This window comes from Algoriphagus yeomjeoni (assembly GCF_003259505.1).
Classification (GTDB): Bacteria; Bacteroidota; Bacteroidia; order Cytophagales; family Cyclobacteriaceae; genus Algoriphagus; species Algoriphagus yeomjeoni.
On the sequence record NZ_QLLK01000011.1, the window covers coordinates 1 to 115,343 of the forward strand.

At 40.8% G+C, this 115,343-nt stretch carries 110 protein-coding genes, 1 tRNA gene and 1 pseudogene (1 of these 112 running past the window's edge); 56 read left to right on the plus strand and 56 right to left on the minus strand.

Features of this window, described 5'->3' with window-relative positions; translation table 11 throughout:
- On the minus strand, nucleotides 1-215 hold a 215-nt coding region (locus LV83_RS21540; RefSeq protein ID WP_449353833.1), incomplete at its 3' end, for an IS1/IS1595 family N-terminal zinc-binding domain-containing protein.
- Nucleotides 216-422: 207 nt separating this feature from the next.
- A complete protein-coding gene (gene recA / locus LV83_RS16655) occupies nucleotides 423-1,451 on the minus strand; it encodes a recombinase RecA (protein WP_111612700.1) in 1,029 nt (342 codons plus the stop codon).
- A 179-nt stretch (nucleotides 1,452-1,630) separates the two neighbouring features.
- Between recA and LV83_RS16660 the strand changes: the two genes are divergently transcribed.
- From LV83_RS16660 to LV83_RS16700, 9 genes are all read left to right on the plus strand, one after another.
- Nucleotides 1,631-2,422 carry a DUF3108 domain-containing protein gene (locus LV83_RS16660; RefSeq protein WP_245947081.1) on the plus strand — a complete coding sequence of 264 codons (792 nt, stop codon included), beginning with the start codon at nucleotides 1,631-1,633 and terminating at the stop codon, nucleotides 2,420-2,422.
- 151 nt (nucleotides 2,423-2,573) lie between these two features.
- Nucleotides 2,574-3,266, plus strand: coding sequence for a response regulator transcription factor (locus LV83_RS16665; RefSeq protein WP_111612702.1), 693 nt, complete (start codon nucleotides 2,574-2,576; stop codon nucleotides 3,264-3,266).
- Nucleotides 3,267-4,343 (plus strand): sensor histidine kinase, encoded by a 1,077-nt coding sequence (locus LV83_RS16670; RefSeq protein WP_111612703.1) that lies wholly within the window; start codon nucleotides 3,267-3,269, stop codon nucleotides 4,341-4,343. It abuts the gene before it with no gap.
- Between the two features lie 79 nt (nucleotides 4,344-4,422).
- The gene (locus LV83_RS16675; RefSeq protein ID WP_111612819.1) at nucleotides 4,423-5,133 is read left to right on the plus strand and encodes an RluA family pseudouridine synthase; all 711 of its coding nucleotides are present in this window, start codon (nucleotides 4,423-4,425) and stop codon (nucleotides 5,131-5,133) included.
- Between the two features lie 181 nt (nucleotides 5,134-5,314).
- A complete protein-coding gene (gene rplM / locus LV83_RS16680; RefSeq protein ID WP_111612704.1) occupies nucleotides 5,315-5,758 on the plus strand; it encodes a 50S ribosomal protein L13 in 444 nt (147 codons plus the stop codon).
- Nucleotides 5,759-5,767: 9 nt separating this feature from the next.
- Nucleotides 5,768-6,154, plus strand: coding sequence for a 30S ribosomal protein S9 (gene rpsI / locus LV83_RS16685; RefSeq protein ID WP_111612705.1), 387 nt, complete (start codon nucleotides 5,768-5,770; stop codon nucleotides 6,152-6,154).
- Between the two features lie 33 nt (nucleotides 6,155-6,187).
- Nucleotides 6,188-6,949 (plus strand): 30S ribosomal protein S2, encoded by a 762-nt coding sequence (rpsB, locus tag LV83_RS16690; RefSeq protein WP_111612706.1) that lies wholly within the window; start codon nucleotides 6,188-6,190, stop codon nucleotides 6,947-6,949.
- A 208-nt stretch (nucleotides 6,950-7,157) separates the two neighbouring features.
- On the plus strand, nucleotides 7,158-7,988 hold the full coding sequence (tsf, locus tag LV83_RS16695) for a translation elongation factor Ts (RefSeq protein ID WP_111612707.1): 831 nt from the start codon (nucleotides 7,158-7,160) through the stop codon (nucleotides 7,986-7,988).
- A gap of 477 nt (nucleotides 7,989-8,465) precedes the next feature.
- Entirely contained in the window at nucleotides 8,466-10,043 is a 1,578-nt protein-coding gene (locus LV83_RS16700) for a M1 family metallopeptidase (RefSeq protein ID WP_111612708.1), read from the plus strand.
- Nucleotides 10,044-10,194: 151 nt separating this feature from the next.
- Here LV83_RS16700 and thiL read toward each other — a convergent pair whose 3' ends face one another.
- Together thiL and mce are read right to left on the minus strand one after the other, a co-directional pair.
- Entirely contained in the window at nucleotides 10,195-11,223 is a 1,029-nt protein-coding gene (thiL, locus tag LV83_RS16705) for a thiamine-phosphate kinase (protein ID WP_111612709.1), read from the minus strand.
- Nucleotides 11,224-11,447: 224 nt separating this feature from the next.
- Nucleotides 11,448-11,852: a methylmalonyl-CoA epimerase gene (mce, locus tag LV83_RS16710; RefSeq protein WP_111612710.1), complete on the minus strand. Its 405-nt coding sequence runs from the start codon at nucleotides 11,850-11,852 to the stop codon at nucleotides 11,448-11,450.
- 90 nt (nucleotides 11,853-11,942) lie between these two features.
- Between mce and LV83_RS16715 the strand changes: the two genes are divergently transcribed.
- The 4 genes from LV83_RS16715 to LV83_RS16730 all read left to right on the plus strand — a co-directional run bounded on the left by LV83_RS16715 (nucleotide 11,943) and on the right by LV83_RS16730 (nucleotide 15,730).
- Nucleotides 11,943-12,269, plus strand: a complete 327-nt coding sequence (locus LV83_RS16715) for a HesB/IscA family protein (protein WP_111612711.1) — start codon at nucleotides 11,943-11,945, stop codon at nucleotides 12,267-12,269.
- A gap of 107 nt (nucleotides 12,270-12,376) precedes the next feature.
- Entirely contained in the window at nucleotides 12,377-13,471 is a 1,095-nt protein-coding gene (gene gcvT, locus LV83_RS16720) for a glycine cleavage system aminomethyltransferase GcvT (RefSeq protein ID WP_111612712.1), read from the plus strand.
- On the plus strand, nucleotides 13,472-14,185 hold the full coding sequence (locus tag LV83_RS16725; protein ID WP_111612713.1) for a 2-phosphosulfolactate phosphatase: 714 nt from the start codon (nucleotides 13,472-13,474) through the stop codon (nucleotides 14,183-14,185).
- A 60-nt stretch (nucleotides 14,186-14,245) separates the two neighbouring features.
- Nucleotides 14,246-15,730: a sulfatase gene (locus tag LV83_RS16730; protein ID WP_111612714.1), complete on the plus strand. Its 1,485-nt coding sequence runs from the start codon at nucleotides 14,246-14,248 to the stop codon at nucleotides 15,728-15,730.
- An 8-nt stretch (nucleotides 15,731-15,738) separates the two neighbouring features.
- Here LV83_RS16730 and LV83_RS16735 read toward each other — a convergent pair whose 3' ends face one another.
- The gene (locus tag LV83_RS16735; protein WP_211320497.1) at nucleotides 15,739-16,077 is read right to left on the minus strand and encodes a nucleotide pyrophosphohydrolase; all 339 of its coding nucleotides are present in this window, start codon (nucleotides 16,075-16,077) and stop codon (nucleotides 15,739-15,741) included.
- Nucleotides 16,078-16,228: 151 nt separating this feature from the next.
- On the opposite strand from LV83_RS16735, the gene LV83_RS16740 reads away from it, so the two are divergent.
- From LV83_RS16740 to LV83_RS16755, 4 genes are all read left to right on the plus strand, one after another.
- Nucleotides 16,229-17,326, plus strand: coding sequence for a VanZ family protein (locus LV83_RS16740; protein ID WP_111612715.1), 1,098 nt, complete (start codon nucleotides 16,229-16,231; stop codon nucleotides 17,324-17,326).
- 138 nt (nucleotides 17,327-17,464) lie between these two features.
- Nucleotides 17,465-19,027, plus strand: a complete 1,563-nt coding sequence (locus LV83_RS16745; RefSeq protein ID WP_111612716.1) for a M81 family metallopeptidase — start codon at nucleotides 17,465-17,467, stop codon at nucleotides 19,025-19,027.
- A gap of 5 nt (nucleotides 19,028-19,032) precedes the next feature.
- Nucleotides 19,033-20,025 carry a hypothetical protein gene (locus tag LV83_RS16750; protein ID WP_146613745.1) on the plus strand — a complete coding sequence of 331 codons (993 nt, stop codon included), beginning with the start codon at nucleotides 19,033-19,035 and terminating at the stop codon, nucleotides 20,023-20,025.
- Between the two features lie 51 nt (nucleotides 20,026-20,076).
- Entirely contained in the window at nucleotides 20,077-20,451 is a 375-nt protein-coding gene (locus LV83_RS16755; protein WP_111612718.1) for an iron chaperone, read from the plus strand.
- Nucleotides 20,452-20,533: 82 nt separating this feature from the next.
- Here the strand turns inward: LV83_RS16755 and LV83_RS16760 are convergent, their stop codons facing one another.
- The 3 genes from LV83_RS16760 to LV83_RS16770 all read right to left on the minus strand — a co-directional run bounded on the left by LV83_RS16760 (nucleotide 20,534) and on the right by LV83_RS16770 (nucleotide 22,488).
- Complete coding sequence (locus LV83_RS16760; protein WP_111612719.1) at nucleotides 20,534-21,802, minus strand: aminotransferase class V-fold PLP-dependent enzyme; 1,269 nt, start codon at nucleotides 21,800-21,802, stop codon at nucleotides 20,534-20,536.
- Nucleotides 21,803-21,895: 93 nt separating this feature from the next.
- A complete protein-coding gene (locus LV83_RS16765; protein ID WP_111612720.1) occupies nucleotides 21,896-22,285 on the minus strand; it encodes a PIN domain-containing protein in 390 nt (129 codons plus the stop codon).
- Nucleotides 22,282-22,488 carry a type II toxin-antitoxin system VapB family antitoxin gene (locus LV83_RS16770; RefSeq protein ID WP_111612821.1) on the minus strand — a complete coding sequence of 69 codons (207 nt, stop codon included), beginning with the start codon at nucleotides 22,486-22,488 and terminating at the stop codon, nucleotides 22,282-22,284. The genes LV83_RS16765 and LV83_RS16770 overlap by 4 nt, the downstream gene beginning before the upstream one ends.
- 127 nt (nucleotides 22,489-22,615) lie before the next feature.
- On the opposite strand from LV83_RS16770, the gene LV83_RS16775 reads away from it, so the two are divergent.
- Nucleotides 22,616-22,900, plus strand: a complete 285-nt coding sequence (locus LV83_RS16775) for an RNA polymerase alpha subunit C-terminal domain-containing protein (protein WP_111612721.1) — start codon at nucleotides 22,616-22,618, stop codon at nucleotides 22,898-22,900.
- 45 nt (nucleotides 22,901-22,945) lie between these two features.
- Complete coding sequence (locus LV83_RS21760; protein ID WP_317046694.1) at nucleotides 22,946-25,642, plus strand: alginate lyase family protein; 2,697 nt, start codon at nucleotides 22,946-22,948, stop codon at nucleotides 25,640-25,642.
- A 94-nt stretch (nucleotides 25,643-25,736) separates the two neighbouring features.
- Here LV83_RS21760 and LV83_RS16790 read toward each other — a convergent pair whose 3' ends face one another.
- From LV83_RS16790 to LV83_RS16825, 8 genes are all read right to left on the minus strand, one after another.
- Complete coding sequence (locus LV83_RS16790) at nucleotides 25,737-26,045, minus strand: 3D domain-containing protein (protein ID WP_245947082.1); 309 nt, start codon at nucleotides 26,043-26,045, stop codon at nucleotides 25,737-25,739.
- Between the two features lie 299 nt (nucleotides 26,046-26,344).
- Complete coding sequence (locus LV83_RS16795; RefSeq protein ID WP_111612822.1) at nucleotides 26,345-27,820, minus strand: ATP-binding cassette domain-containing protein; 1,476 nt, start codon at nucleotides 27,818-27,820, stop codon at nucleotides 26,345-26,347.
- A 77-nt stretch (nucleotides 27,821-27,897) separates the two neighbouring features.
- Nucleotides 27,898-29,376, minus strand: a complete 1,479-nt coding sequence (locus tag LV83_RS16800; protein ID WP_111612723.1) for a sulfatase family protein — start codon at nucleotides 29,374-29,376, stop codon at nucleotides 27,898-27,900.
- A gap of 92 nt (nucleotides 29,377-29,468) precedes the next feature.
- Nucleotides 29,469-29,921 (minus strand): D-aminoacyl-tRNA deacylase, encoded by a 453-nt coding sequence (gene dtd / locus LV83_RS16805; protein WP_111612724.1) that lies wholly within the window; start codon nucleotides 29,919-29,921, stop codon nucleotides 29,469-29,471.
- Nucleotides 29,918-30,637, minus strand: coding sequence for an NAD-dependent epimerase/dehydratase family protein (locus LV83_RS16810; RefSeq protein WP_111612725.1), 720 nt, complete (start codon nucleotides 30,635-30,637; stop codon nucleotides 29,918-29,920). The genes dtd and LV83_RS16810 overlap by 4 nt, the downstream gene beginning before the upstream one ends.
- A 3-nt stretch (nucleotides 30,638-30,640) precedes the next feature.
- Nucleotides 30,641-31,261, minus strand: a complete 621-nt coding sequence (locus tag LV83_RS16815; protein WP_111612726.1) for a thioredoxin family protein — start codon at nucleotides 31,259-31,261, stop codon at nucleotides 30,641-30,643.
- 31 nt (nucleotides 31,262-31,292) lie between these two features.
- Nucleotides 31,293-31,706 carry a YkvA family protein gene (locus LV83_RS16820; RefSeq protein ID WP_111612727.1) on the minus strand — a complete coding sequence of 138 codons (414 nt, stop codon included), beginning with the start codon at nucleotides 31,704-31,706 and terminating at the stop codon, nucleotides 31,293-31,295.
- A 2-nt stretch (nucleotides 31,707-31,708) separates the two neighbouring features.
- Nucleotides 31,709-32,230, minus strand: a complete 522-nt coding sequence (locus LV83_RS16825) for a DUF7935 family protein (RefSeq protein WP_111612728.1) — start codon at nucleotides 32,228-32,230, stop codon at nucleotides 31,709-31,711.
- Between the two features lie 110 nt (nucleotides 32,231-32,340).
- Between LV83_RS16825 and LV83_RS16830 the strand changes: the two genes are divergently transcribed.
- From LV83_RS16830 to tnpA, 3 genes are all read left to right on the plus strand, one after another.
- Nucleotides 32,341-32,655 (plus strand): HesB/IscA family protein, encoded by a 315-nt coding sequence (locus LV83_RS16830; RefSeq protein WP_111612729.1) that lies wholly within the window; start codon nucleotides 32,341-32,343, stop codon nucleotides 32,653-32,655.
- Nucleotides 32,656-32,810: 155 nt separating this feature from the next.
- The gene (locus LV83_RS16835) at nucleotides 32,811-33,305 is read left to right on the plus strand and encodes a DUF6265 family protein (RefSeq protein WP_111612730.1); all 495 of its coding nucleotides are present in this window, start codon (nucleotides 32,811-32,813) and stop codon (nucleotides 33,303-33,305) included.
- Nucleotides 33,306-33,619: 314 nt separating this feature from the next.
- Nucleotides 33,620-34,072, plus strand: a complete 453-nt coding sequence (tnpA, locus tag LV83_RS16840) for an IS200/IS605 family transposase (protein WP_111612731.1) — start codon at nucleotides 33,620-33,622, stop codon at nucleotides 34,070-34,072.
- 236 nt (nucleotides 34,073-34,308) lie between these two features.
- On the opposite strand, the gene LV83_RS16845 is transcribed toward tnpA, so the two are convergent.
- From LV83_RS16845 to LV83_RS16865, 5 genes are all read right to left on the minus strand, one after another.
- The gene (locus LV83_RS16845; RefSeq protein WP_111612732.1) at nucleotides 34,309-34,764 is read right to left on the minus strand and encodes a DUF4268 domain-containing protein; all 456 of its coding nucleotides are present in this window, start codon (nucleotides 34,762-34,764) and stop codon (nucleotides 34,309-34,311) included.
- Between the two features lie 2 nt (nucleotides 34,765-34,766).
- On the minus strand, nucleotides 34,767-35,630 hold the full coding sequence (locus LV83_RS16850; RefSeq protein ID WP_111612733.1) for a ChaN family lipoprotein: 864 nt from the start codon (nucleotides 35,628-35,630) through the stop codon (nucleotides 34,767-34,769).
- Nucleotides 35,623-35,988: a dihydroneopterin aldolase gene (gene folB / locus LV83_RS16855; RefSeq protein ID WP_111612734.1), complete on the minus strand. Its 366-nt coding sequence runs from the start codon at nucleotides 35,986-35,988 to the stop codon at nucleotides 35,623-35,625. The genes LV83_RS16850 and folB overlap by 8 nt, the downstream gene beginning before the upstream one ends.
- Nucleotides 35,988-36,953 carry a DivIVA domain-containing protein gene (locus LV83_RS16860; RefSeq protein WP_111612735.1) on the minus strand — a complete coding sequence of 322 codons (966 nt, stop codon included), beginning with the start codon at nucleotides 36,951-36,953 and terminating at the stop codon, nucleotides 35,988-35,990. Before LV83_RS16860 ends, folB begins: the two co-directional genes overlap by 1 nt.
- Before the next feature lie 114 nt (nucleotides 36,954-37,067).
- On the minus strand, nucleotides 37,068-37,982 hold the full coding sequence (locus tag LV83_RS16865; protein WP_111612736.1) for a WD40 repeat domain-containing protein: 915 nt from the start codon (nucleotides 37,980-37,982) through the stop codon (nucleotides 37,068-37,070).
- Nucleotides 37,983-38,017: 35 nt separating this feature from the next.
- Here LV83_RS16865 and LV83_RS16870 point away from each other — a divergent pair, with 35 nt between their 5' ends.
- The gene (locus LV83_RS16870) at nucleotides 38,018-38,647 is read left to right on the plus strand and encodes a 4'-phosphopantetheinyl transferase family protein (RefSeq protein ID WP_111612737.1); all 630 of its coding nucleotides are present in this window, start codon (nucleotides 38,018-38,020) and stop codon (nucleotides 38,645-38,647) included.
- Complete coding sequence (locus LV83_RS16875; protein ID WP_111612738.1) at nucleotides 38,648-39,217, plus strand: redoxin domain-containing protein; 570 nt, start codon at nucleotides 38,648-38,650, stop codon at nucleotides 39,215-39,217.
- Here LV83_RS16875 and LV83_RS16880 read toward each other — a convergent pair.
- From LV83_RS16880 to LV83_RS16890, 3 genes are all read right to left on the minus strand, one after another.
- Complete coding sequence (locus LV83_RS16880; RefSeq protein WP_111612739.1) at nucleotides 39,211-40,056, minus strand: transglutaminase-like domain-containing protein; 846 nt, start codon at nucleotides 40,054-40,056, stop codon at nucleotides 39,211-39,213. The genes LV83_RS16875 and LV83_RS16880 overlap by 7 nt on opposite strands.
- 57 nt (nucleotides 40,057-40,113) lie before the next feature.
- A complete protein-coding gene (locus LV83_RS16885; protein ID WP_245947087.1) occupies nucleotides 40,114-41,709 on the minus strand; it encodes an acyl-CoA carboxylase subunit beta in 1,596 nt (531 codons plus the stop codon).
- A 300-nt stretch (nucleotides 41,710-42,009) separates the two neighbouring features.
- On the minus strand, nucleotides 42,010-42,810 hold the full coding sequence (locus LV83_RS16890) for an N-acetylmuramoyl-L-alanine amidase family protein (protein WP_111612741.1): 801 nt from the start codon (nucleotides 42,808-42,810) through the stop codon (nucleotides 42,010-42,012).
- A gap of 61 nt (nucleotides 42,811-42,871) precedes the next feature.
- Between LV83_RS16890 and LV83_RS16895 the strand changes: the two genes are divergently transcribed.
- A complete protein-coding gene (locus LV83_RS16895; RefSeq protein WP_245947083.1) occupies nucleotides 42,872-45,607 on the plus strand; it encodes a putative LPS assembly protein LptD in 2,736 nt (911 codons plus the stop codon).
- Between the two features lie 73 nt (nucleotides 45,608-45,680).
- On the opposite strand, the gene LV83_RS16900 is transcribed toward LV83_RS16895, so the two are convergent.
- Entirely contained in the window at nucleotides 45,681-46,895 is a 1,215-nt protein-coding gene (locus LV83_RS16900) for an arginine deiminase (RefSeq protein ID WP_111612742.1), read from the minus strand.
- A 194-nt stretch (nucleotides 46,896-47,089) separates the two neighbouring features.
- Between LV83_RS16900 and LV83_RS16905 the strand changes: the two genes are divergently transcribed.
- Complete coding sequence (locus LV83_RS16905; RefSeq protein ID WP_111612743.1) at nucleotides 47,090-47,848, plus strand: DUF4197 domain-containing protein; 759 nt, start codon at nucleotides 47,090-47,092, stop codon at nucleotides 47,846-47,848.
- A gap of 80 nt (nucleotides 47,849-47,928) precedes the next feature.
- Here the strand turns inward: LV83_RS16905 and LV83_RS16910 are convergent, their stop codons facing one another.
- The 3 genes from LV83_RS16910 to LV83_RS16920 form a co-directional block, all read right to left on the minus strand.
- Entirely contained in the window at nucleotides 47,929-49,377 is a 1,449-nt protein-coding gene (locus LV83_RS16910) for a M48 family metalloprotease (protein WP_111612744.1), read from the minus strand.
- A 234-nt stretch (nucleotides 49,378-49,611) separates the two neighbouring features.
- A complete protein-coding gene (gene lysS / locus LV83_RS16915; RefSeq protein WP_111612745.1) occupies nucleotides 49,612-51,318 on the minus strand; it encodes a lysine--tRNA ligase in 1,707 nt (568 codons plus the stop codon).
- 160 nt (nucleotides 51,319-51,478) lie between these two features.
- Nucleotides 51,479-52,657, minus strand: coding sequence for a proline dehydrogenase family protein (locus tag LV83_RS16920; protein ID WP_111612746.1), 1,179 nt, complete (start codon nucleotides 52,655-52,657; stop codon nucleotides 51,479-51,481).
- 722 nt (nucleotides 52,658-53,379) lie between these two features.
- Here LV83_RS16920 and LV83_RS16925 point away from each other — a divergent pair.
- The 11 genes from LV83_RS16925 (at nucleotide 53,380) to LV83_RS16975 (ending at nucleotide 63,233) form a co-directional block, all read left to right on the plus strand.
- Nucleotides 53,380-54,477, plus strand: coding sequence for a chorismate mutase (locus LV83_RS16925; protein ID WP_111612747.1), 1,098 nt, complete (start codon nucleotides 53,380-53,382; stop codon nucleotides 54,475-54,477).
- Nucleotides 54,478-54,718: 241 nt separating this feature from the next.
- Complete coding sequence (gene aroB / locus LV83_RS16930; RefSeq protein WP_111612748.1) at nucleotides 54,719-55,762, plus strand: 3-dehydroquinate synthase; 1,044 nt, start codon at nucleotides 54,719-54,721, stop codon at nucleotides 55,760-55,762.
- Nucleotides 55,763-55,773: 11 nt separating this feature from the next.
- Nucleotides 55,774-57,015, plus strand: coding sequence for a 3-phosphoshikimate 1-carboxyvinyltransferase (locus LV83_RS16935; protein WP_111612749.1), 1,242 nt, complete (start codon nucleotides 55,774-55,776; stop codon nucleotides 57,013-57,015).
- 3 nt (nucleotides 57,016-57,018) lie between these two features.
- The gene (locus LV83_RS16940; RefSeq protein WP_111612750.1) at nucleotides 57,019-57,843 is read left to right on the plus strand and encodes a prephenate dehydratase; all 825 of its coding nucleotides are present in this window, start codon (nucleotides 57,019-57,021) and stop codon (nucleotides 57,841-57,843) included.
- Complete coding sequence (locus LV83_RS16945) at nucleotides 57,843-58,988, plus strand: pyridoxal phosphate-dependent aminotransferase (protein WP_111612751.1); 1,146 nt, start codon at nucleotides 57,843-57,845, stop codon at nucleotides 58,986-58,988. The genes LV83_RS16940 and LV83_RS16945 overlap by 1 nt, the downstream gene beginning before the upstream one ends.
- Nucleotides 58,989-59,121: 133 nt before the next feature.
- Nucleotides 59,122-59,970 (plus strand): prephenate dehydrogenase, encoded by an 849-nt coding sequence (locus LV83_RS16950; protein WP_111612752.1) that lies wholly within the window; start codon nucleotides 59,122-59,124, stop codon nucleotides 59,968-59,970.
- A gap of 191 nt (nucleotides 59,971-60,161) precedes the next feature.
- The gene (locus LV83_RS16955; protein WP_111612753.1) at nucleotides 60,162-60,401 is read left to right on the plus strand and encodes an addiction module protein; all 240 of its coding nucleotides are present in this window, start codon (nucleotides 60,162-60,164) and stop codon (nucleotides 60,399-60,401) included.
- Nucleotides 60,398-60,697, plus strand: a complete 300-nt coding sequence (locus LV83_RS21820) for a type II toxin-antitoxin system RelE/ParE family toxin (RefSeq protein ID WP_111612754.1) — start codon at nucleotides 60,398-60,400, stop codon at nucleotides 60,695-60,697. The genes LV83_RS16955 and LV83_RS21820 overlap by 4 nt, the downstream gene beginning before the upstream one ends.
- Nucleotides 60,698-60,746: 49 nt before the next feature.
- Nucleotides 60,747-61,718, plus strand: coding sequence for a Kelch repeat-containing protein (locus tag LV83_RS16965; protein WP_111612824.1), 972 nt, complete (start codon nucleotides 60,747-60,749; stop codon nucleotides 61,716-61,718).
- A gap of 155 nt (nucleotides 61,719-61,873) precedes the next feature.
- Nucleotides 61,874-62,575, plus strand: a complete 702-nt coding sequence (locus tag LV83_RS16970) for an SIMPL domain-containing protein (RefSeq protein WP_111612755.1) — start codon at nucleotides 61,874-61,876, stop codon at nucleotides 62,573-62,575.
- A 76-nt stretch (nucleotides 62,576-62,651) separates the two neighbouring features.
- The gene (locus LV83_RS16975) at nucleotides 62,652-63,233 is read left to right on the plus strand and encodes an O-methyltransferase (RefSeq protein WP_111612756.1); all 582 of its coding nucleotides are present in this window, start codon (nucleotides 62,652-62,654) and stop codon (nucleotides 63,231-63,233) included.
- Between the two features lie 64 nt (nucleotides 63,234-63,297).
- On the opposite strand, the gene LV83_RS16980 is transcribed toward LV83_RS16975, so the two are convergent.
- Together LV83_RS16980 and LV83_RS16985 are read right to left on the minus strand one after the other, a co-directional pair.
- Nucleotides 63,298-63,864 carry a Pycsar system effector family protein gene (locus LV83_RS16980; RefSeq protein ID WP_111612757.1) on the minus strand — a complete coding sequence of 189 codons (567 nt, stop codon included), beginning with the start codon at nucleotides 63,862-63,864 and terminating at the stop codon, nucleotides 63,298-63,300.
- A gap of 190 nt (nucleotides 63,865-64,054) precedes the next feature.
- Nucleotides 64,055-66,229 carry a B12-binding domain-containing radical SAM protein gene (locus LV83_RS16985; RefSeq protein ID WP_111612758.1) on the minus strand — a complete coding sequence of 725 codons (2,175 nt, stop codon included), beginning with the start codon at nucleotides 66,227-66,229 and terminating at the stop codon, nucleotides 64,055-64,057.
- A gap of 220 nt (nucleotides 66,230-66,449) precedes the next feature.
- On the opposite strand from LV83_RS16985, the gene LV83_RS16990 reads away from it, so the two are divergent.
- A complete protein-coding gene (locus LV83_RS16990) occupies nucleotides 66,450-67,337 on the plus strand; it encodes a dienelactone hydrolase family protein (RefSeq protein ID WP_111612759.1) in 888 nt (295 codons plus the stop codon).
- A 119-nt stretch (nucleotides 67,338-67,456) separates the two neighbouring features.
- Nucleotides 67,457-68,239 carry an NYN domain-containing protein gene (locus LV83_RS16995; RefSeq protein WP_111612760.1) on the plus strand — a complete coding sequence of 261 codons (783 nt, stop codon included), beginning with the start codon at nucleotides 67,457-67,459 and terminating at the stop codon, nucleotides 68,237-68,239.
- A gap of 150 nt (nucleotides 68,240-68,389) precedes the next feature.
- On the opposite strand, the gene LV83_RS17000 is transcribed toward LV83_RS16995, so the two are convergent.
- The 6 genes from LV83_RS17000 to LV83_RS17025 all read right to left on the minus strand — a co-directional run bounded on the left by LV83_RS17000 (nucleotide 68,390) and on the right by LV83_RS17025 (nucleotide 74,333).
- The gene (locus LV83_RS17000) at nucleotides 68,390-69,535 is read right to left on the minus strand and encodes a DUF4221 family protein (protein WP_111612761.1); all 1,146 of its coding nucleotides are present in this window, start codon (nucleotides 69,533-69,535) and stop codon (nucleotides 68,390-68,392) included.
- A 50-nt stretch (nucleotides 69,536-69,585) separates the two neighbouring features.
- Nucleotides 69,586-70,467 carry a formate/nitrite transporter family protein gene (locus LV83_RS17005; RefSeq protein ID WP_111612762.1) on the minus strand — a complete coding sequence of 294 codons (882 nt, stop codon included), beginning with the start codon at nucleotides 70,465-70,467 and terminating at the stop codon, nucleotides 69,586-69,588.
- 112 nt (nucleotides 70,468-70,579) lie between these two features.
- Nucleotides 70,580-71,602 (minus strand): hypothetical protein, encoded by a 1,023-nt coding sequence (locus LV83_RS17010; RefSeq protein WP_111612763.1) that lies wholly within the window; start codon nucleotides 71,600-71,602, stop codon nucleotides 70,580-70,582.
- 139 nt (nucleotides 71,603-71,741) lie between these two features.
- Complete coding sequence (locus LV83_RS17015) at nucleotides 71,742-72,410, minus strand: 3-keto-disaccharide hydrolase (RefSeq protein WP_111612764.1); 669 nt, start codon at nucleotides 72,408-72,410, stop codon at nucleotides 71,742-71,744.
- A 280-nt stretch (nucleotides 72,411-72,690) separates the two neighbouring features.
- Nucleotides 72,691-73,086, minus strand: a complete 396-nt coding sequence (locus LV83_RS17020; protein WP_111612765.1) for a group III truncated hemoglobin — start codon at nucleotides 73,084-73,086, stop codon at nucleotides 72,691-72,693.
- A gap of 5 nt (nucleotides 73,087-73,091) precedes the next feature.
- The gene (locus LV83_RS17025) at nucleotides 73,092-74,333 is read right to left on the minus strand and encodes an alkaline phosphatase family protein (protein ID WP_111612766.1); all 1,242 of its coding nucleotides are present in this window, start codon (nucleotides 74,331-74,333) and stop codon (nucleotides 73,092-73,094) included.
- 470 nt (nucleotides 74,334-74,803) lie between these two features.
- Here LV83_RS17025 and LV83_RS17030 point away from each other — a divergent pair, with 470 nt between their 5' ends.
- On the plus strand, nucleotides 74,804-75,478 hold the full coding sequence (locus LV83_RS17030; protein WP_111612825.1) for an OmpA family protein: 675 nt from the start codon (nucleotides 74,804-74,806) through the stop codon (nucleotides 75,476-75,478).
- A gap of 76 nt (nucleotides 75,479-75,554) precedes the next feature.
- Here the strand turns inward: LV83_RS17030 and LV83_RS17035 are convergent, their stop codons facing one another.
- Nucleotides 75,555-76,070, minus strand: coding sequence for a GNAT family N-acetyltransferase (locus LV83_RS17035; RefSeq protein ID WP_111612767.1), 516 nt, complete (start codon nucleotides 76,068-76,070; stop codon nucleotides 75,555-75,557).
- Nucleotides 76,071-76,256: 186 nt separating this feature from the next.
- Nucleotides 76,257-77,183, minus strand: a complete 927-nt coding sequence (locus tag LV83_RS17040; RefSeq protein ID WP_111612826.1) for an SGNH/GDSL hydrolase family protein — start codon at nucleotides 77,181-77,183, stop codon at nucleotides 76,257-76,259.
- A 174-nt stretch (nucleotides 77,184-77,357) separates the two neighbouring features.
- On the opposite strand from LV83_RS17040, the gene LV83_RS17045 reads away from it, so the two are divergent.
- From LV83_RS17045 to LV83_RS21640, 9 genes and pseudogenes are all read left to right on the plus strand, one after another.
- On the plus strand, nucleotides 77,358-78,242 hold the full coding sequence (locus tag LV83_RS17045; RefSeq protein ID WP_111612768.1) for a DUF808 domain-containing protein: 885 nt from the start codon (nucleotides 77,358-77,360) through the stop codon (nucleotides 78,240-78,242).
- Nucleotides 78,243-78,391: 149 nt separating this feature from the next.
- A complete protein-coding gene (locus LV83_RS17050; protein WP_111612769.1) occupies nucleotides 78,392-79,021 on the plus strand; it encodes an NAD(P)H-dependent oxidoreductase in 630 nt (209 codons plus the stop codon).
- 339 nt (nucleotides 79,022-79,360) lie between these two features.
- Nucleotides 79,361-81,661 (plus strand): FdhF/YdeP family oxidoreductase, encoded by a 2,301-nt coding sequence (locus LV83_RS17055; protein ID WP_111612770.1) that lies wholly within the window; start codon nucleotides 79,361-79,363, stop codon nucleotides 81,659-81,661.
- Between the two features lie 507 nt (nucleotides 81,662-82,168).
- Entirely contained in the window at nucleotides 82,169-83,581 is a 1,413-nt protein-coding gene (locus LV83_RS17065) for a sodium:solute symporter family protein (protein WP_111612772.1), read from the plus strand.
- On the plus strand, nucleotides 83,571-84,950 hold the full coding sequence (locus LV83_RS17070; protein WP_111612773.1) for a glycoside hydrolase family 88 protein: 1,380 nt from the start codon (nucleotides 83,571-83,573) through the stop codon (nucleotides 84,948-84,950). The genes LV83_RS17065 and LV83_RS17070 overlap by 11 nt, the downstream gene beginning before the upstream one ends.
- Complete coding sequence (locus LV83_RS17075; RefSeq protein WP_111612774.1) at nucleotides 84,947-86,392, plus strand: oxidoreductase; 1,446 nt, start codon at nucleotides 84,947-84,949, stop codon at nucleotides 86,390-86,392. The genes LV83_RS17070 and LV83_RS17075 overlap by 4 nt, the downstream gene beginning before the upstream one ends.
- A complete protein-coding gene (locus tag LV83_RS17080) occupies nucleotides 86,389-87,159 on the plus strand; it encodes a 3-ketoacyl-ACP reductase (protein WP_111612775.1) in 771 nt (256 codons plus the stop codon). Before LV83_RS17075 ends, LV83_RS17080 begins: the two co-directional genes overlap by 4 nt.
- A 72-nt stretch (nucleotides 87,160-87,231) precedes the next feature.
- Nucleotides 87,232-87,453, plus strand: coding sequence for a DUF433 domain-containing protein (locus LV83_RS17085; RefSeq protein ID WP_111612776.1), 222 nt, complete (start codon nucleotides 87,232-87,234; stop codon nucleotides 87,451-87,453).
- Nucleotides 87,450-87,800, plus strand: a pseudogene (locus LV83_RS21640) (DUF5615 family PIN-like protein). Before LV83_RS17085 ends, LV83_RS21640 begins: the two are co-directional and overlap by 4 nt.
- A gap of 16 nt (nucleotides 87,801-87,816) precedes the next feature.
- Here the strand turns inward: LV83_RS21640 and LV83_RS17095 are convergent.
- Nucleotides 87,817-88,386 (minus strand): aspartyl/asparaginyl beta-hydroxylase domain-containing protein, encoded by a 570-nt coding sequence (locus LV83_RS17095; RefSeq protein WP_111612777.1) that lies wholly within the window; start codon nucleotides 88,384-88,386, stop codon nucleotides 87,817-87,819.
- A gap of 133 nt (nucleotides 88,387-88,519) precedes the next feature.
- Between LV83_RS17095 and LV83_RS17100 the strand changes: the two genes are divergently transcribed.
- On the plus strand, nucleotides 88,520-89,623 hold the full coding sequence (locus LV83_RS17100; protein ID WP_111612778.1) for a Gfo/Idh/MocA family protein: 1,104 nt from the start codon (nucleotides 88,520-88,522) through the stop codon (nucleotides 89,621-89,623).
- A 203-nt stretch (nucleotides 89,624-89,826) separates the two neighbouring features.
- Here LV83_RS17100 and LV83_RS17105 read toward each other — a convergent pair whose 3' ends face one another.
- From LV83_RS17105 to LV83_RS17125, 5 genes are all read right to left on the minus strand, one after another.
- Entirely contained in the window at nucleotides 89,827-90,630 is an 804-nt protein-coding gene (locus LV83_RS17105; protein WP_111612779.1) for a 3-keto-disaccharide hydrolase, read from the minus strand.
- Between the two features lie 85 nt (nucleotides 90,631-90,715).
- Nucleotides 90,716-91,612 carry a diacylglycerol/lipid kinase family protein gene (locus tag LV83_RS17110; RefSeq protein WP_111612780.1) on the minus strand — a complete coding sequence of 299 codons (897 nt, stop codon included), beginning with the start codon at nucleotides 91,610-91,612 and terminating at the stop codon, nucleotides 90,716-90,718.
- 13 nt (nucleotides 91,613-91,625) lie between these two features.
- Nucleotides 91,626-92,591 carry a phosphatase domain-containing protein gene (locus LV83_RS17115; protein ID WP_111612781.1) on the minus strand — a complete coding sequence of 322 codons (966 nt, stop codon included), beginning with the start codon at nucleotides 92,589-92,591 and terminating at the stop codon, nucleotides 91,626-91,628.
- Nucleotides 92,592-92,703: 112 nt separating this feature from the next.
- Nucleotides 92,704-93,756 carry a M42 family metallopeptidase gene (locus LV83_RS17120; protein WP_111612782.1) on the minus strand — a complete coding sequence of 351 codons (1,053 nt, stop codon included), beginning with the start codon at nucleotides 93,754-93,756 and terminating at the stop codon, nucleotides 92,704-92,706.
- Nucleotides 93,757-93,895: 139 nt separating this feature from the next.
- Nucleotides 93,896-95,779: an amidophosphoribosyltransferase gene (locus LV83_RS17125; RefSeq protein WP_111612783.1), complete on the minus strand. Its 1,884-nt coding sequence runs from the start codon at nucleotides 95,777-95,779 to the stop codon at nucleotides 93,896-93,898.
- 358 nt (nucleotides 95,780-96,137) lie between these two features.
- Here LV83_RS17125 and LV83_RS17130 point away from each other — a divergent pair, with 358 nt between their 5' ends.
- Nucleotides 96,138-96,455 carry a hypothetical protein gene (locus LV83_RS17130; RefSeq protein ID WP_146613746.1) on the plus strand — a complete coding sequence of 106 codons (318 nt, stop codon included), beginning with the start codon at nucleotides 96,138-96,140 and terminating at the stop codon, nucleotides 96,453-96,455.
- 82 nt (nucleotides 96,456-96,537) lie between these two features.
- Nucleotides 96,538-97,944 carry a sigma-54-dependent transcriptional regulator gene (locus LV83_RS17135; protein WP_111612785.1) on the plus strand — a complete coding sequence of 469 codons (1,407 nt, stop codon included), beginning with the start codon at nucleotides 96,538-96,540 and terminating at the stop codon, nucleotides 97,942-97,944.
- Here LV83_RS17135 and LV83_RS17140 read toward each other — a convergent pair.
- The 6 genes from LV83_RS17140 to lepA all read right to left on the minus strand — a co-directional run bounded on the left by LV83_RS17140 (nucleotide 97,941) and on the right by lepA (nucleotide 104,813).
- On the minus strand, nucleotides 97,941-100,469 hold the full coding sequence (locus LV83_RS17140; RefSeq protein ID WP_111612786.1) for a hybrid sensor histidine kinase/response regulator: 2,529 nt from the start codon (nucleotides 100,467-100,469) through the stop codon (nucleotides 97,941-97,943). The two genes, LV83_RS17135 and LV83_RS17140, sit on opposite strands and share 4 nt — an antisense overlap.
- Nucleotides 100,470-100,514: 45 nt before the next feature.
- Nucleotides 100,515-101,057: a DsrE family protein gene (locus LV83_RS17145; protein WP_111612787.1), complete on the minus strand. Its 543-nt coding sequence runs from the start codon at nucleotides 101,055-101,057 to the stop codon at nucleotides 100,515-100,517.
- A gap of 368 nt (nucleotides 101,058-101,425) precedes the next feature.
- Nucleotides 101,426-101,509 (minus strand) — tRNA-Leu (locus LV83_RS17150).
- 81 nt (nucleotides 101,510-101,590) lie between these two features.
- Complete coding sequence (locus LV83_RS17155) at nucleotides 101,591-102,472, minus strand: bifunctional 5,10-methylenetetrahydrofolate dehydrogenase/5,10-methenyltetrahydrofolate cyclohydrolase (protein ID WP_111612827.1); 882 nt, start codon at nucleotides 102,470-102,472, stop codon at nucleotides 101,591-101,593.
- An 88-nt stretch (nucleotides 102,473-102,560) separates the two neighbouring features.
- Nucleotides 102,561-102,914, minus strand: a complete 354-nt coding sequence (locus LV83_RS17160; RefSeq protein ID WP_111612788.1) for a four helix bundle protein — start codon at nucleotides 102,912-102,914, stop codon at nucleotides 102,561-102,563.
- 105 nt (nucleotides 102,915-103,019) lie between these two features.
- Entirely contained in the window at nucleotides 103,020-104,813 is a 1,794-nt protein-coding gene (gene lepA, locus LV83_RS17165) for a translation elongation factor 4 (protein WP_111612789.1), read from the minus strand.
- 265 nt (nucleotides 104,814-105,078) lie between these two features.
- On the opposite strand from lepA, the gene LV83_RS17170 reads away from it, so the two are divergent.
- Both LV83_RS17170 and LV83_RS17175 read left to right on the plus strand, forming a co-directional pair.
- Nucleotides 105,079-105,618, plus strand: coding sequence for a DUF4924 family protein (locus LV83_RS17170; protein ID WP_111612790.1), 540 nt, complete (start codon nucleotides 105,079-105,081; stop codon nucleotides 105,616-105,618).
- 17 nt (nucleotides 105,619-105,635) lie between these two features.
- Nucleotides 105,636-106,358 carry an endonuclease/exonuclease/phosphatase family protein gene (locus LV83_RS17175; RefSeq protein ID WP_245947084.1) on the plus strand — a complete coding sequence of 241 codons (723 nt, stop codon included), beginning with the start codon at nucleotides 105,636-105,638 and terminating at the stop codon, nucleotides 106,356-106,358.
- Nucleotides 106,359-106,375: 17 nt separating this feature from the next.
- Here LV83_RS17175 and LV83_RS17180 read toward each other — a convergent pair whose 3' ends face one another.
- Complete coding sequence (locus tag LV83_RS17180) at nucleotides 106,376-108,304, minus strand: AAA domain-containing protein (RefSeq protein ID WP_111612791.1); 1,929 nt, start codon at nucleotides 108,302-108,304, stop codon at nucleotides 106,376-106,378.
- Nucleotides 108,305-108,366: 62 nt separating this feature from the next.
- Between LV83_RS17180 and LV83_RS17185 the strand changes: the two genes are divergently transcribed.
- Together LV83_RS17185 and LV83_RS17190 are read left to right on the plus strand one after the other, a co-directional pair.
- Nucleotides 108,367-108,972 (plus strand): acyl carrier protein phosphodiesterase, encoded by a 606-nt coding sequence (locus tag LV83_RS17185; RefSeq protein WP_111612792.1) that lies wholly within the window; start codon nucleotides 108,367-108,369, stop codon nucleotides 108,970-108,972.
- Nucleotides 108,973-109,033: 61 nt separating this feature from the next.
- On the plus strand, nucleotides 109,034-109,408 hold the full coding sequence (locus tag LV83_RS17190; RefSeq protein ID WP_317046697.1) for a hypothetical protein: 375 nt from the start codon (nucleotides 109,034-109,036) through the stop codon (nucleotides 109,406-109,408).
- Between the two features lie 311 nt (nucleotides 109,409-109,719).
- Here LV83_RS17190 and LV83_RS17195 read toward each other — a convergent pair whose 3' ends face one another.
- The 5 genes from LV83_RS17195 to LV83_RS17215 all read right to left on the minus strand — a co-directional run.
- Entirely contained in the window at nucleotides 109,720-110,259 is a 540-nt protein-coding gene (locus tag LV83_RS17195) for an inorganic diphosphatase (RefSeq protein WP_111612794.1), read from the minus strand.
- Nucleotides 110,260-110,348: 89 nt separating this feature from the next.
- Complete coding sequence (locus LV83_RS17200) at nucleotides 110,349-111,434, minus strand: hybrid sensor histidine kinase/response regulator (RefSeq protein ID WP_111612795.1); 1,086 nt, start codon at nucleotides 111,432-111,434, stop codon at nucleotides 110,349-110,351.
- Nucleotides 111,427-113,526 carry a sensor histidine kinase gene (locus LV83_RS17205; RefSeq protein ID WP_111612796.1) on the minus strand — a complete coding sequence of 700 codons (2,100 nt, stop codon included), beginning with the start codon at nucleotides 113,524-113,526 and terminating at the stop codon, nucleotides 111,427-111,429. The genes LV83_RS17200 and LV83_RS17205 overlap by 8 nt, the downstream gene beginning before the upstream one ends.
- Nucleotides 113,523-114,209: a hypothetical protein gene (locus LV83_RS17210; RefSeq protein ID WP_111612797.1), complete on the minus strand. Its 687-nt coding sequence runs from the start codon at nucleotides 114,207-114,209 to the stop codon at nucleotides 113,523-113,525. The genes LV83_RS17205 and LV83_RS17210 overlap by 4 nt, the downstream gene beginning before the upstream one ends.
- Before the next feature lie 5 nt (nucleotides 114,210-114,214).
- A protein-coding gene (locus LV83_RS17215; RefSeq protein ID WP_111612798.1) for an Rv1355c family protein crosses the window boundary here: on the minus strand, nucleotides 114,215-115,343 show its end. Its footprint extends 1,139 nt past the window's final position; the window shows 1,129 of its 2,268 coding nt (coding positions 1,140-2,268); its start codon lies beyond the right edge, outside the window; its stop codon occupies nucleotides 114,215-114,217.

Here is a 115,343-nt window from a genome sequence, read left to right on the forward strand (position 1 = left end):
AGATATTCGTAAAAAATACGTTGAAGAGTATCTTTTGAAAGACCACTTTCACGACATAGAATCTTAAAAGTCTGCCGCTCAAGAACCCATTTTTTAAACCATACAAAACGGTTCCGAAGTGTCTGTTCTTTAGAGTTACGGGTGAAGAAAAGACCACAGTTTTTACATTTAAATCGCTGTTTTCCTGCCTGCTTCCCCCAGCGAATAACCTCCAAATTCCCGCAAGCCCAACATCTGTTTTTTTTGAGTTTTCATAGTACAAAAAAAGTTTACTGAAACCAGTTTCAGTAAACCTCTTGTATTTACCTGATAATCATTGATGTTATAAGGTTTTTACCAACTATTTTTCAGTATTATGCCAAAAAAACAAAAAGCGGTTGCCAACAATTTGGGAACCGCTTTTTGGTTTATATTGAAAGGAGTTATTCTTCAATAACTACTTCACTAGCTCCTTTGGATAATCCAGAAGCAGCTTTGATCTTCACTTCAAGCTCTTCCATCAATTCAGGGTTATCCAAAAGCAGAGTTTTCACAGACTCCCTACCTTGACCAAGCTTCTCTCCATTATAAGAGAACCAAGAACCTGCCTTCTTAATGATATCCAGCTCTACACCTAGGTCAATGATTTCCCCCACTTTGGAGATTCCTTGCCCATACATAATATCAAATTCTACAACCTTGAACGGAGGAGCAACTTTATTCTTCACCACCTTCACCTTGGTTCTATTACCGAGGATGTTGTCTGCACTTTCTTTGATCTGACCGATTCTACGAATATCCAATCGTACGGAAGCATAGAATTTCAATGCATTACCACCAGTGGTAGTTTCAGGATTACCGAACATCACTCCTATCTTCTCACGAAGCTGGTTGATGAAAATACAAGAACAGCCAGTCTTGTTGATCGCTCCAGTCAGCTTACGCAAAGCCTGGGACATCAATCGTGCCTGCAATCCCATCTTGCTATCCCCCATATCGCCTTCAAGTTCACCTTTTGGAACTAATGCAGCTACTGAGTCAATCACGATAATATCAATCGCCCCAGAACGGATCAGATGCTCAGCGATTTCAAGCGCTTGCTCTCCATTATCAGGCTGAGAGATGAGAAGATTCTCTGTATCAATCCCCAACTTTTCAGCATAGGTCTTGTCAAAAGCATGCTCTGCATCGATAAAAGCAGCCAGTCCGCCTGCCTTTTGAGCCTCAGCTATACAATGCAGGGTTAGCGTAGTTTTACCAGAAGACTCAGGCCCATATATTTCTATCACACGGCCACGAGGGATCCCTCCAATGCCCAAGGCAATGTCCAAACCCAATGAACCCGTCGATATGGCCGGGATATCAACCACCTTATTATCGCTTAGCTTCATTACAGCTCCTTTACCGTAAGTCTTTTCCAACTTGTCGATGGTCAGTTGCAGTGCTTTTAATTTTTCAGCGTTATTACTCATGCTTTTATTTGGTTAGAATCTATAGTTATATGAAAGTAAATAAACAGTGGACTATAAGCAAGACGTCCTCTACTATTGTTTTGGAAAGCCAAATTCGTAATTTTAATCGCCTTTCGGCACGTTTTTTCGTAATACCTATAGATTACCCACCTTTTCGTCAGGTATTGTCATTAAAATTTATGAAAAGAATCCTCGGATCAATTACACTACTCATTTTCATTACCCTGTCTAATCTCTCAGCTCAGGGATTTGCAGGCAACTCTCCCTTTACATTTGGAGAGGAATTGTCCTTTGAGGTTTCTTATGGTTGGCTTAATCTAGCAGACGCAAAAATGCAGGTTTCCAAAAGACCACAAGACCAGAATGACAAACCACATTATAAAATAGATGTATATGGTAAGACTAAAGGTGCTGCCACTATTTTCGGAAAAGTGAATGATAATTGGGGAACGTACTTAGATGTAGAGACCAATTTACCTTCTGTGTCCTACCGACATATTGAAGAAGGGAAATACAGAAAGCATGAGTTCGTTCACTTTGATCAGAAAAATAAGAAAGCTACGATGAAGCTTTTTGACAAAGAAAACAGAAACCTAAAAGAAACTAAAGATTTTGATTTGCCGGGACAAGTTCAGGATTTAGTCAGTGGTTTTTATTATTTGAGAACACAAGATTTGAAGAATTTGAAGGAAGGAGAAGCAATCTTAATTCGTGGATTCTTTGATAAGGAAATATATAACATAAAGTTAATCTACGAAGGCACCGAGACCATTGACACCAACCTTGGCACGAAAGAAACTTACATTTTCTCACCTCAACTCCCAAAGAACAAACTATTCAGAGGTGATTATCCAGTGAAGGTCTGGGTTACAAAGGATCAGAACAAAATTCCAGTAAAAATCAAAGCGAATCTATTTATTGGGTCATTGAATTTAGACATCATATCTGCGAAGGGACTGAAAAATAACTAATTCAAAAGATCATAACATTAAGATAACATAGTACTGCTAATACCAAATTTTCTTGTCATTTTCATTGTGTAGCGCGTACATGAACAATCTATTGTTTGGCTTCAATCCTTAAATATTCCTTAATTTTAAACCAAACATTAAGAAATCACTGATGAGCGACAAGCAAAAAATCAAAGTTCTGGTAGTTGACGACGAACCTGATATTGTTGAAATCCTGAAATATAATCTTCAAAAGGAAGGCTACGAAGTAGCAACCGCCGAAGATGGAATTAAAGCAGTAAAAATTGCTGCGAAATTTTTACCTGATGTGATTCTTCTGGACATTATGATGCCAAATCAGGATGGAGTGGAAACCTGCCTGCAGGTAAGACAAATTCCCGAGCTCAAAAACACGTTTATTATTTTCCTGACTGCCCGTATGGAAGAGTACTCTGAAGTGGCAGCTTTTGATGTGGGAGCAGATGATTACATCACCAAGCCGATCAAGCCAAGAGCGCTGATGAGCCGTATTTCAGCTTTGTTCAGACGAGAATCTAAAAAAGAGCAGGAGCAGGTTCAGATCAAAATCAGAGATTTGATTATCGATCGAGGTAGCTACACCATTGATAAATCCGGGAAGACAATTACACTGCCTAAGAAAGAATTTGAGTTGTTGTATTTCCTAGCCAAAAACCCTAATATCGTTTTCAGTAGAGATGAACTTCTTCAGAATATCTGGGGTGCTGATGTGTTTGTATTGGCTAGAACAGTGGATGTACATATACGTAAAGTGCGTGAGAAAATCGGAGAAGACTACATCACTACTGTCAAAGGTGTAGGCTACAAATTCGAATTAGGGCAATAAATGTTTACCACTTCCAGAGGAATTTCTTTGATCCTGGCTTTAGCCATCTCGGCTCTGGTGGTGGCTTTTTTATCGTTAATGGATGGAGCAAATCTACTTTTGCTCCTAGTCGCTTGGGGGGTTTCATTTTCTTCCTCCTATCTATTGATTTCTTTCATGTTGGAGTTTTTGATTTTCAAGGAGATCGGTGACATCTATTCTCTTTTGGAAAAAATCCAGCGAAAAGACCTCTCAGAGATCAGCGAAAAAGGAAGAAAGGGGTCAATCTCGCCGCTACGCAAAATCAATAAAGTCATCAACTCCTATGCGATAGCCCGGCAAAAGGAAATTGATACGCTTCAGAAAAATGCAGAGTTCAGACGGGAGTTCATCGCGGATATTTCCCACGAGTTAAAGACTCCAATTTTTGCCACCCAAGGGTACATTCATACCTTACTTGACGGCGCTATCGATGACAAGCAAGTCCGCATGCGCTTTCTGAAGCGTGCCGCAAAAAGCCTGGACTCTTTGGATGTGTTGGTTCAGGATCTTCTGACATTGAATCAAATGGAAAGTGGGGTGATTAAATTCAATTTCTCTGAATTTGATCTCAAGGAACTCATCGAAGAAGTGATGGAAGAACTGGAGCATAAAGCTTCCAAGCGGGAAATCCACATCACGTTCGACTTCGAAGAGGGAAAAACCTACTGGACCAAAGGTGACCGTCAAAAAATATACAGGGTATGCCAGAACCTAATCTTCAATGCCATGAAATACAACCACAATGGCGGTGAAGTGCAGGTACTATTGAAAACACATAAAAACACCATCCAGGTAGATATCACCGATGATGGGCCTGGAATTCCTCCGGAAGACCTAAAGCGGATTTTTGAGCGATTCTATCGGGTGGAGAAAAGCAGGAACAAAAAAGAAGGTGGTACAGGCTTAGGTCTGGCTATTGTCAAGCATATCCTCGAAGGCCACAAAAGCAAGATTTCTGTAAGCTCTACGGTGGGCAAAGGGTCTATTTTTAGTTTTTCTCTTCCTATAATAAAAATCGACTCTCCTGAAGAGAAATTAAAAGTGATAACTCTCTAAGAATAAAACTCAGAGAAGTTTTTTACCCATCCTTTTTTCCCTACTTTTGCAGCCTCAATTGAAAGAGGCAGGAGAATCCATGAAGAAAGTAGATTTTGAAAATCTTATTCTGTTTGAAAACGAGGATTACCTGGTAATCAATAAACCGCCGTATCTGTCAAGCTTAGACGACAGACACGAAGCGCAGAACATCCTAGACCTTGCCAAGGCACACACCCCCGATGCCCAGCTGTGCCATAGATTGGACAAGGAAACTTCAGGATGTCTAGTGATTGCCAAGAATCCAGCGGCCTACAGGCATTTGGCTATGCAGTTTGAAAGCAGAAAAGTAACTAAAGTCTATCATGCAGTGGTGGAAGGGATCAAGGAATTCAGCGATGAGCTGGTGGACCGAAATCTCTTAGCCAACAACAAAGGAATCGCCAAAGTAAGTAAAGACGGCAAGCCGGCGCAGACAGTTTTCAATACCTTGAAGACTTACTACGTACACACCTTAGTCGAGTGCAAACCCATCACTGGGAGACTGCATCAGATCAGGGTTCATTTGGCTTACCTGAAGTCGCCCATTTGTGGTGACACCTTATATGGAGGCAACCCTTTATACCTTTCTTCTATCAAGCGTCGCTTCAATTTAAAAAAAGAGACAGAAGAATTACCGATTATGCAGCGGGTTTCGCTTCATGCTTATTCGATTGGATTTGAGGGTTTGGACGGCACGAAATTATTCGTAAATGCGCCTTATCCGAAGGATTTCAAGGTTTTGGTTACTCAATTGGAGAAAACCAGCTAAGAAATTCCGATAGAAAAAGAGTAAGAGATGACCGCATTTGATTGGTAGTAAAACGCTAAGCCTGTGAAAATTAGGACTTAGTATTGGAAATATTTTGCATCGAAAATAAAATACTCCTATCTTTGTGTCCCTTTTTGAGGGTGAAATAAATTTAACAAGCTAAATATTAAACAGTTACACAGTGGATACTTTGAGCTATAAGACCGTATCAGCCAATGCCGCGACTGCAGATAAGCAATGGGTGGTAGTGGATGCCCAAGCAGCAGTTTTGGGTAGATTGGCTAGTGAGGTAGCAAAAATCTTAAGAGGTAAGACGAAGCCAAGCTTCACACCTCACGCTGATTGTGGTGACAACGTCATCGTAATCAATTCTGACAAAATCAGACTAACTGGTGACAAGTGGGACTCCAAAGTTTATGTGAGACACACAGGTTATCCAGGTGGACAGCGTATCTCTACGCCAAGATTATTGAAAGACAAGTCTTCAACTATCTTGATCGAGAAAGCTGTAAGAGGCATGTTGCCTAAAAACAGATTGGGAAGAAAATTATACGGCAACTTGTACGTGTATGAAGGATCTGAGCATCCGCACGAAGCACAGCAGCCTAAAGCAATCACTCTTTAATCGACTACAATGGATATTATCAACAAAATCGGTAGAAGAAAAACCTCTGTAGCCAGAATTTACATGGCGCCAGGTAAAGGTGAAATCACCGTGAACAACAGAGCTCTTGACGTTCACTTCCCATTTGAACTTCACCAGATCGTAGTGAAGCAGCCGCTTACGCTAGTAGGCGTAGAAGGTAACTACGACATCAAAATCAATGTAGATGGTGGCGGAAGTACAGGCCAGGCAGAGGCAGCTCGTATGGCTATCTCCCGTGCATTGTGCGAATTCGACGCTGAGCACAGACCTGCATTGAAAAAAGAAGGCTTCCTTACTCGTGATCCAAGAATGGTAGAACGTAAGAAGCCAGGACGTAGAAAAGCAAGAAGAAAATTCCAGTTCTCAAAACGTTAATCTGGATTTACTTCAGAATATACAAATTATATTATGGCCAAATTAGAATATAAAGACTTACTAGATGCTGGTGTTCACTTCGGACACTTGACGAGAAAGTGGGATCCGAGAATGGCTCCATACATTTTCATGGAGAAAAATGGTATCCACATCATCGATCTAAACAAAACGCTTGCTAGCCTCGACGAAGCATCTAATGCTATCAAGCAAATCGTACGCTCCGGCAAAAAAGTGATGTTCGTTGCTACTAAGAAGCAAGCGAAAGATCTTGTAGCTACTGAAGCGAAAAGACTAAACATGCCTTACGTAACCGAAAGATGGTTAGGTGGTATGTTGACTAACTTCGCTACGATCCGCAAATCATTGAAGAAAATGTCCGGTTTGGACAAATTGATGAAAGAGGAAGCTTACAAGAACCTTGCGAAGAAGGAACGTTTGATGGTTTCCCGTCAGAAAGACAAAATGGAAGATGTTCTTGGCGGTATCGCTGACTTGAGCAGACTCCCTGCAGCTCTTTTCGTAGTGGACATCAAAAGAGAACACATCGCAATTGCTGAAGCAAAAAAGCTTGGTATCCCTGTTTTCGCATTAGTTGATACGAACTCTAACCCGAACGAGGTTGACTTCGCTATCCCTGCTAATGACGATGCTTTCAAGTCCGTTTCTTTACTAGTTAAAGCGTTCGGCGCAGCAATCGAAGAAGGTCTTTCAGAGCGCAAGAAAGACAAAGAAGAAGCTAAACTTTCTGAAGAGGAAGAAGCTAAGAAAGCTGTGGACGCTGAAACAAAAGAATAATCCACACCTTGATTTGAAATAAATTGAAAATTGAACATCAGGTTTCGGCCTATGTTCAATTTTTTTGTTTTACCTGCATTGACCTTTGAGTCTTCTCAAAGCTGAAAAATGCTCCCACTTATAAAGTATAAAACCTCAAAGGCCTTCAACTGCCTACTGATGTTTTTTCAAAAAAATATAATCCGTTTAATTTTAAACTGACAATACAATGGCAATTACTGCACAAGAAGTAAACAAACTGAGACAAATGACCGGTGCCGGTATGATGGATTGCAAAAAAGCGCTAACCGAATCAGAAGGCGATTTCGAAAAAGCTGTAGACATCCTCAGAAAGAAAGGTCAAAAAGTATCTGCTTCCAGAGCTGATCGTGAGACTAAAGAAGGTGTAGCTGTAACTAAAGTGACTGAAAATGGCGCTAAAGGAACATTGCTTACTTTGACTTGCGAAACTGACTTCGTTGCTAAAAATGAAGAATTCGGTGCATTTGCAAACACACTACTTGACCTTGCAGTAGAAAACGGCGCAACTTCTGTAGAAGAAATCCTTGCCCTTCCTTTCGAAAACATCACTGTAGCTGAGAAAATCACTGAGATGACTGGTAAGATCGGTGAGAAACTTGAGATCTCTCATTACGAAGTGATTTCTGCCGAAACAGTAGTTCCTTACATCCACTCTAATGGTAAATTAGGTGTATTAGTAGGATTGACTAACACTTCTGGAGCTGACGTAGAAGAAGCTGGTAAAGACGTAGCAATGCAAATTGCAGCGATGAATCCAGTAGCTCTTGACAAAGACGGAGTAGATTCTTCTGTAGTAGAAAGAGAAATCGAAGTAGGTAAAGAGCAAGCAAGAGCTGAAGGCAAGCCTGAAGAAATGCTTGAGAAAATCGCTTTGGGTAAACTGAACAAGTTCTACAAAGAGAATACTCTTCTTAGCCAGTCTTTTGTAAAAGATAACAACAAGACTATCGCGCAGTACCTTGACAGCGTAAGCAAAGGAATGACTGTATCTGCATTCAAAAGAGTTTCTATCGGTTAATCCGAAAAGATTCTAAACCATAAGAAAACCTCTTCAATTGATTTTGAAGAGGTTTTTTTATAAGTGTTTTCGGCTAACTGCAGGCATGTAATTTGAATTATATGATTATCCGCAATGATGCCAGTCACCATAGATTCTTTGCTCAACGGGCCGGAAGACCGATGACCGAAGACCGAAGCGGCCTCAATGCAAAAGTTTAAAATTGCCTACATTGCTAATGCCACCTTACTGGCAGAAAAGCGGATATACATATTGAATTAATATTAGAACTTCAAATTATCTATTTCCCCTTCTTTAAAGGGAGTTAAAGTGATTCTAGTCAAAAAACTAGGCTTTTCCTTAAGAAGGTGAATTATCAATAAAACACCTTACAAAGGACGATTTCATCTTGAAGACACTTGAGGTAAGAACTTCAAATCAATAGCAATTCAGTAAATTTTTTAAGAATTTGCCTCTTTAAATCCCAACCCCAACTTTATGAAGACCATTCTATCAATTTGTATTCTCTTACTCACTTCAGTTTCTTTTGCCTTCGGCCAAAATTGGGATTGGGGTGGGCCAATTGATCCACTTCAAGAAAAGTTTGAGGTAAAGCATTACCGCTTGGAACTAGAGCTTTTCCCGGAGAGCAAATCCATCAAAGGTAAAAGTACCGTTACATTTTCTACCAACACACAATTAGACACTCTTCGACTAGACCTTATCGATGAGTATAAAGTAACAAGCGTGCAGGCAAATGGAGTCGAAATGGAGTTTTCACACAAGAGCGATCTTCTTGATATTCTAATCACTGATTGTTCTTGTGATGCGGTGGAGATTTTCTATGAAGGAATAACCCCAATCGCAATTAATCCACCTTGGGAAGGCGGTTTTACCTGGAAAAAAGACAATCTTGGAAATGACTGGATGGGCCTTTCATCCCAAGGTGAAGGTGCCAAGATATTTATGCCTGCCCTAGATCACCCTTCCTCAGAACCCTCAGAAGGCGTAGATCTAGTGATCACCGTTCCGAAACCTTATTTCGTAGCCGCTAACGGAGTCTTAGATCAGGTCAAGCAGAACGGAAAAAAACAAACTTATTACTGGTCCACAGATTACCCTATTAATAACTATGGGATCAACTTCACCATGGGAATTTTTCATGAGGAAAAGCAAACCTTCACCTCTGTTTCTGGTGATCAAATCCCCATGCATGTCTGGGTTTTGCAGGAAAACAAAGACAAAGCACAGGATATTCTGGAAGTGCTAAAGGTGTCCACCGAAACTCACGAGAAGTATTTTGGTGCATACCCTTGGCCAAATGATAAGGTTGCCATCGTTGAAACTCCCTATCTCGGCATGGAGCATCAGACCATAAATGCCTATGGAAACTTCTATCGTTTTGTGAGAATGGGAAGCGTTAATTACGACAATTTATTGCACCATGAGCTGGGTCATGAATGGTTCGGAAATAAGGTCTCAGTGGGAGATTGGGCGGATTTCTGGATTCATGAGGGGATCACAGCATATGGAGACTGGCTGTTCTATCTAGAGCATGGCGGAGAAGAGGCTTACTTCGAAAAAGTGAATGGCACATTAAAATCGATCAGCCATTCCAAACCAGTGGCCAGTCCTGTTAACAGCACTGAAGAGGAAGCTTATCATTCAGAGATTTATACCAAAGGCGCGTATATCATGCATTCGCTACGCGGGATTTTAGGTGATGAGGTTTTCTTCCCGATGTTGAAAGCCTTCGCAAATGACCCTCGATTTACTTATGAAAACCAAGTCAATACTCGTGATTTCATAGATTTTGTCAATTCCTTTACTGGAGAGGATTTGGAAGGCTTTTTTCAGCTATACCTTTATTCCACAAATATCCCAGAAGTGAAAATCTCAAAAAAGGGAAACAAAGGTTTTGAGGTTTCTCTTCAAGGAATAGATTTCCAGCTACCCGTAGAAGTAAAAACCGATGAGGGAATAGAGACTATGAGACTAGGCAGGAAACCTGTTTTGATTAATAGCACCACTCAACCTATTGTCGATCCTAGGGGATGGTTAATGCTGAAAAAATAATCCTTTAGCAGGAGACTTAAAAGACTCTTGTTCATAAAAAAACCTCTTCAGTTGATTCTGAAGAGGTTTTTGTTGTTTTTAAAATTAATGAGGCCCAAGCCCGCCTGGCGTCGGACAGGTCTGAAGACTTGAACCAAGAGTTACGGCTGATTCAAAAATGCTTCCAGCCCTGAGCTTTGATCTGAACAGCCGTTCCACTTTTTGTAACTAAGAACTTGCCTTCCTCCGACTTGGTGATATGACCGATAAAGTGGATATCGGGATGCTTCTCCAGCTTCGCAAAATCCTTTTGATCAATCGTAAATAGCAATTCGTAATCCTCTCCCCCATTCATCACACAAGTGATCGGATCAAGATTCAATTCAACTGCTGTATCAAAAGTCTGCTTATCAATTGGAAGTTTATCTTCATAGATCGTAGCTCCTACTCCTGAAGCTTTGCAGATATGAAAAATCTCCGAAGCCAAGCCATCCGAAATATCCATCATACTCGTAGGCACAACTTCCATCTCCCGTAGTTCATGGATAATATCCACACGAGCATCCGGCTTAAGCTGACGGCCTGTCACAATAGTATATTTACCTAAATCAGGCTTCATTTCTGGATTAGCAAGAAAGACTTCCTTCTCACGCTCCAAGATTTGCAAACCAACCAAAGCCGCACCCAAATCACCCGTCACGCAAAGTATGTCATTTTCTTTGGCTCCGGATCGATAAGAGACTTGCTCAGGCTTTGATTCGCCGATGGCAGTAACTGAAATCACCAATCCACTTCTAGATGCTGTAGTGTCTCCTCCAATCAAGTCCACACCATAATGCTCACATGCGGCATGAATACCTTCGTAAAGCGCATCAATTGCCTCCACAGAGAATCTATTGGATAGAGCGATGCTTACCGTAATCTGCTTAGGCACAGCATTCATCGCAGCCACATCGGATACATTTACTGCCACAGCTTTGAAACCTAGGTGAGGCAGCGGTGCATAGGAAAGATCAAAATGAACGCCCTCAACCAATAAATCCGTGGTTACGACTTTCACTAGTTCTCCAGCTTCGATGACTGCAGCATCGTCTCCAATGCCTTTTACCGTGCTGGAATTCTTAATAATTACTTTTTCATTTAAGTGGTCGATCAAGCCGAACTCACCCAAATCGCTTATTTCTGTTCTCTTTTCTGACATATTTTTATAACCTCCCGCTCCCGATAGCTATCGGGAGGCGCAGAGGCGCTATTTTTTAATTTTAACCTGCTCGGTACAATTGAGTATTTTTGAATTTCGAATTACGATTGACGAGATGCATAGTAGAGTTGAGGTTCATTTACAAACCTTACCACTTTCCAACTTTACCACTCGAACTTCTCACGATAAGAGTTTTTCAATTTTCAAATCTTACAATTTTTCAATCAAACACCCTTCTCCTGACACAACTCAATCAAAACCCCATTCGTGCTCCGCGGATGCAAAAATACCACTAATTTATTGTCTGCCCCAAGTTTAGGAGTATCATTCAGGATTTCGAAGCCTTCGCTTTTCAATCGCTCAACTTCTGCCAAAATATCCTCCACATCAAACGCGATATGATGAACCCCCTCAGATTTTTTCTCTAAGTATTTAGCAATGGGACTGCTTTCATCCGTTGCCTGAAGTAATTCTACTTTGGTTTCTCCCACTTGGAAAAAGGAAGTCGCTACTTTTTCACCATCCACTTCCTCGGTTTTGAAGTGTTCTTTTCCAAGCAGCTTCGCAAAAAGTGAATTAGACTTCTCCAGATCTTTGACCGCTATCCCGATGTGCTCGATTTTCCTCATAGTTAAAATTGCTATATTTGCAGTGAATCTTTTTGGGAGCGTTACTGTTTTCCCAATACTTCAACTTAAGACAAAGTAATCAATAAAGATATGATAATCGTTTCTGACAAAGCCAAAGAGCGTATCCTAGAGCTCAAAAAAGAGGAAGGACGCGCAGAAAATGAAAATATTCGAGTTTCTGTAAAAGGTGGTGGCTGCTCAGGTCTGATGTACGACTTGGGATTTGACGGCGATCAAGTGGAAACTGACCACGTATTCGAAGATAAGGGAGTGAAAATCCTCGTTGACAGAAAAAGCTTGCTTTATCTGGCAGGTACTACTTTAGAATTTACTGACGGACTAAATGGAAAAGGTTTCCAATTCGTCAATCCAAACGCAAGCAGAACCTGCGGATGCGGAGAAAGCTTCTCCGTATAAGCGTTAAATCAAGATAATCATTAGAAGGCAACCTGATCAGGTTGCCTTTTTTAGTGCATTTTTCGCCTCATTCCTTACCTTTGCCCACTAGAAAATTAACCCAGATTATGGAAGAGCAAATCAAAAAAATCCAACTCAATGACTTGCACGTTGCCCTTGGTGGTAAAATGGTGCCTTTTGCAGGCTATAATATGCCTGTGCGTTACAGTTCTGATAATGAAGAGCACCTTTGCGTGAGAAATGGCGTCGGAGTTTTTGATGTATCCCATATGGGAGAATTCATGGTGGAAGGCCCTGAGGCGCTCAACCTGATCCAAAAAGTGACTTCCAACGACGCTTCCAAAATCGTCGATGGCCAAGCGCAGTATTCTTGCTTCCCAAACGAAACTGGTGGAATAGTAGATGACCTGATCGTTTACAAGTTCGAAGACGAAAAGTACATGCTAGTCGTAAATGCTTCAAACATTGATAAAGATTGGGCTTGGGTAAATCAGCACAATACCATGGGGGCCAAGCTGACTAATATCTCTGATGAGATTTCCCTTTTTGCAATCCAAGGTCCAAAAGCAATCGAAGCTGTTCAGGATTTGACTCCTGTGAACCTTTCTGAAGTTAAATTCTATCATTTCACCATTGGTGAATTTGCGGGAGTTCAGGATGTGATCATCTCTGGAACTGGCTACACAGGTGCCGGAGGATTTGAGATCTATGTGAAAAATGAAGATGCTGAGAACGTTTGGAATGCGGTTTTTGAAGCTGGAAAAGACTTTGATATCAAGCCAATCGGTCTTGGTGCAAGAGATACTCTCAGAATGGAAATGGGTTATTGCCTGTATGGAAATGACATCACAGATAGCACTTCACCACTTGAAGCTGGTTTGGGATGGATCACCAAATTCACCAAGGATTTCACGAACTCTGAAGCACTTAAAGTTCAAAAAGAAGCTGGAGTTTCTAAGAAATTGGTTGGCTTTATCATGCAGGAAAGAGGAATTCCTAGAGGACACTATCCTATTGTAGATGCAGCTGGTGAGGTGATCGGCGAAGTGACTTCAGGAACTCAGTCTCCAAGTATGGGTGTAGGAATTGGTTTGGGTTATGTGAAAACAGAATTCAGCAAACCAGGCACCGAAATTTTCATTCAAGTAAGAAACAAGAACCTTAAAGCTCAAGTGGAGAAACTTCCACTATTGAAAAAATAAATGCAACAAGTAGAAATCTGTTTCAGTCCAGAATTAATTCATTTGCATGAATTGCAGGGAAAAATCGTGGTGGTGGTCGATATATTTCGAGCCACCTCCACCATGGTTGCAGCACTTGCAAATGGCATATCGGAAATAAAAACATGCGCTGATCTGGAAGAATGCAGAGCCATGGCAACTTCAGGGTATTTGATTGCCGGCGAGAGAAATGGGGTCAAAGCAGATGGCTTTCAATTGGGGAATTCTCCTCTAGCTTATCTAACTGGCGAATACCAGAGCCAAAAACTCGCAATGACCACTACAAATGGGACCTTGGCAATTTCCAAATCTACCGGAGCCGATGAGATTCTGATTGGCGCTTTTCCAAACCTTCAGGCAACCGTCAGCTACCTTCAATCCCTAGAAAAAGATGTCCTAATTCATTGCGCTGGTTGGAAAGGTAAATTCAATTTAGAAGACTCCTTGTATGCCGGTGCCTTGGTGAAAGCGCTTGAAAGAACACATGAAGCTGAAGATGATGCAGCCCTTGCGATGAAATCACTTTATGAAAAAGAAGGACACGATTTAAAAGGCTTTCTTTCTCAAGCTTCCCACGCAAAGCGACTTCAAAATCACAATATTGATTCGGACATTGATTTTTGCCTGACTTTAGATCTTTTCAGCCTTATTGGAAAAGTAGATAATGGAACACTAAAAAGGGTTGAAATCCAATAACTAAGGCGATTCCCTTAACTTGAACAGTATTTCGATATAAAATTCTGGTTAGAATCTGCCATGACGAACATTTTCCTAAACCCAAAACACCTTATTTTTATTTTTGGATTTATAAGTTGCAGCTTAACTTCAACTGCTCAGTTCACCAAACCAAATATCCTCTTCATAGCTGTAGATGACTTTAGAGCTGAGTTGGGTCATTTTGAAAAAAGTACAATCATCACTCCCAATTTAGACAAACTAGCATCGCAAGGGGTAAGTTTCTCCAATCATTTTGTGCAAGTACCAACCTGTGGTGCATCTCGAGCTGCTTTTCTCACAGGAAAAAGGCCTGGGCGAATTGCGGAATTGGGCAACAACATCATGCAGGACGAATTTTCTGTAAAACAGGAAACTGAACTTCCAGAGACATTTATCCATCATCTCAGAAGAAATGGTTATTACACTGTAGGAATGGGAAAAATCTCTCATTCGGTAGATGGCTATGTGTATGGCTATGAGGAGGAGGTTTCTGACAAAAAAGAACTTCCCTATAGTTGGGATGAATTCCTTTTCGATCCTGGAAAGTGGGGGACTGGTTGGAATGCTTTTTTTGCCTATGCAAACGGTGAAAACCGGCAAAGTATGAATCGGCAAGTTAAACCCTACGAGGCTGCAGCTGTCGACGACTTAGGCTATCCTGATGGACTGACCACTCAATTAGCTATCAAAAAACTTAGGGAATTGAAAAACAGCTCTCAACCATTTTTCTTAGGTGTGGGACTATTCAAACCTCATCTTCCTTTCACTGCTCCGCAAAAATACTGGGATCTATACGACAAGGACCAAATCTCTTTGGCCAAAAACCCTAAAAAACCGCAAAATGTAGCAAAGGCTAGCTTACAAGAAAGTGGCGAGTTTAATGGCTATGAATTGGGTGAGGAAAAAGCTGGATTGGACAATGTACTTTCTGATGAGTATGCGCGAAAAATCAAGCATGCATATTATGCAGCAGCTAGTTATTCTGATGCTCAGATCGGGTTGATTCTGGATGAATTGAAAGCTCTCGAGCTGGATCAAAACACCATCGTAATTGTTTGGGGAGATCATGGTTGGCATTTGGGAGAGCAACAGGTTTGGGGTAAACATACACTTTTTGAAAATGCTTTAAATTCGGCGCTGATCTTTAAAATCCCGGCTTCAAACATTTCCAAAATCGATGATTCGATAGTGGAGTCTGTGGATATTTATCCAACGCTGATGGAATTGACCGGAATAGAGAAGCCTGCAGGCTTGGATGGAAAAAGCTTTGCGAAGCTCCTTAAATCTGAAGAATCTCAAACTGGAAATGTAGCCTACTCCTATTATAAAAATGGAATTTCTTTGAGAACAGATCGGTACAGATTAACGCAATATTTTAGAGGTGCTGAGCCGACAATTGAGCTTTACGATCATCAAAAAGATCCGTTAGAATCTATCAATATCGCGGCGGAAAATCCAGAAATCGTGGCGAATTTGATGCCTTTATGGCAAGAAGGAAATACTGGGCTTTACAACAAAAAATAATACGATTCCTATTTCAATTTTTCGTTATTCTTGTGCCGATCGATGTCACGAACATTCTTTTTCTCAAAATTCTTTTTCATAGCCTCGGTGAGATCCACGCCCGTTTGATTTGCCAAGCAAATTAATACCCAAAGCACATCAGCCATTTCATCGCCTAAATCTTTCCCTTTGTCTGATTCTTTGAACGATTGCTCTCCAAACGTTCGGGACATGATTCTGGCCAACTCTCCCACTTCTTCCATTAATATGGTCATGTTTGTCAACTCGTTGAAGTATCGGACACCAACTGTTTTGATCCACTGATCAACTTGAGCTTGAGCTTCTTTTAATGTGATTTCGTCTTTCATAGTGCGGGTATGATTTAGTCAAAATTAACAATCTATCCTTGTACTATCTGTTGATTTCGTGTCTAAAAGGATCAGTTATTGTTAACTGTTTTCTTTTAATAGAAAGGTGCAAAAAAATAAAAGCCCTTTCAGTGACGCTAAAACAGAGTGCATGAATCAATATTTTGAGGTTATTCGAACATCCATCCTCTATTTTCCATTAGCAGCTGTTTTGAGCTTTGTACCCTACGCCTACTTTCAATATAAGAAAATAGGATATGTCCAGTTCAACAGGAGTTTGGTGTTCTATGTTTTTGCGTTTTACTCCATGACAGCATTCTTTTTGACGTTGCTTCCCTTACCGGAAATAACTGCTGATTTCTGCGAAGTAAGAGCTGGAAGATTTATCCCAAGTTATTTTCCCTTCCGTTTTATCAAAGACACCTTTCGAGAAGTTCAGGGAAATATCTCCCTATTCGGTATAGTGAAAAGTACCACCTTCAAGGTAACTGCATTCAATGTTTTACTATTGATGCCTTTGGGCTTTTTTCTCAGGTATTTGTTCCAAATTAAGAATGCCTGGCTGGTGACTTTGATCGGATTTCTGACCTCACTTTTCTTTGAGGTCACGCAGCTCACAGCGATTTATGGCTTGTATCCATGCAGATTCCGCCATTTTGAGGTGGATGACTTGATCACCAATACATTTGGATGTTTTATAGGTTTTGTAATTGCCCGATACTCAGATGTCCTTCCTAATGTTTCCAGCAAACCTCTTTTGAATCGAAGCAATGTAACTTTGACCCAGCGATTTTTAGCAATCTTTGTAGACTCTCTACTGGTAATTTTATTTACTTCCTATGTCATAGAAGGTCTAACTGAGAACGTATGGGTACTTTCTCTAATGAAAGTAGGGTTGATATTCTTTTACTTTATTTTCGTAAGCAAAATCACTAACGGTCAGACTTTTGGAAAAAAGTTACTCGGAATCCGAATCATCAGAATGGATGGTTTGGCCCTTACCTACAAAGATCTAATTGCACGCTACGGCATATTTTTGATTTTGCCTTTTCTCGTTGGTGAGGTTTCTAAATTTCTGATCGATACTCGATTTGACAACAGACTTTATCTTTTCCTCTACCTGCTTTTCTTGGCGATTTGGTTTGTAGGTACGGTCTTAGTGACTTTCATCAGAAAAGATCACCGAGGCTGGCTGGATAGATTTGCACATACCACCCAGATCCTTGCAAGTCGATCAGATCGAAACTGAGAGATCTTTAAAAAAAATATTGATTTAGAATCAGATCATTCTTAGAAAATTTTGATAATGTTTCGAGATGTTAGTTTAAATTGAAAGCTGATATAGGCAAATATCTTTTTCACTTGAAACATAAACTAGCCATCAGCTATGAACAAATTTATCGCAATTCTTTTCACCATTTTAGTTAGCATTTCGTGCTCGACGAAGGAGGAATCAAGGCCACTTCCACGCATTGCCATCGCAGGTTTGGCTATAGAATCCAGTACTTTTTCGCCAGCAACTAGTGATGTGGCTGCTTTCCGGACTAGAGAGGGGGACGATATTTTCAATTATTATCCTTTCTTAGATTCCGCATCGACAGATCGAGGAAGAGCGGAATGGTTCCCAACCTTGCGTGGTCATGCCATCCCGGGTGGTATTGTTACTCGTGAAGCATACGAAGAGCTTGTGGGGAAGACCCTAGATATGCTCAAAGAAAACCTTCCTTACGATGGACTTTTCTTCGATATCCATGGAGCCATGAGTGTGGTGGGATTGGATGATCCTGAGGGTGATTTTATTATCCGTGTTCGAGAGGTAGTTGGGCCGGAGACCTTGATTTCCACTTCTATGGATTTGCACGGAAATGTCTCTTGGAGATTGGCAGAAAATACCGATTTGATCACTTGCTATAGAATGGCGCCTCATGAGGATGCTTTGGAATCTAAGCAACGCGCCGTTGAAAACATGCTGGATCGACTGGAAAGTGGAAAAGGAAAACCTGCTTACAAGGCTTGGATCCCTGTTCCAATCCTACTTCCAGGCGAAAAGACAAGTACGAGAATTGACCCAGGCAAAAGCCTTTATGCAAAAGTAGATCCCATGACCAAAAAGGAAGGCGTGATCGATGCAGCGATCTGGATTGGCTATGCTTGGGCAGATGAACCTCGAAATCATGCAGTGGTGATGGTGACTGGAGATGATGAGAAAGCAGTAACTGAATCTGCCGAAGAATTGGCTCAAAGCTTTTGGGATGTGCGGAATGAATTTGAATTTGTAGCGCCTGTAGCTACTTTGGAAGAAAGCCTAGACATGGCCATTGCAAGTGACAAGAAGCCATTCATGATATCAGATATGGGTGACAACCCAACTGCAGGTGGTGCCGGTGATGTGACTTGGACTTTGACAGAAATCCTGAAGAGACCAGAGTTCAAATCTGAAAATGGCCCAACTTTGATTTATGCTTCTATTCCAGGACCTGAGTTTGTCGAGAAAGCAATTGAAGCAGGCGTAGGTGGAAAAGTAGAAGGAACTGCCGGGGCAGCGATTGATGATAGATTTGCTCCGCCTGTAATGCTAAATGGAACTGTGGAAGCTATCAAAGAAGGTGATGGCGCAGCGGAAGTTGAAGTTGTAGTGAAAGTAGGTTCTGTGCATGTAATCGTGACCAAAAAGCGTAAGCCTTATCACAATGAAAGTGACTTTACAGATCTAGGTTTGAAGCCAAGAGAGGCGGATATTGTAGTAGTGAAAATCGGGTATTTGGTACCGGAACTTTACGATATGCGAGCAGATTGGGTGATGGCTTTGACTCCAGGAGGAGTAGATCAGGACTTGGAGAGATTAGGCTACAAGCGTATCAATCGCCCGATGTTCCCGTTGGATAAGGATATGGCCGATCCGGATTTAAAAGCTAAATTGGTTCCTGCGGCTGACAAACTACAAAAGTAAATCGTGTGAATAAACTTGGTAAACTCTTATTAATCCTTTTTTCTTTAGCCCTTTCTTCTGAGGTAATCGCATGCAAATGTGCGTTTCTAGGCCAAATGTCTGGCAAAGACATAGAAGAAAATGATTACATAGCCTTGGTTAAAGTAATAAAAGTTTATCCTGTTCATGTACCAGATTCTGGTATCTCAAGATCCATTGATATAGAATTCAAAATGGATATTGAAGAAATCCGAAATTATAAAGGAAAGAAAAACAGCAGCCTAGTGGTAAGGGGAGGGAATTACTTATCAGAAATATGGACTTCGTGTGATTTTGGAATGAAGGAAAATCAGGAGTGGTTAATTTTTGGAAAAACAAAAGAGGGTGGAATGATTATACAGCCATGTTCAAGAACAATATTATACACAGCTGATGATGGATATCGAGATTGGGAACATGGACGTGGCTTTAAGCAATTAGCTTTCTTAGATAGTGCTTTTAACATAGATAAAAAACAAGATTTTCCAGAATCCGGACCCGATACCATGTTTTATGAAAATGGTAATATCGAAAGAGTTCTACACTTCAAAAAAGGAAAAAGAAATGGGTCAGTAACTTACTTTTTCCCAGATGGGAAAATTTATGGTCAGGGTTCCTACAAAAAAGGAATATTGGATGGAGACTTTAATTGGTATTTCCGCTCTGGAAAACCAGCTACTAAATCAAGTTATAGTAAAGGTCATAAGGTGGATAAAACCATTAATTATAGCTTAGCTGGGCCAGAATCGCAACCTAGTACAATTATCTTTTATAATAATAAAGGCGAAGAGATTCGATTTCAGTCTTTTTCAAAAGGTACAGATGGTTGGTATCTGCGCAATGAAGAAATATATGACCGTAAAAAACAGTATAGAGAGAGTAAATATTTTTATGAAAACGGCGAATTAAGCTCAATTAATATTGAGAAAGAAGGAGAACAAATTGAAAACAAAGAGTTTAAACAGGATGAATTATTATAAGAAAGAAAAGTCTTGAATCTTAAGTCTAATATCTAACATCTCAAAAAATTGATGAACCCAAAACCTTCCTCAGTCGAAGAATACCTAAGCTGGTGCTCTCCTGAAATTCGGGAAAAGCTGGAGCAAATTCGTGATACAATTCTGAATGCACTTCCAAAAGCCAAAGAAGTGATCAGTTATCACATGCCAGCATACAAGACCACGGAAGATTTGGTTTATTTTGCTGCAGCGAAAAAACACATAGGCTTTTATCCTACAAATAGTGGCGTGAGTGAATTCAAGAAAGAACTGGAAGGTTTCGTGACTTCAAAAGGAGCAATTCAGATTCCTTATGACAAACCCTTGCCTTTGAAGTTAATCGCTGACATTGCAAAATTCAGAGCTGAAGAAGCTGAACAAAGGGCAAAAGCGAAGAAGAAAAAGTAATTATTAAAGCTTCGACGCCCTTTTGATTGATAAAGTACTGTGCTCTTTGGGTTAAAATCGGTCCGCTTTACGGTATAAAAACCTAACCCAGCACCTTTTTAGTTGCCTCCAAAAAACTATCAATCTCAGCTTTACTGTTATAAATATGAGTTGAAATCCGGATAGCATCCAACTTGCTTTCAGGAACTTGACTAATCCGGAAACCCTCTTTGCTAATCAAGCCAGCAGCTTCCTGGAAATTCATTTTCTTAGGCTTGAAAGTCACCATAGAGATTCTCGATTCCGATTCTGAAGGACTTAAAACATCCAGTAACGAATTCATTTCAACTAGCCCATCGAAGAGGTATTGATTCAATTCTCGAACTCTGGCTTCAACTTTTCCTTTGCCAATTTCTGCATGAAAGTACGTCGCGGCCACAGCTCCCTTCATCATAGGTAAACTTTGACTGCCATAATCAAAACGATGGGCAGTTGGCACATAGCCTTTGAATTCGGGCGGATTTTGATACATATCCCAACCCAAATCCGAATACGCACCTACTTGATAAGCTTGAACTTGTTCCAAAACTTCCTCTCGCACATATAGAAACCCAGTCCCATTTGGCCCCAAAACCCACTTATGATAACTGCTGGTATAAAGATCGCAACCCAGATCGTTGAGGTTTAAATCAAAAGTTCCTGCTCCATGAGCCCCATCGATTGCGGTAAATATTCCTTTGCTTCTAGCGAAAGCTGAAATCTCTTTGATCGGAAAGACCAATCCCGTTGTACAGGTAACATGGGGAATAGCGATAACTTTCGTTTTGGGAGTTACCAGACTTTTGATCAGATCCAAATTCTCAGCTTGAGTAGCTTTGGGTTCAAAAGGCTTTAGAATAATGCCATGCAATTTGGCTCTATTGAGCCAAGGCAAGGCATTCCCCACATGCTCATGCAAAGTAATAATCACCTCATCACCGGCTTTCAGAGGAAGCCCCCAACATATAATATTAATCCCCTCAGTAGTATTATGAGTCAGTGAAATCTCGGAGGTTTTTATCCCTACATAAGCAGCCAATTTCTCCCGTTCTGGCTCAATATGACCATATTCCCCAGAAGTATTTGTTTCTTCAAAAGAGCTTTGTAACGCATCCAAAACCACCTGAGGAGATGGGCCAAAGGTTCCGTTATTTAGGTAAACTCTACTGTCCTTAAGCGGGAATTTCTTTCGCACATCATTCCAAAACTCCTCGCCTTGTATTGAATGGTTTATCGTATTTGAAGCAATGTGATGTGGCGAATTAAAGGAGAATAAGCCTGGAATTGCAATTCCTGCGCTAAGTTTCTGGATAAATGATCTTCTACTTGTCATAAGGTTTGTGGCTATTCTATGATTTAAAAAATGATCTTCAATAAATCAAACCCAATGCTACCAGCTAGTTGAAAAAACAGGTTGATCGGAGAATCAAGTCAATCCTGAAAAAATATTCTTCTTTTCCACAAAATCTAGGATCTTCTTGTCCAATGTCCAGATCTCCAAGTCAAGACTGATCGCTGTCGAAATAAAAACAGAATCAACCAATCCTATTCCACGATTCAACAGTTTATTGTCTCTTGCAAAAATTCCAGCTTGATAAATAATCCCAGGGCTATCAACGATATTCATTTGTAAATAAAACTTATCAATCATTTCGATCTCTCTTTTACCCTTTGCTCCTTGCATAAGTTCTGCAAAAATCAATTCAATCGAGAAAATTTCCGCATGATCAATGACCTCTAAAAAAGGTTCAAAATAAACCGGGTTTGCTTTGAAGAACTCTATCCAGATAGAGGTATCAATTAATACCCGATTCATTTCTGATTTAAATCACGAAGTTCCTTCGCTCCATAAGTAAACTCCAGTGGTTCAGCCGCAATACTATTTGCATAGTTTCGCATCAACTTTCTAGAACGGTAATCTTTCAAAGCTATTCGCAAGGCTTCAGTAATATTCTTCGCTCCTGAAATATCGATCACATCTTGGATCAATTCATCTTCAATTAACGCAGTGACTTTCATATATTTATATAGTTTATCTACAAAAATACGAAACCACATCGTATAAAGTTTATTTACACTAGGAAATCATATTTCCGAATTGGTAAATAATTCAAAAAGGATTTATTTAGAAAAAAAATCGTAACCCATGCCACTCAAAACTTGCGATGAAGGCCATCAATTCTATAAGACAAGTGATTGTCCCACTTGCCCGATCTGCCAAAAAGAGAGAAAACCTACAGAGGGATTTATGTCCAAAATCCCAGCTCCTGCTAGAAGGGCACTTGAATCGAAACAAATTGATACCTTGGAAAAACTTACCTCATTTACTGAACAAGACATTCTTTCTCTGCACGGCATGGGAAAAAGCTCAATACCTAAGCTAAAGGATGCTATGGAGAAAAAGGGATTGACTTTCAAAAGCTCAGATTAAATTGCATTTTAAAGTTCTCGTTGCAATTTATCCTCATAACCCAAAATGCTTCAATACATCCTTATTCTATTTTTTACACTCAGTACCTTCTTAAATCAGCAAAAAGCTGAGAATATAAAAGGAAACCTTTTCGCAAAAGAAAGAACTCGAGTGATTCAACTGGCGGATGAATATTCCAAAGAAAAACCTATCACCGTAACCGCAGAATCCAGTCCTAGAAGTGCCGGAGAGATCCATGATTTCTATTCCGAAGGAGATTATTGGTGGCCTGATCCCGAGAATCCAGACGGCCCTTACATTCAGCGGGATGGACTGACAAACCCTGAAAATTTCACCGCACATAGAGAGGCGATGATTCGCTTTAGCCAGATTTCAGGTGCTCTAGCTTCGGCGTATTTGGTTACCAAGGACGATAAATATGTCACAGCTTTGGCACCACATCTCAAGGCTTGGTTTATCGACGAGGACACGAAGATGAACCCAAACCTACTTTATGCCCAAGCGATCAAAGGAAAAGTCACAGGTAGAGGAATTGGCATCATTGATACCATCCAACTCATGGAAGTGGCCAAAGCAATAGAGGCAGTGGAAGACTCCGGAGTGATTTCCAGGTCAGATATCCAACTGATGAAAAATTGGTTTGCTGAATATCTGACTTGGATGACGACACACCCCTATGGGATAGATGAGCGAGATCATGGCAATAATCATAGTGTGTGCTGGGCGATGCAGGCGGCTGTTTTCGCCAAACTTGTGGGTAATCAAGAAGTGCTGGACTACTGTAAGGAAATGTATAAAACCGTGCTTCTCCCAGACCAAATGGCAGAAGACGGAAGTTTCCCACTTGAGTTGAAACGCACCAAACCCTATGGCTATTCCCTTTTTACACTGGACGCCATGGCAACGCTTTGTCAGGTCTATGCTGAAGATGAGGAGAACTTATTCTCTTATCAATCTCCAACCGGTAAATCACTGGCTAAAGGCATCTCATTCCTCTTTCCTTATGTAGAAAACAAGAACACTTGGCCCTATCAGAAAGATGTGATGTATTGGGATAAATGGCCCGTACGCCATTCGTTCCTGCTTTTTGGAGGCATGGCATATCAGAATGAAAAATATCTTGCCCTTTGGAATACCCTTGAAGCAGATTTTGATACACCCGAAGTCATTCGGAATATGCCGGTGAGATTTCCCTTGCTTTGGCTTTCTGATCAGGAAAAAGCTTCTATAGGAAACTCAACATTGACAACAGCTGCTTCCACAAAAATAATAGCTGCTGGGCTAGTAAAATACAGTGACTTTGGTGCCACAGGCGATGGGAAAACCGATGATATAGTTGCTATCTCAGCGACTCATGAATTTGCCAACAAACACAAGCTAAAGGTGAAGGCAGACGATGACGCAACTTATTATATAAGTGGAAAAGATCAACCAGTGATCATAAAAACTGACACTGACTTTGGCCAAGCAAAATTCATAATTGACGACAGGGAAGTCGAAAATCGTACTGCTTCAGTTTTCCTGGTTAGTTCGGGCCTTAAACATTTTAAACCTGAGGGAATTTCTTCGCTGAAAAGAAACAAGCAAAAAATCGATATCTCTTTACCCAGTCCTTCTTTGATCACTGTCACCAATTCCAATAAGATGAAGTATATCCGATATGGTCTGAACCAAAACAATGGCGCTCCGCAAACGGATATTTTCTTGGTGGATAAAGACGGCAACATAGACAGCAACGCTCCTATCATTTGGGATTTTGATGAGATTACTGATATCGCTGTGCTTCCAATTGATGAAAAGCTGCTGACAATTACCGGTGGACATTTTACGACAATTGCCAATCAGGAGGAATCGAAGTACAACTATTATAGTAGAAATATTTCTATACAGCGCTCCAATGTAATGATTGATTCCTTAGAACATCGTATCATAGGAGAAGGCGATCATGGTGCTCCATATAATGGGTTTATCAATATTAGCAAAGCTGCATTCGTCACGGTGAAGAACACCATTTTAACAGGCCACAAAACCTTCTCAACCATAGGCGCCGCAGGGAAGCCGGTAACTATGGGTACTTACGACATTATCGTCAACCGATCTCTGAATGTATCATTTATCAACTGTAAACAGACTAATGACATCGATGACAGCACGTATTGGGGGATTATGGGTTCAAACTATAGTAAGAATCTGCTTTTCGATAAATGCACCCTATCCCGATTTGATGCGCACATGGGGGTAGCCAATGCGACTATCCGAAATTCCAAACTTGGACACATGGGTATCAATGCCATCGGCACTGGAACTTTCACAGTAGAAAACTCGGAGATAAGAGGAAGGAGCCTAATCAACCTACGTTCCGACTACGGTAGCACATGGGAGGGGAAATTGATAATCCGTGATTGTACATTTATTCCAAATGGTGGTAAATCCTACAGCGCTTCCCTGATTAATGGCTATAATTCCGGCCAACACGATTTCGGATACACCTGCTATATGCCTGAACAGATCATTGTTGAAAATCTAAAAATCGATGACTCCAATCATCCAGAGGACTATCAAGGACCAGCTATATTCGGGAATTTCAATTCAGAAAGAATTGATGAAACCTACCAGGAGAAGTTCCCTTATGTGCTAACTAAAGAAGTTACGCTAAAGAATGTGACTACATCGAGCGGAAATGAGTTGAGGGTTAGTGATAATGACTGGATGTTTAAAAATGTAAAAGTTAATAGAAAATAAAAAGCTCTATTATTAATTATATCTATCTTATCGCAAATAATTAATTTCGATAGATTCGATAGATTTAATTTCTAATCAAATTTATATGTAACAACTATTCAGAAGGTCTATAGCTTATAGTCACATACTGCTTACCCCATTGACGAGCTTCAAGTACATTCAGCCCCATGTAAATATCAATTTTATTAACCCACCTTCTATTCATTTTGTCTAGAACTTTATACCTTCCTTCAAGACCTTCTATGGTAATGTCCATATTATAATAAAGCCCTGAATCGAGAAGATCTCTTGATATCGCCACAGCTTTCATGCCTGGTTCTAAAGTATCTCCCCATGCGGTAATAGACGGATCACCGTCAGTTTGGGCTGTTACAGAATTATATGCAGTAGCCACTACCTCCATAGATTTAGTCTTAGGTTTGCTACAAGAGGAAACAAAAAATATAATTAAAATAGCAAGAATTTGTATGTTTTTTAAAGGTTGACACATACTAAGTATACTCATTTTATTGAAAAATGTTATACAATAACAATATTAGCATTAATCAAACTAGTCAATAAATAATATAATACATCTATTAATTAATGTAAAATTATACATAGTATTGAGGTTTATAATTCATCCAACTAGAAAATAAATAACTTTGCACTAGTTAGATTTAGGAAGCCTTACTATTGACCTGACTTATATGGAATAAAGTGTTAGCTTTTCAATTCTATCACCTTCCCCACCGCCTCCGGCACATCTTCAGCGTAGTGACTGACATAAATCAGAGTAATACTACTACGCTCACAGATTTGCTGCACCGTATCTTTGAAAAGTCTTCGCTGAAACTCATCCATTCCCTGAGAGGCCTCATCGAGAATCAGCAATTTAGGTTCCTTGATCAGCGCTCTAGCCAGCAAAGTCCAGCGTTGGTTTTCCAGAGAAAGTCGATTGATCGGAATATTTGTAAAGCTTTCCAGTTGAAAAAGATTCATCCAGGAATCAGCTAACGTTTCCTGCTCAGCTGTTACTTTTTTGTATAAACCCATGGTATCGAAAAGTCCTGAAAGGATGACTTTGCGACAGGTTTGGTTGGTGGGGAAGAATCGGCTGAGTTCGGGAGCTACAAAACCCGTAGGTCGCTTCACATCCCAGATGCTTTCGCCGGTTCCTCTTTTACGCCCAAAAAGCCAGAGATTCTGTGAATAGGCTTGGGGATTTTCTCCGATTAACAAACTGATTAAAGTAGATTTCCCAGAGCCATTTGATCCTTTTAGCAGCCAGCGCTCACCAGATCGTACTTCCCAATTGAGATTATTAAGAATCTGCTTTTCTCCGTATTTGATCGTGAGGTTTTCCAGACGGATCACCTCTTTATCTTCATTAGGGAATTTTGGAATTAAAGAATCCAACAACTCCCAATCGTAAGAGAGATTTTGCTCTTGCTTTGTTGTCAAATGAAAGTCATCTACCTGCCAACTCTTCTCTATTCCTTTTCCACTTAATTTGGCTACATGAGTAATGCCTTCTGGAATTTCATTTGCAGAAGTAGTCATCAACACTTGAACTCCTTTGGAGATTATAACTTTCAAAATTTCACCAAACTCTGCCCTACTTTTCACATCCAAACCAGTCATCGGCTGATCCATCAGGTAGATTTTTGGCTGACGCATCAGCCCCATACCTAAAGCTAATCGTCTTGTTTCACCATTGGAAAGCAAAAGCAGTGACTTATCCAATAGATTCTCTAAATGCAGCAATTCAGATATGGTTTCCAAAGTCCATGGCCCTCCAACTTTCGAGTTAACTTCTACCAAATACTCTCGTACGGTGGCGGTATCATTTGACTCAGAAGAATTGAATCGCTGCTGAAAATAGAAGTTCTGTTGATTGGATTTATTGCGGATTTCGTAGCGCTGCGAAACGTAGGCAATCAGATCTCGGAAGGAGTTGATTTCACCTGACTGAGTTTTCTCTTCTGTGTACTCTTTTGCGAATGGTCGCCTGATCTCCCCTTTTGGAATCACTGCATTTCCTCGTATGGTTTCTATGAACGCAGTCATCTCTGCACCAGAAGTCCCAATAATCGCCCATTGCTGCCCGGTTTCCCAATTGAAATCTAGCGATTCAAAAACTTGTTTTCCCTTGGTTAGAACTTGTGCGGAATGAATGCTAAGAAGTGAGGTTGACAAAATAGAGGGGTTTGAAAATTGAAGATTGGCAAAATCTCCGAAACGGTCAAAATCCAACTTCATTAAAACAAGTTGGGCTATCGATTAACTTCCAAATAATTCGGTTGACGGAGGCTATCCTGTGCATCATAGAGATAATTATACTGAATCATATACTCATCAGCCGGCAGGAAAGTATCATTTGTAACTTTCAGCTTTTCCATCAAAATACCTTCCAGCTGATTTTGCAGTTCCGAAAATTCCGGATCATTGACTAAGTTATTTTGCTGGTAAGGATCTTTTTCATTGTCATAGAGCAACCAAGGACCTTTTAAATCTTCTACGTAAGTATATCTCTTGGTCCGAATACCTCGAAACTCTCTTCCTCCGTTTTGGAATTTCCACTCGTGAAAAGGCACGGGAAGCATAATTAAAGCAGCTTCATTTCCCAAATCTTCTCCGGCTAACAACTCACCGGAAAAATCCTGACCCTCTATACTCTCAGGCGAAGCAATATCACTTAACCCGAGTAGGGTAGGCAATAAATCTGGCGTACCAATTGGGTCATTCACTTTTCTGCTTTTCTCTCCAAATTTTGCAGGGTAACGGATCAACATCGGGACTTTAATCGCCTCATCATAGGGTCTTTGCTTTTTCAGAACTCCCTTGGACATGAGCATATCCCCATGCTCGGATGTGAAAACCAGAATCGTATTATCTGCAATTCCCGCTTTATCCAACGCATCCAATAAATTCCCAATCGCAAAGTCTATCGCCGAAGCATGCGCATAATAACCAGCCATAACCCTTCTCGCGGAGTCTTGTAAAGCTTCAGGGACATTGGGACGAACTTCCAATGTACTTGCGTCATATAAATCCTGAAACTCTTTAGGTGCAGAAAAATAAGGGTCATGAGGTGGCCCATAGGACAACATCAACACGAACGGATTCTCTTTATTCTTTTGGAAATAACTAATCGCACTATCCGTCTGAGGAAAAACATCGTACCCTTCCCAAGTGTGCTTCTCGTCATTTTCGTCGAAATAAAAGCTATTGTTATAGTTGTGCGTCACCTCTCTGACCTTCCAGTAATCAAAGCCCTGCCTCCTATCCTTTGGTACCGGCAAATCCCTCGAACTGAAATGATGCTCTCCTCTCTCATGGCCATTCAAATGCCATTTTCCAATATACCCAGTGGCGTATCCCTGATCCTTATAGATCTCCGCCATGGTCAGAGCTTCATTTGGCAAGGGTTTATCATTGTAAAACACACCATGGGTCAAAGGATATTGACCGGTTAAAAAACTCGCTCTCCACGGCGCACAAACAGCCATAGTGGTTACGGTATTTTCAAAAATCAAACTCTCTGAAGCAAGCTTATCTAAGTTTGGAGTTTTGATTTGTGTATTTCCCATGTATCCGACTTCCTGAGCTCTCCATTGATCGGCAAGAATGATGATCACATTCGGCTTTACTTGGCTTTCGTTGGATTCCTGACTAGGCTTACTACAGCTGCAAAACAATTGAGTAATGAGTAGAGAAAAAGCAAAAAATTTAAGGATAGATTGGGTTTTCATGAAAGAGGATTAGAGTAAGCAAAACCTAAATTATACTTCTCTAAAGTAGATAAAACAGACCACATCCTATCCTGTTCTAACCTGTCGATGAGTTAGACTTTATTCTTACTATCCATCAAAATCGTGACTGGGCCATCGTTAACTAAAGACACTTTCATATCAGCTCCGAATTCCCCCGTGCCGATTGGCTTGCCCAATTCCGCTTCCAACGTTTGAATCATCTGCTCATACAATGGAATAGCAATTTCCGGTCTCGCAGCTTTGATGTAAGAAGGTCTATTCCCCTTTTTGGTGCTGGCGTGTAAGGTGAATTGAGAAATCAATAAAATCTCGCCGTTGATATCTAGCACGCTTTTATTCATCACTTCATTTTCATCGGGAAAAATACGGAGGTTCACGATTTTTTTTGAAAGCCAGCCAATATCTTCTTGATTATCTGATTCTTCAATTCCCACTAAAATCATCAATCCAGTTGATATCTCTGCTTTGATTTTTCCATCAATTTTTACTGATGCTTTAGATACACGTTGAATAACTATTATCATTTGCTTAGATCTTGTAATTCCCCAGAGCTTATAATTTCTTCAGACATTGATTTAGTGGCTAAAGCAGTTTTTACCATGCCTTTGGCAACTTGGTAATCGTAAATCGGGCGGAGATTTTTAAAAAGCTTCAACCAAATCAGAGGCTTCATCACTACTTGGGCTACTTGCTCACCTAATCGGAACTCAGATCGGTTCCCCATCAGTAAGGATGGCCTGAATAATCCCAGATAATCAAAGCCTATAGCTTTTAAGTCATCCTCCGTTTTACCTTTTGTCTGGCTGTAAAAGATCGAAGATTTAGCGTCAGCTCCAGAGGAAGAAACATAGAGAAATTTGGATGCCCCCAAAGTTTTTGTCCACTCAGCAAATGAAATGACCAGATCATGGTCTATCGCAAAAAACTTCTCCTTCGACCCTGCTTGCTTGATGGTTGTCCCTAATGAGCAGAAAGCATGTACTTCAGCCTCCTTTTTCTTCAAACCTTCAATTAGTGGGAAATATTCTCCACTCAAACTCTGTGTAGAAATTTTACCTTCCCAATCCCAGCTGTCAATTTTCGCCATATCACCTTCAATCTGAATAAGCTTCTGCTGCTTGATAGCAAGCTTTCTTCGACCAACGCTTAAGACGTAGTCGTAGTCCTCGCTTTTAAAAATCTGGTGAAGTAATGCCTTTCCTACAAGGCCTGAAGCTCCGGAAATTAGGGCGATTCGCATAGTTTATATCGTTTCAGCAATCAACGGAGTCAGTTCCTCTGCAATCGCTTTGTTTTTATCTCTTGCGTACCAAAGGTGAGTTCCGTCAGAGAACTCTTTGGACGTTATATTTTGAGGATCGAGTTTATAAGCTTTCAGGCGATTCTGAAGAAACTGAGGCCTCGGGCCCCAAACAAAAAGCTCTTTACTCAAGTCACCACTTAAGGCAATCAAAATAGGAATTGAACGCGCTCCTTCGGTTAGATAGGCATCCATCAATTCAGGATTCTCATCACGCATCAGGATTCTCAAATTAATCATCGGATTCAATGCTGCGAGCTTAGCCATAAAAGGTATCGTCTGAGCACCATCCCCGCACCAGGCTTCAGAAATCACCAGCCAAACTTGTGGAGAAGAAATTGAAGCTACTAATTTCTCCAGCTCTGGAGAAACTTTTATTGTTTTGTCCCAGCGATTCATTCGCTGTAAATTCATCTTCGTATAGTTCAAATAACTCTCGGACTGATTTGGGCCAGTAGTTTTATTCTCTTCTACCAAACGCACCGTCATTTCCCGGAATTCTGAATATGTCTGACCTGTCGCCAAAAGCGCAGGCGTGATCAAAGTAGTTTCTTGGTCTAGCATTCCCTGTGATTTTGGGACCTAACAGAAGTATCTAGTCTTGAGTTCTCTCCCAATCCAAAAAATCCTCAATCTCATCTTTTACTTTTGCATAAATAGCCAAGACTACACTCAGGTCATCTGCAAAGCCAAAGAATCCCAAAAAGTCAGGAATAATATCTATCGGCGAAACAAAGTAAACTAAAGCCAAAACTACCAATCCAAGCGTACTGTTGGTCATTTTATGTACTCCACTGAAATGCGCTTTTATCATTCGGATAAATATAGAAACAGGCTCTATCAGTTTTTTTACTTTTGGATTATCACCCACTTTTGAAATCTTACTTCCAACTCCAGCAATTAACTCCGTAACTTTTTCTTTTTGTTTTACGAGTGCATCTACCTTCTTGCCAAAAAGTGCTTTGGCATTATCGATAGTTGCGGAAGTCTTTGCTTTGAAGCTGCTCATTCTCAAAAGTAAATTTGAATCTCTGATTTCACTTGTTTCAACGCATATCCAATCGGATCGTTTTTCCTCTCCAATGCTTGCGCAAAAATCGCCTTTGCCATATCAATCCCAGTAGCTTCCTCATTTAGCATTTGGCGACTTTGATTGATGATAGTCGTCACTTCCTCCACTGCACGCTTCACTGCTTCCCAGGTTTCCTCGGAAAAGTATACCTGCTGGGAAAAGTTATGGTTGAATTCCTCACGCACTTCTGCAAGCAAAAGCGAATGCAATTCACCGGAAGTAAGGCCTCCTGGATTAGATCTTCTCACCAAATTATTTGGGGTAATTCGCTCTAAGAAAAGGCAAATCCGCTCTGCGGCCTGTAGTCTTATGGGAAGAATGGTTTGAGAATTTTGGGTTTTCAACTCTACCAGTGTTTTTTCTCTTTCCTTGGAAAGAAAAGAAACAACCACGAGATACATGCCATAAAGGACGATGCCAGCTGGCAAAAGAATTTTCAATAAATCGACTGCGTATTCCATTTTTGGGGATTAAACTCGAATTTGCACAAATTATCCCCGTTAGAAAACTTCGAGGGAATGTAAATTTGTATTCTCGCGAACCAATTCCCTGCCAAAAACATTTTCACCACATGATAATTCCAATCAAGATCACCGAAAAAGCAGAAGCTGAGATCAAAAATATCATGGCCAATAAAAATATCCCTGCCGATTATCATCTTCGTGTTGGGGTAAAAGGCGGTGGATGTGGCGGTATGTCCTACGCTTTAGGTTTTGACAAGCCAAAAGAGGAAGATCAAAAATTTGAATTGGCAGGAATTCCAGTTTTGATAGAAAAAAAGCACTACATGTTTCTGATGGGCATGCAGATAGATTTTTTTGAAGGTGACGAAGCCCGTGGCTTTACTTTCGTCAATCCAGAAATCCCGAAGCGTCACGATGTTTAATTTTCTTTTAACCACAGAGAACACCAAGTTTTTCGCAGAGGTCGCAATTGACAAAGTTGACCTGCTTCTCCAGAAGCAGGACTAATATGACTCTTCATTAGCTGAGGATTATCCACGGATTTTTTAATAAATTCATCCGGCACAAAACCTCTACAATGAAAAAGTCTATCCTCACATCCTTCTTATTTTTCACTTTCTTCTTAGCTTTTTCTCAAGTAAAGCAACTCGAAAAAGATCAAGAACCCGGAAAAGGAAATGTCTCTGACCTAGATTGGCTAGAAGGTTTTTGGACAGGAACTGGATTTGGTGGAGAATGTGAGGAAGTCTGGATGCCTGCGGTAGATGGCAATATGATTGGGACTTTTCGCTTTTGGAGTGAAGGAAAACTTGTCTTTTCTGAATTCATGAATATCGTCCAAGAGGGAGATACTTTTTCTCTAAAACTCAAACATTTCAACGCCGACCTTTCTCCATGGGAGGAAAAAGACAAATGGACCACTTTTCGATTGGTGGAAGTTGGGGAAGATGCTGTGTACTTTCATGGCTTGACAATGAAGCGAGAGGGCAATGAAATTAACCTATGGCTGGCAATGACAGAAAATGGAGTACGGACAATTGAAGAGTTGAAGTATGTAAAGCGAGCGTTTTAATCTCTTGCCAAAAAGGTTAAATAAAGTTTGATTTGAGGCCGTTGAGGACAATTTCTTTTAATAACTAAAGAAACAATCCTTCTAGGAAATCTAAAGCACCACAGATATGGAAGGGCTAGATATTCTTTTACTTTTCCATGATCTTTTTGAAGGTAGTCGGATTTATGAAATCAGTTTCAAAGACACCTGAAACGCATTATTTTAGATTATATTTATTAGCCCTGAAAGGGTAATATATTTCAGCAATGGTCGATAGGCCATTGTTAGAAATAAGTAGATTTCATTTTTAAAGCCCGGAAAGGGCGCAATAAGCTATGGCACAATCACTCGTGAAAAATTTTGTGCATATTATTTTTAGCACAAAAAACAGGCAACCGTTTATTAAAAAAAACTATGAAGATGAACTCTTCAAATACCTTGGAGGAGTTTGCAAAGCGCATGATTGTACTCCACTTAAAGTAGGCGGATATTTAGATCATGTTCACATTCTATGTCTTCTTAGTAAGCACATGACTATTGTTAACTTATTGGAAGAAGTAAAAACGGATTCCTCCAAATGGATGAAAAAGCGTGATCAAGAACTTAGTAATTTTTATTGGCAAGATGGCTACGGCGCATTTTCAGTTAATCCGAGCCAGATTGATACTGTTAGTATTTATATTCAAAACCAACGAGAGCATCATGTAAGCAGAACTTTTCAAGAGGAATACAGAGCATTTTTAAAAAAATATAAAGTGGACTATGATGAGAGATATGTTTGGGGATAATGGAAATTAGTCTTATTAATTTTAATTACACCCTTTCAGGGCTCTTGTTCTAGAGATGCTTCACTATTGCGATGGGCTGCACCCATCGCTTTGTTATTGAGCCCTTACAGGGCTTTTGAAATCTGCAGGGAATTGGGAGATTCAAAACAATTTATCTACTCTAAAATAGCAAAACAAATATCTCTAGACCCATGTAGTTTTGATTAGATGGAACCTATTTGTGCGAAAGGGCAATCTTAACTCTCAAACCCTGGTTTCACATTGCTCCAAAACTCATCCAATGCAATGATTCTGGGCTTAAGGAATGAGATAATCGCTGGCCAATCGCCCGAATCCATCACATTCACATTAGTCAAGATTTTTTCAATCCTCGAAACTGGCTGTCCAAATTCATTTTGGTCCAATAATTTCCAATCCCATTCTTCTCCGACTATCGACTCAAGCATTTTCCTGAATTGCCCAAATTGATCGAAATACAGTTCCTGCAATTCCTCATCCTGATGGCCAATTTCGATTCCAATTGAAGCAAAATCATTCTCGGCTTTCATCCGAAAATAGATGTTTCTTACTCCTGTCTTGTAATTTGGCCAGTTGATTCTTCTTCCTTCTGCATTCGGAATTGGCTTCATGTATTGCCCAAAAGCAATCCAAAACTCCGATCGGATTCTCGATGTTTCTGCTTTATTGTACAAGATTAATAAGTTGTATGGCTATCGCTAGGTAGGACAAGAACAATTTCTCCGGCTTTGGCATTTGCATCATCCAGCTTATCCAATTGATCTTGAGTGACCATATGGATATCCAAAATTTTCAGATCTGGAAACTCTCTTTTCAAATACCATAAAATACCTTCTCCATCTTTGGTATGATAAGATCCATTGATATGGTAAATCTGCTTTCCCTCATAAATTGACCCAAAAAGTGACTCTGCCATGGTTGCATCTTTCAAAGCTTGGGCTTGAATCATAAAATCCGAATTACCTGGAGCACCATGCATCATATCTTTCATTGCTACATATCCAGGCATATTCATATCAATCATTATGGGAAGCTTTGCAAAATAATTCTTAGCCTGAGGCGATAAGGAATCTAAAGCGGCTAGTCCTTTCTTGCTGACAAGGGAGGCGTACTTTCTTGGAACGTTTGTAGCAATAAATCTTAATCCCTTCTCCTTTGCGTATCGCAAAACAGGACGATAATCAGAGGTGTAATTTTTCCAAAGATTCGCCTCAGCTTCGAAATTGCTCTCGGTTATTTGACCCGAAAACCATTCGTCCAGATTCAACTGATCTTCACGCTCAAAAATCTCAGAGCCTACGACCAAATCAGGGTTTTCGGCATGCAACCCTTTCAAGACTTGCAGCTGCAGCCAATGACCCAAACTGTTATTATGAAGTTCTCCAAAGAAAACTGCATCCACATCCTTTGCTTGCTTCAACACATCTTTTAGCTCAATTTTTTTTCCTTTATTGGTAAAAAACTGGTAGGCTTCTCCTTGTGCTCTGAGATTTCCAAAAGAAACCAAAACAACTAGGGCTAAAAGTAAATACTTAAGCATAATCTTCAGGATATTTAATTTGTACGGAAGAGAAACTTACCAATCCGCCAAGTGCAGGGTGATGCTTTTTGAGTGTTAATCTGATTTGTGTGGTTTTGGGATAGGCTTCCAGTATATCGGTCACGATCATATGCCCCAGATGTTCCAGTAATTTCACTTTCACATCCATTCTGGCTTTGATCAGTTTGTACAATTTGGAATAATCGACAGTAGCACTCAAGTCGTCATGCAGCATCGCCTGTCTAAACTCCGTTTCCAGTTCTAAGTCCAATGTAAATCGGTTTCCTAAAATAGACTCCTCTGGATAGGCTCCGTGGTAAGCATGAAATTCAATCCCCTCTAAGCTTACTTTTCCCATTAGTCAAATTGGTCAAAGAATGAACCCGATTGGTTCTTTGGATCATCCGTGTATTTCGGTTGAGATGCCTGAGGCTTCATAGGTTCTTCTAATGGTTTTTTTACTTTCTCCGCTTCAAGTTCTTCTATATCTTCTTCTAAAACCTCGTCTTCTAGCTGCATCTTGGTATCTTCTAATTCCAACTCTTCTTCTGGATCCGGTTCCCTTTCCATTTCCAAGTCAGGAGTTGAATCGTGGTCCTCTAGCTCCAAGTTTTCTTCTATCACTTCCATTTCAGCTAATGGGCTATCTTCGATTTCTTCCTCTACCAGCTCCTCTTCTTCGTACCCAAGATTTTCAAGATTGCCAAAAGTGAATGTTTGTGACCGACTCAGTTCATCAATCGCGCGGGCATGAGCCTTTGCATCGATTCTTGTGTAATGCGCTTCCGATAGATCTATTTGATTCAACGTGTCTTGGGCTATTCGCTTCAGACTTTTAACCATAGCTTCTCTTTGCTCGGCTAAGCCTTCATAGGAGCGAACTAAACCCTGCATACTTTCTCGTAGCTCCACAATAGTCTCTTTTGCTTTTGCCTCGGCCGCTCCAATAATTGCTGCCGCTTGATCCTCAGTTTGTTTTCTGGATTCTGCTATCATTTGATCTATATGCTTGGTCGCATTATCCGCAGTTTCATTTGCATCGGCGATAATCAAATCAGCAGCTTCATTAGCTTCAACAATTATTGCAGCTCCGGTATCTTCAGCGGTTTTGAGGGTTCGGAAAAGTGATTCCTCCACATCCTTCAATCGCTTTGCCTCTGTTTCTGTATTTTGAAGCTTAGTTTTAAGCTCCATATTTTCTTTGTGGAGCTGATCAACCACTTCAGAGATTTCGTCCAGAAATGCTGTTACCTCTTTTTTCTCATATCCTCTGAAACCAACTTCAAAGGTTTTTTGCCGAATGGCTGCTGGTGTGATCTTCATGTGTCTATAATTTGTCTTTTAAAGTCCACCCCGAAAACACGGGGCAGGCTGTGGAATCTACCATGTCTATAATCTCCAGGTTTTGAAACTTGAAGTATTGCTCGATTTCATGGGTTAAGTTGCTTCAATTTGCCAAATAGAAATAGTACGGTCATCTGACACGGAAATTAAATTGCCTTGATAGCTACTCCAAATCACCTTATTTATTGAAGTGCCATGGCCTGCATTCCTTGCTTTGTCGATGACTTTGAGGAGTTTTCGGCGCCTTGCATCCCAAACCTTGATAGACTTGTCCATGGAGCAGGTGACTAGCAAGTTTCCGTCCTCCTTGAAATATAAATAATTAATGGCATACATATGTGCCACAATGTTTTCCTGAAGGGAATAGGTATCCGTTTCCCAGAATTTCAGGTGCGCATCTCTCCCTGCACTGGCCAAAACTGACTCGTCCGGTGAGTACGAAAGGGCAAATACCGAATTGGTATGCCCGGTCATATTTGCAAGTGGTTTGAAATTATCTGAAAGGTCTAGAATTTTTACTGTGTGATCGCTCAGACCTACTGCCAACTCTCGCTTGTCTTTGGCCAAAGACATTACACGAATACTCTTTTCACCTAGTTTTATGTGTTTTTTTACTGTTTTGGAATTGACATCAACTACAATAAGTACTCCATCTCCAGTGCCTATGTAGGCCTCATCTCCAAATACCTTAATGTCAAAAATCGCCTGATCTGTCAATTTCAGGGACCAAATCTCCTTGCTTTCATTCAGATCTATGACATGAATTCCTTCGAAATTATGACCAATGAACAGTAAGTTTCTTGAATAGTCAACGGCTAAGGCATAAACTGAGTGCGGAAGTCTAGCGATCAACTTACCATCTTTCGGAGTGTCCTGATCCCATTCCACAACCATCCCATCTCCAGAACCAGTATAAAAAAATCTAGGATCACAACCTTCCACCAGTGCATAGATGCAGTCATTGTGCCCTGTTAGTGTTTGTAATTTATTAACTTCTATTTTTGACATATATTAGACTGAGACTTTGGTTGCCCTGTTGGCGTATGCAAACAAAAATAGAAAAAATAGATTCCTCCTCGGCTTTGGCCATCAAGATTATCGAAACTCAGGATGAAAATGAGTTGGATTTTCTCAGCTTTAGAGAGAAACTCGGTTACGCTAACATTTCCCATCAGGAGAAAAAACGAGAATGGGCCACAGCACGAATCGCCATCCGAGATGCTTTAGATGTACTTCATGTGCCATATCCTGGTTTTTTCAAAGATGAGCATGGCAAATCCCAAGCGATGAATGGTCATGGGTTTATTTCACTTTCTCATACCATGGGCTATGCAGGTGCCATTTATCACAGAGATAATCCTGTAGGAATTGATATGGATTTGATACGCGAAAAAATCCTGAGAATAGGATTCCGCTTTTTGGACGAATCTGAATTAGACTTCTTAGAAAAGGATCCTTTACATTATACCATGGCATGGTCGGCTAAAGAGTCTATCTTTAAATGTCAGGGTAAAAGAGGTGTTTCTTTTCGGGAAAATATCCTATTAGAACCTTTTGATTCAAAGACTGGAATCATTAAAGGCAAGATCCGAGGTACGGATTTTACAGACCATCATTACACAGTACAAGTTCGCGTGATGTCAGACGTAGTACTTACTTACACTATTTGGTAAATGCAAAAGCTTAGCTTAACCATCCTTATTCTCTTTTCTCTAGCTTTCGGGCTTTCCGCCCAAAGTCTAGAAACGATCATCCTCACAGATGCAGTAACAGGCAAACAGGTCAATGTAGCCACCCAGGTAAAAGGCAAAGGATTGATTCTGGTTTTCCATAGTTTAGGTTGCCCTTTTGCCAAGATGTATGAAAAGCGCCTGATTGCTTTGCGCAGCAAATACCAAAATCAGGGATTTACTTTTATGCTGGTAAATCCTGAAGTCAGTCAAAAGCCTGAAGACCAAACCGCCCTGAGAAGCTACATAGACCAATCAGACATGAACATGTCATACTTGGTTGATGAAAATCAGGAACTAACCAAATTCTTTAAAATCACCAAAATCCCTGAAGTTATTTTGCTCACCTCCGGAGCGGTCGTCAGTTATAGAGGAGCACTTGATAATAATCCACAGGCTGAAAGTGCAGTGTCCTCAAAGTATTTAGATAAAGCATTGGATTCTATTCTAAAGGGCGAAGCTCCCACTCCGAGCCAAGTAAGAGCTGTTGGCTGTAATGTCCGGACCTATTGATCGTTCAACAAGGCAATTAACTCCTTAATTTCTTGCACTTTATCTGCCTCACCGAGCTTCTCAAATGAGTTCTCTAGGTTTCTGAACATCCTGAGCATAATCTGCAGATGTGCACAAGGCTCGAAATAATCATCTTTTGGCTCAATCTTCAACTGCTCCAGGTAATTAAAAATATCCTTCCTACTAAATATCAAGCCTTTGTTGAATGCATTAATGTAAAAAGTGACATCGGAAGATTTATAGGTGAGAACAAAAAGGTTAGGAAGGTTCACTCCGTAAATCGGCAGCCCTAGTTTCTTTGCGACAAGCAAATAAATCGAGCAGAGGGTCAAGGGATTCCCACGTTTCGAATCCAAAACCGAAGAAAGCATACTATTCGCTGGTGAATGAAAATTCTTGGTATTTGCTGAAAATCGAAGCGTATTGAACAGCACATTATTGATAGCGCGCACTTGTTCGTATGGCGTCAGATCATTTTTGAAAGCCGTCCACACATCAAAGTAAATCTGATGCATCTCTGCATTCAGTTTAGAATATTCCAGATCAGGATATTGATAGGTATTGATAATCCAAAGTCCGGTGAGCAAGTCTCTATCATCTGTATCTCTCCAATCTATCAGTCGAGTTTTCAGCAAAGAAAATTGAAGGTCATGAACCAGTTCTTCTATCTCCTTTTGAATATCAGGATTGAAGCTATTTTCCCATTTTTTCTCCAGGAAAGGAATGATATCGTTTCCCAAAGAAATAATCCGATCCCGCACATGCATTCTCACTTCACGATCGGAATCGTCCAACAAGGAAACCAAGGCATTTAATTCTCCGGGTGTCAAATCACTCATAGTCAAAAGGCTACGGTTAATGGCATTAAACTGTAAAATAAGATACTAAAAATCGTCTTATGTCTGGATCACTCCAACGTTAAATCTTTCGGTAATCGGCGCATGATTGGCTGCGGCTATCCCCATGCTGATCACTTTTCTAGTCTCGCGAGGATCTATCACTCCATCTACCCAAAGTCTGGACGCAGCATAGTAAGGACTTAGTTCCTCGTTGTACTTGGAAGTAATTTCATCCAGCAATTGTTTTTCATCTTCTGAAGTTATCTCCAACCCTTTTTTCTTCAAGCCTGCAACTTTAATCTGAAGCAAGGTGTTTGCTGCGGCAGCTCCAGACATTACAGCCATCTGAGCTGTAGGCCAGGAATAGATCAAGCGGGGATCATAGGCTTTTCCACACATGGCGTAATTACCTGCGCCATAGCTGTTGCCTAGTATGAATGTAAATTTTGGAACGACTGAATTTGCCATAGCATTTACCATTTTCGCGCCGTCCTTGATGATACCACCGTGTTCTGCTTTGCTCCCTACCATAAATCCGCTCACATCCTGAAGAAATACAAGTGGGATTTTCCGCTGGTTGCAATTCATAATAAATCGGGCTGCTTTGTCGGCTGAGTCAGAATAAATCACCCCGCCCATCTGCATTTCACCTTTGGCTGTTTTGACGATCTTCCGCTGATTTGCAACTATGCCCACAGCCCAACCATCAATTCTCGCAGTTCCACAAATCAGTGTTTTCCCATATTCTTCTTTGTACTCATCGAAGTCTCCCCCATCTACCAAACCTTTCACGATTTGAAACATATCGTAAGGCTTTACTCTTTCAATTGGAAAAGATTTCAGAAGTTCTTCGCCTTCCAAACCAGCTTTTTGCGATTCTGCTCGATCAAAACCTGCAGTAGGATTATGACCTATTTTGTCAAAAATCTTTCTGATCGCATCCAGGCAATCCTGATCTGTATCGTATTTATTATCGGTCACACCTGATATTTCACAATGCGTTGTGGCTCCACCTAATGTCTCATTGTCTATTGTCTCACCGATAGCTGATTTTACGAGATATGAGCCTGCCAAAAATATAGATCCCGTTTTATCAACAATCATTGCTTCGTCAGACATGATAGGTAAGTATGCCCCACCGGCCACACAGCTGCCCATTATTGCTGCAACTTGGATAATACCCATTGCAGACATTTTTGCATTGTTGCGGAATTGACGGCCAAAATGCTCTTTGTCTGGAAAAATCTCATTTTGCATTGGGAGAAATACTCCTGCACTATCTACTAAGTAAATCACAGGAATCTGATTTTCCATGGCGATTTCCTGAGCTCTAAGGTTTTTCTTAGCTGTCATCGGAAACCAAGCTCCAGCCTTCACTGTAGCATCATTGGCTACGATCATGCACATTCTCCCACTCACATAACCTATTCCAGTGACTACGCCTCCTGATGGACATCCACCCTCTTCGGTATACATGCCATCTGCAACAAATGCTCCTACTTCTAAAAAATCAGTGTCTTGATCCCGCAAGTAATCAATTCTCTCACGGGCCGTGAGCTTCCCTTTAGCGTGTTCTTTTTCTATTCTTTTGGCTCCTCCACCTAGTTTTACCTGTTCATATTTTGCCTGTAAATCCTGGAGTAAACTATCCATAGATGAATTGGAATTTCCGGTAGTAGTTGTCATTAGTCAAATTTGGGTTTAGATGTCATAACCAGTGCTTACTGCAATTAGTTAAGTCCCGAAGTTAAAAAAGAAAAAGCTAACCGTTGTAGTGGTCAAAGTCCCAGTCTCAGTATTCAGTCTTAAAACAGCAATTTGAAAAAGTAATACTAAGTATTTATTTGGGGCCCATGCGATCTAGACCTATAGGGACAATGCAGTTTTAATTTCAAATCAAAAAGCCCTTCTTCGATCGAAAAAGGGCTTAGCAATTGTTAAATCTTATGAAAATCAATTTTTCTCTATAGACTCTTTATAGTCTCTAATAGATCTGTATATCGCTGAGGCCATGTATTCCTTGCCTTCTTGGCTCATCAGGAATCGCTCCTCATTGCTATTGGACAAAAATCCCAATTCCACCAAAACAGATGGCATTGAAGGCGTCCAGAGCACATAAAACGGCCCTTGCTTCACGCCTCTGCTTTTGCGCCCAACTCGATCTCTAAATTGAGTCTCAACATTATCCGCCAAAGTCACAGAATTCTCAAAGTGAACCTTTGACATCAAATTGAACATCATGTAAGACTCCGGCGAAGATGGATCAAACCCTTCGTAGTTTTCCTCGTAGTTATCTTCCAATAGGATCACCGAGTTTTCTCGTTTTACGATATCAAAGTTTGCATCAAAGTGCTTTGTTCCCATCACGAAAGTCTCTGTTCCAAACGCTGATTTATTAGCAGCGGAATTGGAGTGAATAGAGACAAAGAGATGTGCTTTGTTATTATTGGCGATCATTGGACGGTCCTTAAGTGCAGGAAAACTATCATCGTCCCGAGTGTAAATCACTTCTACATCAGGCAGGTTTTCCTTGATGTATTTTCCGACTAAAAGTGTAACTGCAAGATTAATGTCTTTCTCCTTTGACCTAGAACCCAGATTACCAGGATCTTTACCTCCGTGGCCAGCATCCAAGACGATCTTTGTCATCTTAAAAGATGGTACCATGGATTCATTAGTGATAAAGCCGCCAAATACAAAGGGAATGCATAATATCAGACTAAGAAGAATTTTTTTGTTTTTGGACCGTTCCATGAGGGCAATAAAATTAACTTTACACGAAATTTCACTCAAATTAAATAAAGCGTAAGCAACAGTGCAGGGATTCAGGCTCTTTTTATTTTGCTTTTTTGGGCTATTGATTGTTCCGCTACTAGCGACTGCGCAAGACCCAGTTCGCAAGCTTGAAGAAAAACCACTAGCGGTTCCAGATTCGCTAATGCCACTTTCGCGAGAATTGATGGCTATGGATACTTTGCCCAATACTGCTGATACGCTCGCTCTTACTGATTCGACAAAAATTATGCCCAGGAGTGATATCACTACAGATATTAGGTATTACGGAGAAGATAGTATCGTGTCAGATTTTACAGAAAACAAAATATATCTTTATAACCAAGCATGGTTCGAATACGGAACGATGCGTTTGGAAGCTGACTTGATTGTAATTGACTGGAAAAACTCAGAGCTCTACGCTTCCGGCGTCACGGATAGTTTGGGAAATGTAAGAGGAAATCCATTTTTCAAAGACGGAAATTCCTCCTATGAAATCAGGAAGGAGATGAAGTATAATTTCAAAACTCAGAAAGCTATTATAAAAGATGTCGTCACCGAGCAGCAAGACGGCATACTAAGAGGTGAAACGATCAAGAAAACCGCTGACGGTAGTATTTACTTGGCAAATGGTTATTACACCACTTGTACGCTCACTACTCCGCATTACCATGTAGCGGCTAATAAAATTAAATCTATTGAAGGAGGTCAAGTAGTAGCAGGACCTTTCAATCTCTTTTTTAATGGTATTCCCACACCACTTGGGTTGCCTTTTGGGATAATACCAAATACTCCAGAGGAGAAAGCTTCAGGCTTGATTTTTCCAAGCTATGGACAAGAGCAAAAAAGAGGACTTTACCTCCGTGACTTAGGTTATTATTTTGCCATCAATGATTACATACACGCTAGAATAACTGGTGACATCTATTCTAATGGAGGTTGGGGACTGAAATCACAATCCATTTATAAAAAGCGCTACAGGTTTGCCGGGTCTTTTAATATTGACTTTCAAAAGTTTAGATCTCCGGAAACTGAACTGAATCCAGTCGATTACAATACGTTCCGAATCCAATGGTCTCATAACCCTGAATCAAGAGGTAACAGCCGATTCTCAGCTTCGGTAAATGCAGGTTCCACGAGTTACTTCAACAACATAGTCAACCCTAACAACTTCACGAATAATGTAACCTCGGATTTATCTTCGAATATCCAATATTCTAAGACTTTCACCGGAACTCCTTTTTCTTTCGGTGCGAGCATGAGACATTCTCAAAGTGTGCAGACGGGAGAAGTTCAGCTGAGTCTACCTAACATGAACTTAAGCATGAATAGGCAAAGCCCGTTTAAGAATATGAAATTTGAACCGCTGAAGACATTAAATATTGCATACAACTTTGACCTCCAAAACTCCATTACTAACAAAGTGACTCAGGAATTCGGAGTCAATCCAGATTTAGTGGAAAACACTGACACTCCTGACTTGGTCGATTTTACCCCCGCAAATTTTGGCTATCTACTTCAGAATGCAAAAAATGGAGCCAGAAACAGAATTCCTATCAGCTCAAATTTTAGACTTTTTAAATATTTCACAGGTACAGCATCTGCCAACCTAACTGAGCTATGGTACCTCAAAAGGATTAATTATTTCTATAATCCATCTGAAGAGAGAGTAGATAAAATCATAGAAGACGGCTTTAATCGGGTTACTTTTTATTCTAGCTCATTCAGTTTAAACACCAACATCTATGGCTTTTTCAACTTCAAAAGAGGAAAAATCCAGACCATACGCCAGCATATTCAACCTTCCTTGAGTGTTAATTTTTCTCCCGATTTCTCAGATCCTTCCTTAGGGTATTTCCAAGAGGTGCGAGTTAACAATGAAGGGGACACACGTTTGTTTGATAGATATCAAGGATTCTCTTATAGTGGTGCTCCAATGGGAGAAAGCAGAGCGATGGCATTTAGTATCCGCAGTGTGTTGGAAGCAAAGGTTATCGATAAAAAAGATTCAACCCAGGAGAATGCTACTAAGAAAATACCTTTACTTGAAAATATCGATCTGAACTCCAGCTATAATTTTGCAGCAGATTCCTTTAAGCTTGCTCCTATTCGAATCAGCGCCCGAACCAGCTTTTTTGACAGAAAGCTCTCTGTAAACATGAGTTCGACGCTTGACCCCTATGCAACTGGAACATTTATTAATACAAACGGTGCTGAAATCACAAGGTCTGTCAATCAATTTGCCTGGAAAAATGGTCAAGGATTAGGCACCATACGAAATGCTTCGCTAAATATGAATGCCTCGATCAACCCAAGTAGTGCACAAAACCCAGGTGAAGTGCGAGATGAACTCACCAATGAATTTATGCAGCAAGGCGGCGTGATGAATGAGTTTGTAGAAAGTGAAATCAATAGAATTTCGACTGACCCTAGTCAATACATTGATTGGAATATTCCATGGAATATGTCGTTTGGCTATGTGCTTTCCTATAGCAATCAGGTCTCAGGAACCAAAAGAATCACGCAAACAGTCAGTGTAAGAGGTGATTTTTCCCTATCTGAAAAATGGAAAATCAACTTCAACACAGGCTTTGATGCCCAAACAAAAAAACTGACGCAGACGATGGTCGGTATTGCAAGGGATCTGCATTGCTGGCAAATGAATGTGAACTGGGTTCCTTTTGGGGCATTCACATCCTACAATATCGACATCCGAGTGAAGTCAACCATTCTTCAGGATTTGAAGGTTTCTAGGCGACGATCGTTTTTTGACAGGTAAATCAATTCATTACCCTAAATTTTGTAGTCTGGAAAAAAAATTCAGGTTTCATATTTCTGATTTCAGCCTTTTATCAAACTCTCGATCTGCTAAGCGGCATAGTCATGCATCTTGGTCCTCCCAGACCTCTGGAAAGCTCAGAAGAAGGAATCTCCAAAACCTCTACTCCTTTCTCCCGAAGTGCACGGTTGGTGTGAATGTTTCTATTGTATGAAATAACTCGGCGTGGGCCAATAGCAAAGACATTTGCCCCATCAAACCATTGCTCACGCATGGCGTAATCGGGATTTCCGTCTGCGGTATGGAGAACCTCCAGATGTGGGATTTCCCGCTCCAAGATCGTAAGCAAGGATTCTTTGAGAACTTCTCGTTTGATAACCACCTTATCATCTCTGATCTCTTTCAACGTATAAAGCGAAGTCTGCAACACTGAATTCAATGCGTCAGGATAAGTCAGGGCAAGATTTTCATCCAATATGGTAAACACCGTATCCAGGTGCATATACTGACGCTTTTGGGGAAGGTGAACTTCATAAACCCGCTCCACAGTACCTTCACCGAGCAAGGCTTTTGCTGCATGATAAATCGCTTTCTCTTCTGTTCGCTCAGAATTCCCAATGGCAACCGCTTTTTGCGAAAGAATAATAACGTCACCACCTTCAATACTCGGAGGGCTATGCATTCCCTCAGCAGGATAAAGCTTATTGATATTGTCCTTGAAGTCAGGGTGATTCTCAAAAATTGTCCGTAACAAATCCGCCTCTCGCTGTCTTCCTTCCATTTTCATACTGGAAAAAATAATTCCCCCAGGAGTGACAGCCATAGGATCACGCTGGAAATACAAATTCGGACAAGGGGCTATCGCAAAAGCATAATCCATCAATTCCCCAGAATTCAGTTTTGGAATTTTACGCTTCAACTCATGAATCTTCAAACCACCTGTAAGAATCCCCGCACATTCGGCAGTAGAATATCGCTCGAGAATTGCCTCTGCTAAATGTGATAAACCTGAACGCTGAAGTGCATTTTGCATCAACTTTAGTAGAATCTGCTGGTCGTAAAGCACGCGAATCAAAAGTTCTCTAAGCTGATAAACCATCGCACCAGTAGATGCCTTTACTAGATTTGAAAAAGTATCGTGCTCTTTCTGCAAAGCTTCCAAATAAGGAACATCATCAAAGAGCAAAAACTCCTTATTGTAGGGAGTTAGTCGATCAATTTCCTTCCCCGGTCTATGCATCAAGACAGCTTTGAGCGTCCCGAATTCTGAATTAAGTCTAAGGTTCATTTAATTAGCATTTTGTTATCTATTTTAATGAATTGTTGCCATTTTCCAAAAAATTAAAGCTTTTGATTGAGGGAAATGAAAAATAAAGTTGAAAGTATGCGCTTTTAATTTAAGATTTATTCCTACAACAATTACCTGGAATTTAAATGGGGTATCATTGTTGAATAGAAATAGATTCAACTAAGCCAATTTCAATGAAATTAGAAAATACAACATTCAAAAAACTTTCCTTCACTTTTACTTTGGCCAGTGCGCTTTTTCTTGGAAGCTGCGATACGCTAACCCAGTTAAGCAAAGCTTTGGACCTCGGAACACCTACAGAATCTGAAATCAATTCAGGACTGAAAGAGGCCTTGGAATATGGAACCAGCTATGCTTCAGAGCGCCTATCGAAGGAAGATGGCTACTTAGGGAATTTGGCTATCAAAATTGCCTTTCCGGAAGAAGCTAAAAAAGTAGAAAACACCCTTCGCACTTTAGGATTAGGAAGCCTTTGCGATCAGGTAATCACCAGCGTAAATCGTGCTGCTGAGGATGCAGCTATAGAGGCGAAGCCTATATTCGTAGCTGCAATCAAAGATATGAGTATCGCAGATGTGAAAAATATCCTACTTGGAGCTGATAATGCCGCGACGCAATACTTTGAGAATAAAACTACTAATTCATTGGAAGGGAAGTTCAAACCAATTATTGAAAGTAGTCTCACTAAGGTAGGAGCGACAAAATACTGGAGTGATGTAATCACCCGATACAATAAAATCCCTCTCATGACTCCGATAGAGGCCGATCTATCTAAGTATGTTACACAAAAAGCGATTGATGGACTCTTTTATGAAATCGCTAAAGAAGAATTGAAAATCAGGGAAAATGTGGCTGCCAGAAGTACAGTTTTACTACAAAAAGTTTTTGGCTATGCGGAACGAGCTAAAAGTGGAACTGGGACTGGGATTTAAAAGAAATAACATTTCAGGCATATGAAAGCCGAGCTAATTTGTAGCTCGGCTTTCTTGTTTATCAGGGTGTGAAACAGCGGTTATTTCCCTACTACTTTGATCAGCATACCTTTATCCACTTGATCTGTCAAAAGCATTCCGTTCAACAAAGAAAGCTCTTCAAATCGCTCTGCTGGCATTCCGTAATACCTAAACGCCGCTTCCAAAGACATGGAGTTTGGAATGGTTTTGATCTTTAAAACGTCAGGTTTACGATTCAACTTTTCCGAATCTCGCAATTCCTTAAAGTCTCTGATAGTTCTTGAAAATAGGGCTTGATAAGAATTAAAGTTAGCCACATCGGTCACTCCCATCAGGCTGTAGATATTCCCTTCAAACTGAATCAAAGAAGAAAGAACCCGGATGGTAGTGGCTTGCTCTTGCACATTATCGGCAACCATTAGTATTGCCGGCATTCCGTTGATAGTCTCCTTTTTAGATTCTACCAGTGTCAATCCGTAATTCTCCAAAACTGCATTGGCAGCTTCCTCCAAGTTAGCTCCAGAGGCTAAGGTGAGAATCATCACTGCATCACCTTCTGCAGGTGCCATTTGAAATTGTTGTGGACTATTCTGATGCTGCCATCCTGTTGGGACAGGAAACTGGATTTTCAGTACCGGATGATAGAATGCATTATTTTCTACAAAACCCTGCTTAGGATCTGCTCCCACAATCAACCCATCGATTCTCCTAAGGTAACTATCTCGATTTACTTCAAAATCTGTCAGTTGAGACTTTTCCTGCCACTTTTGCGCTAGCACCTCCACCGTGGCATTTCGCTCGTCTGGGGATGGGTGAGTGGAAAGAAAAGGTGGGATTTCATTGGCGCCAGTATTTGCCTGTTGTCTTTCCAGGGTTTCAAAGAAGTCCGCCATCTCTGTTGCGTCGTACCCGATTTGAGAAGAATATTCCACACCTAGCTCATCGGATTGCCGCTCTGCATCTCTACCAAACTTTAGCAAAGCCAATTGCATTCCCTGAGATAAAGGCTCCACAAACCGACCTAATTCAGGCACCAATATAACCCCTGCCAATAAACCTATCTGACCTAAAAGTTGGTTGCGCTGCTGGATCACTGAGTGCCTTGCAGTCACATGGCCAATCTCATGGCCTAATACTCCTGCGAACTCCGCTTCGTTGTTGAAATGTGCCATAATCCCTCTGGTGAAATACACAAAACCACCAGGGACTGCAAAGGCATTGATTACCGGAGAGTCAACGATTTTAAACTCATAGGCTAATTTTGGACGGTGAGAAATGGCTGCCATTTCATTCCCTTTTTCCGTAATAAACTCTTGGAGCTGTGGGTCCTCATAAAGTCCAAAAAAAGCAATTACTTCCGGATCGGCTTGCTGACCCATGGCAATTTCCTGAGCTTCAGACATCAATACCAACTGCTTTTTTCCAGTGACAGGATTGATCGCGCAGCTACTCAAACTTAAGAGCAGCAGAACCGAAAATATTTTTAGAAAATCGGTGTATGTTTTCATAATATCAGAGGGTTGGGTAGTTTATTTACCCCTCATAGGGAAAATATCATTCCAATAAATTGCTGAAAGAAAATAAGCAAGTCGACGAATATATTCCATGCCCATCCGATCTATACTCTTTGGTTCTTGAAGTTAAAAACCTCAAAGAAAACCGTGATTGAGACACTCACGGTGACATTAAAATAAAAAAAAACCGAGCCTCTCAGCTCGGTTTTATACTTATAATCTTTAGGGTTAGTCGACCAGAGACACCGTCACAGCGTCACCTTCTTTGGTTACTTTCGCGACGCCTTTTCCTGTCAGGCCTTTCATCGCTACATCCCATTTCTTTCCACTTAGCCCGGCTTTTCCTTTTAGGTCGGCGATAGCCACTGGAGATTCTGCTTTCAGCAATTCAAAGATCCCTTTTTCCTCTTCAGTCATTTCTACCTGTTTTTTCTCAGGTCTCATCTGCGGGAAGAAAAGTACTTCTTGAATCGTCGTATTATTAGTCAACAACATCGTCAGACGATCGATTCCGATTCCCAAACCTGAAGTTGGCGGCATGCCGTATTCCAAAGCACGAAGGAAATCCTCATCCATTGCCATTGCCTCGTCATCGCCTCTTTCGGCCAGTTTCAACTGATCTTCAAATCGCTCACGCTGATCGATCGGATCGTTTAGCTCCGTGTAAGCATTTGCGATTTCTTTACCATTCACAAACAACTCAAATCGCTCTACCAAGCCCGGCTCAGTTCTATGCTTTTTCGCCAAAGGAGTCATCTCAATAGGATAATCAGTAATGTATGTTGGCTGGATCAAATTGGCCTCTACCTTCTCACCGAAGATCTCATCTACCAATTTGCCTTTGCCCATAGTAGCATCCACTTCAATTCCCATATCCAGACAAACCTTGCGCAAGCCTTCCTCATCCATCTTGCTCACATCGATTCCCGCATATTCCTTGATGGAATCATACATGGTTAGTCTTCTGTAAGGTCCGGCAAATTCTATCTCATTTTTACCAACAGTGATTTTGGTTTTACCATGAATGGCCTGAGTTACCTGCTCGATCAGTTCTTCCACCATTTCCATCATCCAGATGTAGTCTTTGTAGGCTACATAGATTTCCATGGAGGTGAATTCAGGATTATGCGTTCGGTCCATGCCTTCGTTTCGGAACATTTTCCCAAACTCATAAACTCCATCAAATCCGCCTACGATCAGCCTTTTCAGATAAAGCTCATTTGCGATTCTGAGGAAAAGCGGCATGTCCAAGGTATTGTGATGCGTGTCAAAAGGGCGCGCTGCAGCACCTCCATGAACAGCTTGTAGGATCGGAGTCTCCACTTCCAACCATCCATGATCGTCAAAATAGCGACGCATTTGCGTGATAATTCTGGAGCGGGTAATGAAAGTTTTCTTCACCTCGGGATTTACCGTCAAGTCCACATAGCGTTGACGGTATCTCATTTCAGGATCAGTAAATCCATCGTGGACATTTCCATCTTCGTCTCTTTTCACCACAGGAAGTGGTTTTACAGACTTGGACAGTACGGTCAACTCAGTCACATGAAGAGAAATCTCTCCAGTCTGAGTAGTAAAAATATAGCCTTTCAATCCAAGAAAATCACCGATTCCCAAGAGCTTTTTGAATACTGTATTGTAAAGAGTCTTGTCTTCGCCTTCGCAGATATCATCGCGACGCACATAGAATTGCAATCGCCCAGTAGCATCCTGAATCTCTCCAAAAGAAGCTGAACCCATGATTCTACGGCTCATTAGGCGGCCAGCTATCTCTATATTTTTATAGTCCAGCTTTCGGTTTTCGTAGTTGCGATGAATATCATCCGCAGTGACATTGATTGGGAATGCCTCTGCAGGATAGGGATTGATACCCAGCTTCATCAGTTCTTCCCGATCCTTACGTCTTTCTATTTCCTGCTCGCTCAAAAGTTGCATGCTATAATTTGAGAATTAATAATTTAAAATTTAAAATTTTCAGAATTCCACCAAGCTTGGCCAAATTTCGAAATGTGTTCCTGTTACTGAATATTTTTACTACTTCTTTATACTCACTTTTGAATGACACTGAGACTGCCAACTGACCACTGTAAACTGATCACTTACTCTTCTTCCTTCTCTCTACTTCCTTTTTGATCATAGAAAACTCCCGGCTGCTTTGTCCAGCAATACTGGAATTCTCTGAAGCTCTACGGATCAGGTAAGGCATTACCTTTTCCACGGGTCCATAAGGCACATATTTCAAAACCCGATATCCAGCATCCGCTAGATTAAAGGAAATATTGTCACTCATCCCATAGAGCTGTGCAAAGAAGACACGGTCAGACTCCTTATCTATTCCATACTTTTCGATCAACTCTACTACGAGATGATTACTTGCTTCATTATGCGATCCACTGACCAAGTAAACACCATTTGCTATGCAAAATTCCACACCAAAATTGTAATCCATATCAGTCGCTGCTTTGCTGGGCTGGATCGGACTTGGATAGCCCATTTCTTCTGCACGCTCTGCCTCTTTCTCCATATATGCTCCACGCACCAACTTAGCTCCTAAAAGAAACCCAAGCTCATCAGCCAATACTTTCGCTTCCTTCAATCTTCCAAGCATTTCGTGGCGATACATCTGATATGTGTTATAAACCACACATTTTTCCTTATTGTATTTCTCCATGGCTTCGTAGGTCAGCGTGTCGACCACATCCTGAAACCATGACTCTTCGGCATCGATCAGAATCTTCAATCCCAAATCGTAAGCCGTCTTACACAGCAAATCCACTCTTCCTTTGCAACGCTCATACGCCTGATATTCTGCTGGATTGAGAGCCTCACCTGCCTGGATTTTGATCAAAATATGATAATCACCTAAGCCTGTCACCTTAATTACACCGAATGGCATATAATCAGTTTTGGCTGACTCCACCATTGTCTGACGGATTTCTTCACAGGTTTTATCAAAGCTCTCCTCGTCACCTTTTCCCTCCACAGAGTAGTCCAAGATTGATTCCACTCCAAATTTGGCAAGTGACTTACAATCCTCAATGGTTTCTGCGATTGTTTCACCTCCACAAAAATGCCCAAACATGGTTTGCTTCATTATTCCTTTGATAGGCAAACCTAGCTTAAAGCCTATGTTGGTCAAAGCAATACCCAAATCAGACACAAACTTGTTATTCAACATGGCGAACACCAGGTGCATCTTCCTAAGCTCTGAATTGCTTTTCGAAGCGAAGGCAACTTTTAAGTTGTCAAAAGAAATAGTGGATTTGGTGGGCATATTCCAGAAATAAAGCTGCAAAGATATCAAAAAAACTGCTTTTGGGTTCCTTTTGTTATGATAATTGAGGGGTAAAAAGAGACGCAAGACAGGAGATATAATACTTAAGATTTGCGTCAATTCGAGCAAAGTCGAGAGCTCAAAGGTCTTTTTGTTCTGATCAAAAATTCTAGAGAGGTTCCTACTTATCAAAAATCAGTTGCAGCAATTCATTTATATTTTGGAACTTTCAAAACCAACATCCTTTCCCGTTATCTGCTCCAAACATTTTTAAACTTATTTCAAAAAATATTTAAATGCATTATTTAAACCTTTTTTACAAAAAATCAGAATATAATTCTGAAAGCACCTGGTTTTTTGGCTTGATTTTGAAAAATGCAAGGATTAGCCTGATTCTTTGAAGATTGTTTAAAGTAGCTAGCAAAAAATTAATTTTGATTTTAAAAATCACCACTTTACATTTGACACATGTTAAACACAGCCCCAACATATTTTAGCTTCTTTTACTTTTACTTTCGAAGACAAAATCGAATCGGAGTTGTGTATTGCCTAGCCTAAACTAAAAAGAAAATATAACACATAAAGCCCGATTCGCAAGAGTCGGGCTTTTTTCATTTAAAGCTCAGTAATTATGAAATCGAGCATGACAAAAAACATCACAAAGTGCGATGATATTAACCATGCGAGATTCCATGTGACCATTGAAAATAAATAACAAACACATGAAAGAACACAAGCAAATCAAAGACTGGGGTCTAGGACTCACAGGACCAACCATCATCGCAGGGCCTTGCTCCGCAGAGACTCCTGAACAAATCGAACAGATTTGTATCGAGATGAAAGAAAACAATGTCATCCCATCTATGTTCCGTGCCGGAATCTGGAAGCCAAGAACTAGACCAGGAAGTTTCGAAGGCATCGGAGAGGAAGGCCTAAAGTGGATGGAGATCGTTCGTCACCACCTAAATATCCCGATCACTGTAGAAGTAGGAAATGCAGCTCACGCGGAAATCGCCCTTAGAAACAACGTGGACGTCGTTTGGGTAGGTGCTAGAACTACCGTGAATCCTTTCGCAGTACAGGAAATTGCTGACGCATTAGCTGGTTCTGATATTCCTGTGATGGTAAAAAACCCAATGAACCCTGATCTTGATCTTTGGATGGGTGCACTTGAGAGATTCCACGCAGTAGGCCTGACTAAATTGGCGGCGATCCACAGAGGATTCTCTGACGCATACGACAAGAGATATAGAAACAAACCAAACTGGTCTATGCCGATGCACCTGAAACGTGTGTGGACTGGCATGGAAGTTATCAATGACCCTTCTCACATCGTAGGAAAAAGAGATGGAATCCTTGAAATCTCTCAGAAAGCGATGAACTTCGGTTTGGATGGTTTAATGATCGAAACTCACCATGATCCGGACAAAGCCTGGTCTGATGCTAAGCAGCAAGTAACTCCAGCTCGTTTGAAAGAAATTCTTTCAGCTATAGATTTCAAAAAACCTCTGGAATCTGAGCAGCCAAGCGAAAAATTGAATGACTTGAGAAGAGCTGTAGATCACCTGGATGATCAGCTATTGGATATTCTTCAGGAAAGATTCGCAGTGATCGACCAGATCGGAGCCCATAAGAGAGAGCATCACCTATCCGTATTTCAATCCAATCGCTGGAAAGAAGTAATGGAAGGCCGTACCGAAAAGGGAGTTAAGAAAAACCTTAGCGAGAAATTCATGCGTGAGTTGCTTTATTGTATCCACGAGGAATCCGTAAAGCGTCAGGAAAAGCAACTTAGAGAAGCGGATACGGTGAAGAAATAAAGAGGGTTCCGCAATGATCCCAGTAGCCTCATTTTCAGTGGTTGATTAGACGGAAGACCGATGACCGAAGTCGCCCTCTCGCTTGGTTTCATCGTCCAATATGCCACTTTGAGCATTACTAAGTCAAATGCGGAATTCAGTAAATGTAAAATTCATAAACACTGAGCTTATAGTAAATCTGAGGGGAATATTTCTCCTCAGATTTTTACTCTAATTTTAGACTCAGTAAAATCTCTTCTTCGTGGACTCTATAATCTTTTCTGAAAATGCATCTGTAGATTTGACCGCAGTACTCAGCGAAATCAACTACTCCAGTCTTTTTATTTTAACAGATGAAAACACCAAGGCTCATTGCCTGCCTTTGGTAGAAGAAGTTTTCCCTTCCAACAGTACTTTTTTCACCATTGAATCTGGCGAAAAGAATAAAACCATAGCTACCTGCATGCAAATCTGGGCTGCCATGACGGAAGCTCAACATGACAGAAAAGCGCTTTTTCTAAATATTGGAGGAGGGGTTTTAGGTGATATGGGTGGTTTTTGCGCCAGCATATACAAAAGGGGAATTCGCTTTATCAATATGCCGACTACCCTACTGTCTCAAGTGGATGCAAGTGTGGGTGGAAAATTGGGAGTGGATTTCGAAGGTTTGAAAAATCACTTGGGCGTTTTTAATGAGCCAGAGACGGTCATTGTAGCTTCTGAATTCCTGAAGACTTTGCCCAAACAAGAGCTAAGATCCGGCTTTGCTGAGATCATCAAACATGGTTTGATCCGGGATAAGAAATATTTCGAGAGTCTGGATTTTGAGCATTGGGAAAATTCCTATTGGACTCCGCTGATCCATCATTCTGTCGAGATCAAAAAATCTGTGGTCCAAGAAGACCCGAAAGAAGCTGGCTTGCGCAAAATCCTGAATTTTGGGCATACGATAGGTCATGCTTTTGAAACGTATTTTTTGGATGGACCAAAACACCTATTACATGGAGAAGCCATTGCTGTCGGAATGATTTGCGAAGCTTGGCTCTCACACAAGAAATTAGACCTTTCAATGCAAGAATTGCAGCAAATCCAATCTGCATTTTTGAAAGTATATGGCAAAATAGAAATTCTGGAAACTGATCTTCCGGCTGTTCTAGATTTTTGCCTACAAGACAAAAAGAATGAAGGCAAAGAACTGATGTTTTCTCTACTCCGTTCCATCGGAGATTGCACGTACAACATTCCTGTCACTAGGGAGGAAATACAAGAAGCAATCCAATATTACCAAAATTTACCTCAGACCTAATTACCAATATTTTGACTACTGAAACCAAGGAAACGATTCATCTGGCTCAGAAAACAGATTTTTCGGCTACACAAATCCCTCTTCCTTCTTCCAAAAGCGAGTCTAATCGCGTGCTAATTATTGATGCGCTCACGGAAGGAAAAAATGAACTCAGCAACCTGGCTGAAGCTCGTGATACGCAGACGATGATCTCTTTGCTGGAGAAAAACCCACCAGTTTTTGACGTGCTAGATGCGGGAACAACAATGCGATTCTTGACTGCTTACGCTACGATCACCAACCAAAACAAGGTCATGACTGGAACCCCACGGATGTGTGAGCGACCGATTGGAATTTTGGTGGATGCGCTCAGAACATTGGGTGCAGAGATTCATTATTTGGGAGTGGAAGGCTATCCACCCATGGCTGTTCATGGACTTACAGAGCAGAAAAGCAATAAAATAAAAATCAGAGGAGACGTTTCCAGCCAATACATTTCCGCAATTCTCATGATTGCTCCTTTGTTGCCCAAGGGCTTGGAGCTCGAATTGGAAGGCAAGGTAGGATCGCGATCTTACATAGAAATGACCTTGGATTCTATGTCTCAATTTGGAATCAGCTACGAATGGCAAGACAACAAAATCACTGTTGCCCATCAAGCTTATCAGCCTACTACATTCGCAGTAGAAAGTGACTGGTCCGGTGCTGGATACTGGTTCAGCTTATTAGCCTGTGCCGATTCTGGTGAGCTTTTTCTATCTGGATTGAAAGAAAACAGCCTCCAGGGAGATTCGGCCGTGGTAGAAATCATGGGGCAGCTTGGCATAAAAAGTACATTTAAGGATGGTGGAGTTTTACTGGAAAAGCAACCGGTAAAAGGGTTAACACATTGGGATTTCACTCACTGCCCAGACTTGGCCCAAACCATCACAGTGACTTGTGCGATCTTAGGGCAAAATGCGACGTTTACGGGATTGGAAAGTTTGAAAATCAAGGAGACGGATAGAATCTATGCATTGCAGCAAGAGCTGGCGAAGTTCAACGCAGATCTGAAGGAAATCGAACCTGAGGTGTATCAGGTGATTCCTTCTGTAACTATGCCTACTGAAGTAAAGATCCATACGTATGATGATCACAGAATGGCGATGGCATTTATGCCTTTGATCACCAAAACACGAGTAAGTATAGAAGATCCTTCCGTGGTGGATAAATCTTACCCAAGTTTCTGGAAGCATTGCCAGCTTGCGGGAATCTCCATCGTAAGCCAAGCTTAAGTTATGAGTACTTTAAAAATAGCCATCCAGGGCGTTCCTGGATCTTTTCACCATCAAGTCGCGCTTCGCAATTTTGGTGAGGATATAGAAATTCTTGATTACACCACTTTCGAACCAGTGGCAAGAGCGGTAGCAAATGGCGAAGCAGATTTTGCCGTGATGGCGATTGAGAACTCCATCGCCGGAGCGATTTTACCAAATTATGATTTGATTGATCGGTACGGATTGAACATTCAGGATGAATATTATTTGCCGATTGGGCACCAGTTCATGGCGCTTCCGGGCCATACGATTTCTGACATTAACGAGGTTCGCTCGCACCCTATGGCGCTGTTGCAGTGCAAAGCTTTTTTTGCGCAGCATCCACACATCAAACTGAAAGAAGACACCGACACTGCTTCCGTAGCGAGAGATATTGCCGCAGAAAACTTAAAAGGTGTTGCAGCAATCGCATCTACTATTGCAGCTGATATTTACGGCATGGAGATCATCGCACAGGATATCCAGACGGTGAAAAGTAACTTTACAAGATTTATAATCCTTCAAAAAGAAGATGTAAAGCCATCAGATGGGGCAAATAAAGCCTCAATTAAAGTGACCATTCAAAACCAAAAAGGTGGACTGGCCAAGTTGCTGACGTTGATCTCCGAAAATGGGATTGACTTAAGCAAAATCCAGTCGATTCCTGTGATAGAAAAACCTTGGGAATATGCATTCTTCATAGACTTGGTTTTTGAAGATCATTCCATTTTCTCGCAGACAATTGAGGAAATTCGGACTAGTTTTGGAGAGGTGAAAATTTTTGGAGAATACATAAGTAGGAAATAATGAAAGGCTTTGCAGATCGAGTAAACAGTGTAGAAGAGTACTACTTTTCCGCCAAGCTCAGAGAGGTGAATCAGATGATTGCTGATGGAAAACCAGTCATTAACTTAGGTATTGGAAGCCCGGATTTAGCGCCAGACAAAAATGTGATTGAGGCGCTAAAAAGCACCGCAGATAATTCGCAGGCGCACGGATACCAAAGTTATCAAGGAATTCCACAGCTGCGAACCTCCATCGCGAATTTCTATTCAAGGGAATATGGCGCGAGCTTAGATCCAAATAAGGAAATCCTTCCAATGATGGGTTCTAAAGAAGGTATCATGCATCTGAGCATGACGTTCCTGAATCCCGGAGATGAGGTTTTGATCCCAAATCCAGGCTATCCGACTTACACTTCCGTTACCAATTTACTTGGAGCCAAAGCAATTTATTACGGAATTGACCTAAGTAAAGCTGGTAGACCGAATCTGGAAGAATTGGAAAATCAGGACCTAAGTAAAGTGAAAACGATGTGGATCAATTATCCACACATGCCAACTGGCGCAACTGGAAGCAGAGCTATTTTGCAAGAGTTGGTGGCTTTTGCCAAAAAACATGAGATCGTTTTACTTCATGACAATCCTTACAGTCATATATTGACAAAAGAGCCGATCAGCATTCTGTCTATTGCAGGAGCGAAAGAGGTGGCGATGGAGCTAAATTCTCTGAGTAAAGTATTCAACATGCCAGGCTGGAGAGTGGGTATGCTGGTTGGACGGGAAGACTGGATTTCGAAAGTGCTGAAAGTGAAAAGTAACATGGATTCCGGGATGTTTCTGGGAATTCAGAAAGGAGCTGTTGCAGCACTTAATCTTGGTGAAAGCTGGTTTTCTGATATCGAAAGCACTTACCAGAGCCGTAGAAAACTGGTTTGGAAACTAGCTGACAAATTAAATCTGAGCTATGACACCAATGCTGCGGGGCTATTTGTCTGGTGCAAAGTGCCTGAAGGGAAATCGTCAGATCAAGTTGTTGACGAATTACTTTATGAGAGAAATATATTCATCACTCCAGGAAAGATCTTTGGATCAGCCGGCGAGGGGTATGTTCGCTTTTCGCTGTGTATGCCTGAGTTTAAAATACTGGAAGCAATAAACAGGATTAAGTAAATATTAACCACAGTCATACTATTGGGCTTATTTTCTTTGTTTAATGGGCTGGAAGACCGAAGATGCCTCAACACTAGAGTTAAGCATATAGTTGTGCTTTAGGAGAAGTAGAAAAAAATTAAAAAATAAGCATATGAAAAAATTACACATTGTAGGCTTGGGACTTCTTGGAGGTTCATTTGGCTTGGCAGCAAAGAATAAATTTCCTGAAATTCTTATTACAGGCACTGATGCAAGTGAGAAAAATCTTCAGGATGCATTAAATCTTGGAATCATTCAAGAGTCCAAAGATGCACCAGATGCAGATACTGATATCGTCATATTGGCTACTCCTGCAGACACTTTGGGCGATTTACTTTCGAAAACTCTTGATCAAATTGGTGAAAACACCTTAGTTTTTGACGTGGGATCTACCAAAGCAAAACTTTGTGCTTTGGCGGCGGGGCATCCAAAAAGAAAACAATATCTAGCTGCCCACCCGATTGCCGGAACGGAGTATTCTGGGCCAAAAGCAGCATTTGCAGGTCTGCTGGACCGCAAAGTACTTATCGTCTGTGAGCTAGAGCAAACTGATTTGCAATTGAAGGAGAAGGCATATGAGCTTTTTGATGCATTGAATCTGAAATTGAGATTTATGGATCCGGAGGAGCATGATCGTCATTTGGCATTTGTATCTCACTTGTCGCATATTTCCTCATTTATGCTTGGCAAAACTGTACTGCAAAAAATGGAAGATGAGAAAAACATCTTTGACATGGCAGGTTCTGGATTTGCTTCCACGGTGCGTCTGGCAAAGTCTAGCCCGGCCATGTGGTCGCCTATTTTTACAGAAAACAAGGATAATATCTTATCAGCTTTAGATGGCTATATTTCGAATTTGACAGCATTCCGTGATAAGATTTCGGCTAGTGACGGACAAGGATTATCTGATGATATGGCTGAAATCAATAAGATTGGGGATATTCTGGATTTGGAAAAATGAGTTGATTTCTAATTTCGGATGTATGATTTCAAATAATGGAAAAGCTCGATTGGGGATAAAAAGATGGGGTTTTTGATGTGTTTGAATGAAATAGCAAAAAGTTATCCAGAAGCTAAATTGAAAAAAAGGTATAAACTTTAATTCATTAAATCAGTATCTTAATACCGTGTTCCAATTAAATAGACAAAGCAATGGCACTTCAATACATTCAAGATAAGGAAGGAAAAACCACGGGCGTCATAATCCCAATCGAGGAATGGCAAGCCTTAAAGTCAAAATATTCAGAATTGAATAAAGATTTTGATAATTCGCCGGATTTAACGTCATGGCAAAAGGAGATTCTTGACGACCGTCTCTCCGACTATTACAGTGATCCTGACAATGTCAATGATTTTGAAGAAACGCTTAAAAATATTGAAAGCGAGCCATGAATTTCAGCTTTGTCAATAGACCAAAAGTCAAAAATGACATAGTAAAGGCTATTGGCTATTACAGCGAAATAGATCCCAAATTATCAAAGCAATTTTTATATCGCATACGAGAAGCTAAAAATCGTATTGCTCAATCACCTAAAGGTTTTCAAATTAAATACAAAGAAGTAAGGACAATACTTCTCAACCAATTTCCTTATCATATTCATTATATGATTAAGAGCCCCAAAGGTCAAATTGTTATCCTCGCAATAATTCATACGCATCAAAACCCTCAAGATTATTCTATGAGATAGACATTTTCTGATGGCATTATTCATCCAAAAAACTATTCCCTTACTTCCTATGAAACATTTTTTCACGCTCACCCTGCTGCTGATCTCTACAGTTGCTTTTTCCCAAACTGAAGATCAATGGACCACTGTAGAAATGGTCAATTATCCTCTTCCAAGGCATGAAAACTCCTTTGTGGAAAACAATGGTAAGTTTTATCTCCTTGGTGGGCGAGGCATCAAACCAATTGAAGAATACGATCCAAAGACAAATAGGTGGAAGACACTGGCTATGGCTCCCATCGAATTTCACCACTTTCAAGCCATATCATTCAAAAATGAAATTTATGTAATCGGCGCGCTGACTGGTGGATATCCACATGAGACTCCGTTGACACATTTCTTGATTTTCAACCCAAAAACCAATACCTGGCGGGAAGGTGCAGAAATCCCAGAAGATAGAAGAAGAGGTTCAGTGGGAGTAACAGTCCGTGGAGACAAAATCTATTTAGTCTGCGGAATCGTCGATGGACACTATGCCGATTTTGTTCCCTGGTTTGATGAGTATGACACGAAAACAGGTAAATGGACAGTTCTTCCAGATGCACCACGGCCTAGAGATCACTTCGGTGCTGTGCTGGTAGAGGATAAAATTTATGCTGCCGGGGGAAGAACTTCCCATGCTGAGATAGGAAAGGTGTTGGACTTGGTGATTCCTGAAGTTGATTTCTTTGATTTTAAAACCAATTCCTGGGGTACAGTAGAAGCTGGACTTCCCACCCCAAGAGGGGGAACTTCTTCCATTGCGAAAGGGAAATGTTTACTAGTCATGAATGGCGAAAGTACAGTTCAGGAGCCATCTCATGCTGAAGTGGAAATTCTCAATACGCATACTGGCGAATGGTCAAAACTTCCAGATTTAAACCAAGGAAGACACGGTACTGGAGTGATTTACCACAAAGGGAAGCTTTATGTAGCTGCAGGTAGCGCAAAACGCGGTGGCGGACCAGAATTAAATACCATGGAAGTCATGGAATGGAAGTAAGTATCAGTGATTTTGGCTGATTTTAAATTCGGGAATTGAACATTGATCATAGAATATGGGGGCTCTCTGTTTCCTTAATTTCCCTTAATTGAAATACTTTTTTATAAAACTGGCTTTCATTTTGAATACTTAAAGTAGAAACTAACCAAACACACATGAAGAATTACATAACTCTACTACTTGCCTTTTTTATGGTGGCCCCACTTTTTGCTCAGGACAACATGACTGTGCCTTTGATTGAAGTGGAAGGATTTAGCGAAAAAAAGATTGCACCTGACGAAGCGACTTTCCAGATTAATTTGGAAGAAAAAGCAATGAAAGTTACAGATGCAGTAGCTGTAATAAATAAGAAAACACAATTACTCGCTGACGCCTTGAAAAAAGCAAAAATCAAGGACTATAAATTAATTGCAGACAATTATTCGGTCGATGTCAATCGTGTATACAGAGGAGGAACACAGCGAGATTCCGGCTATGTAGCGCGCCAATCATTACGAGTGGTGACAAACAGTAAAAATGAAGACCTTCAGAAGATAGTAGAATCCATTCAAGGTTCAGGCGATATGAGTTTTAATCTGAATTTCCGGATTTCTGAGGCCACTCAAAAGTCTCTAGAAGATGAACTGCTTACTGCAGCTTTAAGAAATGCTGAAAGCAGAGCTCAACTGATCGCTCAGACTTTGGGCATCAAATCTATCCGAGTGCACCGCGTCACTTTGGAATCACAACCTGTGGCTTTTGCATATGCGAAAATGGAAATGATGCGGACCAGTGCAGATGCAGCTTCAGCTCCTCCATTGCTAAATCCTGATGAGCAAAGTCTGCAAAAACGCGTATATGTGAAATATACTTACTAAATTGAAATCCGCGAAAGCGGATTTTTACGTTACTTTTTGAGTCTTCGTGCTCTTCCAACTTTAAAATTTTTATTTGATGAATCTTTCAGAAATTGTTAATAGACCTAGAGCGCATGCAACTATAGAAGCGAAATCTCAGGAAATAGGCTTTGATATGCCTTCCGATATCTATATAGGCACTCTACTAAAATCACTAGTTGCAAGCAAACCTTGTGGTAATTTCCTCGAACTTGGAACAGGAATTGGACTATCTCTCTCTTGGATGACTGATGGTATGGACGATTGTGGAAACATCATTTCTATTGACACTGACCCACAACTCACAGAAATAGTCAGTAATTTTTTTATGCTTGACCCAAGGGTCAATATCCTTTGTCAAGACGGAGCTGAATGGATTAAAAACTATTCAGGTGATAAATTTGATTTGATTTTTGCAGATGCTTGGCCTGGAAAATACAGCGAGTTAGATGAGGTGCTGGATTTGGTCAAAATAGGTGGCATCTATGTGATTGATGATATGAACGAGCAACCAAATTGGCCTGAGGGACATGCACAGAAAGTGCAAAATCTAGTTTCAACGTTGGAAAAACGAGAAGACTTTTGCATGACCAAAATGGATTGGTCAACAGGAATAATTTTGATGACCAAATTGAAGTAACTCAAAAAAACTCAAGTCCAGGTTAATTCTAACAACTTAAGCTTAAAACCCTCTTCAACAAGGTTTATAACGCGATTAAGTATATAAAAAAAGTAACTACTCCTACAGCCAACCCAATGATAAAAACTGTATAGGCATGGGCCAAAAGCTTATATTTTCTATTTAAAACCTTGCCTTGATAATATAAGGAAATGGCCATTTGCTCTTGAACTTGTTTTTTGGAAGGCAAGATTTGATCAATTTCAGTGAGATATTCTTCAAGCGTAAAATGGGAGCTAACTCCAAAAAACATCACACTTGACTTAGTCTCCTCCTCATGATTCTTTCTCCTCCCTAGAAATTTAGGACGGGCGGCCTGCACAGCCAAAATAGTAGACACTAGGCAAGTCGTGATTAAAACCATGATTGGAATCAAGGTCGTTGTCTTTTGATAATCAAACTGTTGGGAAATAGTTCCGTAGCCAATAATAGCAACTAAAGAGGAAATCACCAGCGCATTGATGCTGATCACAATATTAGCTTTGTTGTCAGCAATCTGCAGTAGATTACAATTATTCATAAAAGTCACTCTAAAAAAAGTCTGAGTTGCTCTTTCTGTTTTATCTTTCTTTGGTTCCAAAAATTCTTCCATTTCTTTAAAGTTGTTCGAACTGAATTTACAAATTAATTTACCGAGAGGCGGTGAGTCTCAGAGAGAGTTTAAATTAGACATTTCCTCTCAAAATCATATCAAAGAGGAAATCATTGATTGCCTTTCTGACATACTAAAAACCAGATTATTTCCCACTTAACTACGGTTCCAAGAAAAGTCGAATGTTACCCTAAAAAACCAACAATCCATGCTCCCTCAGAATCTCCCAAACTTCTGATTCCAGCATCTCCTCAAAGTCACCAATTTCCGACTCGTAGCTTTCCCGAATCGGCTTCAGCGTATTGAGATTTTGGGTATATCCAACAGTCTGCAACATTTCGAAGACCCATTCTCCTAACTCAAGTGGAAGCTCCATTGCGAAGTCTTCTTTTTTACCTGAGAAAATCAACTCAGAAAGTTCGTCCTCTTCGAAAACTTGTAATTCCGGCTGAGCACCAATCCACAAGATTCTATTTCGATCTTTGTATTCGGTAGAAGGCTCATTTCTAATTTCGTTTGCTATATAATTCTTTGGAATTGTTGTTTTCGGAACCTTAGTCTCAAACCAGTCCTGAAGTGGCACATCAAAGCAGACGCCATGCATGTAATTGAAAAGTGATTTGCGCAGCCCCTCTCCATACAGCTCATGATCAGCTCCTGTAGGATCCTTGTGAGGAAGGTCATTATTTGCAAATGTACCGGCAACAGGCATCAAATTCACTGCTCCAAAAGCTTTTGGATCCAAGCCAACAGGACTGTGGGCAGTCATCGCAAATCTATGCCAGAAACCCGATTGGATTACACCTGCCTGGATCAACTGTCTCACCATTTCCAATGAATCAATCGTCTCCTGAGCTGTCTGCGTAGGAAAACCATACATCAGATAGGCATGAACCATGATGCCCGCTTGGGTGAAGTGATTGGTAACCTGAGCTACCTGCGAAACAGTCACACCCTTTTTGATCAAAGCCAACAAACGATCCGAAGCCACTTCCAAACCGCCGGAAACAGCAATGCATCCAGACGCTCTCAGCAAGCGACAAAGATCTGCCGTGAAGCTACTTTCAAAGCGGATATTCGTCCACCAAGTCACCGAAAGTTGTCTTCGCAAAATCTCGATCGCCAAGTCCCGCATCAAAGCAGGCGGAGCTGCTTCATCTACAAAGTGAAAACCATTCTGACCCGTTTGGGCTATGATTTCCTCGATCCGATCACACAGAATCGAGGCGGTGATCGGCTCATATCTTCCGATGTAATCTAGCGAAACATCACAGAACGTGCATTTTCCCCAATAGCAACCGTGCGCCAATGTCATTTTATTCCAGCGACCATCCGACCAAAGTCTATGCATGGGATTGGCCACTTCGATCACGGAGAGGTAATCCCGAATCAGCAAATCGCTGTAATCCGGAGTGCCCACTTCCCGCTGAGAAACATCTTTGACGGCGTTGTTATTGCAAAACTTCACTTGACCATGAATCCTGGTAAAGGTTCGCTTCAACTCATCCACAGGGATTTTTCCAGCCAAATGATCGAGCAACAAGCGAATCGGAGCTTCCCCATCATCCAAGACGATAAAATCCATATAGTCAAAAACTCGAGACTCCTTCAGCGAACGAAGTTCAGTATTTGGAAAACCCCCTCCCATCCAAAGCAACAAGTATGGATGATGTTTTTTCAGGTATTGCCCGCATTTGAAAGCACCGTAAAGATTACCGGGAAAAGGAACCGAGAAAGCTACAGATGTAGGTTGATATTGCTGAATCTTTTGCTCCAGCAAGTCACACAGCAATTCATCAATCGAACCTGAAGGCTTATTTAAGGCTTCCTCCATTTCGTCAAAGGAATTGGCTGACATGCCCAGTCGCTCGGCATAGCGGCTAAATCCAAAGTGCGGATCGATCTGCTCTGAGATTAAATCTCCAATATCTTCCAGATAGAGTGTCGCAAAATATCTTGCCTTATCCCGAATTCCCAGCGTACCAAAAGCCCATTCCAGATCATCCAATTGCTCAAAGCGACTCGCTTCCGGCAAGTAATCTCCTTCGGCAATTCTATAAGCTAGTGTAGGATTTCTGTCCTGAAGAAAAGCAATCACCGGATCAATCGTCTGTAGGTAGTTGGCTTTCAAGCGAACAATCCGAGCGATGTTATCAGACATTTCAGCCTCATTTGCTTCTATTTCGGCAAAGATATTGGTTAAACCCTTTCTGGAAAAAAGGGCCAAAATCACTTCAATACCCAAGTCCACCTGATTTGAAGCTACGCCAATCTGATTGAGGTATCCTTTCAGATATGCCGTAGCCGGGTATGGCGTGTTCAGCTGGGTAAAAGGCGAGGTGATGAAGAGGATTTTCTGTACCAAAATGCTATGTGGGTGAATTAGGGATGCAAGTTCGGAAGAATAAAAGGAAGTTGGAAGTGGGAAGTTTGGAGGTTGGAGGTTATCGGTTGTCGGTTATCAGTTATCGGTTGTCAGTTGTCGGTTGTCGGTTGGCGGCTTGGATCTTGATACTTTGTACTTTGTACTTGATACTTAGTACTAATTTCTTGTAAATTACACAACAACCCATAACACCAATACCATGAAGGAATTAAAAAAAGAAGACATAGATCAAGGCGTTTTTGACCTATACGATGCATATGCTCACAATAAACTGGAGCGAAGACAATTTATAGAGAAGCTTTCTGCTTATGCAGTTGGTGGTGTGACCGTAGCTGCACTGATGAGTGCGATGATGCCAAACTATGAAGACACCCGCACAATCAAAGCAGATGATACTCGCTTGGAATCAAACTACATTAACTACGATTCTCCCAAAGGAGGAGGCAAAATCAAAGGATTGCTTTCCACTCCTGCCGGAATGAGCGGCAAAGTTCCGGGAGTAGTAGTCGTCCATGAAAACAGAGGTCTCAATCCTTACATAGAAGATGTGGGAAGGAGAACGGCGGTAGCTGGTTTTATTTCTTTGGCTCCTGATGCACTAACTCCACTGGGTGGCTATCCCGGCAATGACGACGAAGGCCGTGCGATGCAGAGCAAGCGTGATCGGAATGAAATGCTAGAGGACTTTATCGCAGCTTATGAGTATTTGAAAAGCCACCCTGACTGCAATGGAAAAGTAGCTGTGGTAGGTTTCTGCTTTGGGGGCTGGATATCCAATATGATGGCCGTTAGAATCCCCACACTAAATGCCGCCGTTCCTTTCTATGGAGGCCAACCATCAGCAGAAGAAGCTGCGCAAATCAAAGCCCCACTGATGCTGCACTTTGCTGCCCTTGACGAGCGGGTAAATGCAGGCTGGCCGGCATACGAAAAAGCGCTAGATGCTAATAATGTGGAAAATCAGGCCTTTATCTATCCAGATGTGAACCACGGATTTCATAACAATACCACACCGAGATATGATGAAGATGCCGCAACGTTGGCTTGGGATAGAACGATTGGTTTTTTTAAGGAGAAGATGGGGTAAGAAGACTTCTATCAATTATTCTAAGTGCCAGGTATATCACTCCTGGCACTTTCCTTTCCATATCACAACCTCGGCCTAGTAATTGCTAACTTTAGGGCAGATAACTTATATTTTTATACATGAATAACAATAAATTCAACATCGCTGTCCTTATCGACGGCGACAATGCACAAGCGAAATTGATTAAGGAAATTCTCGAAGAGGTTTCCAAATACGGTAAGGCTACCATCCGAAGAATCTACGGAGACTGGACCACCCCACATATGAACAGCTGGAAGGAAATGATCAACCTGCATTCTTTCAGCCCCATCCAGAAGTTCTCCTACACCACTGGTAAAAACTCCACCGACAGTTCCATGATCATCGACGCCATGGACATCCTCCACAGCGGCAGTGTGGACGGTTTTTGCATCGTTTCTTCGGATTCAGATTACACGGGTTTGGCAAAAAGAATACGTGAAGAAGGTATGTTTGTGATGGGAATCGGACGCAGGATCACACCAAAAGCTTTTGTACAGTCCTGTGAGATTTTTACCTACGCTGAGAACCTTTTGCCTGCAGAAAAACCAAAATCGACTACCAAAAAAGCAGAGAAAACTCAAAGTAATACTGCCCGCAAAAATGTGGTCGTGAACGAAGAAATCAAAAAAGAACAACCTGAAAAAGAAAGTGCGGAACTTGATCTCAGTATCATCGACAAGGCTTTTGAAATCTCCTCAGATGAAGAAGAAGAAATCCACATTGCCAAGATCGGGGCATCATTGAGAAAAATAGACCCCAGCTTTGACCCTAGATCCTATGGCTTCCGAAATCTCACGGAGCTATTCAAAAACTTGGACAAATACGTTTTGGTAAAGAATCTGGTAAATGGATTGAATTATCCGCTGGTGAAGTTGAAATAGTTGGGTGATGGGTGTCGGGTGACCGATGTAGGCTCAATTTAAGTTTTAAGCATTTTCTATATTGCTTCTAGCTTTTTTAGACCCAAGGCATCTAAGCTTTGCAATGGTACACCGAGCACCGGACATCCAGCATCAGACACCAGACACTCCTCACTCCACTTCTTCCAATCTAAACACCTCAAAACGCATCAGATCCTCTTCGTTTTTGGGATTGTCAGGGTGACTGATGGAAATATAAAGTCCTTCCTGACTCACAAAGGAATTTCCAGGATAGTAGGTGTTTTCAGGGAAGAGCGTTTCTCCTAGTACATTCAGTTCTTTGTCCAAAATCATCACAGCAAACTTTCGGGGAAATCTTCTAAGCTGGTCAATTTCACCCTCACTTTCCACTACTACTTTCGGGTAAACAAAGCGGTAAAAAACTCCCCGAAACTCATCGTACAAAATTCGCTCATATCGGTCCGAGGCAAAGACGTACTTCATCGTGCTAAATCTATCAGTTGCTTCCTGAAAACTAAGAAAGCCCTGATCTACAAACTGGCTTTTGGCATTCACAGGTTTGATTAGATTTCCATCTAAATCCGCGACATATAAGTTGTGGTCGGCGACTAGCGAATAGACTAATTTTTCTCCATCAGAAGCCATACTGAAATCCAATAGTTTTGGCCCTGAAGTATTATAGCCAGCTGGCCAAGTGATAGGCAATAGCTCTACTTCGGAGCTCTTCAAGTCAATCACATAGCTAAGCTTTTTTGAGGCAAGTGTATCATCTGAAATAGTTCTCTGGTCTCCTTCAAACTTTGCGTTTACCAGCAACTTACTTCCGCTAAGAATTGGCGTGTAATTGTAGTGGGCATTGTGAAGAAAAGCGGCCAAATAGTCAATTGGTGGCTCATAGGTATACTTTGCCTTGACTTTAGCGCTTGTGTCGGTAAGATTGAGATTGAGACTAGGATATCCAAATAAAAAAATACTGTCTAAATTCTGGACATGAATCCCCAAGATCGCTCCTACTCCTTCAGGTCCTTCCAGATCAAAAATCATTCGCTTTTCCATTTTTCTTGAATCCAGATCATATAACTGCACCTCATTATTTGTCTGATTCACGTTGAAAAGCCAAGAACGATCCTCTCCCTGAAAAGCCACTAAACCACCACTTACATTCGAAGTCTGACTGTCAATGGGAAGGGAAACAAGCTGCCCGTCGGATACCAATTTCTGTGGATTGTTAATATCTTTCTGACTACATGAAAAATATAACAGCGCTATAATAATTGGGAGTATCAGTCTTTTCATTCTCCAAGGTAATTAGCCCGAACTAATTAACTAAGTTAAATTACCTTAACTCAGTTCTTCGCTACTATATTGAATACAAAAGCTCGGTACTTCAACAAAGCCACGAAAGTGGCTCCGCCAAATGCATTCCCGATCAAGGCTGTGCTTTGGAAAGCTATATAGTCCCAAAGTGAAATATCAGGAGAACTTAACATTCCGGAAAAAACCTCCACGCTACCGATAATGCTGTGATGCAATCCTGTGAATGACATGACCGCGGTTATGATAAAAATTATCACGATTCTACTGATCGTGTCCCTGGAAGAAGCAAGCAGCCACGAAAGTAAACCCATCAACCAACCAGCTACAATCGCACTGACAAAAATCACCGCTGTACTTGGATGAATGACATGTAAAGCAATTTCAACAACAACTTCTGATGTGAAAATCCCCAAATGAGGGCCTAACCAAAGTAAAATTAATGCGATTATGTAGCCTCCAACTAGGTTTCCGGCAATTACTACTCCCCAGAGCTTAAACATACTGCCGGCACTTCTCTTTTTATTCAAAACAGGTAGCGTCAGCAAAGCCGTTTGCTCAGTAAAAAGAATACTTTGTCCCAAAACCACTAAAATAAATCCCAGCGGGTAAACCAATGACACAATACGGATCAAGGAACTATCAGCCACTGAGCCAATCAAAAAAAAGTAAAGTGAGCAAATCAGTAGGTAGCTAAAACCAATCTCCAGTCCTGCAGTAAGAGAACTCGTAAACAAGCTCTGATAGCTTTTGTCATACGTTTCCAGCGCATCTACAATTTGATCACGAAGAATCTCTCCATGGGATTTGGCAGAATCAGAACCCTTAGACTTTGACTTTCTTAGCTCTTTATCAATTTCTTTCTGCTGCTCTTCGGCAACTTGCTCCTCAGTTTTTTCTTTTTTCCAAGCCATTAAAATCGGTGGTTACAGGTGCTCTTTGTCTTAAATTAATCAGAATTGACTAGAAGCAAACAAAAGCCTTTAAATCAACTTTCCTTGTCTAGTCAAGGATCAACTAGAAAAACTACTCGGAGGTTCTGCAGGCAGATAAAATATTGATTTCAAAAAGCCGATCGTCTTTCAGAACTACAAAAAATTCTTTCAGATAAGTAGTCATATTCTTAACCTCCTGATCAGGCACCAAATGTGCCAGCTGCTGAATATGATCAAAAAGAAGCTGCTCTTTGCTCAAAAACTCATCTCTAATTGTTTTCATTAGCGCCTCATCCCTACAAAACCCTCTATACAATCGTTGGCTCACGTCGTCGATATCAACTAGACTACTGACTTGTGCATAAGGCGGCTTTACCATGCCGGTCATGTCAAAATCATAGGCCAAGGGAATAGCAGTTTTCGAGTCCAGCTTTAGGATTTTCATGTTATGCTGGTATAGACTCGACCAGTCTGTGTTGCCAATCATGTATTGAAATAAATCATGACGAACTGCTGCAGTGTCCTCCAGAAAAGTCCCGGCTACTTTCTTATTTTCCAAAACTTCTGCATCGAAACGCTCAGCAACTTTATCGTCATCTTCAATCAAAAAGCCCAAAAACTGCTCGGTCCGGCCTTTTTTATCGTCCTCATTTTGAAAGTTGACCCGGATCATCCGTGTTTTGAACGTGTATTGGCTCACTTCTTCATAGAGTTGGTAGCAGAGATATTCCTTTACTATAAATGAATCAGCATTTTTATTAGTAGCACAAGGGAAAACTATTTTCAAATTTCTACTTCCATCAAAAATATTCCCTTTCCCCTCCCTCTTTTTTAACCTCATTCTGACGGGTGGATAAAAACAATTTTCCCTGCGGAAGTTACCCCTTACCCTAAGTCCCACATCCAAAGTATCTTGGGAACCATCCGTGTTTTTATAGATTAAATACGAATCCAATAGCGTGGAATCATTGGTTTCATTGCGAAGCTTTTTCACTGAAAACTTCATGCTAACTTCTAAAATTTCATCTGAATCAAACAATAGCTCATCTTGCTGGGCGATTGCAACAAGAGAAATAAAAATGAAACAAGAAATGAGGGACAAAAACTTTTTCATACTCCTATATTTTAAGCTTAAAAAAACAAATTAAACTACTTCCATTAGGCTATTCAAGCCTGATTTAACCTTTCTAAGGTATACATTTTCAGGACTTAATGGATAATATTTCTATTGATTGAGGTACGGTCATGTGATATTAAAGCTTTGTTAGCATAACATTTTTAAACTCTACCTCTGCTCCTTCTGCCTGCAAAGCTATATTACCCCGGGTAGTAGTGGCATTAAATCCATCATTGACTAAGTCCCCATTTAACCAAACAGTTACTTTATCTTCATCGCAGCGGATTTTGATATGATTCCACTCGCCTAAGGGCTTTTCGGAATCGTCTGTAAGATTTTTAATTCTTCTCAGCTTTCTGCCATTGACCCCCCAATTCTCCTTTGGTCCACGTCTTGCCTCCATGTCCTCCACTTCTATATTTTGCTCGATGCACCAAAAATCCCCGGCATTAGAATGCATCAGCTGAACCTCAATGGACTTTGGGAACATGTCGTAGAGTGCTCTTGGAGTAGATGCATGAACCAAAATCCCACAATTGCCCGGCTCTCCAGCAAAGCGATAATCAAGCTCTAAGGTATAATTATCATACTCAACATCGGTGATCAAATGCCCCTGAGGGTTTCCCAAACTCACTAATAACCCATCGCGGATGATAAAAGGGATTCTCAACGAACTATCTGCTTCCAAATCCGGGACATCCATGTGCCAGCCCTCCAGACTTTTTCCATCAAAGAGATTGATGGTTTGACTTTGGGCGAAAAAAACAATTGAAGCAAAAAACAGGATAAAGGTGATTCTTTTCATGATTTTGGGATAGTGGTAAAGATTCCTTAAGCTAAAAATAATACTTCAATTCTCATGATGAACGTCCTCAAATACTATTTATGGCAATAAGTATCAAGTAGAGAGACCTATTCCTACAGTTTAGTTTATGACTTCAGTCCTGTCCGACTACAGGCGGGTTTGAACCAAAAATAATACTGCCTTCAGACTTCTAAATTAGTAGGAAAGTTGATTTAGCTGCCTTCAGACTGCATTTGGTCTAGGTATTGACATGCACCACCTGAAAACTGACAACTGACCACTACTTCACCCTCGCTTCCCAGATTCTCATAAAAAGCATATGCGCCATTCTTCGTGCGTGCTCCTTGGCATAGTTGGCATTTTCTCCTTCAAAATATCTGTCCAAGGTCTGAAACCACAGCTCAAGCCAATTCCCAAAGTGAGCCTGCTCTATACTATTATCCACTTCAGCATCTACTTGGCGATGTACTCGGACTGGATTAAACTTGCCTGCACCAGGCCCTGTCTGGAGTAAAATCATCTCCCAGAAATCACTGAGATGCACTAAATGAGTGTCCCAATCTTTGACTACTCCGTTGAAAATCGGCCCCAACGTATCATGCTGACGTATTTGATCATAAAAACGCCTCACCAAAAAATCAACTTCCTTCCTCGTTTTGATATCAATCTTATCCATTTTTTTTACTTCAATATCGGTTCCAGCACTTCCAGTTTTCCGTCAATATTTTCTGGTACAGGAAGTCCCAAGATCTTACATATTAAGGGGTACACATGAATATTCTGAAAAGTTTCAATTTCCAACCCAGACTTGAAGGCCGGGCCATTTGCATAAAAAATCGCATGCATATCCTTATATGCCGGACTATAGCCATGCTCACCAAAAGTATCGGTGTCTAATCTGTCCATATTGTCTCGCATTCGGGTCAATGTGGTCTCCCAAGCCAAATAATAATATCGATCCGGAATGATCAAAATATCACCAATCCTATCCTTATACATCAAATCCTGGTAATTTTCCTTATCATCCACATCTGTGATATGAATTGGAAGTCCTGATTTTTCAAGCTGCTTGATTATTTTCTCCTTGTCCTTTTGGTCTTCTAGGTACAAATGGGCCAAGGCACCACTATTGACAATTCTAGCTGGAATACCTTTGGTTAATGCTGTCAAATCGATGAAGTGATCCGGAGTCACGTCCATCATGCCATGATCTGACACCACGATTACATTGATATCTAAGTCAAAGCTTTTGATGCCTTCAAAGAGTGCTCCCAACTCATGATCAAGCTGAGTCAGCCTTTCAGAAAGCTTTTCATCATTGCTAGGCCCATAGCGATGACCTACATCATCCATATCAGAAAAATACATAGTAATCAATCGTGGACGCTTTTCTTCCGGTAATTCCAGCCACCTGAACACCTCCGTTACCCTGGTTAGGTTGCTTACATTTCCATCGTAATCATAATAGTAGCTTGGCCTCACTCCTTGCACATCCGCTTCAGACCCAACGAAAAAGTAACTTGCCGCGATCATATTATTTTGCTCTGCCAGCACCCAAAGTGGCGTACCTCCATACCAAGTCCCGTCCTGGACAATCTCCTTTTTCCCAATCCCATAAGTCAAATCTTTCTTCGGATCATAAAAAGAGTTGTCTACCAACCCATGATGCTCAGGCTTCAAACCAGTGGCGATAGTGTAGTGATTTGGAAAAGTCTTGCTTGGAAATGATGGCATCATACTCTCTGCTGCCACACCACCGGCAATAAAGCGACTTAGATTCTCTGGCTTAAATCGCTCCACGTAATCGTATCGAAAACCATCCAGTGATATCAAAATGACTATAGGTTCTTTATTTTCTTGGGAAAAAGTAAGTAATGGAAATGTAAGCAGTGCAAACAGTAAGAGCGAACAGAATCTATTCATGGCATATTCTTTCTCCAAAAATACCTCCTGTAGTTTTGTGATACAATCCGATTGTCACTAATAACAGTTTGATAAAATCAAGTGGGTTTACGGGACACTCCCTTTAAAATAGGAAAGGTCTTCAAGCAAATCCTTTTGGAGCAGAACTAGATTTGGTGCAAAAAGGAAGTAAAACATCACTGGATGATCAGGATTTTTTTGGAGATAAAATCACAACTACAAACTATCACTTTTCGGGGAATCCTAGTTCAATTCTATCCCTTGCACCCGCAAAATCGGGAATATTTTCCCATAAAGAATATCACAAAACAGCTCTATTTAGCTAATAAACGATATGGTACGTGAATTGGAATTAAGCCTACCATCAAACAAACAATGATATGAAATCAAGCGGTTTGAAACTGTCCTTATTCAAGTGCAAAATCAATCTCGCGAGATTCCATATCACCTTTGAAAAAACTACTATAGATATGAAAACGACCAACAAACTTTTAGCAACGGCATTGATCACTTCTATCACTCTAGGAGGCATCAGTTGCAAATCAAGTAATGCCGTAAAAGGCGGAGCAATAGGCGGAGCAGCAGGCGGAGTACTTGGTGGAGTGATAGCTGGCAAGGACAATACCGCTATCGGAGTATTGATAGGCTCAGCAATCGGTGGATCGGCCGGTGCTATAATCGGCCACGAAATGGATAAAGCTGCTGAAGAGCTTCAAAGAGACCTTGAGGGCGCCACTGTAGAGCGTGTTGGGGAAGGGATTAAAATCACCTTCGACTCTGGCCTGATGTTCCCTGTTGACAAATCTGAATTAAGTGCTGTTTCTAAACAAAACTTATCCGAATTGGCAGAGACGCTGAAGAAGTATGAAGAAACCAACATATTGGTAGAAGGTCACACTGACAGTACTGGAGAAGATGACTATAACATGGATCTATCACGTAGGAGAGCGTATTCTGTTGAGGATTACTTAACTGTAAATGGTATATCCAAAGGAAGAATGGAAATCGCAGCCTACGGCGAAATGCAACCTATTGCCACGAATGAAACGGAAGCAGGTCGCCAACAAAACAGAAGAGTGGAAGTTGCGATCTACGCTAATAAGAAAATGCAAAGAATGGCTGAACGAGGAGAAATTGGAGAATAAATTTTCTCTGATCGATCCCTATTTATAGATTCGAAAGGCGACCATTGGTCGCCTTTTTTAGTTTTTATTTTTTCATTCAAAAATGAATTCTCATCAAAAAATCGGTCTGAATTTCATCTCCAAAAGGAAAAGGATGTGAACTGAATATGCTCAAGCCATTTTTTTCGTAGAATTTAATCGCTCGCTTGTTCTTCTCCCATACGCCCAGCCAGAGGTATTTTTTCTTATTTAGCTTCGCAAAATTAATGGTGTGATTCAGCAAAACCTTCCCTAAACCAAGCCCTATGTACTGATCCAGAAGATATAAACGGGCAACTTCTAGGCTTGAATTATCTTGAAGATCAGTTTGCGCGGGCACGAAATTAACCTTCGCGTAGCCAGCCAATTTGCCATCTACTTCCAGAAGAAAAAAAACGGATGCTGGATTCTCGATTTCCTCGGTAAACTGCTCCTCAGTGAATGCTTCCTCAAGGTAAGCGTGTACATTTTCAATTTTATTTCCTTCAGTAAAGGCCTGAAGGAATGCGATCTTAGCCATTTCTAACAAAGAACTCAAGTCAGCAAAATTGGCTTTTCTGATCAAATAGGACATCCGGCAATAGTAATATTAAGAAACTCGCTTTCTCAGAAGCGCTTCAATTTTGCCACAAATCTAAGCTGATTTTTTCTGCTTTAACCTCAACCAAGGCCTTTTCCTCGAAGAAATAAGGCTCCAAAAAATGCTTTACACTCTCTTTCCTCAACGGCTTTTTTCACAATAGCCAAAACTAGCTGAGTACTACCTCAATAGCTCTTTGATTTGCACTTCTATCTCCCTTGCCTTTTCCTCAGCTTCTTTCAAAGGTATTCCTTCAGCAAGTCCCGGCCTCAAATGTCCAGTTGCTGTTAGCCATGCATCTCTAAGTAAGGCTTGCCTTATTGCGACTAAACCCAAAATTTCTTGACCATTAGGAAAGGATGCGAGAGCCTCATGTAGGTCTGCATAGTTTTTTACCTCAGATTGCCCTAGGCCCAGCAATATCTCCTTTGCCATCAACCAATGCCCCATTTCTCCTGGGTGAATGCCGTCTTTTGCCAGATAAAAAGTGCTGTCCAAGTCACGCTGATCTTCCAGATAGTTAAGCATTGGCCAGTGAATATCCATCACTGTCCACCCATCAGTATATCTTTTTGACAACAACCAATCCGAATAATTATTCAAGACATTAGCATAAGCCGGTCCTTTTACGGGATCATAAACAGGTGGCGTCACGAAAATTGCCTCAGCTCCAATTTCTTTAATCTTACCATCCAGCCAGTTGATCCCATCCTTATATTTTTGAAATCTTCCTTCATCAAATGGCAGATAAATCCCATCGTTCATCCCGTAATTCACAACTACTAAATCAGGCTTCAATTGCTCGAATACCCTATCCAATCGCTCATGAAGGTCTGGTCGGGGAAAAGCACCATTCGCATGATTTTCCTCAGATAGCCCAGAAACCGTCTCAGATGGAAGTCCCAGATTGACCCATTCCAATTCTCGGTCTGGATATTTCAACCGATAGTACGTCTCCACATAACTGATGTACTGACCCGAATAAGTGATACTATTCCCAAAAAAAACTATTCGCTGCGTATCTGCGGGGATCTCATAATTCGCCTGCGAAAAAACAGAAACATTTGGAAGAATGAGCAGTAAGAAAACAAAAGCAAAACGTATCATGATCTGAGTTTTGGAATAAAACGTGTATTTAAATCCAAGGTAAAAAGATATTAGCTCCCTTCTGCAATTTCGGTTTTTAGGAAACTTGCATTTGTGCGCATCGATTGAGCAAACTATCTTCACTTTCTTTTGCCCCAAAGAGGCAACAATTTTCATAGATTTTAAACAACAAAAATGGCTTCAGGATTATTTGCATTGCTAGATGATATCGCCACGCTGATGGATGATGTAGCGGTAATGAGTAAAGTGGCAGCAAAAAAAACTGCCGGGATTTTAGGTGATGATTTGGCTGTAAATGCCGAAAAAGCTTCCGGCTTCGTCTCCGATCGTGAGATTCCGGTACTCTGGGCGATTACGAAAGGCTCTTTGCTCAATAAAATTATCATACTCCCCGTAGCTTTCTTGCTTAGCGCATTTGTCCCAGTAGCAGTGACGATTATTTTAATCATAGGAGGACTCTATCTTGCCTACGAAGGCGCAGAAAAAATCTACGAATACCTTACACCTAATAAGCACACCAAAACTATAGTGCTTGAAGAAGACATTTCTGAAAAAGAAGTTCTCCGACGGGAAAATGAAAAGATTAAATCTGCGATAGTTACAGACTTTATTTTGTCTGTCGAAATCGTGATTATAGCCTTGGGAACTGTGGTCAATGAGCCAATTCTTGAACAGATTCTAGTCGTTACAATAATTGCGCTGATCGCTACAGTTGGGGTGTATGGGATAGTCGCAGTAATCGTTCGCATGGACGAGTTTGGGTTTAAACTCATCGCCATGAACGATCAGAAGGATAGCTTTTCAGACAAAGTTGGCCTGTTGCTGGTAAATGCACTGCCCAAAATAATCAAAGCAATGGGTTTCATCGGCACCATCGCATTACTCCTCGTTTCTGGTGGAATCTTCGTTCACAACTTAGATTTCATGCATCACCTTTTCCCTTCCATCCCATCGATCATTACAGAATTTCTTGTAGGGTTAGTCGTAGGTTTCGCTGTTTGGGCGGTTATTCATTTTGGGAAAAAGCTTTTTACAAAAAGCAAACCTTCAACTCACTAAACAACACCGATTAACAAGAATCATCAAAAGTACTAAAACAATGTATATACATTTATTTCCTATACATTGAACTTTCATACACTTGCTTTGTTTAGTATCCATAACTCCCGAAGGGTAGCTTGGGAGAATGAAAACTGAACCAACATTTTATGCAAGTTTTAGAAAATTTGAATTGGCGATATGCCACTAAGTCAATGAATGGAACGCCCGTTCCACAGGAAAAAGTAGATTACATTCTAGAAGCTGTCAGGCTTTCGGCTTCATCTTCAGGATTGCAGCCGTATGAAATCTTAGTCATCACAGATCAAGCTACAAAGGAAAAAATCAAGCCTATCGCTTGGAATCAAAGCCAAATCACAGACGCTTCCCACGTACTGGTATTCGCAGCTTGGGATAATTACACGGAAGAGCGAATCAACGAAGTATTCAAATACAACAACGAGCAAAGAAATCTTCCAGACTCTGTCACCGATGAGTATCGCAACATGCTTCTGACTAGCTATACTGCGAAAACTGCAGAAGAAAACTTCACTCACGCAGCGAAGCAGGCTTACATCGCACTTGGTACTGCACTGATCGCAGCCGCCGAACAGGAAGTGGACTCCACTCCTATGGAAGGTTTTGACCCAGCAGCCTTGGATGAAATCTTGGATCTAAAATCGAAAGGACTCCGATCTGTGATCGTTTTACCTCTGGGCTATAGAAATGAAGAAGGAGACTGGCTAGTGAACATGAAAAAAGTACGTACGCCGAAAGAGAAATTTGTGACAGTAATCTAACTGGAAATATTTTCTAATATGATTATCCGCAATGAAGCCAGTCACCTTTGATCCTTTGCTTATCTGGTTGGAAGACCGATGACCGAAGACCGAAGTGGCCTTAATTCTAAAGTTTAACATATACTATATTGCTTTAGCCTCATTACTAGTAAAAAAGCGGATATACATATTTTCTAAATACAATAAGCGGATTGGGCAAAAGCTCAATCCGCTTTTTTGTTTTAGCGTAAAGAACTTCCTCCGCTAGGCTATCCAGAACCATAAATCACCTTATTGCCAAACATTTTGGATTACATATTTCTTTTAACTTTAAGCACAGGACCTTCAGAATTAACGCATATGCCTTTTCCAATCCGCAAAAACATCCAAACCCAAAGCTCTGCCGAATTCACAGGAATCGAGCTGACAAAACCTGCAAACTATGCCGCTGGATTTACGGGAGTGAAAGTGGCGCTACAACATACCTTCAAGGAAATGGGCGCGATTAAGTCTTTGCAAACCCTTTCTCATATGAACCAGAAGGATGGTTTTGACTGTCCGGGTTGCGCTTGGCCAGATCCTGAGCATCCTTCCAAAGTAGCCGAATACTGCGAAAATGGCGCTAAAGCTTTGGCTGAAGAAGCTACTAACAAAGAGGTAGACAACGCCTTTTTCTCAAACTATTCTGTGCAGGAAATCTCTAGATGGTCGGATTTCAAAATCGGAAAAAGTGGGCGTTTGGTTGCGCCGATGCTCCTCAAACCTGGCTCCAACCACTATGAAGAATGCACTTGGGAAGAAGCTTTCAGACTTATCGCAGACCATCTTCACGCGCTTGATAATCCCGATCAGGCTATTTTCTATACTTCGGGTAGATCCAGTAATGAAGCAGCATTTCTCTACGGACTTTTTGCGAGAGCATTTGGCACGAACAATATGCCTGACTGCTCCAATATGTGCCACGAATCCAGTGGAATCGGACTTTCGGAAACCCTTGGGATAGGAAAAGGCTCAGTGAAATTAGAAGATTTTGACAAAGCAGAAGTTGTGATGGTAATTGGGCAAAACCCTGGAACCAACCATCCCCGAATGCTTTCTGCATTGGAAAAATGTAAGAGAAACGGTGGTAAAATCATCAGCATCAATCCACTTCAGGAAGCCGGATTGATACGATTCAGAAATCCTCAGGAAATCAGCGGAATGCTGCTCAATGGCCATGGGTTGACGGATATTTATCTTCAGGTGAAAATCAATCAGGACGTTGCCCTGTTGAAACTGATTGAGAAAAAGCTAGCTGCTCTTGAAAAAGCGAATGGAAACGTTTTTGACCATGAATTTATCGAAAAATACACCGAAGGATTTGAATCATTTTTAGCTCACTTAGAAACTCACAGTGAACAAGAATTACTGGAGCTTTGTGGAGTAGATGAGAACTTAATTAATGAAACAGTCGCCCTTTTATCCAAAAAAAGTAAAATCATCATCTGCTGGGCGATGGGCCTCACCCAGCATAAAAACGGGGTGGAAAACATCAAGGAATGCGTCAATTTACTTTTGCTCAAAGGGAGTTTGGGAAAGCCGGGAGTTGGCACCTGCCCCGTACGAGGACATAGCAATGTGCAAGGTGACAGAAGTGTCGGCATCATGCATTTTGTGTCCAAAGAACTGAATGAAGCGATCAAAAAAACTTTTGGCTTTGATGCGCCAGATCATGAAGGCGTGGATGTGGTCAAAGCCATTCCTGCCATGTATGAGGGTAAAGCAAAAATATTCGTTGGCTTAGGCGGCAACTTTGTCTCTGCTGCTTCGGACACTGAATACACCGCCAAAGCGCTTCAAAACTGCGATCTCACCGTACAGATTAGCACAAAACTTAATCGCAGTCATTTGATTACCGGCAAAACTGCACTGATTTTACCTACCCTAGGGAGATCTGATAAGGACTTGAAAGATGGGAAACCACGGCATTTCACCGTGGAAAACAGCATGGGTATTGTCCACCAATCCAAAGGCTTTCTCGATCCAATTTCTGACAATATCAAAAGTGAACCAGAGATAGTTGCTGGAATTGCTGCTGCCTATTTCAGGGAAGATCACCCTGTAAAATGGAAATCGCTTGGATCTAATTACGAGTTGCTGCGAGAGAAATTAGGCGAAGTGATTTTGGGCTTCAAAGACATGAATACCAAATCGGAAGGTTTTGGTTATTACTTACCAAATAATGTCAGAGAACTGGATTTCAGTAAACTCCCAAATCAAAAAGCACAGTTTTCAACTACTTCTCTGCCTGTTCATGACCTACAAGAAAACGAATACCTACTCATGAGTATTCGCTCACACGATCAGTTTAACACGACGATTTATGGTTTGAACGATCGCTACAGAGGCATTCACAATGAGCGTCGTGTGCTCTTTATGAATGAATCCGATATGATTCAGGAGAACCTGAAGAAAATGGACGTGGTAAATATCCTAAGCAATTATGATGGGCAGGAACGAAAAGTATTTCAGTTTTTGGTGATCCCCTACAATATACCCAAAGGCAATCTCGCCGCTTATTATCCAGAAACAAACCCACTTATCCCTATCCAAGAATACGCTGATAAGAGTAATACACCTATTAGTAAGTCGGTGCGTGTGAGTTTGGAGAAAGCAGATTAAATTTTTTAAGTAAAAAAAAAAGGTATGAATTCATGAAGTTAACTTTCGCAGCCCTCTCTTTTTCAAAAGAGGGCCAAGGGGGATTTCTCTAATAAATAGTAGTAGAGCTTAGCCAGACACTTTTGACCGGTCACCACATGCATTTTTCACTTAGACTTATGAAATCCATTTCGTAATAATTCTCCGCTTGAGAATCAGTACAGGTTAGTATTAAAAGAGATAATTGCTATTTTAAGCCAATCTTAAAATGATCTTTAGGTAAAACCCGAATTATCCAAAATAACCTTAACCTTTTCTCATGCAATCCAAACAATGGAAGATCTTGGTGCTTGTAGTCATATGTTTGACCCTCGGCTCCTTTTTATTTCTTTTCAAAGAAAACAAACTCGAACCTATCCTAGCTGGAATCCCTTTTGTCTTTTGGACAGGATTTCTTATTACGGCATTAGTTGTATTTGCCACATTTTTGGGATCAAAATTTTTTCCATTTGAAGATCCGAAGAAGCAATGATCGGTTGGTTAATATTCTTCTTCACGCTGTTCCTGGCCATGCTGGGATACGCCTCTTACAGATCTTACAATAAAGAAAGAACCTCCGACGACTTTATTTTCGCAGGTTCAAACATTGGAACCATATTAGGCTTTCTGACCTTTTCGGCAGCATTATTCTCTGCATTTACTTTTATGGGCATGCCGGATTTCTTCCGAACTCACGGTGTGGGTGCTTGGATTTTCTTAGCTTTTTCGGATGCCTTGATGGTCTTTTTCCTGATTTGGTTTGGGTACGCCTTAAGAAAGCGCGCTTCTATCAATGGGTATAAAGGGGTTGCCGGACTAATGAAATCCTGCTATGGCAATTCGTTTGCAGGGTATTTAGTCTTTGCTAGTGCCTTCCTATTCCTAATCCCTTATGTAGCGATTCAAATCCGTGGAATCTCCATCTTTTTGGATGCGGCTTTCCCTGATATGCTTCCGTACTGGTCTTGGTCAGCACTTTTGGTGTTTATCATGCTAATCTATTCTGAGATCGGCGGACTAAAAGCCATCGTCTATAGCGATGCTATTCAAGGCGTAATCATGCTTACCGTAATTTGGATTATAGGTGTGACCTGCCTACAAATGAGCGGAGGCCTAGAAGCTGGTCTGGCTACAGTAGCTTCTACCAGCCCAGACCTGCTAACACTTCCCGGTCCAAAAGGGCTATTCACCAGTCCATTTCTTATAGCCTCAGCGATAGCCATTGTCCTGATCCCGGTGTCTCAGCCTCAGTTTACTACCCGGTTGGTTGTCATGAAAAATCTGAAATCAGTCCATAGAATGGCTTATGCTGTTGGGATTTTTGCCATCTTGGTCATACTACCAACAGCTTTTATCGGACTTTATGGTGCGATAAAATACCCAGAGGCCAGCACTGCGGATTTCCTGACCAATGCGCTTTTGTTTGATCAGGCAGTTCCAGTGGCCGCACTCGCAGTGGTAGGTTTATTTGCTGCATGTCTTTCTACTACGAATGCCCAGATTTTCGCCTTGGGCACCGAGCTAAGATCTATGCTTACAGGTTCAGACCAATTCAACATGCGAATCACGAAGATATCCATCCTAGTATTTTCACTGATTGTTTTGGTATTTTCCACCTATATGAGTGATGAGTTGGTATTGCTTGCTCGCGTAAGTTTTGCAGGTACTTCTATGATTGCTCCGGTGGTTTTGGGAGCGGTGATGTTCAAAAACCCACCGAAAGAATTGATTTACCTTTCAACTCTTGCCTTGGTAACATTTGTATCATCCCTAGTTGGAATTGTCCCCTCGATTATCGCAGGATATCCACTGGATTTCTTGATGTACTGCATTCTTTTTATTATCACTTTTATCTTGATGCTTCGCCATCATTTGACTCAAAAAACTACTCATGAAGCTTGATTCAACTATTTCAATACATGATTTGGAGACCTCTCTCACAAGATTTTGGGAGCTTTCCGGAGAAAAAATAAACCTAATCGAATCCAATTTCGACACTGCGAATGGTGCGCCTGTTTTCACAGAAAAAGGAAAATACGTCACCCGAGGCTGGACAGAATGGACTCAAGGCTTTCAATACGGCTCGGCGATCTTGCAATTTGACGCAACTGGAGATGAGCAGTTCTTGAAAATCGGTAGAGACAGCACCCTGAACAAAATGGCACCTCACCTCACCCACACCGGAGTGCATGACCATGGATTCAATAATGTGAGTACCTATGGCAATTTGCTTCGCCTAATCAAAGAAGGGAAAATAAAAGGTGCCGACTGGGAGAAAAACTTTTATGAACTGGCACTCAAAGTCAGTGGAGCTGTGCAAGCAATGCGCTGGACCAACACAACTAATGGGGGCTATATTTACTCATTCAATGGCCCGCATTCACTTTTTGTGGATACCATTCGATCCTGTCGTGCTCTGGTTGTTTCTCATGGATTAGGCCATGTGCTACAAGGTGAAAACGACAAGAGAATCTCACTGATCCAGCGGGCAATTCAGCATATTTTGAGCACCCTTCGCTATTCTATTTACTATGGAGAAGGTCGAGACACCTACGATCTCTCTGGCAGAACGGCTCATGAAATCATCTTCAACACAAACGACGGAAATTACCGCTGTCCGAATTCCCAACAAGGCTATACAGGTTTTAGCACTTGGACTCGTGGCTTGGCTTGGGCAATTTGCGGAATAGGAGAAACACTGGAAATTCTGGATAAAATTGATGAAAGCGACTACTCATCCATTATTTCTAAGAACGATTTCATCACAGAATTGAAAAAAGCTGCTATCGCCACCTGTGAATTTTACCTAGCTAACACACCTACTGATGGCATTCCCTATTGGGATACAGGAGCACCAAATTTGCATAAAATGGGAGATTACCTGAACGAGAAATCAGATCCATACAATCCCCATGAGCCAATCGATTCCTCTGCTGCCTGCATTACCGCGCAGGGTTTAATCAGAATTGGAAATTGGCTAAAAAGCTCAGATCCTGAACTTTCGGAAAAGTATATCCAAGCAGGAATTCAAATAGCCAAAAACCTTTTCTCTGAGCCTTATATCTCTACCGACCCAACACATCAAGGGTTGATTTTGCATGCAATCTATCATCAACCAAATGGCTGGGATCATCGCCCTGAGGCTGACAAAGCACCTTATGGAGAATCTTGTATGTGGGGTGATTATCATGCCCGAGAACTTGCTTTACTACTTCAGCGCATGCAAAAGGGTGAGAACAATTACAGCTTCTTTAACTGTGTAAGCCAATGAGCACCGGAAAATACAAACCTCAATACCCAAGAGTCGCCCAACTAAAGACTGCAGAAGACCTAAGTGACCACCTTTTAAAAGAAGGGATTGAGATGGGTTTTGACAAAGAATTAAAAACAGGTGCAAACTCACCCTTCGCGAAAACTCATACCACGCGCGCTGGTAACAGCATTGGAAATGCATTCTGCATCCTGCCAATGGAAGGCTGGGACGGCACAACGGATGGCAAACCTACCGAACTCACCAAAAGACGTTGGAAAAACTTTGCGATCTCTGGAGCGAAACTACTTTGGGGATGTGAAGCAGTGGCCGTACAGCCTGCAGGACGAGCTAACCCTAACCAACTCATGATCAATGAGAAGAACTTGGGTGACTTTGAAGAGCTGTACCAACTTGTGAAGCGGGAACATGAAACTGCTTTTGGTAATTCTGATGATTTACTCACTGGATTGCAATTGACACATTCGGGCAGGTTTTGCAAGCCTAATAGCAAAACCAAAATGGAGCCTAAGATTCTTTATTCCCACCCGGTTTTAAATAAGAAATTTGGTTTGGCTGAGGATTATCCGCTGATGACAGATGGGGAAATCTCAGAATTAATCGATGCGTATGTGATCGCTGCCGTTCGTGCGCAAAAGACTGGATATAAGTTCGTTGACATCAAACATTGCCATGGCTATTTGGGACATGAGTTTCTCAGTGCCTATGATCGAGAAGGAAAATATGGAAAATCTCTAGAGAACCGCACCCGTTTCATAAGAGAAATCACCGCAGGAATCAGAGCTGAAGCACCAGGACTGGAGATTGGTGTTCGCATGAGTATTTTTGACTGGATGCCATTCAAGCAAGGCCCCGAGGGAACTGGGATCCCCGCAACTGAAGCTCCTTATAAATACGCTTTTGGAGGAGATGAATCTGGTCAAGGAGAAGATCTTAGCGAATCTTTTCAGTTCCTGAAGGAATTGGAAAACTTGGATATTGAACTGCTATGCACCACAGCAGGCAGTCCGTATTACAATCCTCATATTCAGCGCCCAGCACTTTTCCCACCATCAGATGGCTATATGCCGCCAGAAGATCCTCTTCATGGCGTGGCGCGTCAAATCTCTGCTGTGAGTAAAGTAAAAAAGGCATTTCCAAATTTCTATACGGTTGGCTCAGGATATTCTTATCTGCAAGAATGGCTACCAAATGTGGCTCAAAATGTATTGGACGCAGGAAAAGCGGATTCCATAGGTTTGGGAAGAATGGTGCTGAGCTATCCAGAATTGCCGGCAGATGTGTTGGAAGGAACTCCAATGAAGCGTGCTAAAATCTGCCGCACCTTCTCAGATTGTACAACGGCCCCAAGAAACGGAATGATTTCTGGCTGTTTCCCCTTAGATCCTTTTTACAAAAAAATGGAAATACACGAAACACTTAAAACGATCAAAGCATCATGAGTCGAGTAGCATTAGTCACGGGTGGGTCGCGAGGAATTGGATTGGGAATAGCACGCAAACTTGCCGAAGCTGGAATAAACCTAGCGATAAACGGAGTGCGCGAAGAGACCAGTGTCAGAGAGGCTTTGGAAGAGCTGAAAGGATACGGTGTTCGGGTAGAATACCTACAAGGGAATATTGCTTCTAGCGAGGATCGGAAAGCAATCGTTGAAGGTTTGTTAGCGAAATTTGGTAAAATCGATATCCTTGTCAACAATGCCGGAGTAGCGCCGAGAACCAGAAGTGACATATTTGATATTACAGAGGAAGACTACGACCATCTCATGGAGATCAATCAAAAAGGCACCTTTTTCTTGACTCAAGCTATAGCAAAATGGATGGCGGATTTGAAAACGACCAATCCTGATTCGGAAATTTCTATAGTCAATATTACCTCTATTTCCTCTACAGTAGCCTCCACCACTCGGGCTTCGTATTGCATGTCCAAGTCTGCTTTATCCATGCTTTCTAAGGTGTTGGCTGTGAAAATGGCAGAATATGACATCCCAGTTTATGAGATTCGACCAGGCGTTATCGAAACGGATATGATCGAAAAAGTCCGCGAGAAATACCACGAGGGAGTAAAAAACGGAATGACGCTAGAGCGAAGAATGGGAGTTCCTGAGGATATTGGCAAAGTAGTAGCTGCGTTAGTAAAGGGAGATCTCCCCTATTCTACTGGTCAGGTGATATGTGTTGATGGCGGAATGACTATATCGAGGATGTAGTATACAGATTAGATTCAAACAACATCAATACGATTTCGTAGACATTGTTGTCTGATTTTACGACATTTAGCTATGGAATTTAATAAATATATCGAAATCAATCCCAGCAAACGTTTTGGAAAACCAACTATCATCGGTACTAGAATTTCAGTAGCAGATGTTTTAAACTGGTTAGCAAACGGAATGACCAAAGAGGAAATTATTTCCGATTTTCCAGAGCTGTCCGTAGACAGCATTCACGCCTGTTTGTTATTTGCAGCAACGAGAGAAAAACAATTAGGAATAGCATCATGAAGCTCTTGTTCGATCAGAACATTTCCTTCAAAATTGTAAAATGGCTTTCAGATATTTACCCAAAAGCAAAGCAGGTTAGGTAGCTAGGAATTGAAAATTTTTCAGATAAAGAAATCTGGGAATATGCCAAGCGCGAAAATTTTATAATTGTCACCTTCGATGCTGATTTCTACCATTTTTCAATTGTGCGGCAGCACCTGCCCAAAATCATTTGGATCCGTTCAATTTCCCAATCTACAAATGTGATTGAAGCATTATTTAGAAAGCACCTACTAGATATCCAATTTTTTAACGAAGATGCGACCTTGTCTTGTCTGGAGCTGATGGGAAAAACTCAAATGGACTGAAAATCAATTATTTGAACTAGGCTAATGATTTAGTCAGTATTTCACTTAGCCAATCATTAACCTTCAAATCCATCACTAAGTGAATCCTGTCAGATTCCCCTTCATTTATGACTCGATGCGGATCAGATAGCCTAAGGTACCAGCACTCACCTTCCTGCATCTTCACTTTAGTGTTATTTACAAAGAAGCTTACCTTTTCGTTGGTGAAAATAGGAATGTGAACTCTAACTTCTCCTTCATCTAGGTCATAATCCCGATGTTCATTTATTTCCGATCCTGGAGTCAGTTTCATCAATCTAACGGAACATTTTTCTGCCTCAAAACAAGCCAAAACAGATTTAATATAGGGACAAAGTTCCAAAAAAGGAGTAGCTACAAAATCATAATCTCCGGGAATAGCAGCTGCCATCTGAATAGGGTGAGTCACACCTGCCTGTGCCGTCAGCGGAATCACAGACCAGTTACCGTCATAATTCTGTGTCACAAAATGATCGATCCACTCAATGTTAATCAGGTTTTTTACTTCTGACTGGAGCGTAAGAATATCAAAATGAAATGGAAGTTGAACCCTATCTGAATTGCTCATTTATAAAAAGTTGTCGTGACAATGCACATTAAATATAGCTGTTTAGTTTTGAGCAACAATTACTAAAATCTATGGCCTTCTTGCAAAGTCAATTCAATTTCTCGAGTTTGTAGCATACTAACATCAAAGCCCCATGACCTCCCGCATACTACTTTCTTTCCTCTGCCTTTTATTCTTCAGTTTCCAATCTTTGGCGCAGCAAAAACGAACCAAAATCGGAGTAGCAGGGCTCACGCACGGGCATGTAGGCTGGATTTTGAATGCAAAGGATCGTGCTGATCTGGAAATTGTTGGAATTGCTGAACCGAATAGAGCGTTGGCAAAACGTCTGACTGAGCAACATGGAATTTCTATGGATTTGGTTTTTGACACCATGGAAGAAATGCTTGAAAAAACGAAGCCTGAGGCTGTGACTGCATTTGGAAATATCTACGATCACTTGGCTGTGGTCGAAGCATGTGCGCCGAAGGGCATTCATGTCATGGTGGAAAAGCCTTTGGCGGTAAGCTTAGATCATGCTAAAAAGATGAAGGCACTTGCAGAAAAACACAACATCCACCTCATCACTAATTACGAGACTACTTGGTACCCAAGCACTTTCAAGGCTTATGAAATCCTCAAAAGTGGAGAAGTGGGTGACTTGCGAAAAGTAGTAGTACGCGATGGTCACAGAGGACCGAAAAAAATTGGTGTAAGCGACGAATTCCTAGAATGGCTGACTGACCCAAAACTGAATGGAGGCGGAGCTATCATCGATTTTGGGTGCTATGGAGCAAACCTGGTCACCTGGCTAGAAAGTGGGAAGCGTCCAATTTCTGTTACTGCTGTCACTCAGCAGTTGCAGCCTGAAAACAATCCAAAGGTGGATGATGAGGCCACAATTATCTTAAATTACGAGAATTCACAAGCCATTATCCAGGCATCTTGGAACTGGCCAATTGGCAGAAAAGACATGGAAATCTACGGGCTTACCGGAGTGATTTATGCAGACAATCCTACTGATGTTCGAGTTCTTCAGGCTGAAGGCTATTCAGGTTTTGAAGAAGAAAAGCTGAAACTTGAATACCAGAACACCCCATTTGAGGATCCTTTTACGCTATTTCTTGCAGTGATTAATGGTGAGCTAACTCTTGAGGAATATGCTCTTCCTTCTTTGGAAAACAATATGATCGTAGTGGAAATACTATCTGCTGCGGTGGAAAGTGCGAAGACTGGAAAGACGGTTTATTTAAAGTAGGAAGTTGGAAGTCAAAGAGCACTATGCTTTAACTTTTGGCTAACATGAATGAGCGACCAATAAAAAGCCGTTCGTTTGGTCCTTCCTTACGGTAGGCAGGCACGAACGGCTGCAATCAGTTAGCAAATCTTTAATTCTTGATTCTAGAATCTTGGTTCTCCATTCTAAAATCTTGCTACTTATGTCTTGATACTTGCTACTTTTTAAAGCTCTTTAATCTTCAAATTCTTAAAGATCACGCCCTGTCCTTCACTCTGCAGGCCGATGTACCCTTCCGTTAGCGCCTTCCCATCCACTTTATACTGCGGATCAAAGTTATTTGCTACTCCTCCACCAATCTGAGGTTTGGTGTATCGAAGCACCTCTTCATCGTTAACAAGATGAATCACCAACGAATCTCCATAAACGATTAAGTCAGCTTTCACCCACTCATCCCATTTGAAGGTTGGAGAAGTGGAATTGATGCAGTGACGAGGATCTTTTTCCCCTTCGAAAAACACATCCGTACCAGGTGAACACATATTTCCAGTTGGTCTAGGCACTCCTTCTTTTTCTTCAGCCAGCATTTGCCACTCTACAGAGATTGGCCAATCCTGTTCTTTCAAAATCGTCTCCGGAGCTTGAGAGTGGAACATTACTCCGCTGTTTCTATAGGTGTAACTCGCCGCGTCTTCTAACCATTGATCCGTGAATCTATACTCCCAAGTCATATGGAAGGATGAAAATGGCTGCTTATAAAACAAATGTCCATAGCGATCATTAAAACCCTCATTATAATCATCGTAGTTCACTTCTATCGTGCCATCTACTACTCGAAAAGTGTTTTGATAGTTATCGCCAGACTCGTGATGGTAGATTTTCGGAGTCCAATTTTCGAGGTTTTGACCATTAAACATTTCTGTCCATTCAGGCTTGGGTTCTTCTGCAACCTGAGTTTCTTTTTTCTCAGAACTACAGGAAATGAGTATGCTACCTATCAGGGAAGCAAATAGTACTTTTCTAAACATGGAAATTAGGGTTGAGGTAAAAAGATAAAAGTAAGGTAAGGAATTCTATGGTTCTCCTGAATTCTTTTGGATGAATGTGCTCTTTCTAGGAAGTGCGGCAGGAAGCAAAAGACTTACCTGTCAAAAACTGAAAGGCATGCTTTCCTATTTTGGCAGAAATGGAGTCAGGACAGCCCATCATTTCACCATCTATTTGAAACTCCGCTCCTTCTAAATTATCGATCTGACAACTGGACACACTCCAAGTCTTTATGCATTCCAATTCATCCAAATTACCTTTCATAAATGCCATAGTCATTTTCACGTAATCTTCGGCTGTCTCAGGATTGAGGGAAATAACTTCAAACTTTCCGTCATCCATAACCCCCTTGCAATTCACTATTGCGCCGGTCCCGTACTGATCCCCATTGGCAATCACAATCATCTTTGCACTGATTTCGATCGTTTGATGATCAAACTTTAGCAGGAATTTCTTTGCCTCAGAAGAAAAAATCTCTGATAAAGAATTTTTCACATATCCGAACATTCCTCTACCATCATCCTGCTCAAATTTCTTGATGAGGTTGGCATTCATTCCAAAATCTGCAAGGTGAAGACATAGTTCTCCATTCATAAGAATCGCATCGATCTGATGAACTTTGAAATCCCGAACAGCCTCCCAGGCATCAGAAATCATTTCAATCCCCATGCATTTCGCCAATCCATTTGCAGATCCCATAGGCACAATTAGAAGATTGGCATTTTGTTCTTTTAAGCTTTTGGCAACCATCTTTACAGTACCATCACCTCCACCAATCAAAACTAAATCTGGTTGATATTTTTGAAATTCTGCCAAAACCATTTCCTCATCGTTTTCACCAGTGGTTTCTATGATATAGGGAGTAAAGCCTGGCACTTTTATTTCAAGCATTTCATTAATCTCATCTCTATCAAAATCGTTTGACCCAGAAATTGGATTATATACAAAAAGACAATTCTTCATAACCTGATCTAACTTAGTTAAAGCTTAATTCTTCTTCTAAAATCTGCATGGCTTCTTCTGAGCTTTCAATGAAGTGGAAATGCTCCAATGAAATAATATGCTTGAGTTTTTCTTTTCTATCTGGATCAAACTTTTCCACTAATCGAATAAAAGTACCTTTCACTCGATTAGGATGTTTCCCAATAACTTCAGCATAGATTTCAGGATCTTCCTGTCCACTATCTCCAATCAAATAAAAAGACATCTCAGGGTAAAGATTGAAAAGCAATTCTATCTTCTCGAACTTGTGATTATGATTGCCACCTCCCGATTTCCAAATATTCTTCAAGTTTATATGCTTGTCTTTCAGCAAAATGGGGCCTTCGGGAATATGTCGGAATCTGAGAAAATCTTTAATTAGGTCAAATAGTGACCAGTCACTGCTGGAAACGTAAAATATAGGATTTGAACCATTTCCTGTCAGCTTTTTGTAAAAACTAGATACGCCTGGAAGTGGTCTTCTGGTAAAAGCATTTTTAGAAATCGATAACCAAAACTTTTTCCCAATATCCGTGGAATGAGAAATGATAATTGTATCATCAATATCAGATATCACTCCTGTGCCACCTTCATATCTTACTACTTCTAATTGCGCAGACTGAGATTTCTTGGAAGTGGGCTCTAGCACCTTGAATAGAACTATCTCACTGAGGTTCTCACTAGGTTTGCATTCCCCAATCTGTAACTCAAACACCCCATCTTCGTCAGTGGCAACCACATAGCTTTTTTCCTGAAAAGTAATTTCTACTTTGGCCATCGGAACCGATGAACCAGAATATCTTCTGATAGCTGCCAAGATATTCTTTAGCCAATTATTTCTTGATGAAGGTCTCTTTTCCTTATAGGCCTTTATCACCCGGCCTTTTAAAAAAACGACTTCATCATTACCGATCGCTAAAAATGGTTCTACAATTATTTTGTCGCGCTTGACTATTGCCATACTGAAAATTGATAGTTGGTTCTACCCATTTAGATCAATAATCAGGCTGTATCTGTAAAATTCAAAACAAAAGAGCCTTTTGGAGGTGATTTCCCAAAAGGCTCATATTCGATTAGTGCTTCCAGTCGTACTGATCTATCTCTTCTAAACAGGTTTTCAACAACGCTATTGAGTCTGCTATATCTTGCTTATGAGCCATCTCAATAACCTGATGTAGGTGTCGGGTAGGAATGGAAATAGCTCCAGCTATAGCGCCTTGCTTACCCATTCGCTGAACTCCCGCTGTGTCGGTTCCTCCAGCCACAAGTATCTCCGGCTGCCAGGAAATCGCTGCATTATCAGCAGTTTGCTTCATAAATTCCACCATGCGGTAATCACAGATCGTCATCGCATCCATAATTTTTATGGCCGTCCCCTTACCGAGTTCTGTTACTTTTTCGTGAGCCTGTGCTCCAGGCACATCAAAGGCAATCGTGGTATCCAGCGCAATTCCAAAATCCGGATTAATGCCGTGAGCAGCTACATTTGCTCCTCTCAGACCAACCTCTTCCTGTACGGTGAAAGTAGCGTAGACGTCATAAGCAGGGTTTTCAAGTTGCTTAAGGGCTTCAATTAGAATAAAAACTGCCACCCGATTATCGATGGATTTACAATTTACACAATCACCCATTTCGATCAATTCCCTATCTCGGGTCACTGGATCTCCTACAGTGATGTATTTTTCCACTTCCTCTTTAGACATTCCCAGATCGATGAAAAAATCTGTTGTCTTTGGAAGTTTGGTACGCTCCTCAGCAGACATCACGTGGATCGGCTTACTTCCCATCACGCCTACCAGATCCTTTTTACCATGAACGATCACGCGCTGCGCGGTCAAAGTCTTAGGGTCAAACCCACCCAAGGTATGAAATCTCAAAAAGCCATTGTCATCAATATGTGTGACGATAAAACCTATCTCGTCCATGTGTGCGGCGATCATTACCCGCTTTCCGTCAGGATTTCTCTTGCCTTTCTTGACGGCAATTACATTCCCGATATTATCAACTTTGACTTCATCGGCTAGTGGAGTGACCAAATCAATCACTAAATCTCTTACTCTTTTCTCAAAACCTGGTGCTCCGGCGATTTCACAGATTTCCTTAAGAAGGGCTACGTTAATGTTCATTTTCTATTTTTTTCTAATTAGGTGAAATTAATAATTTGAACTGTCTTGAAAGTGAAAAAGGCACAAAGAATAACTTCTCTGTGCCTTAACTATGATTTGCTTTACTCTTTTTGGAGCATCACAAACCAATTAAAATGTATTAATAAGCTCTTACAGTCTTGCCTTCCATGAAGTTCGCAAAAGATCTGTTGACAACTCTCATCCCGCCTGTAGTAGGATAATCCCCTGTGAAATACCAGTCGCCAAGATGGTCTGGACAGCATTTGTGAAGATTATCAACTGTCTGATAAATTACTTTCACTTCAGCTTTGATATCATCATTGGTTACAATCTCAGAGATTTTCTCAGAAATCTCATCATCAGTAAATGAGCTATACACACCTTTCACAAAATTCTCTGTTGAATAAGGATGTGCATTACAAGCATCATAAACTTGATCCAAGGTGTTCTCAATTTTCCTCTCCTTGATCAAAGCTAAAGCAGCTCTGAAAGCAATGAATTCCTTCATCTTCGACATGTCGATTCCATAACAATCAGGGAATCTAATTTGCGGAGCTGAAGAAACTATAATAATTCGCTTAGGACTCAACTTATCAAGAGTGGTAAGTATGCTCTTTTCCAGCGTAGTACCTCTTACGATACTATCATCAATTACCACAAGTGTATCTATGCCTGACTTAATCACTTCATAAGTGGTGTCGTACACATTTGCGACTATGGTATCACGGTCTTCATCGTTGGTGATAAAAGTCCGCAACTTCACATCTTTGCTGACAAGCTTTTCTACTCTTGGGCGGAAATTCAATAGCTCGTCAAGATCCCCCATGTGCGGTTTGCCGTCCACGAAGACTTCTCTTCTTTTGGCTGCCAAGTAATCCTCCAGGCCTTCGATCATTCCAAGAAATGCCGTTTCAGCGGTATTTGGAATGTATGAAAACACGGTGTTTTTCAGATCGAAATCAATCGCTTTCAAGATCTGAGGAATTAAAGCCTTACCTAGATTTTTTCGCTCCTGATAGATATTTGGATCAGTTCCTCTGGAAAAATAGATTCGCTCAAAAGAACAGGATTTCTTTTCCCTTGCAGGCATAATTTCAGATTCTGCAAAAGATCCATCCTTATTGATTACCAAAGCATGCCCTGGCTGAATCTCCTTGATGGAATTGAAATTAATGTTGAATGCAGATTTGATCGCCGGCTTTTCAGAGGCAACTACGATCACCTCATCATCTGCGTAATAATAAGCTGGACGAATGCCTGAAGGATCTCTCACCACGAAAGCTGAACCATTTCCCACAATTCCAGCCATAGCATACCCACCATCAAAATCTCTACACGATCTTCTCAGGATTCTAGCCATGTCCAATTCATTCTCGATCAATTGGGTGATCTGCTCATTGGAGAATTGGTGCTTGTATTTATCAAAAATTCGTTGATTTTCTTCGTCAAGGAAGTGACCGATTTTCTCCATCACTGTGACAGTATCAGTTTTTTCCTTTGGGTGCTGACCTAGCTGAACAAGCTTATCAAAAAGCTCTTCCACGTTTGTCATATTGAAGTTACCGGCCATTACTAGATTACGGCTTCTCCAGTTGTTTTGCTTTAAGAAAGGATGACAAGTCTCTATGGAATTTTCACCATGCGTTCCGTATCTCAGGTGCCCTAGCCAAACTTCTCCAGTAAACGCAATGTTTTCTTTCAACCAGTTTCCGTCAGTCAATGCATCATGACCTCCGATTTTCTTTGCTTTCTTGTACTTGCGGTTGATTTTATCAAAGATGTAATTAACTGCTGAAGGCTCAATTGATCTATATCTACTGATATATCTAGTCCCAGGCTTGGTGTCAATTTTGACATTAGCGACTCCAGCACCATCCTGACCTCTATTGATTTGTTTTTGCATCAGGACATACAATCTGTTAGAAGCAAAAGCGGCTGTCCCGTACTTATCAATGTAATATTGGGCAGGTTTTCGCAATCTAATCATTGCTATGCCGCATTCGTGTTTGATGGCGTCACTCATAGAGTATGGCAAATGTTATTTTGAAGAATCAAAGTTACTAGTTTTTAAAAGAATTTTCCCTCAAAAAAGTTCGGTTTCAAGATTATATATTCTGTCAAATCTGTCCATTCAGAATAAGCTGCGAAATAGCTGAGATAGCCTATGTTTTATTGGGTGTTTTTAGATTTCTTAAGAACAATCTGAGGCTTTTTTCTACAAAATAACTTTTGATTTTTATCAACAAATTGCTCTAAACCGCATTTTCACTAATTGGCATACCCTCTGCATCTAGTCTAAAAGATTCAAAACATAGGTTTTGGATTTAAGAGTCCGGACTCTAACAACAGATTAATTAAAATTACCTAAACCAACTATTATCATGAAAAAAGTTCTTTTTATGTCCGCTATGTTATTTGCTGGAATTGCCATGGCTTCACCAGTGAGTACCACAACCTTGAATGCTACTACCAAAATGGAAATCCAGCAAGAGAAGGTGAAAATCGAAACCGATGCACTTCCTGATCCAATAAAAGCTTCCATAGCTGCTAATGAAGAAGTAAAAGCCTTAGTGATTGCTGAAGCTTTTAAAGTAAGCAAGGTAGATGGCACTACACATTTCGAAGTTGTATTTGATAATGGTACAGAAGAAAAACTGACCAAAAAATATGACGAAGAAGGAAATGAAATAAAAGACTAGTTGCTTAAACCCTAAAGTTAAAAAGCACCGGGCACTTGTCTGGTGCTTTTTTTGTTAACTAGCTCTACAAAGAAAGATATTCATGAAGCGTATATTATTAGTAGAAGATGATCTGACTTATTCCAGGATCGTCAAGACCTTTTTGGAGAAAAATGGATTCATCATTCAGACTGCTGTCAAAGTCAAGGAAGCCCAGCAATTATTTAGCAACTCTAAGTTTGATTTGATCATTGCCGACTTCAGATTACCGGACGGCACCGGCATGGAATTGCTGCAATGGTCCAAAAGCAATTATCCTCAAACCCAGGTGATCCTGATCACTCACTATTCCGATATACGAATTGCAATTAAAGCGATGAAACTGGGAGCCTTCGAGTACATTACCAAGCCGATCAATCCTGATGAGCTTTTGGCAACTGTAAAGGAATCTCTTTCCGCCAAAATACCTGACCCTATTTCTTCGGACACCATAACAGCTCCCTTAAGTTCATCAGCCAAAAACAAGGTGAACAGTAGCTATGTTGTTGGCAGTTCTGCTGAGGCAGAAAAACTTGAAAAGCATATCCAACTAGTCGCACCAACAGACTTGAGCGTACTGGTACTAGGGGAAACGGGAACAGGAAAGGAATTTATTTCAAGAAGAATTCATGATTTCTCTACCAGAAAAGATGGGGCTTTCATTGCAATTGACTGCGGGGCTTTGCCCAAAGAACTAGCTGGTAGTGAACTTTTTGGCCATGTAAAGGGTGCCTTTACGGGAGCTTTAGAAAACAAAACGGGGCATTTCGAGATGGCCAATGGTGGCACCATCTTCCTTGACGAAATCGGAAACCTTAGCTATGAGGTACAAATCCAATTACTGAGAGCGATTCAAGAAAGAACAATCCGGAAAATCGGAGGCAATAAAGAAATTCAGATAGATGTACGAATTATTGCTGCCACCAATGACAACCTGATATTGCAGGCTGGAGATGGACATTTCCGTGAGGATCTGTACCACAGACTCAATGAATTTACCCTCAGTGCCATCCCTCTCCGCAGTAAAAAAGAAGATTTAGAAGATTTCGCAGATCAATTCTTAGAAGAAAGTAATGAGCGGCTAGGCAAAAATGTCAAGGGATTTTCTCCGGAAGTTTGGGAGATTTTCCTTGGGTATGACTGGCCAGGCAACTTACGGGAATTGCGAAATATCATCAAACGGGCGGTTCTTTTGACTTCAGGATCTCATGTAGAGAAAGAATCCTTGCCTGCAGACTTATATGAGCCATCTATCAGTTTGGTTGGGTCAAACGGAAGCTATTCCTCAATAACAAGCAAAACTGACATGCTTTCTCCGAAGGATTACAAATCCCAGTGGATAGAGCAGGAGAAGGAATTGATTCAAAAAGTACTGATGGACACCAAGTTTAACAAGTCCAAAACTGCCCGGATTTTAAATATGGATCGTAAGACCCTTTATAGCAAAATGGAAAAATACGGATTGGATTAACTAGGTAAATCCGCTGTTTTTTCAATGGTCTCGGAAAGCGCTGATAGCAGGATATTAATTTCTTCATCCAGCTGATTTAGGGTATCACCGAGACCATTTTTGTTTCCTATTTTCAAACTGTTCTCCACCTTTCTGGCAGTATGGCCTGCAGTACTTTTTATCTGACCAAGGCGGCTCCCCAACTGATGGCAGATCTCTAAAATCTGATCATAATCATCTTTCAATCGAGCCTTTTTCAATTTGTTGAGATCCTTTTTAGTCTCTACAACTAATTCACGCACAATATCTTGGAGCAATAACTCATCGCCCATACAGAACCTGGCTAAATCTTTTAATTGAAAAAGGCTATTATCCGACTCGCTGATTTTATGACTTAAAGGAGAGTTTTTCACAACGTGATCTGGAAAAAACTTGCCTAAACATTCGATCAATACTCGCTCCTGGAAGGGCTTGAAAATAATCTCAGAAAAGCCGCTTTCCATCATTTTATCGCGCTCCTCCACAAAGACATTCGCAGTCATCGCGAGGATAGGAATTTCTTTATACTTTTCGATAGATCGAAGTTTTGCCACCACATCAAATCCTGAAAATTCAGGCATTTGAATATCCAAAATCGCCAAATCAAAATCGACTGCAACAAACTCATCACGGAAATTCACTCCACCAGGATATGCGATAATCGAAGCTCCAAAGTAACTTAGGATAGTCTCCAAATACCTTATCCCCACCTTATCGTCATCTACCAGAAGAATCTTCAGCCCAGAAAGATCGATGGTTGCAATTTCATCTGGGTTAAACTCCGCTCGTTGAGCTTCTGTAGCTACCATAGGTAAACTCACCAACATATCAGTCCCTTCACCCTCCACACTTTTGGCGGTCATCTCTCCTCCCATCAGATATACCAAGCGCTGAACTATGGCCAATCCGAGTCCTGTTCCACCATATTTTCGGGAGATCGAGGTATCCGCTTGGTCAAATTCCATAAACACCTTCTCAAGTACAGCTGGAGACATTCCAATACCCGTGTCCTTAATCTCCACAGTCAGTACATTTTTTACCCACCCCACATTTACACAGATCGAGCCTTCCGAAGTGAATTTAAAGGCATTGCTCAGCAGGTTATTCAGTATTTGCTTCAGTCGAAGCTGATCACCAATCAGCCATTTATCTTCTGGCAGATCCAAAGTCCATTCAAAATCAACTTTCTTTTCCCCAGCCTGCAATTCAAAGAAACTTTGCAAGGAAGAGAAGAGTGATTCTGGATCAAATGGATGAGCTTCCAGCTTCAACTTGCCTGCTTCCAGCTTTGAAAAGTCGAGTACCTCATCGACGATTTCCATTAACGTATCCGAGGCAAAACCAATCATTCGGAGGTGTGATTGCTGACTAGAGTTTAGTTCTGATTTTTCCAAAACAGATCTGTACCCCTGTATGACATGCAGAGGATTTCTAATCTCATGACTCATATTCGCCAAAAACTCCTGCTTTGATCTAGCCAATTGCTCTGATTTCTGCCGGGAGATTTCTAGATTCTCCTGATACTTCCTGGTCACTTGGATCTCCTTCAAAATCGAATAAACCATAACCGCCGCGCCTATCACTGCCAAAACTACGATCAAGATCAGGAAATAGGTCATGTCATAGGTGAGCTGATAGGCAGAATCGTTTTGGCGATCTGATTTCTCGATTGCTCGCTGCTGTAGCGTACTTACCAAACTTTGAATCGTGTTGATTATTTTACTTTGGCTGGCGGAAATATCAGATTCCATTTTTGCCAGTTTCTGCCGCTGAAATGATTCCTCCCGATTGACCCTGTTGATCACTCCTTTGATGCTGTAAAGAACACTATCTAGAGTTTGCCCTTCAGGCATATTGGAATCTTTGAAGTTTTGCTTTTGTAAATCACGTAGGAAGGCAATGGATTTATCGTCCTCTGTGGCAATGATGGTCTTCTGCTGAACTTTGCCCGTCTTTGCCTCTTGGCGAGAAGATATCTCTTCCTCCAGCTCATTGAACAAAGAGGCTTTTGGATTGATCTTTTCTATGGGTTTTTGCTCCAGACTCGCCGCTCGCCTTCTGATTCCCAACTCTACTTTGTTCAGGGCTTCTTGGGTGAAATTTCTATTTGCCAAACTTGTCTTCACCTCATACAGGTTGACATAACCCAGAATAAGGGTATCCAGATTAGTTTTTACGCTTTGTATATAGCTATTTTCTAAGGAGTCTTCAGCCAATAAGGCTAATTCCTGAAGCTTAAGCTTGAGCGAAATCACACTTGAATCCTGAACCCTAAAGTCCTGATCAACTGTAGAATGATCCATTTGGGTGATTTGGATAATCTCAGATTGGAGATTATTAAGCAGGTTCTGTTTTTGATTGGGCTCGGCAAGCTCCTTCATGGTTTCAAGGAGCCTATTCTGAGTATAATACGTCAACCCTGCCATTCCAATCAGGAAAATAGCGGCTATGAAAAAGCCAGTAACGACTTTCCCAGCAGTATTGGAACTAGGGGATTTCTTATTCATTAAAAACACTTTACCCCATGAACCAATAATTATTCCAATTGGGGATTAAAATTTTAAGATTGTGTAGCCTTTTGGAGCATAAGTAGTCACTGTAGTCATAGCTGATAAGGCTACATTCACCCCTTCATATAAATCAGATTTTTGCAGATTTCTGGCTCGCAGCGACTGTCCACAAACCAATATTTCCGCCCCTGCCTCTTCCAAAGCTTTGAACACCGGAATATTCGGATTATCAGAATTATACCGCTTCTGATATGCTTCATTATTCATAACGGTGGCGATAGCACCTCCGTGAATCACAACTTTTACATGCATGCGATCCTGCGTAACACCCGCAAGGCCATGAAGATTCATCATCCTGGCAATATTGTCCACCCATCGACTTATTTTGGCATTATCGTCTGCTCCGGTAGTCATATCGATTAGGATGTAATAATCTAAACTTCCATCTGGCCTTTCGGTTGCCTCAGGAACTTCATAGATCCCACCAAATCCCTTCACTAACGGGAATTGCGCTTCTTGAGCAAATGAAAACTGAGTAGCAAAAAAAGCAAAGCAGAAGAAAGCCGAAGCGAATAATCGAGTCATAGATGTATTATTAGGCTGAAAATGTAGGAAAAATATTGGGGAGGAGAGATGCCGATGGTGGAAAAAAGTCAATTTCAAACCGTTCTTTTATCACGATCAGTAATGAAAAAATCCATTACGATTTGTGAAAATAAAAAACGAGGCGCTAGAGCATTCAACCAAGTCCAGCTTCTGGAGAAGCAGGACAACTTTCACTCTGAGCCCTCTGCGTCAAACTCCGCGTCCACTGCGGTTAAAAAAAGACCTTCGAGGTTCGAAAAAACCTCAAAGCTCATCAGAAACCTCGTATCCCGATAGCCACCGGGACGTACTTCCCAAATCGTCAATAAAAAAAGCCTCAACCGAATAAACGATCAAGGCTTTGATTGTGCGCACGAGAAGATTCGAACTTCCACACTACTTAAAGCACCAGCCCCTCAAGCTGGCGTGTCTACCAGTTTCACCACGTGCGCGGTTAACAGTCTGCAAAAGTACCAGACTTGCCTATTCCATGCAAACCCGATGCTAACCTTTTACAGTTATTTTCTTGGGTATTACCCGTAAACTTTCTTCTCAGCCGCCAAAAGCGTATTATAAAGCAAGGAGGCAATCGTCATCGGCCCTACTCCACCTGGCACTGGAGTGATCGCTGAAGCTATTTCTGAAACTTCCTCAAACTTCACATCCCCTACCAATCTGAAACCTGACTTCTTGCTCGCATCTTCAATTCTGTGGATTCCCACATCGATTACCACAGCTCCTGGTTTCACCATGTCTTTGGTCACGAAATGAGGTTTGCCCAAAGCCACAATCAGGATATCAGCAGTTTTGGCGATTTCTTCCAAATTCTTGGTTCGGCTATGCGTCAAAGTAACAGTGGCATTTCCAGGATAGCCATTTCTAGCCATCAGAATACTCATGGGGCTTCCTACGATGTGTGATCTCCCGATCACCACGCAATGCTTACCTGAAGTTTCAATTTCATATCTCTTCAGAAGCTCTACAATTCCGTAAGGAGTTGCAGCTACGTAAGCTGGCCAATTGAGTGCCATACGACCAACGTTTGCAGGAGTAAACCCATCCACGTCTTTCTCAGGCTTGATCTTATCGGTCACTTTCTCGACAGAAATATGCTTTGGAAGAGGAAGCTGCACGATCAACCCATCTATAGAAGGATTGCTATTGATATCTTCCACTACTCTCAACAATTCTTCTTCTGAGACATTGTCTTCCAGTCTTACCAAGGTAGATTCAAAACCACATTCTCCGCATGCCTTTACTTTTGCATTCACATAGGTCTGGCTAGCTCCATCACTTCCCACGAGTATCGCAGCGAGATGAGGGATTTTACCACCTTCCGCTTTTATTTCCGCTACACGGGTTGCGATTTCGGATTTGATTTCAGTGGATGTTTTTTTACCGTCGATTAAGATCATTTGATTTACGATTTTTGATTTACGATTTACGGGGTCAATTGGAACTTCAATCCTGCTATTATACACCAACCGCAAATTATATTATGGATTAAGAAGATCTTGATGTTTTTATACTGGCAACAACTATTGCAACTAGTTCATCTCCTTCTTTAATTAGTCTCTTGATCTCGGGTGATAATTCAAGATCAGTATTTATTTCGTCTATCACTTCAAGAAAGAACTGACTTTCATCTGCTTCTTCCTCTACTATTTTCAATTTATTAATAAAATCAGCTTTTGATTTAGCTCTGCAAACTGCTCGATAATTAGCAGCAACCGAACTAGAACTTCTTATTAACTGATTCACATAACTATTAAACTCTCTAGAATGAGGCAATTTTGAACACAATCTCCAAACATCAATAGCAAATTGCTTTGTCCTTCGGATCATTTCATTTTTCATAATTACATCTTTTATATTCTATTAATATAAGAAAATGTAACTATGGAGAATGAGGTGCGAAGTGCTATAAATCTCGTAAATCCAAAATCGTAATTCGTAAATACCTTAATCAAGCTTGAGTACAGCCATAAACGCCTCCTGAGGTACCTCGACGTTTCCGACTTGTCTCATTCGCTTTTTACCTTTCTTCTGCTTTTCTAGGAGCTTGCGCTTACGGGAAATATCACCACCGTAACACTTCGCCAATACGTTTTTACGCATTGCTTTCACTGTTTCTCTAGCGATGATTTTCTGTCCGATAGCTGCCTGAATGGCAATTTCAAACATCTGACGAGGAACCAGTTCTTTGAGTTTCTCACAAAGTCTCCTTCCCCAATCGTAAGCTTTATCCCGGTGAACTACTGCTGACAAAGCATCGACTGGCTCGCCGTTTAGCATCACGTCAAGTCTCACCATATGCGAAACCTGGTAACCTTTCAACTCATAATCCAACGAGGCATAACCTCTGGAAATGGTTTTTAATTTATCAAAGAAGTCAAAGACAATCTCTGCCAGCGGCATATCGAAAGTCAACTCCACTCGCTCAGCAGTCAGGTAAACCTGATTTTTAATCTGCCCACGTTTGTCCATGCAGAGCGTAATCACAGCGCCTACGTATTCGGAGGCAGTGATAATGGACGCTCGCACATAAGGCTCCTCGATGTGCTTCATCCGAGTAGGATCAGGCATATCGGATGGGGCATTAATGAGTTGTACGGTATCGTTGGTCATGAGTGCTCTAAACTGAACCGAAGGCACAGTCGTGATCACAGTCATATCAAATTCTCGTTCCAAACGCTCCTGGATGATTTCCATATGAAGCATTCCCAGGAATCCGCAACGGAATCCAAAGCCCAAAGCCATGGAAGTTTCAGGTTCCCAAACAAGTGAAGCATCGTTCAACTGAAGCTTCTCCATAGAATAGCGCAGTTCTTCGTAATCCGTAGTCTCTACAGGATAAATACCTGCAAACACCATTGGTTTTACGTTTTCAAAACCCTGAATAGCTTTATCGCAAGGTCTTTTGATGTGTGTGATGGTATCACCCACTTTGATTTCCTTGGCAACTTTTACCCCAGAGATCAGGTAACCTACGTTACCGGCGCTCATGGTTTGTTGAGGAATTTGGTTTAAACCCAAAATTCCGATTTCATCTGCCTCGTATTCTTTTCCGGTATTGACAAATTTGATTTTGTCGCCTTTGCTGAACGTACCGTTGAAAATTCTAAAGATTACTTCCACTCCACGGAATGGATTGTAAACCGAGTCAAAAATCATCGCTTGAAGCGGAGCTTCAGGATCGCCAGTTGGAGCAGGAATTCTTTTGACTACAGCCTTCAGAATATCGTCGACACCAATACCAGTTTTGCCGGAGGCCAAAATAATATCCTCTCTATCGCAACCTATTAAGTCAATCACCTCATCGGCAACAGCTTCAGGATCTGCTCCAGGAAGGTCAATTTTATTCAGTACGGGTATGATTTCAAGATCGTGACCTAGCGCCAAGTATAAATTGGAAATTGTCTGTGCTTCGATCCCTTGGGAAGCATCTACGATCAGCAAAGCACCTTCACAGGCAGCAATGGATCGGGAAACTTCATAGGAAAAATCCACGTGACCAGGGGTGTCAATCAGGTTAAGTGTATAAACTTCACCCTCATGAGTATATTTCATTTGGATCGCATGAGACTTGATCGTGATACCACGCTCGCGCTCCAGATCCATATTATCCAACAACTGATTCTGCATGTCACGATCAGCGATCGTATCAGTTTCCTGCAGTAATCGATCCGCCAATGTACTCTTCCCATGATCAATGTGGGCGATGATACAGAAATTCCTTATTTTTTTCATATCCATTTCGGGCGCAAAAATAGTAAATAACTAGGAGATAAGAGAATTTTCAAACTCAATGATCAAGTTTAACCTGCACATTCTGTGGTGCAAGGCTCATGACTTGTACCCAAACTTGCTGCAGTCTTCAGACTGCTTTTGAAATTCTCATCTTTGAACATTGAAACTAACCATTCTTACTTGGCAGTCTGAAGACTGCAGTTTTTTGGGTCCAAGACTGAAGTCTTGAACCAATAGTATGTGCTAAATTGCAGTTTCAAAAACCAGTCTCATGCAATCAGTAGCCGAAAACAAGAAGTCAAACAACATCGCTGAATACATTATTTACATGTACCAAATGGAGGATTTGATCCGATCCTACCAGGGAAATAGGGGAGAAATCAAAACTTTTGTTGTTGAAAAATATCCGGTTTCGGATGAGGAAAAAGCAGAAATATCAGATTGGTATTTGGCATTGCTTGATAAAATGAAAGGTCAGAAAATTCTGGAAAAGGGGCATTTGGAGGAATTAAACACCTTGGTTTCTGAACTGGCACACATTCACTGGAATCTACTCAAATCCGATCCAACTTACTTTGAAGCTTATGGTAAAGCCAAGCCATTTATAATTGAGGCGGTGATGCAGGCTGAAGGACAAGATCTGGGAAATGAAATTCAAATCTGCCTGAATGGGGTTTACGGACTTTTGTTATGTCGACTTTTAGGCAAAAAAGTATCTGAAGAACAATTGAAATCCGCGGATGCTTATGGGGATATTCTCAGCACGCTGAGCTATCACTATAAAGTGAAGAATACGATATCGAAAAACTAAATTGGAAAATTGGAAGATTGAAAAATTTGAAGATTGTCACATGGAATTGCAATGGTGCTTTTAGGCGAAAATTCAACTTTATAGATGAATTGGATGCTGATATCTACGTAATTCAAGAATGTGAAAATCCAGCAGAAGTAAAACACCCTGCTTATTCAGAATGGGCAAAAAACTATCTCTGGATCGGGGACACTAAACATAAAGGTTTAGGAATCTTTGCAAAAACTGAAACAACTCTCACCCCTCTAAATTGGACTAATGAATACGAGGGAAATCCAATAAAGCATTTTTTACCCTGTCAGATAAATTCGGAATTCGACCTAATTGCTGTTTGGACTCATTATAATAGCTCACCAACTTTTGGATATATCGGCCAATTTTGGAAATACCTTCAACTTCATAAAGTAAATTTCAAAAACTGTTTAATCGTCGGGGATTTCAACAGCAATTCAATCTGGGACAAACCAAAAAGAGCTTGGAATCATAGTGAAGTGATAAGGGAGCTTGAAGAATTAAATATCACAAGCTTATATCATTACAATGGAAATCAAATTCAAGGAAATGAAAACCATCCTACTTTTTATTTTCAGAAAAATCTAAATAAGCCATATCATATCGATTACATTTTCGGAAGTTCTACTTTCAGAAATAATCTTCAAAAACTAGAAATCGGAAGTGTTGAAAATTGGTTAAAACTTAGTGATCATCTTCCTCTGGAATGTGAATTTTCCAATATTTAATTTTCAAATTTTTCAATTCACGACATAAACTCCCAAACACTTCTATACCCTTCATTCTTCTCAACATACTGAAGTAAGTGATCAAAAAATGGATTTTGAGCTAAGGTGCTGCTATCACCGATCAGTACCAACTTGCGCTTCGCGCGGGTCAAAGCCACATTCATTCTTCGCTCATCGGCCAAGAACCCAATCTCTCCCGAGTCATTGGACCGAGTCAAGGAAATCATCATCAGATCTCGTTCCTGTCCCTGAAAACCATCCACCGTATCAATAGTGATCAACTCAGCCAGTGATCTTACATTCGGATACTCAAATCCATCAAAAATCATACTTCGCAGTAAGCGAACCTGTGCTCCATAGGGCGCTATCAGACCAATTGTCCATCGATTCTCCTTGAAATTGGCAATACCGATTCTCAAGATCAACTCATTCAGGTAGCGACAGGCAAATCCAGCTTCTTTGGGATTGAAGGTACTTAGGCTTTCCATTTCCTTTTGATCCGTAAAACCTGCCCCTGCCGTATCGATCCATTCTATCACATTTCCTTCAGCTGCAAAAACATGAACTTTAGTACTTTCGTCAGCTATCAGTTTCCCTTGATAAAACTGCTCATTAGAAAAGCCCATAATTACTTCAGGCATTCTGTATTGCACCTGCAGCATCTGCGCCGCTTGAGATTTTCTTGCAATCACTTTTTCAAAAAGCGTCTCCGCAAGTCCATCCTTCGCCGATTGATAGGATTTGATCGTAGGTGGAAGCTGGCAGTGATCACCAGCAAAGACTACTTTCTTTGCCTTCAAAATCGGAATCCAAGTTGCTGCTTCCAGTCCCTGCGCAGCTTCATCTATAAAGACCACATCAAACTCCATCCCTTTCAGATTGTATGAAGACGCCCCAACAAGCGTACTGGCAAAAACTTTTGTCCTCTGAAAAATATCGTATTGTATGTATTCCTCAAGCGACTTGGAAGCTTCTCTTAATCGGCTGACTTCCGCATACATCAGCTTTCTTTGTGCTCTTTCCTCAGGACCAAAATTCCGCTTGTACTGCTTGGCAAGTTTCAAGTATTGATCGGTTTCTTTACGAAGCTTCTTCAGATCTCGGTAACTCGTGTGGAATACTGTTTTTGCATCCAACGTCTGATTCAGAATCCTTTCTTCCACCCTAGCCGGATGACCAAGACGTAAGGTTTCTATTCCCCGGTCAATTAGCTTTTCTACCAATAGATCCACTGCTGCATTACTTGGAGCACAAACTAAAATCGATTCTCCAGCAATCACTGAATCTTGAATTGCTTCGATCAGCGTTGTAGTCTTTCCTGTGCCCGGAGGTCCGTGAACTACCGCCACATCTTTGGCATTTGCAATGAGTTCGCAGGCTTGATTTTGGGAAAAATTGAGATTGGGTTTTGCATGAATCTGCTTTTCAGAAAACTGTGGCATTTTTTCACCAAGCAGAATATCCTTTAACTCATCCACTCGTTTGTTTTCAGCCGAAATCACTTTCTTCATCGCAAATTCCATTTCCCTATAGCTTGCTTCATCAAAAAGTAAATCAACTCCCAACTTGCTGCCATCCATCCATTCTGGAAGTTCATCCGCCTGTAGGGTGACAGCCATGACGTTTTGCCGGACAAAATTTATGACGCCATTCACACGATTCTCAGTAGCGTTGTAATATTCATGCGTACTGAAGAAAGAAACTGATTTACCCGAGTTAAAAGCCGAGGCATAACTGGAATCAGCCCGTTCCACCTCTACGATTAGGCGCTCACCCATCCCGATTTTACTCTTTTTCAATTGAATCGGGTGCCAAGTGATCCCGGCTTTTTTCTTATCTGCAAGAGAAGAATTCAGGAATTTCTGCTTGTATTGGGCCAGATCTTCCTGCCATTCCAATTTCAAAAGTTTCAGACCTTTCTTTAATTCCTCAGTGACTTTGTCCATCAATCCGTATTTTAGACGAAACTAATGAAAAGCTCCCGAGTTTTCCCAACTAAGCTAATCCTATGAATTACCTCGCTCATGCCTATCTTTCTTTTGGTCAAGATGAGGTGCTCGTTGGGAATTTCATTGGGGATTTTGTGAAGGGAAAGATGATGGATACCTTTCCTCAGGAAGTTCAAAATGGCATCAAGTTACATCGGGCTATTGACCTCTATACGGACACACATCCGCTGGTCAAAGCTGGACAAACCTATCTCCGTCCCAAATTCAGGCATTATTCCACGGTCATCACAGATATTTTCTTTGATCATTTTCTTGCGAAGAATTGGGAGAAGTATTCTGACATCCCTTTGCAAGACTTTACACAGAATACATTTTCTACTTTGAAACATCACAGACAGCTTTTCCCAGATCGCTTCGCTAACATGTTTGAATGGATGGAAAAAGATAACTGGTTGTTGAAATACAGAGATATGGATGGCATACGACAAACGCTTACCGGAATGTCCCGTAGAACTCGCTTTCCTTCCAAAATGGAAGTAGCACATCTTTCCTTAATTGAAAAAGAAGCAGAATTTGCAGTGATATTCTTCGCTTTCTTCAAGGATTTGGAGACTTTTGCACGAGAAAAATTACTAGAAATTCAACATTCCAATGCTGGTCATTAAACCAAAAGTATCCACATATATTTCATTAAGCCTAGTATTACTCATCCTAATTGCGGGTTTAGTGTATATTCTCAGAGATTTCGCTTACACCGGGAGTTTCGGGATCTGGTATTATTTGATTGCCTGCTCTATTATCACTTTGGTGATTTTGATGCTCTTGGTGAAAATGCTGGCAGGGTACCGGTTTATCACCGCAGGCAGGGATCAAATTATTGTCAAATTACCTTTAAGAGGATACAGCAAAACTTATCCTGTTTCTCAGATTCTGGCTTGGGAAGAAGAAATTGTGAAAGCGAACAAAAAGGAATTCCGTCAAGTGACTATTGCATTTTCGGATCATCAGTCCATCTCAGTTTCCAATCATGAGCACGAAGCCTATCAAGATCTAGTGGCGTATTTAGCTAAAAAAGCTGGGAAGCAGAAGGTGAAGAAGTGATGTGTCTGGTGACCGGTGTCCGGTGTCGGATGACCGATGCTGGTACTTGGTAAAATGTAGTAAGTGGAAAGTCTGAAGTCTGAAATCTGAAGTGTAAAATCTTCGCCTCCGTTCGTGTCTCCTTTGGTAATAAATAAATGCCTCCGTTCGTGTCTCAGGAACGGTTAAAAAAAAGTCCAGCTTCTGGAGAAGCAGGACAACAAACGAAGCAGGACAACGAAAGAAGCTGCGCCCTCTGCGAAATCCTCTGCATGCTTTGTGGTAAAAAAAATTAAACGAAAAAAGCCTGAGATCAATCTCAGGCTTTCAGTTTATCGTTTAGTTCTAAAGTTTTGATCATACAAATCAACACTTTCTTTGATGATTCGCATGGCGTCTTCTTTGCCAAGGAAGTCTTCTACTTTTACTTCTTTGTTCTCGAGCTTCTTATAATCCTCAAAGAATCGATGAACTTCTTTCATCAAATGTGGTGGAAGATCATCAATATCATCAATATAGTTCACGGACTGGTCTCCAGCTGCTACTGCGATGATCTTATCATCCGCCTCTCCACCATCGATCATTCTCATTACCCCAATCACTTTGGCCTCAACCAAACACATGGATGGAATATCAATCTGAGAAATTATAAGGATATCCAAGGGATCATGATCCTCGCAGAAAGTCTGAGGAATGAATCCATAATTTGCTGGATAATGCACCGCGGAGAAAAGCACACGGTCAAGCATCAGCATACCGGTTTTTTTATCCAACTCGTACTTACCTTTGCTACCCTTAGGTATTTCAATTACACCTGTTACGAATTCAGGGGCATTTTTCCCGATGTTGACGTCATGCCAGGGATTAATCATAATATCTTGAATTAGTTAATAAAAAGTCGAGCTTTTTAAGAGCTCAGGCAAAGATACAGTTTAGCTCGTAAATGACCAGAAATCACCTACTATTTCATGCTTGGCAAAACGACTTTGAATGTACTGCCTTCTCCAAATACCGAATACAGATCTACTTTCCCGCCCATTTGCTCTACTGCTTCTTTTACCATATATAGACCTAAACCGGTTCCTACATTCTTTTGTGTTGCTCGGGAAAATAAATTGAAAACATCGAGGTGATGCTTTTCTTCTATGCCAATACCATTATCTGAAAGAGTGATAGTTGCAAATTTTTCATCGACTTCAATATTCAAATTTATCTTATTATCAGTTTGATCTCCTTTCTGGAATTGAACCGAATTGCTAAATAGGTTATTCAGTATAACTCTGATTTTCGAGTCATCTGAATAGAAAAGACTAGGCTGATTAATTTGGATATCAAGCTGAATGTGGTCAATAATAAACTTCGCTTTATACGCAACAAGCTGTTGCTCAACAACTTCTTTGAAATTGATTTCAGAGATTTTATTATCAATCTTAGTTGATCTATAGAAGTCAAGCATTTTGTAGATATAATCGTCCAACTTACCAGTTGCACTATCTATCATATCAAAATATTCCATAGCGGCCGGGTCCTTAAGCTCCATTTTAGCCAATTTGGAAACACCTGAAATGCTCATTAATGGTCCTCTTAATTCATGTGACAAGCTGTAAACAAACTGATTCATCTCAGAATGAAGCTTTTTGAGCTTTAGATTTTTGTCTTTGAGCTCTCGACGCATAAAGTAAATATCCGCAGCGTTTTTAATAGAGTTTTTTATTTGCTCAATATTCCAAGGCTTATCAATAAATCGATACACTTCGCCTTTATTAATAGCATCAATAACTGAGGCGATGTCAGAATAGCCAGTAAGCAGTATCCTGATGGGATCAGGATTAAACTTCACCAACTCCTCAAAGAATTCGGTACCAGTCATTCCTGGCATTCTTTGATCGGCAATTACTACATGGACTTCTTCCTCCGCGGCGATTTTTAAACCCTCATCAGCATCTATAGCTGTAAAAATTTTAAAGTCCTTTCTTAAAGTAGCCCTGAAAGACTTTAGGTTGTTGTCTTCATCGTCTATATAAAGGACATGGATTTTATCATTCATAGCGTTGAGAGCTTTGGTAAATAGGAAGTGTTATTTTAAATGTAGTCCCCTGGCCCTCTTCCGTAATTACTTCCAGCGTTCCTTTGTGATTTTCAATAATAGAGTAAACAATTGAAAGCCCCAAACCCGTACCCTTACCAACTGCCTTTGTAGTAAAGAAAGGTTCAAATATTCGTTGCTTTACATGATCAGGCATACCTGGCCCATTATCTGAAATTTCAATACTCACAAAATCTCCCAATGACCTGGTTCGAAGTTCAATTATTGGATCAGCAATAGTGTCTACATGGTCAGCTAGGGCATGAACAGCATTGTTGATAATATTCATAAAAACCTGGTTGATTTTACCAGCGAGACACTCAACCAAAGGCAGCTCACCGAAGTCACGAACAATGCGGATTTTGGTTGGCATGGTGCTATTTAACAGGATAATTGTACTGTTTATCCCGTCATGCACATCCACCTTTTTCATATCCTGCTCATCCACACGAGAGAACAACCGGAGACCTTTTACAATTTCCACAGTTCTCTTTGCCCCATCATCCATACCTTTGAGCAATTGGTCAACTTCATCGAGCACGTATTCCAATTCAAGATCTTCTTCGAGCTGCTTGGCTTCTTTCTGCGATTCTGGAGTAAATTCCTTAGCTCCGGTAGTTCTATAAAACTCAATCACTTCCATAATATCCTTAATATCCCGCTTGAGCGGCATAATATTAGAACTAACAAAGTTGATCGGGTTGTTTATTTCATGTGCAATACCCGCAGTTAACTGGCCAAGAGAAGCCATTTTTTCTTGATTCACTAGCTGGCTCTGGGTGTTTTGTAAGTTTCGAAGTGCCTGCTCGAGTTCGTCTGTTCTAATTTTGACTTTTTCTTCTAGCATAGAATTCTGCTCACGAACTAATTGTTCATTTTCAGCTAGGACGATTAGACGTTCGGCTTGTTCTTTTTCCTTTTCTTTCTTTAGAATATTTATTTTGTCGGCCAGAGCAAATGACAGTAAAAGCGCTTCGAATACAGAACCAAAGGTGAACACATAACTAGTGAAGAAACTATTTGGTAAAATATTTAAATCTCCCAGTAAAAATATGATCATACTGCAGATCAATAAGGACCAGGAAATTAAAAAGAACTTTGCGGGTCTATATCCTCTGGAAAGGCTGTAAGATGAAATAAATAGCAAGTAAAAAGGCACAATACCCAAGAAGACCTGTAAAAATCTGAACTTCAATTGACCAATGCCAAAGTCAAATAAAAAGGTTAATAAAATGAATACATAAACAACAATTATACTAACTCCAATTTTATAAAAGTTCTTGTTAAAGACTTTAATTTTGAGAAAACTCAAGGAATAAAATATCCCAACAATATTGACAAGTGCAGTACTGACATAAAATCCGTATTCTTTTAGAAAAACACTATTTGGCCATAATAATGCATCGACATACCCACCTAAAATCCCTTGGGTAACACCAACAAAAAATATGTAGGTGATATATAAACCATATAAGCTATCCTTTGTAGAAACCCACAAAAAGAGATTGTAAAAGAACATAGCCAACACAATTCCGAAGTAGATTCCAAAAACAAGGTTCCGTTCATCTAAAGTCAAATACTCTTTTTTATCACTAAGCAAGGATATTGGGACATTTACATTACCAAAACTCCTAACCATCAGGTTGTAAGTCAAGGAATTATCGCCTGAGATATCTGCAAAATTAAACAGTGAGTTGAAGTCCTCATCAACTACATTAACCCTTCCCATTTTTTTCAGTAGTACTCCATCAGCATTGTAAACCTCAATCTCATTTAGCATAGGATTGCTTAGTGAGAGAATAAGGTTATCGGAGTTCTTTTGTGCTTCTGTAAGCACTATTCGTATCCAAAAACTAGAGTCTGAATAGCCAAGGGATAAGAATTCACCATCGGAATTCTGGAGGTTGGAATTTGGTATAGCAATAAAATCCTCTATATCGTGAATCTCTTGAGATTCAGCAGTCCAGCCTATAAATTCAAATTGATTCTTAGACTTTTCGCCACAAGATGACAGTAATACCAACGCTAAAAATATATATATATATTTTATCATTGCACATACGATGTATAAGTCAATTTAATCTCTCTCCCTCTATAATTTTCCTCTATCTCTAAGGTATCGTTATCCCTGATTTTAAAAATGGAATCTCGATGTTCTTGAGTAGTCATAGGTAAATTTTCAGAATCATACATTTTCATAGCTGTAGCGATCAAATCTAATTTTGGATAGTAAAATGTCCCATTATTCCCAACCTGCGTCAAAATCTCATAGCCCATTTCTAAACCAAGTTTAACGGTCACCGGAGCGAATAATGCATACAAAGAAGTAAGGTTAAGCTTTGGAGTGAGTGCTAAGCACGCTTTAGACATAAAAATTGCGCCTATTCCAAGACCAGTGATTTTCCTTGAATTCCACATACCACAAATTTCACCAGTGCCTGCATCAATATCCTTTTCGATCACATCTTTGATACTGCTATCCAACTCCTCAATTGCCTCAACCATTGGTAGCGGGTAATCTTTATTTGCCCGGTGGATTCTCGCTCCCCCGTAGATCAATCCATCTTCATCTGACTCCACGATTACTACAATGACGTCGGGATTATTTATCCAACTATTGTTGGCAGAAGTCACTTTCTTAACACCTATGCTTTCCAGTACCTGTCGATGTCCTTCTATGAACTTCTGGCACCGCTCAGGGTCATTTATTGCTCTAAATGCGATTAATTTGAACATCAGGATTACAAGAAAATCAAACTAGCTGAAACATCTCTTCTAAATGCTCTCATTGAAGGCTCGCTCGCTTTATTAATCCTTACCATAAATACCTCTTGATTGCTTAAGTTTTTATTAAAAATTTGGTTAAGATCATTTTTAAACTGTAGAATCATCCTCTTCTCATTCTCTGTAAATCCTGTTACAGTTTCCCTCAATACTCTATGAAAAACAAAAAGAGAAGCTGAAATAGGCTGAAAACTATAGCCGGATAAATTAGCTTTTATCCAAACTCGTTGGATGGCTGCCCCTGCTTTCAAAAAGGCACCCGGCGTATATTTATCGGCAGTAAACATTAAGACTGCAGATGCAGAAAGTATAGTTTGATCAGAAATTTTCGTCAATCCATACCCCAAATCATTTTTTCTAAAAAACTCAATGGTTCCTGGATCACGTACTAATCCTACCGCCGCTCGCTCTGATTTTCCCATCTCAAGGGTGGCGATATCAATACCGTCTTTTGTAGCTAAAGCTTCTTCTTCTGACCATCTTATTTCACTCACGAAATCTTCATACCCTTGGTCATGTAGCAATCTTAGACGATCCATTCCCCCTACAATTGGCGTCAGTGCTCTTAGTCGCTCAAGATCGTCAATGATTTCTAAGTTTACCCCATCTGATGAAGCAATTGTTTGGAACTCTTCAAGCTTCTCCTTTTCTAAAAGCACTCTATCGGCATTTTTACGATTGGTACATCGCATATCAATACCGTCTACTAAATCTCCATTAGGGACATTTACTGGTTCGTTTGATTTTGAATCAAACTCTATGGAGGCAATTAGCTCCTCTCCAAAATTTTGAATATGCTCGTGAATGGTAAGTGCAATACCCATCGAGGAAGCCACTAGTTCAAAATTCTGCAATGCTGCGCCAAATGCCAATAATGAGCCAGTGCCTAGATAATCAAGTAAAGATTCACTTTTAGATTTGTCATGAAGCAGGTGGAGCACCCCATGTTGATCGTATATCCACTTCCATGGCTGACTATTCCCTCCTGATGGTGCGGTATTAGCCTTTCCTATTAAATAGATTAAATCCTGCTTAGAGATTTTATAGTTAGAAACGTAACTAGTTTTAGGCAAAAAGTCTATAAAA

What these genes read in the sequence shown, in the direction of transcription:
- LV83_RS21760 (WP_317046694.1), top strand. Translation starts at nt 22,946, where the DNA reads ATGCTTCAATACATCCTTATTCTATTTTTTACACTCAGTACCTTCTTA.
- LV83_RS17135 (WP_111612785.1), top strand. Translation starts at nt 96,538, where the DNA reads ATGAAGCGTATATTATTAGTAGAAGATGATCTGACTTATTCCAGGATC.
- LV83_RS17155 (WP_111612827.1), bottom strand. Translation starts at nt 102,472, where the DNA reads ATGATCTTAATCGACGGTAAAAAAACATCCACTGAAATCAAATCCGAA.
- LV83_RS16830 (WP_111612729.1), top strand. Translation starts at nt 32,341, where the DNA reads ATGATAATTCCAATCAAGATCACCGAAAAAGCAGAAGCTGAGATCAAA.
- LV83_RS17185 (WP_111612792.1), top strand. Translation starts at nt 108,367, where the DNA reads ATGAATTACCTCGCTCATGCCTATCTTTCTTTTGGTCAAGATGAGGTG.
- LV83_RS16965 (WP_111612824.1), top strand. Translation starts at nt 60,747, where the DNA reads ATGAAACATTTTTTCACGCTCACCCTGCTGCTGATCTCTACAGTTGCT.
- LV83_RS17205 (WP_111612796.1), bottom strand. Translation starts at nt 113,526, where the DNA reads ATGATAAAATATATATATATATTTTTAGCGTTGGTATTACTGTCATCT.
- LV83_RS16990 (WP_111612759.1), top strand. Translation starts at nt 66,450, where the DNA reads ATGAAGGAATTAAAAAAAGAAGACATAGATCAAGGCGTTTTTGACCTA.
- LV83_RS16675 (WP_111612819.1), top strand. Translation starts at nt 4,423, where the DNA reads ATGAAGAAAGTAGATTTTGAAAATCTTATTCTGTTTGAAAACGAGGAT.
- gcvT (WP_111612712.1), top strand. Translation starts at nt 12,377, where the DNA reads ATGGAAGAGCAAATCAAAAAAATCCAACTCAATGACTTGCACGTTGCC.
- recA (WP_111612700.1), bottom strand. Translation starts at nt 1,451, where the DNA reads ATGAGTAATAACGCTGAAAAATTAAAAGCACTGCAACTGACCATCGAC.
- LV83_RS16910 (WP_111612744.1), bottom strand. Translation starts at nt 49,377, where the DNA reads ATGAAAACATACACCGATTTTCTAAAAATATTTTCGGTTCTGCTGCTC.
- LV83_RS17200 (WP_111612795.1), bottom strand. Translation starts at nt 111,434, where the DNA reads ATGAATGATAAAATCCATGTCCTTTATATAGACGATGAAGACAACAAC.
- LV83_RS17055 (WP_111612770.1), top strand. Translation starts at nt 79,361, where the DNA reads ATGCCTTTTCCAATCCGCAAAAACATCCAAACCCAAAGCTCTGCCGAA.
- LV83_RS16860 (WP_111612735.1), bottom strand. Translation starts at nt 36,953, where the DNA reads ATGAAGATCACACCAGCAGCCATTCGGCAAAAAACCTTTGAAGTTGGT.
- LV83_RS16950 (WP_111612752.1), top strand. Translation starts at nt 59,122, where the DNA reads ATGAAAAAATTACACATTGTAGGCTTGGGACTTCTTGGAGGTTCATTT.
- tsf (WP_111612707.1), top strand. Translation starts at nt 7,158, where the DNA reads ATGGCAATTACTGCACAAGAAGTAAACAAACTGAGACAAATGACCGGT.
- LV83_RS16775 (WP_111612721.1), top strand. Translation starts at nt 22,616, where the DNA reads ATGCCACTCAAAACTTGCGATGAAGGCCATCAATTCTATAAGACAAGT.
- LV83_RS16765 (WP_111612720.1), bottom strand. Translation starts at nt 22,285, where the DNA reads ATGAATCGGGTATTAATTGATACCTCTATCTGGATAGAGTTCTTCAAA.
- LV83_RS17130 (WP_146613746.1), top strand. Translation starts at nt 96,138, where the DNA reads ATGAAAAAAGTTCTTTTTATGTCCGCTATGTTATTTGCTGGAATTGCC.
- LV83_RS16700 (WP_111612708.1), top strand. Translation starts at nt 8,466, where the DNA reads ATGAAGACCATTCTATCAATTTGTATTCTCTTACTCACTTCAGTTTCT.
- LV83_RS17160 (WP_111612788.1), bottom strand. Translation starts at nt 102,914, where the DNA reads ATGAAAAATGAAATGATCCGAAGGACAAAGCAATTTGCTATTGATGTT.
- LV83_RS16790 (WP_245947082.1), bottom strand. Translation starts at nt 26,045, where the DNA reads ATGGAGGTAGTGGCTACTGCATATAATTCTGTAACAGCCCAAACTGAC.
- LV83_RS16890 (WP_111612741.1), bottom strand. Translation starts at nt 42,810, where the DNA reads ATGGAACGGTCCAAAAACAAAAAAATTCTTCTTAGTCTGATATTATGC.
- LV83_RS16995 (WP_111612760.1), top strand. Translation starts at nt 67,457, where the DNA reads ATGAATAACAATAAATTCAACATCGCTGTCCTTATCGACGGCGACAAT.
- LV83_RS16945 (WP_111612751.1), top strand. Translation starts at nt 57,843, where the DNA reads ATGAAAGGCTTTGCAGATCGAGTAAACAGTGTAGAAGAGTACTACTTT.
- LV83_RS17035 (WP_111612767.1), bottom strand. Translation starts at nt 76,070, where the DNA reads ATGTCCTATTTGATCAGAAAAGCCAATTTTGCTGACTTGAGTTCTTTG.
- LV83_RS17030 (WP_111612825.1), top strand. Translation starts at nt 74,804, where the DNA reads ATGAAAACGACCAACAAACTTTTAGCAACGGCATTGATCACTTCTATC.
- LV83_RS17210 (WP_111612797.1), bottom strand. Translation starts at nt 114,209, where the DNA reads ATGTTCAAATTAATCGCATTTAGAGCAATAAATGACCCTGAGCGGTGC.
- LV83_RS17025 (WP_111612766.1), bottom strand. Translation starts at nt 74,333, where the DNA reads ATGAATAGATTCTGTTCGCTCTTACTGTTTGCACTGCTTACATTTCCA.
- LV83_RS16875 (WP_111612738.1), top strand. Translation starts at nt 38,648, where the DNA reads ATGCAAAAGCTTAGCTTAACCATCCTTATTCTCTTTTCTCTAGCTTTC.
- LV83_RS16925 (WP_111612747.1), top strand. Translation starts at nt 53,380, where the DNA reads ATGAAAGAACACAAGCAAATCAAAGACTGGGGTCTAGGACTCACAGGA.
- LV83_RS16850 (WP_111612733.1), bottom strand. Translation starts at nt 35,630, where the DNA reads ATGCTTAAGTATTTACTTTTAGCCCTAGTTGTTTTGGTTTCTTTTGGA.
- LV83_RS16820 (WP_111612727.1), bottom strand. Translation starts at nt 31,706, where the DNA reads ATGAGCAGCTTCAAAGCAAAGACTTCCGCAACTATCGATAATGCCAAA.
- LV83_RS17010 (WP_111612763.1), bottom strand. Translation starts at nt 71,602, where the DNA reads ATGAAAAAGTTTTTGTCCCTCATTTCTTGTTTCATTTTTATTTCTCTT.
- rpsB (WP_111612706.1), top strand. Translation starts at nt 6,188, where the DNA reads ATGGCCAAATTAGAATATAAAGACTTACTAGATGCTGGTGTTCACTTC.
- LV83_RS17070 (WP_111612773.1), top strand. Translation starts at nt 83,571, where the DNA reads ATGAAGCTTGATTCAACTATTTCAATACATGATTTGGAGACCTCTCTC.
- LV83_RS16865 (WP_111612736.1), bottom strand. Translation starts at nt 37,982, where the DNA reads ATGTCAAAAATAGAAGTTAATAAATTACAAACACTAACAGGGCACAAT.
- LV83_RS16870 (WP_111612737.1), top strand. Translation starts at nt 38,018, where the DNA reads ATGCAAACAAAAATAGAAAAAATAGATTCCTCCTCGGCTTTGGCCATC.
- LV83_RS16800 (WP_111612723.1), bottom strand. Translation starts at nt 29,376, where the DNA reads ATGAAAACCCAATCTATCCTTAAATTTTTTGCTTTTTCTCTACTCATT.
- LV83_RS17180 (WP_111612791.1), bottom strand. Translation starts at nt 108,304, where the DNA reads ATGGACAAAGTCACTGAGGAATTAAAGAAAGGTCTGAAACTTTTGAAA.
- folB (WP_111612734.1), bottom strand. Translation starts at nt 35,988, where the DNA reads ATGGGAAAAGTAAGCTTAGAGGGGATTGAATTTCATGCTTACCACGGA.
- LV83_RS17120 (WP_111612782.1), bottom strand. Translation starts at nt 93,756, where the DNA reads ATGAACATTAACGTAGCCCTTCTTAAGGAAATCTGTGAAATCGCCGGA.
- lepA (WP_111612789.1), bottom strand. Translation starts at nt 104,813, where the DNA reads ATGGATATGAAAAAAATAAGGAATTTCTGTATCATCGCCCACATTGAT.
- rpsI (WP_111612705.1), top strand. Translation starts at nt 5,768, where the DNA reads ATGGATATTATCAACAAAATCGGTAGAAGAAAAACCTCTGTAGCCAGA.
- LV83_RS16880 (WP_111612739.1), bottom strand. Translation starts at nt 40,056, where the DNA reads ATGAGTGATTTGACACCCGGAGAATTAAATGCCTTGGTTTCCTTGTTG.
- LV83_RS17065 (WP_111612772.1), top strand. Translation starts at nt 82,169, where the DNA reads ATGATCGGTTGGTTAATATTCTTCTTCACGCTGTTCCTGGCCATGCTG.
- LV83_RS16920 (WP_111612746.1), bottom strand. Translation starts at nt 52,657, where the DNA reads ATGCCCACCAAATCCACTATTTCTTTTGACAACTTAAAAGTTGCCTTC.
- LV83_RS17195 (WP_111612794.1), bottom strand. Translation starts at nt 110,259, where the DNA reads ATGATTAATCCCTGGCATGACGTCAACATCGGGAAAAATGCCCCTGAA.
- tnpA (WP_111612731.1), top strand. Translation starts at nt 33,620, where the DNA reads ATGGCACAATCACTCGTGAAAAATTTTGTGCATATTATTTTTAGCACA.
- LV83_RS16725 (WP_111612713.1), top strand. Translation starts at nt 13,472, where the DNA reads ATGCAACAAGTAGAAATCTGTTTCAGTCCAGAATTAATTCATTTGCAT.
- LV83_RS17000 (WP_111612761.1), bottom strand. Translation starts at nt 69,535, where the DNA reads ATGAAAAGACTGATACTCCCAATTATTATAGCGCTGTTATATTTTTCA.
- LV83_RS17080 (WP_111612775.1), top strand. Translation starts at nt 86,389, where the DNA reads ATGAGTCGAGTAGCATTAGTCACGGGTGGGTCGCGAGGAATTGGATTG.
- LV83_RS17020 (WP_111612765.1), bottom strand. Translation starts at nt 73,086, where the DNA reads ATGGATAAGATTGATATCAAAACGAGGAAGGAAGTTGATTTTTTGGTG.
- LV83_RS16730 (WP_111612714.1), top strand. Translation starts at nt 14,246, where the DNA reads ATGACGAACATTTTCCTAAACCCAAAACACCTTATTTTTATTTTTGGA.
- LV83_RS16900 (WP_111612742.1), bottom strand. Translation starts at nt 46,895, where the DNA reads ATGAACCTTAGACTTAATTCAGAATTCGGGACGCTCAAAGCTGTCTTG.
- LV83_RS17005 (WP_111612762.1), bottom strand. Translation starts at nt 70,467, where the DNA reads ATGGCTTGGAAAAAAGAAAAAACTGAGGAGCAAGTTGCCGAAGAGCAG.
- LV83_RS17110 (WP_111612780.1), bottom strand. Translation starts at nt 91,612, where the DNA reads ATGAAGAATTGTCTTTTTGTATATAATCCAATTTCTGGGTCAAACGAT.
- LV83_RS16670 (WP_111612703.1), top strand. Translation starts at nt 3,267, where the DNA reads ATGTTTACCACTTCCAGAGGAATTTCTTTGATCCTGGCTTTAGCCATC.
- LV83_RS16940 (WP_111612750.1), top strand. Translation starts at nt 57,019, where the DNA reads ATGAGTACTTTAAAAATAGCCATCCAGGGCGTTCCTGGATCTTTTCAC.
- LV83_RS16740 (WP_111612715.1), top strand. Translation starts at nt 16,229, where the DNA reads ATGAATCAATATTTTGAGGTTATTCGAACATCCATCCTCTATTTTCCA.
- mce (WP_111612710.1), bottom strand. Translation starts at nt 11,852, where the DNA reads ATGAGGAAAATCGAGCACATCGGGATAGCGGTCAAAGATCTGGAGAAG.
- LV83_RS17105 (WP_111612779.1), bottom strand. Translation starts at nt 90,630, where the DNA reads ATGTTTAGAAAAGTACTATTTGCTTCCCTGATAGGTAGCATACTCATT.
- LV83_RS16665 (WP_111612702.1), top strand. Translation starts at nt 2,574, where the DNA reads ATGAGCGACAAGCAAAAAATCAAAGTTCTGGTAGTTGACGACGAACCT.
- LV83_RS16825 (WP_111612728.1), bottom strand. Translation starts at nt 32,230, where the DNA reads ATGGAATACGCAGTCGATTTATTGAAAATTCTTTTGCCAGCTGGCATC.
- LV83_RS17015 (WP_111612764.1), bottom strand. Translation starts at nt 72,410, where the DNA reads ATGAAAAGAATCACCTTTATCCTGTTTTTTGCTTCAATTGTTTTTTTC.
- LV83_RS16815 (WP_111612726.1), bottom strand. Translation starts at nt 31,261, where the DNA reads ATGCTAGACCAAGAAACTACTTTGATCACGCCTGCGCTTTTGGCGACA.
- LV83_RS17095 (WP_111612777.1), bottom strand. Translation starts at nt 88,386, where the DNA reads ATGAGCAATTCAGATAGGGTTCAACTTCCATTTCATTTTGATATTCTT.
- LV83_RS17085 (WP_111612776.1), top strand. Translation starts at nt 87,232, where the DNA reads ATGGAATTTAATAAATATATCGAAATCAATCCCAGCAAACGTTTTGGA.
- LV83_RS17040 (WP_111612826.1), bottom strand. Translation starts at nt 77,183, where the DNA reads ATGATACGTTTTGCTTTTGTTTTCTTACTGCTCATTCTTCCAAATGTT.
- LV83_RS17075 (WP_111612774.1), top strand. Translation starts at nt 84,947, where the DNA reads ATGAGCACCGGAAAATACAAACCTCAATACCCAAGAGTCGCCCAACTA.
- LV83_RS17100 (WP_111612778.1), top strand. Translation starts at nt 88,520, where the DNA reads ATGACCTCCCGCATACTACTTTCTTTCCTCTGCCTTTTATTCTTCAGT.
- LV83_RS16745 (WP_111612716.1), top strand. Translation starts at nt 17,465, where the DNA reads ATGAACAAATTTATCGCAATTCTTTTCACCATTTTAGTTAGCATTTCG.
- LV83_RS16735 (WP_211320497.1), bottom strand. Translation starts at nt 16,077, where the DNA reads ATGAAAGACGAAATCACATTAAAAGAAGCTCAAGCTCAAGTTGATCAG.
- LV83_RS16955 (WP_111612753.1), top strand. Translation starts at nt 60,162, where the DNA reads ATGGCACTTCAATACATTCAAGATAAGGAAGGAAAAACCACGGGCGTC.
- LV83_RS16885 (WP_245947087.1), bottom strand. Translation starts at nt 41,709, where the DNA reads ATGGATAGTTTACTCCAGGATTTACAGGCAAAATATGAACAGGTAAAA.
- LV83_RS16810 (WP_111612725.1), bottom strand. Translation starts at nt 30,637, where the DNA reads ATGCGAATCGCCCTAATTTCCGGAGCTTCAGGCCTTGTAGGAAAGGCA.
- LV83_RS16660 (WP_245947081.1), top strand. Translation starts at nt 1,631, where the DNA reads ATGAAAAGAATCCTCGGATCAATTACACTACTCATTTTCATTACCCTG.
- dtd (WP_111612724.1), bottom strand. Translation starts at nt 29,921, where the DNA reads ATGATAATAGTTATTCAACGTGTATCTAAAGCATCAGTAAAAATTGAT.
- LV83_RS17050 (WP_111612769.1), top strand. Translation starts at nt 78,392, where the DNA reads ATGCAAGTTTTAGAAAATTTGAATTGGCGATATGCCACTAAGTCAATG.
- LV83_RS17115 (WP_111612781.1), bottom strand. Translation starts at nt 92,591, where the DNA reads ATGGCAATAGTCAAGCGCGACAAAATAATTGTAGAACCATTTTTAGCG.
- LV83_RS17145 (WP_111612787.1), bottom strand. Translation starts at nt 101,057, where the DNA reads ATGACTCGATTATTCGCTTCGGCTTTCTTCTGCTTTGCTTTTTTTGCT.
- LV83_RS16905 (WP_111612743.1), top strand. Translation starts at nt 47,090, where the DNA reads ATGAAATTAGAAAATACAACATTCAAAAAACTTTCCTTCACTTTTACT.
- LV83_RS16760 (WP_111612719.1), bottom strand. Translation starts at nt 21,802, where the DNA reads ATGACAAGTAGAAGATCATTTATCCAGAAACTTAGCGCAGGAATTGCA.
- lysS (WP_111612745.1), bottom strand. Translation starts at nt 51,318, where the DNA reads ATGCAACTTTTGAGCGAGCAGGAAATAGAAAGACGTAAGGATCGGGAA.
- LV83_RS16975 (WP_111612756.1), top strand. Translation starts at nt 62,652, where the DNA reads ATGAATCTTTCAGAAATTGTTAATAGACCTAGAGCGCATGCAACTATA.
- LV83_RS16755 (WP_111612718.1), top strand. Translation starts at nt 20,077, where the DNA reads ATGAACCCAAAACCTTCCTCAGTCGAAGAATACCTAAGCTGGTGCTCT.
- LV83_RS16970 (WP_111612755.1), top strand. Translation starts at nt 61,874, where the DNA reads ATGAAGAATTACATAACTCTACTACTTGCCTTTTTTATGGTGGCCCCA.
- LV83_RS16980 (WP_111612757.1), bottom strand. Translation starts at nt 63,864, where the DNA reads ATGGAAGAATTTTTGGAACCAAAGAAAGATAAAACAGAAAGAGCAACT.
- LV83_RS17045 (WP_111612768.1), top strand. Translation starts at nt 77,358, where the DNA reads ATGGCTTCAGGATTATTTGCATTGCTAGATGATATCGCCACGCTGATG.
- LV83_RS17140 (WP_111612786.1), bottom strand. Translation starts at nt 100,469, where the DNA reads ATGAATAAGAAATCCCCTAGTTCCAATACTGCTGGGAAAGTCGTTACT.
- LV83_RS16835 (WP_111612730.1), top strand. Translation starts at nt 32,811, where the DNA reads ATGAAAAAGTCTATCCTCACATCCTTCTTATTTTTCACTTTCTTCTTA.
- LV83_RS16715 (WP_111612711.1), top strand. Translation starts at nt 11,943, where the DNA reads ATGATAATCGTTTCTGACAAAGCCAAAGAGCGTATCCTAGAGCTCAAA.
- thiL (WP_111612709.1), bottom strand. Translation starts at nt 11,223, where the DNA reads ATGTCAGAAAAGAGAACAGAAATAAGCGATTTGGGTGAGTTCGGCTTG.
- LV83_RS16770 (WP_111612821.1), bottom strand. Translation starts at nt 22,488, where the DNA reads ATGAAAGTCACTGCGTTAATTGAAGATGAATTGATCCAAGATGTGATC.
- LV83_RS21820 (WP_111612754.1), top strand. Translation starts at nt 60,398, where the DNA reads ATGAATTTCAGCTTTGTCAATAGACCAAAAGTCAAAAATGACATAGTA.
- LV83_RS17125 (WP_111612783.1), bottom strand. Translation starts at nt 95,779, where the DNA reads ATGAGTGACGCCATCAAACACGAATGCGGCATAGCAATGATTAGATTG.
- LV83_RS17170 (WP_111612790.1), top strand. Translation starts at nt 105,079, where the DNA reads ATGCAATCAGTAGCCGAAAACAAGAAGTCAAACAACATCGCTGAATAC.